The following is a 115,343-nucleotide window of genomic DNA, read 5'->3' as shown; positions in this document are numbered from 1 at the left end:
CCTCACAAGTTCCTGACCACAAGTCCCTGACCACCAGTTCCTGACCACAAGTTCCTGACTGCAAGTCCCTGACTGCAAGTCCCTGACTGCAAGTCCCTGACCACAAGTTCCTGACCGCTCATCCGTCCGCCGGTATCCGTCCGCCGACATACGTCCTCGCCACCTCGATGTCGCCGATGCGGGACGGGTCGACGCGGCGGGGGTCGTCGCCGAGCACGACGAGGTCGGCGAGCTTGCCCGGGGTGAGGGTGCCGAGGGTGTCCTCCCAGTGGCAGGCGTAGGCACCGGCGACGGTGTAGGCGTGCAGGGCCTCGTCGACGGTGACGCCCTCGTGCGGGCCGATCACCCGGCCTGACCCGGAGGCGCGCTCGACCATGAACTGGATGGCCCGCAGCGGGGATCCGTCCGCGACCGGGCGGTCGGAGCTGCCGACGAGGGGGATGCCGTGATCCAGGAACGCCCTGCCGCGGTAGAGCCACGGGGCCCGCTCCTCGCCCATGATCGCCGCGTAGTCGTCGCCGTAGAAGCGCAGAAAGCTGGGTTGGACGACCGCGCTGACGCCGAGCCGCGCGAGGCGCGGGAGCTGGTCGGGGCGGATCAGGCCCGCGTGCTCGATGCGGTGCCGGGCACCAGGGCGGAGCCGCAGGCGCTGGGCGCGTTCCAGGGCGTCAAGGGCGAGGTCGACCGCGCGGTCGCCGATCGCGTGGACGGCGAGCTGCCAGCCCGCGAGGTGGCCGTCGACGATCGTGGCCGCGAGCGCGTCCGGGTCGTCCTGCAGTTGGCCCGCGTGGCTCAGACCTTCGTACGGGCTGCTGAGCGCGGCGGTACGGGCCATCATCCCGCCGTCCGTGTAGATCTTCAGCGCGCCCACGGAGAGCCGGTCGTCGCCGAATCCGGTGCGCAGGCCGAGGTCGAGGGCGCGGGGAATGCCGTCGGCCTCGTGCGCGACGGCCGGGCGCAGCCGGTCGGCGGAGACCATGAGCTGCACGCGCAGCGGCAACAGGTCTTCCTCGCGGGCGCGTTGGTAGGCGCCCAGTTCCACCGGGCTGTGGCCGAACAGGATGCCGCCGATGCCCGCCTCCGCGCAGGCGGTGATGCCCTCGGCCAGGCAGGTGCGGGCGGCGCGCCCGATCGCTTCGGCCAGCTCGTGCTGGGAGTACGGCAGGCGCAGCGCGCGGGCGGCGCCCATGGCGCCCTCGGCGAGGAAGCCGTTCTCGTGGGGGACGCCGTCGGGAAGCAGGTCGAGGACGGCGGAGTTCACGACGCAGCCGTGGCCGGACTCGTGCAGCACGTACACCTTGCGGCCGTTGCTGACGGTGTCGAGTTCGGCGGCGGTCAGATGGCGGCCGAGGGCCCGCTGGTCGTATCCGGCGATGTCCACCCAGGAGCCGGGCGTCCCCTCGTCCGCGGCGGCCGCCGCCACGACGGCCAGCACGTCGTCGAGCCGCGTGCGGCCCGCGATGCTCACGGTGTTCTGCTTGAGCCCGGTCCAGGCCAGGTGCACATGGGCGTCGATGAACCCGGGCAGCACGGTGGCGCCCTGGAGGTCGACGACCTCCCGTGCGGGCAGGGAGGTCACGGCCTCGTCGAGGCCCACGATCCGGCCCCGCCAGATGCCCAGGTCGTGGGCGACGGGGTGGGCCGGATCCATGGTGAGGAAGCGGGCGTTCGTCAGTCTGGCGCAGAGCATCGGCGGTGTCCCTCCGCGGTGTGGAACACGTCCGGGGCGGGCGGTGCCCGCGGGGCCCGGTTTCGCGGGTGGGTCAGCCGTCCACGGATACGGCGAGGGACCGGGGGCGCAGGTCGGTCCAGTTGGTCTCGATGTACTCCAGGCAGGCGTCCCGGGTGTTCTCCGCGAAGGCGGTCGTCCAGCCGCCGGGCACCTCGGCGAAGGACGGCCAGAGCGAGTGCTGCCCTTCGTCGTTCACCAGGACCAGGAAACGGCCTTCGGGGTCGTCGAAGGGGTTGGTGCTCATGTGTCGGTGCCTCCTTGGCCGCGACGGGCGCGACGGACGCTGAACGCGGGCCGCGTCAGGGCCCGTTCAGACGGTGGAACGGGACGGTGGAACGGGATGGAAGAGAAGAGCCGAATTAGGTTAGGCTCCCCTAAATTAATGCGAGCTTAGCCTCTCCCCCTTCCCTCTCACAAGGAGACGTTCATGCGCACGGAGAACGCCTCCGACGCCTTTACCGCGTACGGACTGCCCGGCGAACCCGGCACCGACGCGTTCTGGGCGGCGGCCCGTACCCCCGCCTCCGTCCCCGTCGACGGCGGCTGGACGACCTTGTTCCTGTGGCGCGGTTCGCAGCCGAGCATCGGCTTCGAGAGCTGGTCGGAACCGGTGCCCCTGCGCCGGTGGGGCGACACGGACTGCTGGTACGCCGAGGTGCCCATGCCCGCGCGGCTGCGCGTGACCTACCAGTTCCTCGTGGACGGCGAGCCCTGCGCCGATCCGCTCAACCCGGCCGGCGCGGGCGGCGACCGGTCCATCGCCGCGACGCCGGACGCCCCGGCCCAGCCGCACTGGCCCCTCGTCGGCGCCGACGACATCCTGCCCGTCCCGCGCACCCGGATCCGCTGGGCCAGTGAACGGCTCGGCGGACGGCGCACCGTGCGGGTCCACCCGGTGGGCGGCGGCGGGCCGTTGGTCCTGCTGCTCGACGGCGACGACTGGCTGTATCTGCACCCTGCCGTGACCGCGTTCGACGCGGCCCACGCGAGTGGCGAGATGCCCGCCGTCACCCTCGTCTTCCTGCCGTCCAAGGACCGGTTGGCCGAGTTCGGGTGCGGGCCTGCGCTGTGGGAGGCCGTCCGGGACGAACTGCTGCCGCTGGTGGCGGAGTGCGGCGTGCCGGTCGACGCGGGCCGCCTCGTGGTCGCCGGGCAGAGCCTCGGCGGGCTGAGCGCGATGTACGCGGCGCTGCACTTCCCCGGCCTGGTGTCCCGCGTCGCCTGCCAGTCGCCGTCGTTCTGGTGGACGCCGGACGCCATGAGCGGTCCTGACCCGCTGGGCGGCCCGGTCGGGGGCGCGATCGCGGCGCTCCTGCGGGAGCGCCCCGACCTGTCGGGGCTGCGGATCGCGTTCGACGTCGGGGAGCACGAGACGCGGATGCTGCCGCACTGCGAGCTGACCGAGGAGCTGACACGGCAGGCCGGTGCGACCGTACGGGTCTCGCGGTCGGCGGCGGGCCACGACCGGGCGGGCTGGCGAGAGCCCCTGCTCAGGGACGTCGCCTGGGCGCTCGGCTCCGCGCAGGAGTAGCCCTACCGCCGCGCGGGAGTAGCGGGAGTAGCCCTACCGCCGCTCGGGAGTAGCGGGGGTAGCCCTACCGCCGCGCGGGAGTAGCGGGAGTGGCCCTACCGCCGCTCGGGAGTAGCCCTACCGACGCGCGGGACGAGGCCTGCCGCCGCCGCGCGGGACGAGGCTTACCGACGCCCCACGACGAGGCCTACCGCGCCACCGCCAGGCAGTAGTCCTCGTCGTGGGCGAGCAGATTGCGGTGGCTGTCCTCCGCGGTGATGACGCCTTCGTCCAGGACGAGGACGCGGTCGGCGGCGTCCAGGAGGGCGGGGCTGCTGGTGATCACGACGGTGGTCCGGCCCCGGCGCAGCTTCGCGATGTTGCGGGCGATGAGCTGTTCGGTGACCGCGTCGACAGCCGTCGTCGGGTTGTGCAGGACGAGGACGTCGGTGTCGGCGGCCAGGGCGCGGGCCAGTGAGAGCCGTTGGCGCTGCCCTCCGGAGAGGTTCGCGCCGCGGTCGCGGACGGCGTAGTCGAGGCCCTCGCGGTGCAGGGCGACGACGTCGGTCAGCATGGACGCCTCGACGGCCTCGGGGACCGTGCGGCTGGTGCCCGACGGGTCGATGTTGGTGCGCAGGGTGCCCGCGAAGATCTCTCCGTCGTACGGGTTCACCAGCATGTGCTCGCGGACCGCCTCGACCGAAAGGGCGGCGGTCTCCTGCCCGCTGAGCCGCACCACCCCCTCGTACGCCTCGGGCGGGACGTTCGCGGCCAGGATCGACGCGAGGTCGGCCACCGCGCGCGGCTGGTAGCCCGCGATCGCCACGAACTCGCCCGCGGCCACCGTGAACTTCAGCTTGCGCAGGGAGCCGTACCGGACGCCGTCGACCTCCAGGTCGCCGCCCGCCGCGGGGCGCCCGGGGCCCGGGTTCGTGACCGGCGGCGCCGAGAGGACCAGCGCCATCCGCTCGGCCGACGCCCGCGCGATCATCACGTACTTGGGCATCTCCGAGAACATCTTGAGCGGTTCCATGATGAACTGCGCGAGGCCGACGGCCATGACGAGCTCGCCGACCGTGATCCGGCCTTCGAAGGCCAGCCAGCCCGCCGTCAGCGTCACCGCGGCAGCGAGGACCGCGTTGAGGGCCTGGGCGGTGCCCGCGTAGACGCCGTTGACCTTGGCGACCGTGACCGACTGGTGCTTCGCCTCCGCGCTGACCGTCCGGTAGGACCGGAACGCCGCGTGGTTGCCGCCGAAGCCGTGCAGCGGGCGCAGGCCGCTGATCAGGTCGGCGACCTTCGCGCCTGCCCGGGCCACCCGGGCCTGCTGTTCGCGGGTGCTCGAACCGATGCGCTTCGACATCACGCTCAGGACCGACAGGATCGCGACCGTGCCCACGATCACGAGGAGGCCGAGCCTGAGGTCGGCGAGGCCGAGGGCGACCGCCGCGACCACCACCGCGACCAGCGAACTGATGAGGAGCGGCACCACCTCGATGATGTCGGCGGTCTGGTCGGCGTCCTCGGTGGCGATGGTCAGGACCTCGCCGGACTTCAGGTCGACGTCCCTGGCCACCGGCTGGAGCCCGCAGGCCGCGACCTTCACCCGCCAGCGGTGTGCCTCGGTCGTGTTGGCCTTCTGCAGCACGCGCATGCCGAACCGCCACGACAGCGAGACGGTCGTGATGATCACCGCGAGGGCGCCGATCGACAGGCCGAGCGCGCCGAGGGTCCGGTCGTCCTGCATCGTGTGCTCGACGATCAGGCCGAGCGCGATGGGGAAGGCCGTCTCACCCGCCTGGTAGAGGCCCATGAGGAGGGTGCCCCAGGCCATGGCGCCGACGTTGCGGCGCAGGGCGGCCTTGAGGATGTCGGACCCCTTGCGGGGCCGCTGCGGGTCGGGAGTCGTGTCAGGAGTTGTCATCGAGATGGCGGGCAATCGCTTCCGGGGTTCGCAGGGTGAACAGGTCACGGATGGTGACCACGGGGCCGTACTCGCGGCGGAGCAGCCCGATGAGGCGCACCGCCAGCATGGAGTGTCCGCCGAGGGACACGAAATCGCTCACCGCGCTCACCTCGTCGTCGTCGAGGTCCAGGGCTTCGGCGAAGAACTCGCAGACCACGGTCTCGGTCTCGGTCTCCGGGCCGCGCTCCCCCGCCGTGGTCAGCGCGCCGAGGGGCTTGGCCTCCGGCAGCGCCTTGGTGTCAGCCTTCCCGTTCACGGTCAGCGGGATGCTGTCGACCTGCGCGTAGTGCGTGGGGCGCAGGAAGTCCGGCAGGCCCGTGCCCACGTCGGCGGCGACCGCGGCCAGGTCGGCGCCGTCGAGCACGAGGTAGGCGGCGAGCCGGTACGCGCCGTCGACCTGCGGGTCGGGCTGGGCGACCGCGGCGACGAACCGCACCGCCGGGTGCGCGGCGAACGAGGCCTCGACCTCGCCCAGTTCGACCCGGTGGCCGCGGATCTTGACCTGCTGGTCGGTGCGGCCCAGGTACGTCAGGTTCCCGTCGGGCCTGCGGACGACCAGGTCCCCGGTGCGGTACATGCGCTCGCCCAGGGCGCCGAAGGGGCAGGCGACGAAGCGGTGCGCGGTCTGTCCTGGCTGCCCGAGGTAGCCGCGGGCGATGCCGATGCCCGCCACGTACAGCTCGCCGGGGACGCCGTCGGGCAGGGGCCGCAGCCAGGGGTCGAGGACGTACACGTCGGTGTTGTCGATCGCGACGCCCACCACCGGGTCCTGGCATTCGAAGGTGCCGACGCCGAGGGTGTTGATGGTGTATTCGGTGGGTCCGTAGAGGTTGTAGCCGACCGTGCCCTCGGTCTCGGCGAGCCGCTGCCAGAGGGTCGGCGTGACGGCCTCGCCGCCGAGCAGGACCAGCGCCGGGCGCTGCTCCGGGTCGGCGAGCAGCCCCTCGGCCACCAGCTGCTGGGCGTACGTCGGCGTCACGTTGATGACGTCGATCCCGTGCTCCAGGCAGTACGCGACGAGGCCGGGTGCGTCGCGGCGCAGCTCCTCGTCGCAGATGTGCACCTCATGGCCGTCGGCGAGCCACAGGAGCTCCTCCCACGACATGTCGAACGCGAACGACACGGTGTGCGCGATGCGGAAGGTCCGGTGCCCGTGCTCCGCGAGGACCGGCTCGAAGATCCGGCGCCGGTGGTTGACGAGCATGTTGGTGAGCCCGGCGTACTCGGTCACCACGCCCTTGGGCTGTCCGGTCGAGCCGGAGGTGTAGATCGTGTACGCGGGGTGGCGCAGGCGGTCCGGGTCGTCCGGCGCGAACGTCACGAACGGCTCGGCCGCGGGCAGCGGACGGTCCAATTCGATCAGATCGCCGGGGCCGACCGGGCCGCCGGTGAGCCGGGGCGACACGTCGCTCACGGTGAGGATCACGTCCGGGCGGGCGTCCGCGACGATCGCCGCGATCCGCTCGTCGGGGTGGTCCAGTTCCAGCGGCACGTAGGCGGCGCCGACGCGCAGCACGGCGAAGAGCGCCACGATCGAGTCGAGGGAGCGCGGGATCGCGAGGCCCACGGTGGTCTCGGGGCCGATGCCGCGTGCGGCGAGCACGCCCGCCACCACGCGGCTGCGGTCCCGGAGCCCGGCGAAGGTCATGGTCGAGCCGTGGGCGACGAGGGCGGTCCGCTCCGGGTCGCGGTCGGCCGCCCGGTCGAACCGGTCGACGACGGTGTCGGTGCCGACGTCGGTGCGTTCGGCGGGCTCGGGTGCCCGGCCGAGGCCGGGCAGCGCGCCGACCTGGCCTGCCGAGCGTGCCAGGTCCTCCAAGACCCGTACGTAGTCGGCGAGGAGGCGCCCGGCGCTCTCGGTGTCGCCGTGGCGGTGCTCCAGCTTGACGGTGAGCCGGTCGCCGGGCGTGACGACCCAGGTGTACGGATAGTGCGTGGAGTCGTCGGCCTTCACCGAGGTGATGCCGTGCCGGGAGTTCATCTCGGCGAAGGCGTCCATGTCCAGGAAGTTCTGGAGCACGAACAGGTTGTCGAAGAGGGTGTCGTGCCCGCTGGCCCGCTGGATCTCGCCGAGCCCGAGGTGCTCGTGCTCCATGGCCTCGACCCGGGAGGTCTGGACGGCCGCCAGGTAGGCGCCGACGGTGTCGTCCGGCCGGGCCCGCGTCCACATGGGCACGGTGTTGAGCAGCACGCCGACGACGTCGGACAGGCCCTCGCCGTCACGCCCTGAGACGGTCACGCCGAACACGGCGTCGCTGCGGCCCGTGTGCGCGCCGAGCAGCAGGCCGAACGCGCCGGTGAGAATCGAGTTCAGCGTGACGCCGTGCTCCTTGGCGGCGGCCCGAAGCAGCTCCGACTGGTCGGCGGAGAGCTCGTGCACGAGCGCGGGCGGCAGTTCCTGGGAGAGGGCCGGGGCCGGTCCGGCGAGCAGGGTCGGGCCGGGCAGCTGCGCCAGGTGCTCCGCCCAGAAGCGCTCCGACACGGCGGAGTCCTTGGCGTCGAGCGCCCGGGCGTGGTCCTCGAAGCTCGGGGTGGCGGGCGTCGCGTCGAACGGCTCTCCCGCGACGACGGCCTCGTAGGCGTCGAACAGGTCCCGCAGCACGATCTCGCGGGACCAGCCGTCCCACAGCAGCAGGTGGTAGCTGAGCAGCAGGCCGTCGTGGCCGCCGGGCAGGCGGACCACGGTCAGCCGGATCAGCGGCGCTTCGGCCGGGTCGAAGCCGGTGTCGCGGTCGTGGGTGCGGAACTCCTCGACCTCCGCCTCGCCCGGCAGTTCCACGGTGCGGACGTCGACGCGGCGGCCCGCCTTGAGGACCTGGACGGGGTTTCCGTCGTCGTCGGTGGTGAAGCCCGCGCCGACGGCCGGGTGCCGTGCGATGACGTGGGCCATCGCCTCGGCGAGGGCGTCGGCGTCCAGGCGCCGGTCGAAGGTGAACCAGCTCTGCGCGACGTAGTGCCCGGCGGTGCCCGCCAGTTGGGCCTGGAAGTACAGGCCGCGCTGCAGCGGGGTGACCGGCGCGGTGCGCTCGGCGGTCGCGGAGGCGTCCGCGACGCGTTCCAGTGCGCCGCGCCAGTGCTCGGTGATCTCGTCGGGGACGCCATTGGCGAGGGTGAAGGCGGCGTGCAGGCTGCCGGTGGCGTCGTCGGTCCAGGCGTTGACCTCGACGGCGTAGGGGCTGCCCTGGTCGCCGCCGGTGAGGTGCGGCGCCTGGGACTCGCTGCCCCGGCCGAGGTAGTTGAACAGGACCTGCGGGCGGCCGGTGAGGAGCGGTGCTGTCTGCGGGTTGAGGTATCTGAGCTGCCCGTACGCGACGTGGCCGCGCTCGTCCGGCTGGCGCTCGGCGACCTCGCGCGCCGCGGCGACGGGGTCGGTGTGGGCCGTCAGGCGCACCGGCGCGATGGAGGTGAACCAGCCGACGGTACGGGTGTAGTCGTGCTGTTCGAGGACGGGGACCCGGCCGTGCCGCTCCAGCTCGACCGCGAGGTCGGTGGGTTCGGGCTGGATGTGGGTCAGCGCGGTGCGCAGCGCGCCGCAGAGCAGCTCGGTGAGGCCGACGCCGAGCGCGGCGGGCGCGGTGCGCGTCACGCGGTCGCTGATGTCGGGCGGCAGCACGACGGTGGTCTCGCGCGGGCTTCCGGCGGCGGATTCCGCAAGGAGGGCGGGCGCCTGGAGCGTGCTGATCCAGTGCCCGAGGCCGTCGATCGCCTCGGTGGACCGGAGCGTCAGCGCCTCGGCGTACTCGGCGTAGGACGTGGTCGGCGGTGCCAGGTCCGCGCCGCTCAGGGCGGTGGCCAGGTCGTCGAGGAGGACCAGCCAGGACACGGCGTCGACGGCGATGTGGTGCACGGTGACGACGAGGGTGCGGCTCGCCTCCAGCCAGGAGAACGCGATGACGTTCCCGGCTTCGGGGTCGAGTCGTCCCGCGGCCTCGTTCGCCGCCGCCGTGGCGTCGGCGGCGTCGGTGCGTACGACGGTGATGTCGCGGGCGGGCTCGGTGCTCAGGGCCCACACGCCGTGCTCGGCGCGCAGCCGAAGCCGCAGGGCCGGGTGCGCGGCCACGACGGCCCGCGCGGCGCGCCCGAGGTCGGCGAACCCGGCGCTCTCGGGCACCTCCACCGTCCTGGCCTGCGCGAACCGGTCGAGGGAGCCGCCCAGTTCGCGCTGGCGCAGGATGATCGGCGTGGGCGGCAGCGGGCCGTCGGTGCGCCGGTCGGGTGCGGGCGCCGCGGTCTGCGGTGCGCCGGTCGCCAGGTGTGCGGCGAGCGCGCGCGGCGTCCTGCACAGGAAGACGTCCCGGGGTGCGATCGGCAGGCCGAGCGCCCTGGCGCGGTTGATCACGGTGATGGCGACGATGCTGTCGCCCCCGGCGGCGAAGAAGTCGGTGTCGGCGTCCGCCTCGGCGCCGGGCAGCGTCTTTGTGAAGATGCCGATCAGGGCGGCGAGCGCGGCGTCGGTGCCGGGCCCCGCCGTGGACGTGGGCGCGGTCGCGTCCGTGTCAGCACGCTCCGTGGACTGCTCGGCCCGCTCGGCCCGCTCGGCCCGCTCGGCAAGCGCCTTACGGTCCAGCTTGCCGTTGACCGTCAACGGCAGGGCGTCGACGGGGAGTACCCGGCCCGGCACCATGTGCACGGGCAGCGTGGCGGCAAGGAGGCCGGGGAGGTCGTCGGGCACCCGGCCCACGACGTGCGCGACCAGGTGGTCGGCGCTGTCCGCCACGGTGACGGCCACGTCGGCCACCCCGTCGAGCGCGCGGACCGCGGACTCGACCTCGCCGAGCTCGATGCGGAACCCCTTGAGCTGCACCTGGTCGTCGGCGCGGCCGGCGAACTCCAGCTCGCCGTCGAGCGTGCGGCGGGCCAGGTCGCCCGTGTGGTACATCCGGGAGCCGTCGTCCGCGAACGGGTTCGCCACGAACCGGCCCGCGGTCAGACCGGCCCTGCCCAGATAGCCGAGCGACACCTGGTCGCCCGCTACGTAGATGGCGCCCACCCGGCCCGGCGGCACCGGCCGGAGCCGGTCGTCGAGCAGGTGGGTGACCAGGCCGGGAAGGGGGCCGCCGATCGGGCTGACGTCGTCGCCCGAGCCGAAGTCCCCGTCGGTCAGGACCCGGTGCGTGACGTGGACCGTGGTCTCGGTGATGCCGTACATGTTGACCAGCTCGGGCGATCCTGTGCCGTGCCGGTCGACCCAGCCGCGCAGCCGCCCGAGGTCCAGCGCCTCGCCGCCGAAGATGATCTTCCGCAGGGCGGGGAGCGGTTCACCGACGTGCCGGTCGGCCTCGATGAACTGGTAGAAGGCCGAAGGGGTCTGGTTGAGCACGCTCACGCCGCGCTCGCGGACGAGGCGGTGGAAGTCGACCGGCGAGCGGGTCAGGCCGTACTCCGGCACAAGCAGCTCACCGCCGTGCGCCAGCGCGCCCCACAGCTCCCAGACCGCGAAGTCGAAGGAGAAGGAGTGGAACTGCACCCACACGTCGTGCGGCCCGAAGCCCATGTCGGGCCGGGTGTTGGCGAGCAGGGTCACCACGCTGGAGTGCGGGACGACGACGCCCTTGGGGCGCCCTGTCGAGCCGGACGTGTAGATCACGTACGCGGGGTCGTGCCGGTCGGCCTCGGAGGTGGGGGCGGGGGCGGGGGCCTCGGCGGCGTCCTGCGGGAGGCTCTCACCTTCGCCCTCGCCTCCGCCCCCGCCCCCGCCCCCGCCCTCGCCTTGGACGAGGACGCGGGCGGGCGTGCCGGTCCGCTTCAGGAGTGCGGTGAAGCGGTCGCGCTGCTCGGGGTCGACGAGGACGACCTGCGGGGCGGCGTCGGCGAGGATGTACTCCAGGCGCTCGTCCGGGTAGGCCAGGTCCAGCGGTACGTATGCGCCGCCCGCCGTGACGATCGCGACCAGGGCGACGACTTGCTCGACGGAGCGGGGCACGGCGACGGCGACCCGCTTGCCGGGGCCGACCCCGGCCGCGCGCAATGTGCGGGCCAACTCGTCCTTGGCCTCGGCCAGTTCGCCGTACGTCAGGGAACGGCTGCTGCCGTCGAGCGCGCACTGGGTGACGGCGACGGCCGTCGGGTCGCGGCGCACGGCGGCGTCGAAGAGGCCGCCAAGGGTCGTCGGTCCGGTCGGTGCGGGGAGCCGGTCGCTCTCGGGGGCGAGGTCGCCGACCAGGGCGTCCGGGCGCGTGAGCAGGCCGTCGAGTGCGCGGGAGAAGGAGCGCAGGATCTCCCGGGCGCTCTCCTCGCGCAGCAGCCGCCCGTCGTAGATGAGGTTGAAGCGGGGGCGGCCGTCGAGCGCGCGCTCCACCACCAGCGTCAACGGGTAGTGCGGGGCGCCCTCGTTCACGATGTCGGTGACGGCGAACTCGGCGCCGGGGGCACGCAGCCCTTCCACGTCGGCCGCGACGTCGAACACCACCAGGGTGTCGAACAGCGGGCCCGCGCCCGCCTGGCGCCCGATCCTCGCCAGCGAGACGTGCTGGTGCGGCAGTACGGCGCTCTGGTGCTCCCGCACCGAGGCGAGCAGGTCGCGCGCCGTGGTCGTGCCGGTCCAGCGGGCGCGCACGGGGATCGTATTGATGAACAGGCCCACCATGTCCCCGATGCCGGGGACGTCGGCGTCACGCCCGGAGACCGTGGAGCCGAAGACGACGTCGCTGCCGTGCAGGATGCCGCCAAGGGTCACCGCCCAGGCGCTGTGCACGGCCACGCTCAGCGGCACACCGGCCGCCCGGACGGCCGCGTCGACGTCCTGCGCGGGCTCCACGGCGGTGTCGGCGAACCGGTCGGAGGGGGTGTGCCCCTCGGCGACCAGTGAGGCGCCGGGCAGGTCGGCGAGCTCCTCGCGCCACACCCGGTCGCTCTCGTCGTCGTCGCGTCCGGCGAGCCAGCTCACATAGTCGGCGAAGCCGCCGACCGGATACACGGTGCCCGGCGCGTGGTACTCGGCGAGCAGCGCGCGCAGCATCGGCGGCACCGACCAGCCGTCCGCGATGATGTGGTGCACGGTCTGCACGAGGACGGCGCGGTCCGCCCCGGTGCGGATCAGCGTGTACCGCATCAGCGGTCCGGTGGCGAGGTCGAACCCGGCGCGGCGGTCCCGCTCGGCGATCTCGCGTATCTCGGCGTCGGTGATGCCGGGGCGGTCAAGGGTGGTGAAGGGCGCCTCGACGCCGCTCTCCAGGACGGAGACGACGCGGCCGTCGGCGAGGGCCGTGAAGCGGGCCGCCAGGTTCGGGTAGAGGGTGAGGAGCCGGGTGGCGGCGGTGGCGAGCCGGTCGGCGTCCACCTCGCCGTCCAGGGTGAGGAGTTGCTGCTCGACGTACGCGCCCGCCGAGTCGTCGTCGAAGACCGAGTGGAAGTACAGGCCCTCCTGCAGCGGGGTCAGCGGCAGGATGTCGCGCAGCTCCGGGCCGTCGAAGGCGTCGACGTCGGCCTGGTCGAGCGCGACCAGCGGGAAGTCGCTGGGCGAGTGGCCGCCCTGGTCGAGCGCGGCGAGTCCGGCGAGGGCCACCCGGAAGTACCCGGCGAGTGTGGCGATGTCCTCGTCGGTGAACACGCCGTCGGGCCAGGAGACGGTGGTGACCAGCTCGTACTCGCCGCCGGCCGCCGCCGGTTCGGCGATCGCGTTGAACTCCAGGGCTCGCGGAAGACGCATGCCCGGGTCGCGCTTCTCGCCCAACTGCCCGGTGGCGCCGGACAGTTGCCAGTCGCCGGAAGCTCCCGCGTCGAAGCGTCCCAGGTAGTTGAAGAGCACCTGCGGGGCGGGCGCGTCGAACTCGGTGCCGGTCAGGTAACGCAACGCGCCGTAGGAGAGGCCGTTGCTCGGCACCCGTGCGAGGTCTTCCTTGACCGCCTTGAGCGCGGCGGCGAGGTACTCGGGGGACGTGAGGTCGGCGGCGGTGCCGGGGTCCACGGTCACCGGGAACAGCGTGGTGAACCAGCCCACTGTGCGCGACAGTTCCGGCTCGAAGCCCGCGCTGTGCGCCACGTACCGCCCCTCGCGGCCGTGGCCCTCCAGCTCGATGTGCGCGAACGTCTGGTCCTGGCCGAGGTCGCGGCGCCACCGGGCGAGGGCGACGGCGAGGCCGGTCAGGAGCACGTCGTTGACGCCCGCGTGGAACTTGGCGGGGATGTCGCCGAGCAGCGCGGCCGTGACCTCGGGGCCGATCGAGACGGTCTGTAGCCGCTCCCGGGCGACGGTGTCGGCGGCGCTCGGCGCGCGCCTGCCCACCGGCTGGTCCGTTCCCGGCAGGGCCCGCCGGAAGTACGCGCGGTCCGCTTCGAAGCCCGCGCGGCCAAGGAGCTGGGTCCAGCGCCGGAACGAGGTGCCCACCGGGGGCAGTTCGACGGGCGCGCCCGAGGCGGTCTGCCGCCAGGCCGTGGCGAGGTCCTCCATCAGGACCCGCCAGGAGACGCCGTCGATCACCACGTGGTGGACGACGACGACCAGCTGGCGCGCTTGGCGGCGCCAGACGGCCCGCAGCATCACGCCGCCGTCCGGGGCGAGCCCGTCGGTGGCGAGCGCGACGCACGCGTCCAGTGGCAGGTCGCTCTCCTGCCAGAGGGGCGCGGCCGGGGCCGCCTCCGGGATGTCGAAGCTCCAGCGGTCGCCGCGCACCAGGCGGGCGCGGAGCATGTCGTGGTGCGCGAGGAGCGCGCGGAGGATGTCGTCGAGCGCGTCGGCGGTCAGGTCATCGGGGGTGTTGAGGACCACGGACTGCACGAAGCCGTCGATCGCGTCGGTGGTCTCGCCGAGCCACTGCACGATGGGCGATCCCTCGACGGCGCCGGTCGCGACGTCGCTGTGGTCCACGGCGGAGATGTCCTCGCGGCTCGCCACCGCGGCCAGCGCTCCGACGACGCTGTGGGTGAAGATCTGGCGCACCGTGACGTAGAGGCCCGCGTCGCGCAGCGCGCTGAGCAGCGAGATCGTCAGGATGCTGTCGCCGCCGAGCTGGAAGAAGTCCTGGTCGACGCCGACTTCGTCGAGCTGCAGGAGCTCGGCGACCGCCGCGCACACCACGCGCTCGTTCTCGGTGGCGGGCGCGACGACAGCGCCCGTGCCCGTGCCGGGTTCGGGCAGCGCGTTGCGGTCGAGCTTGCCGTTGGCGGTGAGCGGGAAGGCGTCGAGGACGACGAGGTGGGCGGGCACCATGTACTCGACCATGTGCCGGGTCGCCCACGCCTTGACGTCGTCCGCCCGCAGGTCCTCGGACCCGGCGGCCGGGATCACGTATCCGACGAGGTAGGTGCCGCCCGCCGTGTTCTTCTTCGCGACGACGCAGGTGTGCCGGACCCCGGGGTGTTCCGCGAGGCCGACCTCGACGTCCTCGATCTCCAGGCGCATGCCGCGGATCTTGATCTGGTTGTCGGCCCGGCCGAGGAAGTCGAGGGAGCCGTCCGGGGCGAACCGCGCGAGGTCGCCGGTCCGGTAGAGCCGGGAGCCGTCGGAGGCGAAGGGGTTGGCCACGAAGCGGGAGGCGGTCAGGCCGGGGGCGTTGACGTAGCCGCGGCCCAGGAGGAAGCCGCCCGCGTACAGTTCGCCGCCGACGCCGACCGGGACGGGGCGCAGCTCGTCGTCGAGGACGTACAGCTGGGTGTTGGGGTTGGCCTTGCCGATCGACGTCGACAGGCGTTCGGCGGCGCCCCGGTAGATGACGTGCGAGACGCCGATCGTCGTCTCGGCCGGGCCGTAGCCGTGGTACAGGGGGATGTCGAGCCGGGTGCGGAACCGCTCGTAGAGCTCGGGGGTCAGCACCTCGCCGCCGCACCAGACGTGCCGCAGGCTGTCGAGGCGGCCGGAGTCGCCCGCTATCTCCAGGAGCACGTCCATCATGGACGACACCAAGTACGTGAAGGTGACCCGCTGTTCGGCGATCACGCTCAGCAGGTGGTGCGGGTCGCGCTCGCCGCCGGTCCGCAGGACCACGAGCCTGCCGCCGGTCACCAGTGGCAGGAAGATCTCGTTGATGGAGATGTCGAACGCCAGCGGCGCCTTGAACAGCGAGGCGTCGTCGTGGCCGAAGCCCAGGATCTCGTGGGCCTGCCAGAGCAGTCGCTCGCTGATCGCCGCGTGCCGGATCATCGCGCCCTTGGGCCGACCGGTCGAGCCGGACGTGAAGATCACGTATGCGAGGGCCTCGGCGGCGAGGGCGACGTCGGGCGACTCGGCGGGCAGGGCGGCGAACTTCCAGTCGCCGAGGTCGACGGCGACGGCTTCCGGTTCGGCCGGGTCGTGCACGCCTGAGTCGTTGAGCTGCAGCACGACGCGGGCGTCCTCGATGACGACGGCGCGGCGCGCGGCAGGCCATTGGGGGTCGAGGGGGACGAACGCGCAGCCCGCCTGGAGGACGCCGAGCAGGCCGATGACCATGTCGGCGGAGCGGCCGAGCGAGATGCCGACGACCTGCTCGGCGGTGAGCCCGCGCTCGATGAGACGGTGTGCCAACTGTGCCGACCGCTCGGCCGCCTGACGGTAGGTCAGCGAGCGGTGCTCGTCGACGATCGCGACGGCGTCGGGCCGGGTCCGCGCCTGTTCGCGGAACATCTCGACGATGGTGGGACGGATCCGGTCGGCGTCGGTGTCGTTCCACTCGGCCAGGGCCCGGAGCCGCTCCGCCGCAGTGGACGGGGCGATGGTGCCGAGCGGCCGGTCCGGGAAGTCGGCGAGGTCGTCGAGGGCGAGCTGGGCCGCGGCCTGCTCGACGCCGTCGGGGACGGTGATGCTCCAGCCGTCCGCTCCGGCGTCCCGACTGCCGGGCCCCGCCCCGCCGTTGTCGACCCAGCCGAGGACGTCGGCGAACAGCGTGCCGGGGGCGAGTTCGATGCCTTCGGGGCTTCTGCCGGTCGCCCAGTACACCAGGGCGATGGCGCACGCCTCGGCGATCGTCCGGTCGGAGTAGTCACCGGCCCGCCGACGTACGTCGGCCAGGCGCGCGGGAGAAAGCAGTACGAGGCGAGCGCTCGGTTCCATCATCGAAGACAGCGTCCCTTCCAGGTCATCGTAGTTAGGCTAGCCTAAATAAGGGTTGCCTAACTACCCTCTCGCCAGGCCCGCCACAGACGCGCGTACCGACCACCCAGGGCCACCAACTCGGCGTGGGTGCCCTGCTCCACCACCCGCCCCGCGTCAAGCACCGCGATCCGGTCCGCCGCCATCGCCTGCGTAAGGCGGTGGGCCACGAAGAGCGTGGTGCGCCCCGCGCAGGCGGCGAGGACGGCGCGCTCCAGCTCGGCCGCGCCCTCACTGCCCGCCTCCGCGGTCGACTCGTCGAGCACCACCACCGGCGCCCGGCCGAGCACGAGGCGGGCCAGCGCGATCTGCGCGACCTTGGTGCCGTCCAGGCGCTCACCGCCCTCACCGACCCGGGTGTCCAGGCCGTCGGGCAGCGCGTCGACCCAGCCGTGGGCGCCGACCGTGCGCAACGCGTCCATCAGTTCGGCGTCGGTCGCGAGCGGCGCGGCGAGCCGCAGGTCCTCGGCGAGCGGGCCGGAGAACACGTGCGTCTCCTGCGTCAGGATGCTCACCAGGGCGCGCGCCCCCGCCTCGTCGAGATCGCCCAGATCCTGCGATCCGACGCGCACCGACCCGGCCTGCGGGGTGCCGATGCCCGCGATCAGCGCGGCCAGCGTGGATTTGCCCGCGCCCGTCGCGCCGACCAGGGCGAGCGAACCGCCGGCCGGGATCGCCAGGTCGACGTCCCTGAGGACCGGATCGTCGGTGCCGGGATAGGCGAACGTCAGCCCCTCCACCGCCACCGGGTGCGGTCCGGCGCCCGCCGCCTCGACCGAGGCGTCACCCACCAGGCGTTCCTGCGCGGACTCCCCGAGGACCCCGACGAGACGGGTCAGGCTCGCACCCGACTTCTGCGCCTCGTCGAAGGTGAACATGATGGCGCCGAGCGGCGTGAAGAGCCGGTGGAACATGAGCGGGGCCGCCGAGACCTCGCCCAGGGTGGCGGCATCGGCCTCCAGCAGGGCGTATCCCACCACGAGGATCAGGACGAGCCCGATGAACTCGGCGCGGTTCTCCCGGCCGACGAAGCGCCCGAAGAACCGGAAAACATCGACACCGAGGTCGCGCACCCGCCAGGACTCGCGGGTGACTTCCTCGCGGACGCTGTCCTCCAGGCGGTACGCCCGGACCGTGTCGATCCCGTCCAGGCCGCTGATCAACGCCTGCGCGCGGTCGGCCTGGGCCACCCGCTGCTGCCGGTAGAGCGGGGCGGACCTGGGGAGGTACCAGCGCAGGGCCAGCGCGTACGCGGGCAGCGCGCCGGCGCCCGCGAGACCGAGCCGCCAGTCGAGGCCGAACATCCCGACCGTGGCGATGAAGACCAGCACACCCGCCGAGAACACCGTGGGGATGGCCGTCCGGATGCCCTTGGACAGCACGGCCACGTCGTCACCGACCCGGGAGAGCACGTCTCCCCTGCCGACCTGTTCGATCCGTGCGCTCGGCATCCCGAGCACCGCGCGGACGGCGCCTTCCCGCAGCCGCGCGAGCAGATCCGCGCCCAGCTTGCCGATCAGATAGGTCGACAGCGCCGTGGCCACCGCGCCGAGCAGCGCGGCGGCCCCCATCAGCACCCCGATCGTGACGAGGACCGAGCGGGAATCGCCCGCCACCACCCCGTCGACCACCCGGCCGAGCAACAGCACGGGGAGGACTTGGAGCGCGGCCCCCGCCACCGTGCTGAGCACGGTGGCGGTCGTCAGCCAGGGCACTTCGCGGCAGTGCGTCGAGACCCACCGGGTGGCCTCACGTCCGGACGCCGTGCGCAGGGTCGCCGGGGCGGCGGGGGTTTCGGTGGTGCGGGTCTCGGTAGTGCTCACACGTTGGCCAAGTCGAAGCGGGGACGGGACGGGTGGAACGGCATCTCTATTCGACCGGTCTGTTCGACCGGTCTATTCGACCGACTTGACGAGCTCGTCGATCGCGTACGGGAGGGAGAGCGCGGTGCCCTGGGACATCGCAGCGCCGACCGCGGGGCCCTCGCTGTCGAGCAGGTAGGACACGTTGCCCTTCTTCACGGCCTTCAGGTTCTTGAACAGCTCGAACTTCTTCAACGACTCCGTGTCGGCCTTGTCGTTGATGACGACGATGCGGTCGACGTCGACCAGGTCGGTGCGCTCGGGGGAGAGCTCGGTGGAGAACTTGCCGCCCGCGATCTTGTCGATCTTGGTCTGGTACTTGTAGCCGATGCCCGTCAGGAGCCGCCCGCGCACGTCGGTGGAGGTGAACGGGTTGATGGAGTCCTTGTACCAGGACAGCGCGACAGAGGTCTGGTTCGCGAACTTCGGGTGCGCCTTCTTGGCCGCGGCGAGCTTGTCCTCGACGCCGGAGACGAGCTTCTTGCCCTCGTCCTCCTTGCCGAGCGCCTTGGCGATGTGCACCGTGTTGTCCTGCCAGGAAGCGCTGAACAGCTCCTTCTCGCCCTTGGTGCGGCCCACCGTCGGGGCGATCTCGGAGAGCTTGTCGTAGCCCGCCTTGTCGATCTCGGAGTAGACCGCGATGATCAGATCCGGCCGCAGGGCGGCGATCTTCTCGTAGTTGGGGCCGGAGTCGCCGTTCTTCATGACGACGTCGGGCTTGGCGTCGCCCCACTTGCCCTTCACCCAGGGCCACTGGGTGTTGATGTCGGGGGACTTGCCCGACGGGTTCGGGTACTGGTCGACCATGCCGACCGGCTTGGTGCCGAGCGCAAGGGCGGCCTGGTCGTCGGTGTAGCCGACGGTGACGACCCGCTTGGGGGCCTTCTCGACCTTGGTGGATCCGAACGCGTGCTCCACGGTGACCGGGAACGAACCGCCGGCGGCCGCCTGCGTGTCGTCGCTCGCCTTGTCCTCCGAGTCGGAGCCGCAGCCGGCGAGGAGGCCGACGCCCAGGGTCGCGGCGGTCAGGACCGTCGCGAGCCGCCGCCAGGGCTTGGTGAGCGTCGTTCGGTGGAGGAGCATCCGGATTCCCTTGCTTTAGCGCTGTCCGCTGCGCCCCTGATTCAGGGCAGCCAAACTTTAACCTGTGAAGGTGAGGTTAGCCTAGCCTTACCAGTACATTCGCCCGCAGGGTCAGCTGGGTTGAACGTGCGTACGGCCGATCGGCACGATCAGCGGACGGTCCCCCACCGGATCGTCGACCACCTTGGCGCGCAGCCCGAACGCCTCGTACAGCAGATCCGCGGTGATCACGTCGCGCGGGTGCCCCTGCGCGAGGATCGAACCCGCCTTCATCACAACGAGGTTGTCGCTGTAGCGCGTGGCCAGGTTGAGGTCGTGCAACACCATGACCACGGTGTTCCCCGACTCGTGCAGGTCGTCCACCAGGTCGAGCACGTCGATCGCGTGCGCCAGGTCGAGGTACGTGGTGGGCTCGTCGAGGAGCAGCAGGTCGGTGCCCTGAGCCAGCGTCATCGAGATCCAGACGCGCTGACGCTGCCCGCCGGAGAGCGAGTCGACGGGGCGGTCGGCCAGGTCGGAGACGCCGGTCATGGCCAGCGCGCGCTCCACGACACCGGCGTCGTCCGACGACCACTGGCGCAGCCAGCTCTGGTGCGGGTGGCGCCCCCTGGCGACGAGGTCGGCCACCGTGAGCCCCTCGGGCGCGACCGGCGCCTGCGGCAGCAGGCCCAGCTTCTTCGCCACGTCCCGGGTCTTGAGTTTGTCGATGTCCTCGCCGTCGAGCACGACCGAGCCCTTGACCGGCTTGAGCAGCCGCGTCAGGGTGCGCAACAGGGTCGATTTCCCGCAGCCGTTGGGCCCGATGATCGTGGTGATCACCCCGGACGGGATGGCCACGTCGAGGCCGTCGATGACCGTACGGCTGCCGTAGCCGACGGAGACGCCACGGGCGGCGAGCCGTACGGTGTCCCCGGCCTCGGACCCGGCCCTGGACCCGGCCTGGGACCCGGCCTTGGACGCGGTTTTCGACTCGACCTCGGACGCGATCTCGGTGATGGACTGAGCGACCACAAGCCCCCCTAATATTAGGTTTGCCTCACCTTTGTACCAGCTATCGGTGCCGGACCGGTCATTTGAGGTTCGCCCGCACCAACAGGTAGACGAGGAAGGGCCCGCCGATCGCGGCGGTGACCACACCGACCGGCAGACTGCCGGGCAGCGCCGTACGCGCGATCAGGTCGGAGCCGATGAGCAGCAGCGCGCCGGTCAGACCGGAGGCCGCCATCGGCGGCGTCGCATGCCGCGTCAGACGCATCGCCACCTGCGGCGCCACCAGCGCGACGAACGGAACCGGGCCCGCGGCGCTCACCGCCACGGCGGCGAGCAGCACCGCGCACAGCAGCAGGACCGCCCGCACGCGCGAGTACCGGACCCCGAGCCCCGCGGCGATGTCGTCGCCGAGATGCAGCGGCTTGAACTGGAAGGAAGCGGCGGCCACGACGACCAGCAGGCCGAGCGAGCACCAGAGCGCGACCCAGACCTCGTCCCACGACCGGTTGTCCAGCGAACCGACCAGCCACGCCTGGGCCCTTGCCACGTCCCTGATGTCGGCCGAGACGAGGAGCCAGGTGGTGATCGCCTGCATCACGGCGCTCACCGAGATCCCGATGAGGATGAGGCGGAAGCCGTCGACGCCGCGCCGCCACGCCAGGAAGTAGACGAGGAGACCCGTCGCCAGGCCGCCGCCGAGCGCCGCCGCGGACAGGCCCACGGCGTCGAGGATCGCTGCGGCGGTACCGCCCGACACCGTCACCAGGAACACCGAGACGGCGCTCGCGCCCCCGGTGATGCCCAGAATGTCCGGACTGGCCAGCGGGTTGCGCGCGATCGACTGCGTGATCGCCCCTGACACCCCGAGGGCCACGCCCACGACGAGCCCGGCCAGCGCCCGCGGCATCCGCAGATCCATGATCACGAACTCGTCGACCTTTTCGCCCCGGCCGACGAGCGTGGCGACCACCCGGGACATGCCGATGGGGAAGTCGCCGATGCTGATGGAGAGGCAGAACACCAGGAAGGTAGCCGCCATCAGCAGCAGCGTGACCAGGACCAGCCAGGGCCGCCATACGAACGACATCCCGCCGAGCCGCACGCCCGGCGTCACCGAGGGCTTCATGTCTGTCCCGCTCATGCGCTCGCCCGTCCCGCTCACGCGCTCGCCCGCCCCGCTCGTGCGCTCGCCCGTCCCGCTCATGCGCTCGTTCGTCCCGCTCATGCGCTCGTTCGTCCCGCTCATGCGTTCTTGAACTTTCCTCGCCACACCAGGACCGCGAAGAACGGGGCCCCGAGCAGCGCCACGACCACGCCCGCCTCCAACTCGCCGGGGCGCACGACCAGTCGCCCCACGATGTCGCAGACCAGCAGGATGACGGCGCCGAGCAATCCCGCGTACGGCACCAGCCAGCGGTAGTCGGGGCCGGTCAGATATCTGGCCACGTGGGCCACCATGAGCCCGAGGAACGCGATGGGGCCGCACGCCGCCGTCGCCGCGCCCGCGAGGAGGGTGATCGCGAGGATGCCGACGGTCCGGCTCAGCGCGATGTTCACGCCGAGCCCCCGCGCCACGTCCTCGCCCAGGTTGAGCAGGTTGAGGGCGGGCAGCGTGGTCAGGGCGAGGACGAGGCCGACGCCGATGAACGCGGTCACCGGCCAGATGACGTCGAAGCCGACGCCCGCCACGGAGCCCGCGTTCCAGAACCGCAGGGCGTTCAGCGACTTCTGGTCCGAGAGCGAGACGGCCGTGGTCATCGCCGCGAGGAACACGGTGATCCCCTGCCCGGCCAGCGCGAGCGTCAGGGGATTCCCGGCCCCGCGGCCGATGCTCGCGAGGCCGAACACGACGACACCGGCGACCGCCGCCCCGACGAAGGCGAACCAGACGTACTGGAACGGGTTGGAGAGCCCGAACACGGCGATTGCCGACACCACGGCGAACGACGCACCGGCGTTCACCCCCAGCAGGCCCGTGTCCGCGACCGGGTTGCGCGTATACCCCTGGATCAGCGCACCGCCGACCCCCAGGGCGATGCCCGCCACCACGGCGAGCACCGTCCTCGGCAGACGCACGGTCCGCACGATGAGCCGGATCTCGGTGAGCCGCTGGTCGGAGTCGGGCGCCGCGAAGAGGCCGTGCCACACCTCGGAGGGACTCAGCGAGCGCGCACCGACGGCCAGCGAGAGCGCCCCCGCGATCACCAGGATCGCGGCAAGCACAGCCAGACCCACAAGCCGCCGCCTGCGGGCCCCTGTTGTGCCCCTCGATATGGGGCGCTCCACTGCAGTCGTGCTCATTCGACGTACGTTATCCCTTTGATCGGTCCGGGACGCACGGCCGGTGGGCGAGCCGATCCGCCCGGACAGGCCTAGCGCGCGGCGCTGCCGGTCTCGTCGGCGACCGGCTGTGCCTCGCCCGAGGCGGACCCGGTGTTCCGGGCGCGCAGCGAGTCGAGGATCTCGCCGACCCGGATCGCGATGTTGGAAAGCAGCGACGACGTGATGCCGTGCGTGTGCTCCGTGCCGCCCTGGAGGTAGATGCCGCAGCGCAGGTCGGCGTCGGTCGCTATGCGGTAGTCGCGCTCGACCCGCACCCGGCCCTCGTCGTCGCGCAGGCAGCGGTCCGCGACGTCGCCGAGGAGGCCGACGGGGTCGGCGGGGCTGTAGCCGGTGGCGAACACCACGATGTCGGCGTCCAGCTCGGCGTCCTCGCCCGTGACGAGGGACTTCACGGTGGCGCGCACGCCGTCGTCCGTCTCCTTGACGCCGGTGAGCCGGGAGATGTTGAGGAAGCGCAGCCGCTCGGTGCCGAGGACCTTCTCCCGGTACATCTCGCGGTAGAGGTCGTCGATCAGGTCGATGTCCACCACGGAGTAGTTGGTGTTGCCGTGGTAGCCCATCAGCCGCTGCTTGACGTCCTCGGGCGCGTCGAAGTACTCGTCGACAGCCTCGGGGTCGAAGATCCGGTTGGCGAAGCTGGAGTCGTCGGCGGGGCTGTAGCCGTAGCGGGAGAAGACGGCGCAGACCTCGGCCTCGGGGAAGCGGCGGTGCAGGTACGCGACGTTCTCCGCGGCGCTCTGCCCGGCGCCCACGACGACGAACCGGGAGGGCGAGGTGCCCTCCAACTCCTCCACCTTCGTCAGCAGTTCGGAGTTGTGCCAGACGCGGTCGCCGCGCTCCACGCCCTCCGGCATGAGGGGGCGCAGGCCGGTGCCGACGACGAGGTTGCGGGCGCGGTGGACCGCGAGCCCCTCCGCCGAGCGGACCGTCACGTCCAGGTACTCCACGACCCCGTCGCGCACGAACGGCGTGACCCCCACGACCTCGTGGCCGTAGGAGACCTGGTCGTCGACCTTGGCCGCGGCCCACTCGAGGTACTCGTGGAACTCGACCCGCAGCGGGAAGAGGTTCTTGTGGTTGATGAAGTCGGTCAAACGCCCCTTGCTCTTCAGGTAGCAGAGGAAGCTGAACTCACTGGTGGGGTTCCGCTGTGTCACCAGGTCCTTGAGGAAGGACACCTGCATGGTCGCGTCGTCGATCAGCATGCCGCGGTGCCAGCCGAAGCGCGGCTGCTGCTCGAAGAAGTGAGCGGTGACCGTCTCCTCCCTGCCGACGCTTGCGTTGTGCTCGCTGAGCGCGATCGCCATGGCCACATTGGACGGGCCGAAGCCGATGCCAATGAGGTCGTGGACCAGTGGTGCGTCGCCAGGAAGAACCTGTGACATGTCACTCCCATCGTGCGGGGAAGCCGCCTGTCAGGCGTGGGGGAAGGTACAGATAGTGGGCACGTCGACACAGCAGCCCACCCGAACTTAGGTGAGCCTAAGCTAATCCGGCGAAGCTGTCGACCCGGCCGGGCAGTGCCGTCGATCCCCCGGGGGCGATCACGCCTTTCAACTGGGGCATAAAGTCGATGCGTTGCCTAATAAGGTAAGGCTTGCTTTACTTGTCGTCGGCTATTCCCTGCTCTGAGGAGGAACCCCATGCGGGTCGTCATGTTCGGTTACCAGACCTGGGGGCACCGGACCCTGCAAGCCCTCCTGGACTCCGAGCACGACGTGGTGATGGTCGTGACACACCCCAAGAGCGAGCACGCGTACGAGAAGATCTGGAGCGACTCCGTCGCCGACCTCGCCGAGGAGCACGGCGTCCCCGTCCTCATCCGCAACCGCCCTGACGACGAGGAGCTGTTCGAGCGCCTCAAGGCCGCCGACGCGGACATCATCGTGGCCAACAACTGGCGTACGTGGATCCCGCCGCGCATCTTCGACCTGCCGCGCCGCGGCACGCTGAACGTCCACGACTCGCTGCTGCCGAAGTACGCCGGCTTCTCCCCGATCATCTGGGCGATGATCAACGGCGAGTCCGAAGTGGGCGTCACCGCGCACATGATGGACGGCGAGCTCGACGCCGGCGACATCGTCCGGCAGGAGGCGGTCGCGGTCGGTCCGACGGACACCGCCACCGACCTCTTCCACAAGACCGTCGACCTCATCGCCCCGGTCACCATCGGCGCGCTCGACCTCATCGCGGGCGGCCAGACGGAGTTCACCAAGCAGGACCGCTCCCAGGCGAGCTTCTTCCACAAGCGGTCCGCCGAGGACATCCGCATCGACTGGACCTGGCCCTCGGAGGACCTCGACCGCCTGGTGCGCGCCCAGTCCGCGCCGTACCCCAGCGCCTACTGCTTCCACAAGGGCAAGCGTCTGGAGGTCGTCACCGCGGTCGTGTCCGAGGGCCGCTACGGCGGTACGCCCGGTCGCATCTTCTACCGCGAGGGCGAGGGCGTGGTGATCGTCGCCGGCGCCGACGCCCGCAACGGCCGCAACCACGGCCTGGCCATCACGCGCGTACGGACCGAGGACGGCCGGGAGTTGCCCGCCACGGAGTACTTCACCTCCATGGGTGGCTACCTGACCAGCCGCCCCTGACCAGCCGCCCTGATCAGCCGCTGCTGATCGCCCTCTTCCCCCTTCTCCCCCGCTCTCCCCCGCGGACTCAGCCCGCCGCCGCGAGAACCAGCGGCAGGACCTGATCGCTGCCCGCCCTGCGCAGCAGCCGGGCAGCGACCGCGAGGGTCCACCCCGAGTCGGTGAGGTCGTCCACGAGCAGGACGGGACCCGGCGAAGCCGCAAGCGCCGCGGCCAGGTCGTCGGGGACGGCGAAGGCACCGGACAACGCCCGCAGGCGCTGGGCGGAGTTGCTGCGGCGCGCCGCGTGCGCGCCGTCCGGCCCGGTGTACGCCAGGGTGCCCAGGAACGGGAGGCGGCCGACGGTCGCGATGCCCTCGGCGAGGGAGCCCACCAACTGCGGGCGGGTGTGCGACGGCAGGGCGACGACTCCCACCGGGCGGGCCGAGGCGTCCGGCACGTTCGGCGCCCAGCCGCCCGGCGAGCGCGCCCAGTCGGCGATGACCGCCACCGCGGCCCGCAGGACGTCGTCGGGCACCGGCCCGTCGGGCGCGTTCTCCGCAAGGAGCGGACGGAGCCGGTTGCCCCAGCCGATGTCCGAGAGGCGCCCGAGGGCGCGCCCGGTGGAGCACTGCTCCTTGGCCGGGATACGGCCCTTGAGGTCCACGCCGAGCGCGGCCATGCCGGTGGGCCACATGCGGCGCGGCTCGATCTCCGCCCCGGGCCTGTCCAGTTCCTTCGTCGCGCCCGTCAGCGCCTCCGACGAGACGGCGGAATCGGTCCAGGCACCCGCGCAGTTGTCGCAGCGGCCGCACGGGACCGCCCCCTCGTCGTCCAGTTGCCGGCGCAGGAACTCCATCCGGCACTGGGTGGTGCTCACGTAGTCCCGCATGGCCTGCTGCTCCGCCTGCCGCTGCTTCGCCACCCAGGCATACCGCTCGGCGTCGTACTCCCACGGCCGGCCGGTCGAGATCCAGCCGCCCTTGACCCGCTTGACCGCGCCGTCCACGTCGAGCACCTTGAGCATGGTCTCAAGGCGGGTGCGGCGGAGCTCGACCAGAGCCTCCAGGGCCGGTACGGAGAGCGGCCGCCCCGCGTCGGCGAGGGCAGTGAGCGTCTGGCGGACCATTGCCTCGGGCGGGAAGGCGGTGTCGGCGAAGTACCGCCAGATCGCCTCGTCCTCCTTGCCCGGCAGCAGCAGCACGTCGGCGTGCTCCACTCCGCGGCCCGCGCGACCCACCTGCTGGTAGTACGCGATCGGCGAGGACGGCGAGCCGAGGTGGACCACGAAGCCCAGGTCAGGCTTGTCGAAGCCCATGCCGAGCGCCGACGTGGCGACCAGCGCCTTGACCTTGTTCTCCTGCAGGTCGGTCTCGGCCTGCAACCGGTCGGCGTTCTCCGTGCGGCCCGTATAGGAGGCCACCGTGAAACCGCGCTGGCGCAGGAAGGCGGTGGCCTCCTCGGCCGCGGCGACGGTCAGGGCATAGATGATGCCGGAGCCCTGGAGCTCGTCCAGGTGTTCGGCGAGCCAGGCCAGCCGGTGCGCGGCGTCCGGCAGCCGGACGGCGCCGAGCCGCAGGCTCTCCCGGTCCAGGGGGCCGCGCAGCACGAGCGCCTCGCCCGCGCCGGTGCCCAGCTGCTCGGCGACGTCCGCGGTGACGCGCGCGTTCGCCGTCGCGGTGGTGGCGAGGACCGGCACACCGGCCGGAAGCTCGGTCAGCATCGCCCGCAACCGGCGGTAGTCCGGCCGGAAGTCGTGTCCCCAGTCGGAGATGCAGTGCGCCTCGTCCACCACGAGAAGGCCGGTCGTGGCCGCGAGCTTGGGCAGCACCTGATCGCGGAAGTCCACCGAATTGAGCCGCTCGGGACTGACGAGGAGGACGTCGGTCTCGCCGCGCTCGACCTCGCCGTAGATGGCGTCCCACTCCTCCGGGTTGGCCGAGTTGATGGTGCGGGCCTGGATGCCGGCGCGGGCCGCCGACTCGACCTGGTTGCGCATCAGCGCCAGCAGCGGGGAGATGATCACCGTGGGCCCCGCGCCGCGCCGCCGCAGCAGGGCGGTGGCCACGAAGTACACCGCTGACTTGCCCCAGCCGGTGCGCTGCACCACCAGGGCGCGCCGCCGCTCCTCGACCAGGGCCGCCACCGCCTGCCACTGGTCCTCGCGCAGCCGCGCCGAACCCCCCGGGTCACCGACGAGCTCGGCGAGGATGGCGTCGGCTTCGGTGCGGAGCTCCAGGTTGTCCATGCCCCCATGCAACCCGATGCCACTGACAATCGCCCAATCCGCCATGGCCGCACGCAAGCGTCGAAGGTCAACGGTCTGGGCAGGAATATGGACAGTGCATCGTTTGCCCCAGGACCGCGGTGCGCATCGCCCCGGCGCATTGCCGCGAGCGACCACGACGGGAAGAATTGGATCCGCTCCCGTGCGCGCCGTGTGAACCGGCAGATCCCTGCCGCGGTGCGCTCCCCCAGTCCGACCCCGCCCTCCAGGGGCGTACAGCCGAAGGGAGGACCGTGACCTTCGGATCCGCCACGTCCGCCGCGGCGCCGGTGCCGGAGCCCCCGGCATCGGTCGAGCTGTCCGCCGACTCCGCCCACCGACTGGCCCGGACGCTGGAGCCCGCCGAGTGGTCGGCCGCGGGAATTCCGCTGCTGCGCAACCCTCGTGAGGTCGTCAGCGGTCTGCACGCGCGCCATCTGCCGGCGCTCGCGACGGCGGTCGTGGCCGTGCTTGATCCGGACGAACGGCTGCGGGCGAGCGCCTCGTTCAGCGGACAGACGACCCCGACGGACGGCTGGATCTTCCGCAACGCGCTGCTCGCGCAGTTGCGCCGGATCATCCCGCACGACCTGCGCCGCCGCACTCCGGTGCGCACCGCCGTACTGCTCTACTGCCGGGCGGGGGACGCCCGTTGGACTCAGGAGGACGGGGCCTGGATGTGGGGTCTACGGGACGCCTGCACCCTGCACGGGCTGCGCTGCGGCGCGTACATCACGCTGACGCACGACGGCTGGCACGTGCTCGGCGAGGGACGCGGCGGCCGTCGGCCGAGCGCCGGATCGTCGCCGGAGGCCCTCGCCGGGACCGATCCACCGCCGCCGCGCACCGGAGGCGCCGCCTCCGACGTGCTGCGGCGGGCGGCGGCGCGCTGATCGCCGGTACGGCGGCCGGTACGGAGCCCGTACGCGTGCACACGGCACGCGCACGGCGCACATCGGCCCCCGCACCGTGCTACCGCGCGGTCGCTGTCAGACGCCCGCGCCCAGCATCGAGTTGATGCGCTGCGGGTCACCGCAGACGATCAGCAGGGTGCTCGCGCGGGTGAGCGCCGTCGGCAGTGCCGCGACCGCGGTCTCTTCGTCGCCGCCGTTGACGGCGACGACGACCACGGGCCGGGCCGAGGCACGGGTCAGCGCGGCGGCGTCGGCATAGAAGACGTCGTCGCCCGCGTCGTGCTGGGCCCAGTAGGCGGTCTCTCCGAAGGACAGCTCGTGCGTGGCCCACGGGTGGGGGTCGCCGGTGGTGATCACCAGGACTTCACCCGGGGCACGCCCGGTGTCGAGAAGAAGGTCGACGGCCTCCTCGGCCGCGTCCAGCGCGCCCTCGGCCGAAGCCGGGATCAGCTGGATCTGCGGAACCGAATCCACCGTGGCGGTGGCACCACCGACGGCAGCTCCGGAAGGAGCGGGGCCCGTGGTGGAGGGGCCGGGGGCAGCCGGGGCGGAAGGCCCGGGCTTGACTGCCGCATCGAGCGGCGTTCGCTGCGCGGGCGGCATCGGCCGGGCAGGACCCGGACGGCCGGGGCGCGGCGGAGCCGCGGGACGCGGGCCGGGTACGGGGCGGGGGGTCGGCGCGGTGCGGCCACTGGCCTGCGTGGCGCGGGGACCCTGGGCACTCTCGTGAATCTGAGGCTCCTCGGGAATGAGAGGCATGACGTGTTGTCTATCAAACGCCGACGCGACTCGCGTCGGCGGGTGGCACATGAGTGCGATCGGAAGTGCGGGAAAAGCGTCAGAACTCAAAGCCGAGCTGACCCTCGATTTCCGGAACATTTCCGTCCGCCCAGCTGCGGGCCTTCTTGAGGTGCCGCCACTGGGGCAGCGCATCAAGATACGCCCACGTGAGCCGGTGGTACGGGGTGGGCCCCCGCTCCGCCAGCGCGGCCTTGTGCACCGGCGACGGATAACCGGCGTTGGCCGCAAAACCGAAGTCTGCATGTTCGATGCCCAGTTCGGCCATCATTTTGTCGCGCCGGACTTTCGCGATCACGGAAGCCGCGGCGACGGCCACACAGGACTGATCCCCCTTGATCACCGTACGGACCTGCCAGGGAGCGCCGAGGTAGTTGTGCTTTCCGTCGAGGATGACCGCGTCCGGGCGGACCGGCAGCCCCTCCAGAGCACGTACCGCGGCGAGCCGCAGCGCGGCCGTCATCCCCAGCTCGTCGATCTCCTCGTGCGAGGCGTGGCCGAGGGCGTGCGCCGTGACCCAGCTCTCCAGCTCCAGCGCGAGCGTGGTGCGCCGCTTGGGGCTGATCAGCTTGGAGTCGGTGAGCCCTTCGGGCGGCCGGCGCAGTCCCGTGATCGCCGCGCAAACGGTGACCGGGCCCGCCCACGCGCCGCGCCCGACCTCGTCGACACCGGCGACGAGCTTCGCTCCGGTGGTGGCGCGCAGGGAGCGCTCGACGGTGTGGGTGGGTGGTTCGTACGGCATGGCGTCCATCAGCCTACGCCGCCCGTGAGGGCCCGCGACACCCAGGCACCCCATGACGGCTCACCGGCCCCGAGGCGACCTCGGAGCCGAGCCCGAAGCGGGCCTCGGGACCGACCTTTCACGGACGCAGCAACGGCACCATCACCTGGTCGATGAGGGCCTCGAACTCCTCGTCCCGCCATTCGCTCCCGCACACCTTGGTGCGGTACATGAACATCGCCGGAATCACATCGCACACGTAGGCCTCCGTCCCGCCGGAACGGACCTCTCCGCGCTCGACCCCGCGGCTCAGGACCTCCTTGATCAATTTCACGCTCGGCTCGATGACGCCTTCGAAGATCACGTCACGGAAGCGCTCGGCCGTCGTCGCGTCGCACTCGTGAAGCACCGCACGCAAGGCGAACCCGGGCCGCGAGAACATCGTCACCCGCATCTGCCTGCACAGCTGCAACAGGTCTTCCCGGACGCTGCCGAGATCCGGGGCACTGTCGAGGCGCGGCAGCCCGGCACGCAGCGCCTGCACGACGAGGTCCTCCTTGGACGGCCAGCGCCGGTACACGGCGGCCTTGCCGGTCTGCGCGCCCGCGGCGACCCCCTCCATCGTCAGTCCGCTCCAGCCGACCGTACTGAGCTGATCGAGGGCGGCATCGAGGATCGCCCGCTCCAGGACCGACCCCCGGCGGCGCGGGGAAACCGTCCGGGCGGGAACGGCCGTCCAGCGCGAAGTAGCCATCTTCTTCTCTCCGTTGGGCGGGCAGGCGGGACCGGGAACAAAGGTGAGTGAACGCTTGCGTTCACTCAAGTGGAGTCACTACCGTCGTAGTGAACAGTGAACGGGACCGTTCACTAAGGAACTTGCAGGGGATCATGACAACGACCTCTCAGCTGACAAAAGACCACAAGCCCGGGGCCGCCCGCCGAGAGGGGCACCCCGGCCTGGCACTCAGCGTCATCGCGGCCTGCCAACTCATGGTGGTCCTCGACGCGACGATTGTGAATATCGCCCTTCCGCACATCCAGGGCGCCCTCAACTTCTCGACTACCGACCTCACTTGGGTCGTCAGCGCGTACACCCTCACCTTCGGCGGGCTGCTGCTGCTCGGCGGCCGCGCCGGGGACATCCTGGGACGCCGTCGCGTCTTCATGGCGGGCATCCTCCTCTTCACCCTCGCCTCGCTCCTGGGCGGATTCGCCCAGGAGCCCTGGCAGTTGCTGGCCGCGCGGGCCCTGCAGGGCGTCGGCGGCGCGATAGCCTCGCCCACCTCGCTGGCGCTCATCACGACGACCTTCCCCGAAGGACCCGAACGGAACCGCGCCTTCGGCGTCTTCGCCGCCGTCTCCGCAGGTGGCGGTGCCATCGGCCTGCTGGCGGGCGGCATGCTCACCGAGTGGCTCGACTGGCGCTGGGTCCTCTTCGTGAACGTGCCGATCGGCGTCCTGATCGCCGTCCTCACCCCGCTCTACATCAACGAATCCGAACGCCACCCCGGCCGCTTCGACCTCATGGGCGCCCTGACATCGACCCTCGGCATGGCGTCCCTGGTCTACGGATTCATCCGCTCCGCCGAGGAGGGCTGGCGCGACAGCATCACGCTGGGGTCCTTCGGCGCGGCGGTCGTCCTGCTCGCGGCCTTCGTATTCGTCGAGATGCGGGCGAAGGAACCGATCACTCCGCTGCGGATGTTCGCCGACCGCAACCGCTCGGGCACGTACGTGATCATGCTGAGCCTGTCGGCGGCGATGTTCGGCATGTTCTTCTTCATCGTTCTCTTCGTGCAGAACATCCTGGACTACACACCGATCGAGGCCGGCCTGGCCTTCCTGCCGGTCACCGTCGTCATCGCGCTCGGCGCGGCACTGTCGCAGAAGTTCCTTCCCGTGCTCGGCCCCAAGCCGTTCATGGTGACGGGCTCGATCATCGTCGCGCTGGGGCTCGGCTGGCAGACACTGCTCGGCCCGGACAGCTCCTACCTCGGCGGAGTGCTCGGCCCGATGCTCCTCTTCGGCTTCGGCATGGGGCTGAACTTCGTGACGCTGACGCTGACGGCGGTCTCCGGGGTGGCCCTCCACGAAGCGGGCGCGGCCTCCGGCCTGCTCAACACCACACAGCAGGTGGGCGGTTCGCTCGGCCTCTCCATCCTCACCACGGTCTTCGGCACGGCCAGCCGTGAGGAGGGCAAGGAACAGCTGACGGACTTCATGGCCCACGCCACACCGGAACAGAAGGCCGAGTTCGCCAAGACCCACCAGCTTCCCGCACCCTGGGGCCACGAGGTGCTGTCCCAGGGCATCTCAACCGCCTTCATTCCGGCCGTCGCCATGGCCGTCCTCGCCCTGGCCACCGCCGCGCTGGTGATCCGCGTACGCAAGAGCGACCTGGACGCACTGGCCGGCACGGCGAGCGCGGCGGGCCCGTCGGCCGGCTGACCTCCCGGGGTGCCGTGTCATCGGTACGACGAGTACGCGTCGTCGCCGCTCTCGCCACAGGCCGTGGCGTCCACGGTCTGTGACGAGAGCGGGCGCTTCTCGATGATCCGCCGCGCCCGGGACTCCCCCAGGCTGGTCGCGTACCACGGGCCGTGCTCGCTGCCGAGTTCGTCGGCGATGTCCTTGAGCGCGCACGAGCGCTGCGGCTCCGGCAGCTTGTCCAGGGCCGGCACCGCGTCGGCCGACAACTGCCGCGTGTAGTCGAAAGCGCGCACGAGCGCTGCGGCTCCGGCAGCTTGTCCAGGGCCGGCACCGCGTCGGCCGACAACTGCCGCGTGTAGTCGAAGTCGAACTTTCCGGTCTCCTCGTAACGCTGCACATTGCGCTCGGCGATCAGTGCGTCGGGCGACAGCAGCCCGAACGCCAGCACACCGGCCGCCGTACTCGCGGCGACAGCACGCGGCAGCCACCGGGCACCCCAGACACCGGCGGCCATGATCAAAAGTACGATCACGCCCAGCCAGAGCTCCACGGCGACGACCGAGATCCGCAGCCTGGTCAGCCCGTACGCCTCCACGTACATGTCCATCCGCCGCACCGCCGACGCCACCACGACAAGCGTCATCACGCAGAGGGTGCCGAGCACCCCGCGCACCAACGTCCGGTCCCCGGTCCCGTCGCGGGGAGCCCAGCGCAGGGCGAACACGATGACCAGCAATGTGAGCAGAGTGGCGAGAAGCAACTGCCAGAACCCCTGCCGCGCATAGTCGGAGTACGAGAGCCCCGTCTTGTCGAGGACAGCGTCGTAACCGCCGAAGAGCACGGCCAGTTGGACCGCGTTGAACGCCGCGAACAGCACATTCAGCACGATCAGCGGCAGCGCCCACTCGACCCGCCCCCGGGCCCGGCCCGGCTTCACCACCAGCCTGTCCCAGCGCACGGGCGAAGCGGCCGCCCGCGCCACGGCGAGGGCTCCTGCCACCCCCAAGATCAGGAGCAACACGCGCCACGGACTCCCGGCGAGCGAGGCATCGGGCATCAACTCCCCCAGCAGGTCCGCGAAGGCCGCATCCGCCCCGGCGAACAACGCCCCGAAAACGAGCACCAGCACAACCGCCACCGCGACCGCACGCAGCACGGGTGCCGCCCCGCGCGCCCCGCCCGCCCGCTCACGCACCCCGCGCCAGCCCCAGCGGAGACCGGCGAAGAGCGCCTCGAACACACCGAGCGGGCTCAGGAGTACGCCGACCCAGGTCCGACAACCGTGCAACGCCAGCGAACCGAGCCCGAACGCCGAGACCACCGCCAGAAACGACGGCCACCCCGCATCACGCAAAGCCGGCACGACCAACAGCACCAGCCCTCCCACCGCCCACACCAACGACCACGAGCGAGAGCGTCGGCCACCCCTCTCAGCGGCGAAACAGGCAGCGAGCGCCGCCGGGACGGCCACGATCAGCAGATTCAGCGCCAGACCGTCACCGAGAAGCAGCATGCTCAACAGCCCGGTGGCCAGCACCGCACAGAGCGTCGCCGTACGCACCGCGCCAGGCGGATCCCCCCGCAGATCAGCAAGGAGCGGCACCGGCCCCGGCTCCGGCCCAGAGGCAGGTCCAGAGGCAGGTCGCTCCGGAGGCTCATCTGATGTGTCACCTCTGGCTGATGAATCGGACACGGGACCCCTCCCCGGCCGACCCTGTGCAGCACGCAGCACCCCCAGGTACCCCCCCAGGTAGCCGCAGGACCGCGAGGACCGGCGTCTCGTCAACGCACTCGAGCCAAGATCAACTTACGGCCCGCCCCAGCGTAGCCGCACCCCCACTCTCAGCCTCCGGCCGATATACGCCTGTGTCATGAACATGACGGTGAGCCTTTTCGCCTCGGGTTCTGGGCACGTCCGGGTGGGGCGGGGTGGTGGTGTTGGTGGGGGTGGGAGGAGGGGGCAGAGTCCCGCCAGCCAGCTGTGCCCCCTCCGAAACAGCTCAGGCGTCAGACCACGCCGCAAGGCACCCAGCCGGGCAACGCCTCCGCGCGCTCGAGCCACTCCGTGGGAGGCGCACCTCCCTCACCCGACGCCACCACGCCGCCCACGATGGCGCAGGTCGTGTCCATGTCCCCGCCCACCTGCGCGGTGTCCCATATGGCCCGCTCGTACGCCCCGAGCCCACGAGCCGCGGACCACAACGCGAACGGCACCGTGTCATGGGCAGTGGTCCGACGGCCGCACCCCAGGACCGCCGCGACCGTCCCGGCGTCGCCGTAGTCGAGCATGTCCCGCGCCCGGCGCAGCCCCGCCCCTACCGCGCTGCGCGGCACCAGCTCGATCACGCCGTCAAGCAACTTCTGCGGCGTCGGCGCCCCCGCGGGGTCGGCCACGAGCGCCGCGGCCGCTGCCACCGCCATGGCCCCCACGACTGCTTCACGATGCTGATGCGTGGGGTACGCCGAGATCTCCGCCTGGTGCGTCGCCTGCTCCGGGTCGTCCGCATACCAAGCCCCCAGGGGAGCGATCCGCATGGCGGCTCCGTTCCCCCAGGACCCTTGCCCCTTGAAGAGCGCGGAGGCCAGCTCTCGCCAGTCGTCGCCCTCCCGAACCTGCCTGAGCAGCCGGTTCACAGCGGGGCCGTAGCCACGGTCGACGTCATGGTGCTCGGCGAACGACCGGGCGAGTGCGTCCTGGTCGATCCTGCGGTGCTTGATGAGGACGGCCAGTACGGAGCAGGCCATTTCCGTGTCGTCGGTCCACTGCCAGGGGGCGTCGGGCAGTTGTCGGCGCTTGAGCAGTGGGTAGTGCGCGGGCACGAAGAACTGTGAGCCCAGCGCATCCCCCACCGCCAGTCCGCGCAGGCTGGCCAGAGCGCGCTCAAGGCGCCGGTCGGGAGAGGAGTCAGCGGTCATCGCCCTGCCACTCTATCCGGTGACGCCGTACGGCTCGGGTTCCCGCCAGCGTTCGAACGGCCGGTCCAGCGTGTATTTGCCGTCCTCACCGAGCACCAGCATCCTCATCTCTCCGTTGCCCGGATTGGACAGCGACTCGAACTCGGCCACCGACCAGTGGAACCAGCGCATACAGAACAGTCGCATGGTCAGTCCGTGGGTGACCAACAGGACGTTCGGCGGATGATCCGGCGCCTCGAAGCTCCGGTAGAGGCTCTCCAGGAAGGACCCCACTCGGTCGTAGACGTCGGCCCCCGACTCTCCCTGCGCGAAGCGGTAGAAGAAGTGCCCGTATGCGTCGCGGTATGCCTTCTGCAGGCGTACGTCGTCCCTGTCCTGCCAGTTGCCCCAGTCCTGTTCCCGCAGTCTCGGTTCCTCGCGTACGCGCACCAGCTCAGGGTCGAGCCGGAAGGCCTGGAGGGTCTCGTGGGTACGACGGTAGGGCGAGACATACACGCTCACCCGTTCACGGCCCAGCAGGTCTCTCAGGTGTTTTCCCCTGTCTGCCGCTTGTGACCACCCCGTCTCGGTGAGCGCGAGCGCGTGATCGGGTTCGCGCTCGTACACGGTGTCGTCGGCGTTTCCGGCCGACTCGCCGTGCCGGACCAAGAAGATGCGCCGCGGGCGTGCCATACGGAAACCCTAGATCGGGACCCTGGCGGGCTGCTCAGTCGGGTAGCCGTCCGGACTCCATCCGGCGTATTCGGCCCGTGAAACGCCGCCGCAGCAACCGGTCGTGCGAGACGACCACCAGGGCGCCTGTCCACTGGTCGAGGGCCGCTTCCAGTTCCTCGACCAGGCCGAGTGCCAAGTGGTTGGCGGGCTCATCGAGCAGGAGCAGGTCGGCGGGTCTGGCGAGCAGCCGCGCGAGAGCCAGCCTCCGGTGCTGCCCCGCCGACAGGGACCGCGCCGGTATCTGTAGGCCACGAGGTCGGAACAGCCCGTAAGAAAGGAGCAGTTCCCGCTGCTCGTCCTCGGGGAGTCCCAGACCTCTGCCGAACACTTCGAGGACGCGTTCAGTGGGACGTCGTACCGGTATTTCCTGAGCGAGATAGCCGATTCGGCCTCTGCGGACGACGGTGCCCGAATCGGGTTCGAGCACGCCCGCCATGGTCCGCAGCAGAGTGGACTTCCCCGCGCCGTTGCCTCCATGGATCAGCAGTCGTTCGCCGGCCGAGACGGTGAGCGAGTCCACGGCGAGTCGCTCACCCACCCGCACGTCCCGCAAGGTCACCAGAGCCCCTGCGGTCGCGCCCGTCACCGGGCGCGCCGCGAAACCCAGTGGTTCAGGAGGCTTCGGCACGGGCTGTTCCCGCAGCCTTCGGAGTCGCTCCTGTGTGTTCCGCACGCGCCCTGAAACCGAGGCCTGGACGCGTCCGCCGGCCCGGTCGTAGGCCATCTTGTTGTTGTCCTTCATTCCGCGGCCACCGGCGACGGAATGAGCTGTGGTCGCCATGAACTCCTGGAGACGACTCGTCTCCTCGCACCACTGCGCGTACTCCTGTTCCCAGCGCTGCCGGGCGGCTGCCCGTTCCGCTACAAACCCCTGGTACCCACCGCCGTGCCGCACCACAGACCGGCGATCGGCGTCCACTTCCAGGATGGCCGTGGTGACCCGCTCCAGGAACGTACGGTCGTGAGAGACCGCGACCACGGTCCCGCGATGCGCAGGGAGGACGCTCTCCAGCCAGTCCAGCGCGCTCTCGTCCAGGTGATTGGTCGGCTCGTCCAGGAGCATCACTTCGGGTGCCGCCGCGATGAGACAGGCAAGACCGAGCCGGGCCTGTTCGCCGCCGGAGAGGCTGCCCAGGGCCCTGCCCCGGTCGATGTGACCGAGCCCCAGTCCGTGCATCGCCTTGTCCACGCGTGCGTCCGCCTCATAGCCGCCCCGCAATTCGAACGCCGTCAGCAGGTCACCGTATGCACACAGCTCCCGCTCGGTCGCGGAACCGAGACCCTCTTCCAGGCTGCGCAACTGCCCCTCCATCGCGCGCAGCTCGGCCAGTGCGGCGTCGATCGCGTCCGCGACGCAATGGTCCGCCGGAAGGAGGGGAGTCTGCGCGAGAAGCCCGGCCCCCTGCTCGGCGACGGTCACCACCTCACCCTCATCGGGCTGCTCGTCGCCGGACATCAAGTGCAGCAGTGTGGACTTGCCCGCGCCGTTCTCCCCCACGACCCCTATGCGTTCGCCCGGACGGATCGCGAGAGACACCCCGTCGAGCAGCATCCGGCCCCCACGAGCCTTGGTCACGCCATGCAGAGAAATCTGAGTAGGCACGGTCACCCCCGGTTTCACGCCCTGCTGTATCAAATGCAACTGGTGTCGCGTTACGACGAGTGTGGCACGCCGCCGGGGCTAACGCAACACGAGTTGCGGTAAATTAGCCGAGGGTGGATCGCCGAGAAGGATCGAGAGGGGACGAGACGATGGTGGGCAAGCGCGTTGTGGCTGGTCGGAGTGGTGACACACCGGGCCCCGGGCAGCACGGACTCGACGGACCGGAGGGGCCAGAGGGGCCAGAGGGGCCAGAGGGACTGGAGAGGCCAGAGGGGCTGAAGGGGCAGGAAGCGCTCGGCACGGGCGGTCCAAGCGGTGACGCCGATCATCCGCAGCACCGAGCGAGGTCGCAGCAGCACACGCCCCCGCAGCCCGCAGCGGATGAGCCGGCTCCCCCCGCCCCCGGCACCCGCCGCCCCGGCGGCCGCACAGCCCGCACCCGCGCCGCCGTCCGGGACGCCGTGCTGAGCGGCCTCGCCGACCACGGCTACCCCGGGCTCACCGTCGAGTACGTGGCCGACCACTCGGGCGTGCACAAGACCACGTTGTACCGCCGCTGGGGTGGCCTCGAAGGGATGGTCGCCGACGCGCTGGACATGGCGGGCGAGGACACCTGGACGCCGCCGGACACCGGCAGCCTGGAGGGGGACCTGCGTGAGCTCGCTCGCGAGGTGGTCACTTCCTTCTCCGACGACGCGGCTTCCGCGGCGCCGACCGCCTTCGTCGCGGCCGCCTTTCAGTCACAGCGGGCCGCCGACGCCCTGCACTCCTTCTACGCGGAGCGGTTCGCGCGCTGTGAGGCGGTCGTGACCCGTGCGGTGGCACGCGGTGAGGCGTCGCCGGACACTGACGCGCCCGCGCTCGTCCGCGCCGTTTCCGCTCCGCTGCTGCTTCGCGTGTTCATCACACGCGAGCCGATCGACGGGGCGCTCGCCGACCAGTCCGCGGCGGCCGCCATCGCCGCCACCCGCGAGGGCGCGTTCACCCGGCCATGACGGTGCCCGCCGTGCCCATACGGAGCGAGCGCCATGAACAGAGGCTCAGTGCCATCCGCGTCGACCGTGTCGACCGCGTCGAAAGACTGACCGGGGCGATCAGCGGGTTACGGCCACGGCAGCGCAGCCCCAGCCCCAGTCCCAGCCCCGAAACTCAAGCCAGCCCGAACCAGAGATGGCTCGCACCGGGTCACACCGTCCACGAAGGCTCCAACTGCACGATATCTCCTGCGAGCGCGGAGACATCGGCCTCTGTCTGGGCCCGAAGGGATAGACGCTCCACCCGCTCGGCGCGGTACTTGCCGTGTTCGGCTGCCGACTGCCACATGGACAGCACCATGAACTCGTGCCCGGGTGCTTCTCCGAAGAGTCCACGCACCATTCCCGGCGAGCCGGCCATCGCCGGGTTCCAGACCTTCTCCTGCATGAGCGCGAAGTGCTCGACCCGCGCCTCCCTGACCCGGCAGTGCGCGACGCGCAGCACGTCCGCATCCGAGAAGCGCGGCTCGAACCCCGTCTTCACATCGAACCGATGGTCGAAGAGCTTGGCCTGAAGGCGCTTGAAGGTGCCGGACTGCGCCGCCGCGAGGCGGTCGTGCGAGCGGGCCATGAAGGAGTCGTAGAAGGCACGGCTCTCCCAGAAGGTGAAGACATGGGCGACGCCCTGCCGACCCCGGCTCCACCCCCCGCCCTGTCCCCGGAACCCCGGCTCCCCCAAAAGCCCCGCCCACTTTCGCTGTCCCCGTTCGAACCCCCGACGGTCCACCACGGTGCAGCGAGTCCACTTGACCAGCACCGCGCCATCGTACGGCGCGGAGCGCGGGCCGGGTCACGCTCCGGCGTAGTGCACCCGGATCAGCTCTGCCGAGTCATCGGCATCGAGTTCAATACCGAACTCCCGGTCGAGAACGTCCATCAATTCGCCCACAGGAACGCTTCGTTCGTCCGCGGTCCGTCCCGGATACGCCACCGTCAACTGATCGGCCACCAACCTGCGGCGCATCTCGGGAGCCGCCTTCTGCACCACCGGGCGCCGGATGAACGACGACCTGGGATGGGTCGAGGTGTAGTGGTTCATCACTACGTAGTCGACGGGAAGGCGCCGCTCCAGGGTGTACGCGTAGAGGTCGAACCAGCCGTCCGACCCCTCTGTCCGCAGGACCAGAACCCCATCGTCCTCCTGCTCGATCCGGAAACGCCACTCTCCTTGTTGCATTTCCGCCCCGGCGCGCAGCGGGATGGGCTCGAGCAGCCCGTCGGCGCCGAAGCCGGCGTCGCAGTGGAAAGCCTCGCCGTCCACCTCGACCTTCAGAAGCATGTGCGTCACCGCGCGCGTGACGGATGCCCCGGCCCTGACGCGAGCCCCGAGTCCGGTGACGGCGAAGCCGAGGCGTTCGAGGGCGGCGGCGAAAAGCAGGTTCTGTTCATAGCAGTAACCGCCCCTGCGCTTGTGCAGCATCTTCTCCTGCAGTGCGGGCAGGTCCAGCGGGACGGGACGGCCGAGCATCATCTCGAGGTTCTCGAAGGGGATCGCCGCCACATGCTCCTTGTGGAGCGTGCGCAGAGTGTCCAGATCCGGCTTCGTCCCGCCGGTGTGCCCGAGTCTCGCCAAATAGGCGTCGAGATCGAGTTCTTCCCCGTTCCATGTCATGGGTCCATGATCCCCTCGGCCGCGGCACGCGCCAACCCGCGACGCCCGGAGCCGCGTTGTCTCCGCCCCTGAGCAGGGGTGCCATGGCGTTGTCAGGGGTACGCCGTAGCGTGGGTGTCGGACATGCCTGGTGAATCAGCACCGGCCAGGTCACGAGGAGGGGGAAGTCCAGTGGGCAGTGCCAGCAAGGGAATCGAGAAGGTCGAAGTAGGGCTCAAGTGGGATCCGAGCCCGGCCGGGGAGCCGCCCAACGACCTCGACATCATCGCAGCGACGTATGCGGCGGACGCCCCGTACGGCAGCCCCGTGTACCTCGTGCACTTCGACAGCCGCTCCCCCGACGGCACGATCAACCTCAACCGGGACAGCAGGACTGGCCAGGGGTTCGGCTTCGACGAGGTGATGACCCTGGAGCTGGACCGGCTCGCGTCCACGTTGGTACGGGTCGTGGTGGGAGTGGCCATACAGCAGCAGGCGGAGCCGAAGGTGCTCGGCGACATCGCGAACACCGCGGTCCGGATCCGCGAGGGCCACACGGACCTGGCACAGAACGATCTGGCCGGCGTCTCCGGGTACATGGCTTCAACCGTCGCCGAGTTCACCCGGGACGCGTCCGGCGCGTGGTCGTTCCGTGAGGTTCTCCGCGGCTTCGACGCCGATCCGACATCGTTCGCGTCCCTCATGGGCAGTACGGAGTGAATCATCCGTGAGGAAGGTGAGGGTTCCGCCGAAGGGCTGCGCGGAGGCCGTCCCCGGGTAGTCCCGGAGTCTGACTCCCGACCGGTGTGCGGTGGACCGGTCGATGAACGCGGCGAAGGGGACCGGCCCTGAGGCCGGTCCCCTTCGTGACCCGTTGGTCAGCTATCCGTGCGAGCTACCTCGGACGGTAAGTCCGAGGCGGCGCCACCCGGTGTCAGCTGCATCCGCTGGTCGAGCCGCAGCCCTCGCAGATGTAGCAGGAGCCGGCGCGCTGCATCTTCGTACCGCAGGAGAAGCACAGCGGTGCGTCGGCCTGGATACCCAGCTGCATCTCCACCAGCTCGGCGCTGGTGTGCGCCTGCTGCGGGACCTCCTTGACGACCTCGGTCTCCGCCTTCGGCGTGGAGACCGCCTTCAGGGACTCGGTCTGCCGCGGGGCGGACTGTGCCAGGCCCTCGACATCGACCTCGTCCTCCGCCGGCTCGTACGAACCGGTCTCCAGGTGACGCTGACGCTCCTCGGCGGAGTGGATGCCGAGCGCGGAGCGCGTCTCGAAGGGCAGGAAGTCCAGCGCCAGGCGGCGGAAGATGTAGTCGACGATCGACTGCGCCATCCGCACGTCCGGGTCGTCCGTCATGCCGGCCGGCTCGAAGCGCATGTTCGTGAACTTGGAAACGTACGTCTCCAAGGGCACGCCGTACTGCAGACCGACCGAGACGGCGATGGAGAAGGCGTCCATCATGCCCGCGAGGGTCGAACCCTGCTTGGACATCTTCAGGAAGACCTCACCGAGACCGTCGTCCGGGTAGGAATTGGCGGTCATGTAACCCTCGGCGCCACCCACCGTGAAGGAGGTGGTGATGCCGGGACGGCCCTTCGGCAGACGCTTGCGGACCGGGCGGTACTCGACCACCTTCTCGACCGCGGCACGGATCGTGTCCTCGGTCTTCTCGGTGATCTCGGCCTTTGCCTCCTCCTTCTTCTTGGCGGAGAGAGGCTGGCCGACCTTGCAGTTGTCGCGGTAGATGGCGAGCGCCTTGACGCCCATCTTCCACGCCTCGTAGTAGACCTCTTCGACGTCCTCGACGGTGGCCGTCTCGGGGAGGTTGACCGTCTTGGAGAGTGCTCCGGAGATCCACGGCTGGATGGCCGCCATCATCCGGACGTGGCCCATCGCGGAGATGGAACGCTCGCCCATCGCGCAGTCGAAGACCTCGTAGTGCTCGGGCTTCAGGCCGGGGGCATCGATCACATTGCCGTTCTCGGCGATGTGGGCGACGACCGCCTCGATCTGCTCCTCCTGGTAACCCAGGCGACGCAGGGCCTGCGGCACGGTGCCGTTGACGATCTGCATCGAGCCGCCGCCGACGAGCTTCTTGAACTTGACCAGGGCGAGGTCGGGCTCCAGGCCCGTGGTGTCGCAGGACATCGCGAGACCGATGGTGCCGGTCGGGGCGATGACCGACGCCTGGGAGTTACGGAAACCGTTCTTCTCACCGAGGCGGACCACGTCCTGCCAGGCCTCCGTGGCGGCGGCCCAGATCGGCGAGTCCAGGTCGTCCATGCGGACGGCCGAGGCGTTGGCGTCGGCGTGCTGCTTCATGACGCGCTTGTGCGGCGTGGCGTTGCGGGCGTAGCCGTCGTAGGGACCGACGACCGCGGCGAGCTCGGCGGAACGCTTGTACGAGGTGCCCGTCATCAGCGACGTGATGGCGCCGGCGAGGGCGCGGCCGCCGTCGGAGTCGTACGCGTGACCGGTCGCCATCAGGAGGGCGCCGAGGTTGGCGTAGCCGATGCCCAGCTGACGGTAGGCGCGGGTGTTCTCGCCGATCTTCTGGGTCGGGAAGTCCGCGAAGCAGATGGAGATGTCCATCGCGGTGATGACCAGCTCGACGACCTTCGAGAAGCGGTCGGCGTCGAAGGACTGGTTGCCCTTGCCGTCGTCCTTCAGGAACTTCATCAGGTTCAGCGAGGCGAGGTTGCAGGACGTGTTGTCCAGGTGCATGTACTCACTGCACGGGTTCGAGCCGTTGATCCGGCCGGACTCCGGGCAGGTGTGCCAGGCGTTGATGGTGTCGTCGTACTGGATGCCGGGGTCGGCGCAGGCCCAGGCGGCCTCGGCCATCTTGCGGAAGAGCGACTTGGCGTCGACCTCCTCGATGACATCGCCCGTCATGCGGGACGTCAGACCGAACTTGCCGTCCGCCTCGACCGCCTTCATGAACGTGTCGTTCACACGGACCGAGTTGTTGGCGTTCTGGTACTGGACGGACGTGATGTCGTCGCCGCCCAGGTCCATGTCGAAGCCCGCGTCACGCAGGGCGCGGATCTTCTCCTCTTCCTTCACCTTGGTCTCGATGAAGCCTTCGATGTCGGGGTGGTCGACGTCGAGGATGACCATCTTGGCCGCGCGGCGCGTGGCGCCACCGGACTTGATCGTTCCCGCGGAGGCGTCGGCACCACGCATGAAGGAGACGGGACCCGAGGCGTTGCCTCCGGAGGACAGCAGTTCCTTGGAGGAACGGATGCGGGAGAGGTTCAGGCCGGCGCCGGAGCCGCCCTTGAAGATCATGCCCTCTTCCTTGTACCACTCGAGGATCGACTCCATGGAGTCGTCGACGGCCAGGATGAAGCAGGCGGACACCTGCTGGGGCTGGGGCGTTCCGACGTTGAACCAGACCGGCGAGTTGAAGCTGAAGACCTGGTGCAGGAGGGCGTAGGCCAGCTCGTGCTCGAAGATCTCGGCGTCAGCCGGCGAGGCGAAGTAGTTGTAGTCCTCACCGGCCTTGCGGTAGGTCTTCACGATGCGGTCGATCAGCTGCTTGAGGCCGGTCTCACGCTGCGGGGTGCCGACGGCCCCGCGGAAATACTTGCTGGTGACGATGTTGACCGCGTTCACCGACCAGAAGTCGGGGAACTCGACGCCACGCTGCTCGAAATTGACCGAGCCGTCGCGCCAGTTGGTCATGACGACGTCACGGCGCTCCCAGACCACCTCGTCGTACGGATGCACGCCGGGGGTCGTATGGATGCGCTCGATACGCAGACCCTTGTTGGCCTTGGACCCCTTGGCGCGGGAACCTCGTGCCGGGCCGCTCGTCGTCTCGGTCATGCCGCCTCCCTGTATCAGGCTAAAACGCCCTGAAGTGCCACGTTCTTCCCAGTGGCACGGATGTGTGTCTGATGTTGCGGGCATCGCAGAGGACGCCCTCAACAGGTCTGGTTCGCCGCCGGCCGGTCGGTCAGCCGGTCAGTCGGCGGCAGTGGCGGGCACCGGGACTTCGACAGTCCCTCCGGGCCCGCAGTCATTCACGACGCGCTCTCCGTCCGCGTCGCGCGGCTCCGCATCCAGCCGCTGTTCCCTCAGTTCCTCGATGGCCGCCTCGAAGTCCTCGAGCGAGTCGAAGGCCCGGTACACGGACGCGAAGCGCAGGTAGGCGACGAGGTCGAGCTCCTGCAGCGGACCCAGCATGGCAAGGCCCACGTCGTGCGTCGTCAGCTCGGCACTTCCGGTGGCGCGCACCGCTTCTTCGACCCGCTGGCCGAGCAGAGCGAGCGCGTCCTCGGTCACCGGCCGCCCTTGGCACGCCTTGCGGACACCATTGATGACCTTGGTGCGACTGAAGGGCTCGGTCACGCCGCTGCGCTTGACCACCATCAGTGAACACGTCTCCACCGTCGTGAAACGACGGGAGCAGTCGGGGCACTGACGGCGCCTGCGGATCGACGTACCGTCGTCCGTGGTGCGGCTGTCGACGACACGGCTGTCGGGGTGCCTGCAGAAGGGGCAGTGCATGGAACTCCCAACCCTCCTTCACGGCACGACTCGTAAGCCTCAACGGGCCCTGGAGGCCCTCGAAGCAGCCCCAAGCATAGGCGATCCTCGAGGCCCTGAGAGACCAGGGACCACAACTTCTGGGCTGCTATGGCAATCCAACCACTAGATCTGGGGTCCGGCCGGATTTTCGGCACTGCGCGTGTCGCGCCGCATCAAGCGCCACCGAGCAGACACGGCCGTCACTCGCGCCGCTCGGGCGGGGGGCCGGTGCCGGGCCGAAGAGGCCCCGGGTGGCAATATGGGGGCTCGCCGAGGAGCTCTCGGTCCCAGCGGTGAAGCGTACCGTAATGAACCGAATTGCCGTTCGGCCCGAGCGATAGCCATACACCCAAACACATGATCACGGTAGGTAATCTCCGGTTTTTCACTCGAACGTGTGTTTGGCGCAACCTTTCGAAAGGAACTACCGTTGGCTAGCTAGGGAGAGAACATCTCGAGAGGGGCCGACCGACGTGACCACCACCGCAGACAGCGCCAGCATCACCGCCCACGACCGTTCCCAGAGCCGACTCGAGCCGGTGCATGCCATGAATGACGCAGCCACGAACCAGGAGGGGCCCACGCCCACCCGCTCCCTGCCGGGCCGACCTCCAGGCATCCGCGCCGACAGTTCGGGACTCACCGACCGGCAACGCCGCGTGATCGAGGTCATCAGGGACTCCGTGCAGCGACGCGGCTACCCGCCGTCGATGCGGGAGATCGGTCAGGCCGTCGGCCTGTCCAGCACCTCCTCCGTCGCCCATCAACTGATGGCCCTGGAGCGCAAGGGTTTCCTTCGCCGGGACCCGCACCGTCCGCGCGCTTACGAGGTGCGGGGCTCCGACCAGCCGAGCAGCCAGCCGACGGACACCACAGGCAAGCCCGCCGCCTCCTACGTCCCGCTCGTGGGTCGTATCGCGGCCGGTGGCCCGATCCTCGCCGAAGAGTCGGTGGAGGACGTCTTCCCTCTCCCCCGGCAGCTCGTGGGCGACGGCGAGCTCTTCGTCCTGAAGGTCGTCGGCGACTCGATGATCGAGGCCGCGATCTGTGACGGCGACTGGGTGACGGTCCGCCGCCAGCCCGTCGCGGAGAACGGCGACATCGTGGCCGCCATGCTGGACGGCGAAGCGACGGTCAAGCGCTTCAAGCGCGAGGACGGCCACGTCTGGCTGCTCCCGCACAACTCCGCGTACCAGCCGATCCCCGGCGACGAAGCGACGATCCTCGGCAAGGTCGTGGCGGTGCTGCGGCGAGTGTGAGGCTCAGCCCCTGACCGGGCCCCGGAACCAACTGCGCCGGTTCCGGGGCCCTGCTGTGTCCGGCCCCTCCCACCCGCGCGACACCCGGGCCGGGCCCGCGCGGAGGCCCAGCCGAGGCCACCTCTTGCCGAGGCCCAGCCGAGGCCACCTCTTGCCAGGGCTTACGACAGGGCCTACGCGAGTCCCTGGCCCTCGTCGGCAGCCTTCGCCGCGGCATCGATCGCGGCCAGTGAGCGGCGTGCCTGATTGCGGTCCGTCGTGTACCAGAAGTCGGGCAGCGAAGCCCGCAGATAGCTGCCATAGCGCGCGGTGGCCAGGCGAGGATCCAGGACGGCAACCACACCGCGGTCCCCGGACGCCCGTACGAGACGCCCCGCTCCTTGCGCCATCAGCAGGGCCGCATGGGTGGCCGCGACGGCCATGAAGCCATTACCACCGGCCTCGTCCACCGCCTTCTGCCGGGCACTCATCAGCGGATCGTCGGGACGCGGGAACGGGATCTTGTCCATGATCACCAACTGGCAGCTGGTGCCCGGCACATCGACGCCCTGCCACAACGAGAGGGTCCCGAAAAGGCACGTCCGCGAGTCGGCGGCGAAGCCCTTGATCAGCTCACCTAGGGTCTCCTCGCCCTGCAGCAGGATCGGCACGTCCAGCCGCTCCCGCAGCTCCTCCGCCGCACTCTGAGCGGCGCGCATGGAGGAGAACAGGCCGAGCGTGCGGCCGCCGGCCGCTTCAATCAGCTCGGCCAGCTCATCGAGCATGTCGCTGCGGGTGCCCTCGCGTCCCGGACGGGCCAGGTGTTTGGCGACGTACAGAATGCCCTGCTTGCCGTAGTCGAACGGGGAGCCGACATCGAGGCCCTTCCAGACGGGGGCGTCCTCTGACTCAGTGCCCTCCGGAGCCAGGCCGAGCGAGGCACCGACCCCGTTGAAGTCACCGCCGAGCTTGAGCGTCGCGGAGGTGAGGACCACGGAGCGGTCGGAGAAGAGCTTCTCCCGGAGGAGTCCCGACACGGACATGGGGGCCACCCGCAGGGAGGCTCCGAAGCGTTCGTGCCGCTCGTACCAGACGACGTCCCACTCGGAGCCGTTCGTGATGCGCTCCGCCACGTCGTGGATCGACTCCACAGAGGCAAGCGCCTGCTTACGGACCGCGTCCTCCTCCTGGACCGACTTGTCCCGGGTCGAGCCGAGCGCCGAGATGACCGTGCGGGCGGCGTCGCGCAGGGCCATCAGCGCATACCCGAGGTCCTCGGGGATCTCTTCCAGACGGCCCGGCAGGGCCAGCTCCATGAGCCGCTCGAAGCCCTCCGAGGCAGTCTGGAGCTGGTCCGCCGCCTTCTCGTTGACGAGCTTGGCCACCCGGCGCACGGCGCGGCTCACCTGCCCCGGGGTGAGCTCGCCGGTGGCCACGCCAGTGACGCGGGAGACCAGCTCGTGCGCCTCGTCCACGATCAGCACCTCATGCTGGGGCAGGACGGGTGCCCCCTCGATGGCGTCGATGGCGAGCAGCGCGTGGTTCGTCACGACGACGTCGGAGAGCTTGGCGCGCTCGCGGGCCGCCTCGGCGAAGCACTCCGCCCCGTAGGCGCACTTCGAAGCACCCAGACATTCCCTGGAGGAGACGGATACCTGGGACCAGGCACGGTCCGACACACCCGGGGTGAGGTCGTCACGGTCGCCGGTCTCGGTCTCGTCCGCCCAGTCCCGCATCCGCAGAAGGTCCTGGCCCAGCTTGCTGGTGGGAGCGGCCGCCTCGAACTGGTCGAAGAGCCCCTCCTCCTCGTCCTGCGGCATGCCTTCATGGAGTCGGTGCAGGCACAGGTAGTTCGAGCGGCCCTTGAGCATCGCGAACTGAGGGCGGCGGCGCAGCAAAGGATGCAGCGCGTCCACCGTGCGCGGCAGGTCCCGCTCCACGAGCTGGCGCTGCAGGGCGAGGGTGGCCGTCGCGATCACCACGCGCTCTCCGTGTGCCAGGGCCGGCACCAGATAGCCGAGGGATTTACCCGTGCCGGTGCCGGCCTGGACCAGCAGGTGGGAGCCGCCGTCGATCGCCTCGGCGACGGTCTCGGCCATGGACACCTGGCCAGGGCGTTCCGTGCCGCCGACAGCGGTGACGGCGGCGTGCAGGAGCTCGGGGAGGGAGGGCTTTGTCATAGCGCGACCACCCTACGATGCCCCACTGACAATCCCGCGATCAAGGCTGATGGAGGGGGTTGGGGACCGTCCCGTGCACGGCTGCGTGCGGGCGCTGGGGGCGGTCGCGGTAGCCATCGAGATGGAGGCGGTTCCGGTTGAGGCACAGCCGCTCGATCCGCGGTGTGAGCAGGTCGAACATCTCGTACCGCTCCTTCAGCTCCGGGTTGTGTGCCTGGTAGCGAAGAATCTCGGCACGCAACGACGCCCAGAAGTCGGCCTCGGTGACGTCCAGTTGTTCCTCGCACAGCGGCGCAAGGTAGCGGAAGACGCCTACGAAGAGGCCCGAGTGGATGAACTGCGTGAGGAAGCCGGGGGGCTCCGTGAGGAGTACCTCGCGCACGGCCTCGGGCATCGAGTTCTGCTCGGGCAGTGGCACGGCGCTCACATTGACGTCGTCCACGAAGTCCTTCACCGCGAGCCGGACGGGTACGTCCTTGTCGTCGAACACCACGATCGTATTCTCCCCGTGGGGGGAGAACACCGTGCCATAGCGGTACAGGAAGTGCAGTAGCGGCGGCATCAGGGCGGCGAAGAGCCGGCGCAGCCATACCTCGGGAGCCAGCCCCGAGCGTTCCACGAGCTCTGCGACGAAGGCACGGCCGTCGGAGTCGGTGTGCGTGAGCGAGGCGAGGGTGCGGGCGCGTTCACCGGGCGCGAGGTACCGGCCGAGCGGCTCGCGCCAGATCGCGCCGAGCAATTCCCTGTATTGGTACGGAACTTCGGGGAGCCCGTCGTACACCGGATGCTCGACAGCCACTGAAGCCACTTCGCCGAGCAGGATCACCTCGCACTCGTCGCGCAGGAAGGGGTCGGCATTGCGCAACGCGTGCATCCATGCCGTGACCGCGGGCGCGGCGACTGTGCGGCCCGTCGGGAGGCCGCGCCACACCAGGGTGTTGAGGACCGACAGGGGAAGCTTGACGGTGTGCCGGTCGGGCCGGGAGACGTTGAGGAACGTGCGGATGGACTGCTGGGGGAGGCGCAGGTCGCCGTCGCTGCCGAGCGGAACGATGGCATCGGCGGCGACGGACGGTGCGAAGAGCGGCAGCACGATCTCGTCCCACTGCCAGGGGTGCACGGGGAGATAGAGGTACTCACGCGGGTCCAGGCCGCGTGCTCGGAGTAAGTCCGCGAACGATTCCTGGGTCTCGGCGGCGAGCTCGCGGGCGTAGAGCTGTTGGGCGGTGCCCAGCCCCTCGACACCTCGGTACACGGCGAGGCTCGTGTGAACGGCGATCCACGGGAGCGAGGCGGAACGGCGGGCTTCGGGCGCCCATCGGTCGGTGTCGCCCGCGGAGAAGCCGATGCGTCCCTTGTTGAGGACGATCCAAGGGTGGCCGGTCTGGTGCCCTTCGAGTTCCGCGTAACCGAGGTCGGCGAGTCGGGCGGCGCTCAGCGCTGTGTGATCGATCCGCGTGTCGGCGCTCAGAGTGACGGTGAGCTCGCGGATGAGGTGGCCGAGCGTGGCACCGTCGAGGCCCAGGGTCTTTCGGGCCAGGACGAGAAATCGCACGGGGTCGCTGAAGGGGGCAGCAGGCTCTCCGCCCTCGGCGAGGGTCAGCCCGGCCGGGTCCACGTACCAGCTGCCGTACGAGCCTCGGTCGGCACGGAAGGTGAGACAGGTGTCCTGTTCCCCGGACGGATCGGTGGCTCCTTCCGGCTCAGCCTGTTCGAGGCGGAGCCGATAGGTGCCCGGCGCCTCGTCTGCTGCCGGTACCGGCTGGATGACCTCCTCGTACGCGAACTCTCCGATCATCTTGGCCAGCAGGCGACAACCGGCCTCTCGCCATCGGTGCTGGTTCAGCTCGGGCGGGTCGTACAGCTCGGTGGTGGGGAGGGGAATCTGGCCTGCGGACGGATTCGGCACGGGGACTCCTCCGTGTGGGAACCGGATCGGGTCGAGCGGAGTTACTAAGAGTGATGGGGTCAGAGCAGGGCGCGCAGGGCCCGGTCACGGACCATGAGAGCGGCCCGCTTGTCGGGTAGATCCACTTCGGCGGAGAAACGGAAGCCGGCGCTCAGGAATGCGGATACGGAGGGGGTGTTGCGCAGGTCAGGTTCTGCTACGACGCGTGCGCATGCGGGCCGGTGGTCGAGCACCAGGTCGGCGACGGCTCGCAACAACGAAGTGCCGAGGCCACGGCCGCGGTTGGTGACACCACCGATCAGGAGGTGGATTCCGGTGTCATGCGGGCGAGAGGGGTAATGGCGAGCCAGGGGGTCGAGGTCCGCGCGGTAGATCTCCCAGTAGCTCATCGGCTTGCCTTCCAGCACGCCCAAGCAAGGGACGCTGCGTCCATCGCCGTCGATCTGGGAGCGTAGATGGCTCTCCGTGACGCCTTCGGGGCCCGCCAGCTCCCAGAAGGCCGCCACAGCCGGGTCGTTCATCCAGCGGCTGATGAGCGAGAGGTCGCGTTCCAGCCGCACGGGTACGAGTCGGAAGACACCGGCGTCGGTGGTGGCGGGCTCCCATCCTCCGACACCGTCCAATAGATCGTCGGTCGCCACGGCTGCTCGCCCGTCGCCGTCGGCAAGCAGGGCGACGAGCTCGTCGGTCAGGCGCAGGTCGAGGGTGTCCGCACAGTCGGCGCCGCCGGCAGCGGGGTCGGTCCCGGCTTCGGTGCTCGCATCGGTGGGAGTCACGGCGTCGCTCCTGTCAGAAGAGGTGGGTCATGTTCCTCAGGAATGAAGGGGGTTGGAGATGGTGACGTAGACGGACTGGGTATCGACCGGTCCGACAAGCTCGTCGAGACCGCGCAGCCGCGTCAACAGGTTGGCCTTGCACCGCAGTTCGGGAGAGTCGAGCAGTAGCGCGGGCAGTGGGGTGCGCAGCCGGTCCGGCCCCGTCGCGACATCGCTGAGGAAGCGACGGAAAGCAGCCAGCAGCAGCCGTTCGTCCGCGAGCCGTTCGGCGCCGAGCGCTCCGATCAGGCCGAAGACGTTGTTGATGCCGAGGTAGTAGGCGAAGCGCTCGTCCGTCACTTCGTCGGAGACGAATGTGTCGCTGTCGCGGCCGATGCCGGGAAGGCGTCGTTCGAGTTCGGCGCGCCGGGATTCACGGAAGTAGTAGCCCTGGTTGTCGCGGTAACGGCCACCGACGGGCCAGCCTTCCGGGTCGAGCACGAGGAGCGTGTTCTGCTGGTGCGCTTCGAGGGCGACGCCTGCCTCGCTGTCGAGCCAGAGCACGGGTCGTACGACGGTTTCGAGATAGCGCAGGAACCACTCGGTCGCAACAGCGCCTCGCGGGCGCCCTGTGCGTCCGGCGAGCCGGGTGATGGTCTCACCGAGCCGGGAGCGCATCGCGTGACGCTCCTGGCAGGCGGGCAGAGCTGACGGCCGGGGCGAGACGAGTCCGGCGATGCATGTGGCGTCGTCGCCGGGCCCGAAGGGGTTGTGCCGGATCATGACGTCGAGCCCGGGGACGGGCGCGCCGTCGGGACCGGTGACCGCGAGCCAGGCGGGGTCGCGGACCACGTCGAAGCAGGGGTGGGCCGACTGCCACTCTTCGGCGAGGCCGCTGCGCAGCAGGCGGTGGACCTCGACGCCGCGGTGGAGTTCCTTGCGGAGGTTCTCACGACGGGAGTTGGTGATGCGCAGGCCGAGCGAGAGCTTCAGCATGGCGGCCGCGCCGGAGCGGTAGAGGGTGCGTACGGAGGAGGTGGGGTGCCAAGGAGTGCCGTGGGGGCCGAGGTCCTGGAGGAGCCCGGCGTCCAGCAGGTCGGCGGCGGCGGGACGGTGCCGGAGTTCGCGGATCTGCCAGGGGTGCACGGGCAGGGCTGCACGGCCTTCCGGCAGCGGCAGGTCCGGGCCCGCGAGGCGCGCGGTGAGGTGCTCGGCGGGGACGGTGCGTCCGCGTTCGGTCCAGGCCGAGTCGGAGGCGAGTACGGAGCGGTCGACGGCCAGCCAGTGCAGCGCGAAAGCGCCACGCAGCTCCGGTGAGTAGAGGCGGGACTCAGTGTCGGACAGGCCCTCGCGGCTCTTGGGGGTCGGGTGCAGGGGGTGACCGAGGAGCAGGGACTGTTCGGCGGCGAGGAAGAGATCCGGTTCGTCGTCGGGCCGGTCGCGGCGGTCGGCGATGAACTCGGCCGTGCGCCGGACCGAGTCGGCAACCCGGCCGACCAGGTCTGCGCCGTCTACGGGGTCTGCCTCTACGGCCCTGTCGCCGGTACCAGTTGAGCCGGTTGGGAGAGCTGAGGCAGTTGCGTCGCTTGCATCGGTTGTGTCGCCCGGGTCGACCGGGGCGGTCTCCCGGCTGAGCAGCGCGGCGACGGTGACGGCGTCCACGGGCGGGGCACTCGCCGGGCCGTCCTCCAGGTAGGGGAGGCTGAAGCGGTGCCAGCCGGTGGCCGACCAGTAGTGGACAGGGACGAGCAGGGCCGTTCCACTGGCCTGGAGGGGAATGCGCAGGACCCCCCGGTCCGGTGCGGGGAGGTTGTTCTCCCTGACCCAGCAGCGCAGGAGGTTCTCGACGGCGGCGGCCTGCGCGGCGGTATGCGGGTCGGGGTGTTCCAGCAGGTCGGTGGAGGTGCTGCGCAGGCGATCGGCCTCCTGGCCGCCAACCTTCTGCCGGGGGACCGTACCGGACTCCGCCACCAGTGAGGTGTGCGCGCCGCATGCGTCTGGGGCGTGGGGGTGGGGGCGGCCTTCGGATGCGGGGGTGGCGTTCAAGAGGACTTCCTTGTGAGGTTGTTCGGGGCTCCGTATGGCGACAGGTCCGGTGCACGCTCGGGGTTCATGTCCGCCGGGAGCGGCCGGGGTCCGTCTTGGCTATCCGTGGTGGGTACGCACTGCGGTGGCCAGCGCGTCGGCCAGGCGGTCGAGGACCGCGGCGGCCTGTTCGTCGGTGATGGTGAGCGGAGGGAGGAGTCGTACGACGCTGGAGTGGCGGCCGCCGAGTTCGATGATGAGGCCCCGGCGAAGGCACTCGCTCTGGACTGCCGCGGCGAGTCCGGGTGCTGGTGGGTGGGGCTGCGCGGCGACAGAGAGGTCGTCCGACGATGAGCCGAGCGGGCCGGGCACCCTTCCGGTGAGTGTGGTGGCCGCCGGGCGCACTGGCGTCGGTGAACCCGCCGGCCCCTGCTCCGTCCCCGAAGCCGGATCCACCAGTTCCACTCCGATCATCAATCCCCTGCCGCGGACCTCGCCGATGCAGGGGTGGTCGGCGGCCAGCGAGCGGAGTTGGGCGAGCATGCGGGCGCCGAGGGTGGCGGCGCGTTCGGCGAGGCTGTTCTTACGGACGTACGCGAGGGTCGCCGCCCCCGCGGCCATGGCGAGTTGATTGCCGCGGAAGGTGCCCGCGTGCGCGCCGGGGGGCCAGACGTCGAGGTCGTCGCGGTAGACCACGACGGCCAGAGGGAGGCTGCCGCCGATCGCCTTCGAGAGCACCATCACGTCCGGGACGACACCGCTGTGCTCGACGGCCCAGAAGGCGCCGGTGCGGCCGACGCCCGTCTGGACCTCGTCCGCGATGAGCGGGATGCCGCGTGCGGCGGTGATCTCACGCATCCGGCGCAGCCAGGCATCGGGGGCCGGGAGGACCCCGCCCTCGCCCTGCACCGGTTCGAGGATCATGCCGGCCGGTGCCGGTACGCCCGACTTGGTGTCCTCCAGGAGGCTCTCGGTCCACCGGGCGGACAGTTCCGCGCCGTGCGCACCGCCGAGGCCGAAGGGGCAGCGGTAGTCCTGCGGGTAGGGCAGGCGCGCGACCCGTACGTCGCGTGCGCCGCCGGACACTTCGAGCGCCCCGGCCGTCATCCCGTGGTAGGCGCCGGTGAACGCGAGCACGCCGTCGCGGCCGGTGGCCGAGCGGACCAGTTTCAGTGCGGCCTCGACCGCGTCCGTCCCGGCGGGGCCGCAGAACTGGATCCGTGCGCGGTCCGCCAGGCCGCGTGGCAGCGTGTCGAACAGCTCGGTGGTGAAGGCGTCCTTGACGGGCGTGGCCAGGTCGAGCACGTGCAGCGGAGCCCCGGAGTCGAGGACCTTTCTGATCGCTTCGAGCACCACGGGGTGGTTGTGGCCGAGGGCGAGGGTCCCCGCGCCCGAGAGGCAGTCGAGATAGCGGCTCCCGTCGGCGCCCTCGATCGTCAGGCCGCGTGCCCGGACCGGCACGATCGGAAGGGCTCGCGCGTAAGTGCGCGCCGCCGATTCACGCGCCGCCTGGCGTCGCAGGATTCCTTCGTGAGCTACGGGGTGAAATGTGGAATGTGCTGCGGAATCCGGGGTGAGGTCCCGTACGGAATCCGGTGCGGACGGCGGTGCGGTATCCGGTGCCGGGTGCGACGGGGTCTTCGGCACGGAACGTTGTGCGGACACTGCCGCGGGCGCAGGCTCGGTCACGGCCACGACTGCTGGGTCCTCCCGCTGTGGACGAGCGCTTCCGTCCGGTGCGGCTCCGGAGAGCTCCATGTGGCCGGTCGCGCGGGCGAGTTGGGCAGGGGGATGAACGCAGGACGCGACTCCCCCGTATGTACCAACGACGAGGGCGCCGGAGGATCACGGGTCAACAGAAGATCCTTGCCGTGACGGAACCGTTGCCCTTCCGTCGGCCGTCCCCAACGGCACCGGCATAGTGTGGGGGCCGTTCATCAGCGACAGGTGCGCCGCTCCCCCGAGCAAATCGGAGCAAATCCAGCGAAGGGGTGCCGCATCGGTGGCAACGGGTGTCCCGTACCCGGATGTCCAGCACTTTGGAACGATTTCGAGGCCCAGGGGGATTCTCACCATGCGACCCATACGTCCGCTCTTCACCGTTCGCAATAGGAGGAGCGCGCGCACCAGAACGTCCCCCGTGGCGGCCGCTGTCGCGCTCGGCGCGACTCTCGCACTGACCGCCACGGCCTGCGGCCCCAGCGAGGACAACGCCGGCGGAGACTCGTCCTCGTCGCAGCCCGGCGACAGCAACGGCGACGACAAGTTCAAGATCCCGGACGACCTCAAGGACAAGCTCAAGGACCACGGGTTCGACCTGGACGACTGGAAGAACGGCGCCTGGAAGAACTGGGACAAGGACGACTGGCTGCGCGAGGCGGGCGACTTCGTCAACCCGATCATCAAGGACCTCTGGGACCCGGAGCGGATGCGGGACACGGACAAGAACCCCGACCGGAGCGTCGACGACTCCGACATCTCCGGTGATCAGGGCGTCACCGACCCGACCCCCAAGTCCGTCGAGGCGGCGGCCGTGAAGGCGCCGTACCACGGCCAGGCTCCCGCCTCGGGCAAGCTGTTCTTCGACAGCCCCGAGGGTTCCATGGTCTGCTCCGCCACCGTCGTGCAGGACCCGGCTCACCCCGGCAAGTCCAACATGGTGTGGACCGCGGGCCACTGTGCGCACGCCGGCGCCAAGGGCGGCTGGTACCGCAACATGATCTTCGTCCCGTCGTACAACGACAGCGGCAAGTCGACCGAGCAGCTGCAGAACGCCCCCAAGGAAGAGGTCGCTCCGTACGGTGTCTGGTGGGGTGACTGGGCGCAGACCTCCGACCAGTGGATCGAGCAGGGCGGCCCGACGGGCGGCAAGGGTGCACCGTACGACTTCGCGGTCATGCACGTGAAGCCCGAGAAGGGCAGCGAGGGCAAGTCGCTGGAGGAGACCGTCGGTTCGGCGCTCCCGGTGGACTTCAACGCCCCGGCCGTGCCGCAGATCAAGGACATGACGGCGACCGGCTACCCGGCTGCTCCGCCCTTCGACGGCCAGAAGCTGTTCCAGTGCGCCGACAAGCCGGGCCGGCTCTCGCTCAGCAAGCCGGACCCGACGATGTACCGCATCGGCTGCACCATGACCGGCGGTTCGTCCGGCGGCGGGTGGGTCGCCCAGGGTAAGGACGGCAAGCCCGCCCTGGTCTCGAACACCTCCATCGGCCCGGTGCCGGCGGGCTGGCTGGCCGGCCCGCGCTTCGGCAAGGAGGCCAAGGGGATCTACAGCGCGGTCAGCAAGAAGTTCGCCGGTCAGTAGAGCGTTTCAGGCGGCGGGCGCCGTAAACCTTCACGGCCCCGCCGCCGTTCGTCCCCAACCTCACGGGCATAGTGAGGTGTTGTGTCCACGCAGGATTTCCACTGTTCTTTCCGCGTCGACATATGACACGTACATGGCAAATACACGTTCCAACGGGGGTACCAGCACCATGCGTTCCACTCGCGCGCCTTTCGCGCGCAGCCGCGGACGACGGGTCGCGCTCGCCGCCACCGGTCTCGCAGCCACCCTGGCGCTCACCGCCACGGCCTGCGGCCCGAGCGACGACAAGGCGAGCGACAAGACGGACAACAGCGCGTCCCAGGGTTCCGACGGCTCCAGCTCCGGTTCCGACTCCAAGCTGCCCGGCGGCCTCGCCGACAAGCTCAAGGAGAAGGGCATCGACCTGGACGACTGGAAGGGCGGCGCCTGGAAGAACTGGGACAAGGACGACTGGGTGCGCGAAGCCAAGGACTTCGCCAACCCGGTCATCGCGGGGCTGTGGAAGCCCGAGCGGATGAAGAAGGCCAAGGACCCGGACAAGACGATCGCCGCGAAGGACGCGAGCGCAGGTCAGGGCGCGACCGACCCCGAGCCGACGCCCGTCCGGGCCAAGCCGGAGAGGACGCCGTACCACGAGCACGCCGCCCCGGTCGGTAAGATCTTCTTCGACTCTCCCGAGGGTTCGATGGTCTGCTCCGGCACCGTCGTGAAGGACCCGCGCAACCCCGGCAAGTCCAACCTCGTGTGGACCGCGGGCCACTGCGTGCACGCCGGTAAGAACGGCGGCTGGTACCGCAACATCGCGTTCGTCCCGTCCTACAACGACCTGGGCAAGTCCGAGGCCCAGCTGCGCAACGCGGCTCCGCAGGAGATCGCCCCCTACGGCCAGTACTGGGCGGACTGGATCTCGACCTCCAACGAGTGGATCAACGGAGGCGGTCCGACGGGCGGCTCGGGTGCGACGTACGACTACGCCGTCATGCACGTGAAGCCGGAGCAGGGGGGCAAGTCCCTGGAGGAGACCGTCGGCAACGCGCTCGACGTCGACTTCTCGACCCCGTCCGCGCAGACCGTGAGCTCGATGGGCGCCTGGGGCTATCCGGCAGCGCCGCCGTACAACGGCCTGATGATGCACCGGTGCGTCGACAAGCCGGGTCGCCTCTCGCTGTCGCCGTCCCTGCCGACGATGTACCGCATCGGCTGCACCATGACCGGCGGTTCCTCCGGCGGTGGCTGGTTCCGCGTGGCGGGCGGCAAGACGAAGCTCGTGTCGAACACCTCGATCGGCCCGGCCGAGAACACCTGGCTGGCCGGACCGCAGCTGGGCCGGGGCGCCCAGCAGGTCTACGACATGATGAGCAAGAAGTACGGCTCGAAGTAACACCCACGAGCACCTACGACACGGCGAAGGCCCGCCCCCTGGGAAAGGGGGCGGGCCTTCGCCGTGTGCTTGATCAACTGCCGGGTGAGGCGCTGCGGCTCAGCGCGTGGCCGACAGGCTCAACGCGTGGCCGGCACGTACGGAGCGAGCTCCGCCGCGAGTTCCTCGTGCACCTGCGCCTTGAGCAGGGTGCCTTCGGCCGTGTGCTCTTCGGAGAGCACCTCGCCCTCGGCGTGGGCCCGCGAGATGAGCTGGCCGTGCGTGTACGGAACGAGGGCCTCGATCTCGACCTCGGGCCTCGGCAGTTCGGTGTCGATGATCGCGAGCAGCTCGTCGATACCGGCACCGCTGCGCGCGGAGACCGCGATCGCGTGCTTCTCGTTGCGCAGGAGGCGCTGGAGGACCAGCGGGTCCGCCGCGTCCGCCTTGTTGATCACCACGATCTCGGGCACGTCGGTGGCGCCCACATCGCGGATCACCTCGCGCACGGCAGCCAACTGCTCCTCCGGCACCGGGTGCGAACCGTCGACCACATGCAGGATCAGGTCGGAGTCGCCGACCTCCTCCATGGTGGAGCGGAACGCCTCGACGAGGTGGTGCGGCAGGTGCCGCACGAACCCGACGGTGTCGGCCAGGGTGTAGACCCGGCCGCTCGGCGTCTCTGCCCGGCGCACGGTGGGGTCAAGGGTGGCGAACAGGGAGTTCTCCACCAGGACGCCCGCGCCCGTGAGGCGGTTGAGCAGGGAGGACTTGCCCGCGTTCGTGTATCCGGCGATGGCGACCGAGGGCACCTTGTTGCGGCGGCGCTCCTGCCGCTTGATGTCACGGCCCGTCTTCATCTCCGCGATCTCCCGGCGCATCTTCGCCATCTTCTCGCGGATCCGTCGCCGGTCCGTCTCGATCTTGGTCTCACCGGGACCACGGGTGGCCATGCCGCCACCGCCGCCGCCACCCATCTGACGGGAGAGCGACTGACCCCAGCCGCGGAGCCTCGGCAGCATGTACTGCATCTGCGCGAGGGCTACCTGCGCCTTGCCCTCTCGGGACTTGGCGTGCTGGGCGAAGATGTCGAGGATCAGGGCGGTCCTGTCGACCACCTTGACCTTGACGACGTCTTCGAGGTGGATCAGCTGGCCGGGGCTCAGCTCACCGTCGCAGACGACAGTGTCGGCGCCGGTCTCAAGCACGATGTCGCGCAGCTCCAGGGCCTTGCCGGAGCCGATGTACGTCGCCGGGTCGGGCTTGTCGCGGCGCTGGACGAGGCCGTCGAGCACGAGCGCGCCCGCCGTCTCGGCGAGGGCGGCCAGCTCGGCGAGAGAGTTCTCCGCATCCTGGACCGTTCCCGAAGTCCACACGCCGACGAGCACCACACGCTCCAGACGGAGCTGTCGGTACTCGACTTCGGTGACGTCCTCGAGCTCGGTGGAGAGTCCCGCGACGCGGCGCAGGGCCGCTCGCTCGGAGCGGTCGAACTGGTCGCCGTCCCGGTCTCCGTCGCTCTCGTGGCTCCAGGCGACGTCCTCTTCCATCAGGGCATCGGCCCGAAGACCTTCGGGGTAGTTCTGCGCGAAGCTCTGTGCGTCCTGGGAAGGGGAAGAAGAGGAGGTCATTGGGTCCTTACGTCGATACGTCGATGGAATGGGCGACGGATGCGGGATCCATCACAGTCGACAACGCCCGGGGTCCTCCGGAGATTCCCGGCGCCCGCCGGATCCGGCCCTGAGATATCCCCGAGGGGATGTCCCGGACAGGCCGCGCCGTCGACCTGAAGATGGTTGCACGGCACGGCCCGTCTCGTCATCCGGGTTATTTCGCGGGCTTCCAGTCCGGGTGCCCCGGCATCGGCGGCGTCTTCTTCCCGTACAGCCAGCCGTCGAAAAATCCGCCCAGGTCACGCCCGGCGGCCAGGGAGGCGAGCCGCACGAAGTCGGCGGTCGAGACGTTGCCGTCGCGGTGCAGGCGCACCCACTCCCGCTCCACGCGGTCGAAGGCCTCCTGCCCGATCTCCTGACGCAGGGCGTAGAGCACCAGCGCGCTGCCGTCGTAGACGATGGGGCGGAAGATGCTGATCTTCTTCCCGGGCGCGGGTGCCTTCGGCTTGGCGGGTGGCCCGCCCGTCGCGCGCCAGCCGTCCGACTGCTGGTAGGCGGCCCGCATCCGGGAGGTCAGCGGCCTGTCCGCCTTCTCCGCGGTGAAGAGGGCCTCGTACCAGGTGGCGTGGCCCTCGTTGAGCCACAGGTCCGACCAGTTCCGCGGGCTGACGCTGTCGCCGAACCACTGGTGCGCGAGCTCGTGCACCATGATCGATTCGACATACCACTCCGGGATCTCGGAACGGGTGAAGAGCTCTCTCTCGAAGAGAGAGAGCGTCTGCGTCTCCAGTTCGAAGCCGGTCTGCGCGTGGGCGATCAGGACGCCGTAGACCTCGAAGGGATAGCGGCCGACCTTCTTCTCCATCCAGTCGATCTGGCCGGGGGTCTTCTTCAGCCAGCGCTCCAGGACCTTGCGGTCCTTGGTGGGCACCACGTCCCGCACCGGGAGGCCGTGCGGCCCCTTCCGGTGCAGCACGGTGGAACGGCCGATCGACACCTGGGCCAGCTCGGTCGCCATCGGGTGGTGGGTGCGGTACACCCTGGTGGTGGTACCGCCCTGTCGGCTCGCGGCCACCGGAAGGCCGTTGGCGACGGCCGTGACCCCTTCGGGGGCGGTGATCCGGAACGTGAACTCCGCCTTGTCCGCGGGGTGGTCGTTGCACGGAAAGACCAGGTGGGCGGCGTCGGCCTGGTTGGCCATGGCGAGTCCGTCGCCGGTGCGCAGCCAGCCGCCTTCGCCACTCTTCGTAGGCATGGGGTCGCTGGTGTGCCGGACGGTGATCCGCAGCCGGTCGCCGGGGCCGACCGGCACGGACGGCGTGACGACCAGGTCCTCGCCGCTGCTCTCGAAGCGTGCGCGCTCGCCGTTCACCTCGACGGAGCGCACCTTGCCGTGCGCGAAGTCGAGATTGATGTGTTCCAGGAGTGCGGTCGTCCGGGCGTCGATCTTGGTGAGGGCCTCCAGCGGCTTGCGGTTGTCGCCGCGGTAGGTGAAGTCGATGTCGTACGAGGCCACGTCGTACCCGGGGTTGCCCAGGTGCGGGAAGAGCGGGTCGCCGATGCCGAGCGGAGCGACCGGTGACGGCGCGCTCGCCGCGACCAGGGCGACAGAGGCGGTCGCCGCGAGCAGTGCGGCGGCGACGCGGGGGGTGCGGAGGGCCTTCGGCCGGGAGGCCGCGGTCCGGGGGGTGAGCAGCATGAACTACCGCTATCAGCGTGCGTCTTCCCGCACATGACGACGCGCGAGGAGGCACCCGAACGAGTCGCCGCAGAGCTCGTTCAGTGGGCGGCGGCAGCCGGATGCTGGGCGCGATTGACGTCGTACACCCCGGGGACCGCGCGCATCGCCCGCATCAGCCCCGGCAGGTGTGCCGCGTCCGGGAGTTGGAGCGTGTACGTATGGCGCACGCGCTGTTGGGTCGGCGGCTCCACGGTGGCCGAGATGATCGCCACGCCTTCGAGGGCGATCGCCTCGGTGAGGTCGGCGAGCAGATGGGCCCGGCCGAACGATTCGGCGATCAGGGTGACCCGGCATTCGGCGGTGTCCCCCCAGCGCACGCCGACCTCCGGTCGCCCCACTTCCTTCATCCGCTCGACGGCCGGACAGCCCACCCGGTGGACGGTCACGACTCCCCCTCGTACGGCGAAGGCGGTGACGTCGTCGGGCGGCACCGGCGTGCAGCATCCCGCGAGGCGCACGCTCGCCCCCTCGCGGTCCACGACGGCGTTGGCCGCGGCGGGCCGCGGGGCTTCGGAGGTGTCCGGCTTCGGCACGGCCGCGGGCGACTGCTGGGGCGGCCGCTGCACGGACGGCGTCGGCGCGGGGGCCGCGGGAGCCGGGTGCGTGGTGAGCCAGCGACGGATCGCGATGCGCGCGGCAGGGGTGCGGGCGTGGTCCAGCCACTCGCGTGAGGGGCCGGAAACGAGGTCCTGGCCCATGAGCAGCTGGACCGTGTCGCCGTCCCGCAGGACCGTGCTGAGCGTCGCGAGGCGGCCGTTGACGCGGGCGCCGATGCAGGCGTGCGCGTCCTCGCCGTACTGGGTGTAGGCGGCGTCCACGCAGCTGGCGCCGGCGGGCAGGCCGAGCGTGCCGCCGTCGGGCCGGAAGACGGCGATCTCACGGTCCTGGGCGAGGTCCTCCCGCAGCGTCGACCAGAACGTGTCCGGGTCGGGGGCGGCCTCCTGCCAGTCGAGGAGCCGGGAGAGCCAGCCGGGCCTGGTCGGGTCCACCCGCTCGTCCTCGACGCTCTCGGAAAGCTCCTCCGAAGGAGGAGCGTAGGGATTGCGCAGCGCGACCACACCCGCCTCGGCCACCTGGTGCATCTGATGCGTGCGGATCAGGACTTCGGCGACCTCGCCGTCGGAGCGGGTCACGGCCGTGTGCAGCGATTGGTAGAGGTTGAACTTCGGTACGGCGATGAAGTCCTTGAACTCCGAGACGACCGGCGTGAAGCAGGTGTGCAGCTCCCCCAGGACCCCGTAGCAGTCCGCGTCCTCGTTGACGAGCACGAGGAGGCGGCCGAAGTCGGAGGCGCGCAGCTCACCGCGCTTGCGGTGCACACGGTGGACGGAGACGGAATGCCGCGGCCTGATGAGGACCTCGGCGGCGATGTCCGCGTCGCGCAGCACGCCGCGCACCTCGTCCGCGATGTTCCCCAGAGGGTCGCCCGCGCTCTCCGCATCGGCGGCGATCATGGCCTTGACCTGGGCGCACTCCTCCGGGTGGAGGATCGCGAATACGAGGTCCTCCAGCTCGGTCTTGAGCGCCTGCACGCCGAGGCGCTCGGCGAGCGGGATGAGGACGTCCCGGGTCACCTTGGCGATGCGGGCCTGTTTCTCGGGGCGCATGACACCGAGGGTGCGCATGTTGTGCAGCCGGTCGGCGAGCTTGATCGACATCACGCGTACGTCGTTGCCGGTGGCGACGAGCATCTTGCGGAACGTCTCGGGCTCCGCGGCCGCTCCGTAGTCGACCTTCTCCAGCTTTGTGACGCCGTCGACCAGATAGCAGACGTCGTCGCCGAACTCGGTCCGCACCTGGTCGAGGGTGACGTCCGTGTCCTCGACGGTGTCGTGGAGCAGGGACGCGGTCAAGGTGGTGATCTCCGCGCCGAGTTGGGCGAGGATCAGGGTCACCGCGAGCGGATGTGTGATGTACGGCTCGCCGCTCTTGCGCATCTGACCGCGGTGCGAGGACTCGGCGAGGACGTACGCGCGGCGCAGCGGTTCCAGGTCCGCGTCCGGGTAGTGGGCCCGGTGGGCCTCCGCCACATGGCCGATCGCGTCGGGGAGACGGTCCCGGGTGCTGGACCCGAGCAGGGCCGCGCGGCCGAGCCTGCGCAGGTCGAGTCGGGCGCGGCCGCGCCTGCGCTGGACCCCGGGCGTCACGGGGCCGGGCGTGGCTGGATTCGTGGCCTCCGCACTCATGAGCACCTCCGGCTGCTTCGACCGGCGGTGAGCGGACGACGGCATACTCCGTCCGGGCCGGTGCTTGATGCTACCGAGCCCATCACGCGGTGCTGACCGCCTCTCGCCGAGCGTGAAACGGATCACCCATTCGAGCGACAGTTCATGGGAGTACCGTTTCGAGCCATTCGGACGCGATCTCGCCTTCCGCGACGATCACCGCGCCCCCTGTCATCTCGATCTCGCCGTCGGGCCGCTCGGTGATCACCAGGCGTCCGCCGGGCAGGTCGACGGTGTAGGTGGCCGGGGTCCCGGTCACGGCCGGGTCCACGCCGTCCTTGCGGGCCGCCGCCACGGCGACGGCGCACGCGCCCGTGCCGCAGGAGCGGGTCTCGCCCGCGCCGCGCTCGTGCACCCGCATGGCGACGTGGCGCTCGCCGCGGGGGGCGACGAATTCCACGTTCACCCCGTCCGGGTAGGCGGAGGCGGGGCTGAAGGGCGGCGGGTCGTAGAGGCTGCCCGCTTCGGAGAGGTCGTCCACGAAGGCGACCGCGTGCGGGTTGCCCATGTTCACGTTGCGTGCGGGCCAGCGGTGGTCGCCGACCGAGACGGTGACGTCCCCTTCGGGGAGCTGCGCCTTGCCCATGCCGACGGTGATGTCGCCGCCGGACTCCGCCTTGGCGATGTGCACGGTCTTCACGCCGCCACGGGTGGCCACGGCCAGGTCGCCCTCGCCTGCGTGCCCCGCACGCTGCAGGTACCGCGCGAAGACGCGCACTCCATTGCCGCACATCTCGGCGATCGACCCGTCGCCGTTGCGGTAGTCCATGAACCACTCGGCACGGTCCGCGAGGTGACGGGCCTCGGGGTGGGCGGCCGAGCGCACGACGTGCAGGAGGCCGTCGCCGCCGATGCCCGCGCGGCGGTCGCACAGGGCGGCCACAGCGGCCGGGGGCAGCTCGATGGCGTTGTCGGGGTCAGGGATGATCACGAAGTCGTTCTCGGTCCCGTGCCCCTTGAGGAAGGCGATCCGCGTGCTCATTCCTCGATCGTACGGGGTGGGTCCGACACTCGGTCCGGGCGCCGTCCCTACGAGCCTCAGCGGAGTCTGGCCACGCGCCACACGGCCAGGACGACGGCACCCAGGAAGAGCAGGGCGTAGGCGGAGACGACCCGCCAGTCCGGGCGTCGTCCGGAGCCGCGCTCGGGCAGTCCGGGCCAGGTGTGCCCCACGCGGCGGGCGGCCATCATGCCCCAGCCTGCGGCGCAGCAGCTGATCAGCAGCCCCAGCATGGCGACCACCGCACCGCCGTCGCCGAACTCGAAGGCGAGCGGGAAGGCGAACATCAGGGATCCGATCGCGGCCAGGATCACGATGGGCGCGAGCTGCCAGATCCGCAGGCGGCGCTGCGGGCGCAGCTCGACCTCGACCTCGGCCTCCGGCACCATCTCGTCCGCGCCGGGACCGTCGTCCGTCACGCCGCCCGGAAGCTCGTCGGGCCCGTCGGGACTCAGTTGCTCTTCGCCGTCATGTGCGGTGTCACGAGGGCCGGCCTCCATCGCCACGCGCCCTCCTACCTCGGACTCCACCGGTCGATCGATGGTCGATGATGGCACGGTGTCAGGCGCCGGGATGACCGCCTGAGCGTCCCGATGCCATCACGTGATCAGGCTGTGACCGGTCGTTCGACCAACGCCAGTGCGCGTGCCGGGAGTTCCTCGCGGTCGGCCGCGGCCCCACTGAGCCAGTTCACCCGTGGGTCGCGGCGGAACCACGAGTCCTGACGGCGCGCGAAGCGTTTGGTGGCGCGTACGGTCTCGGCGCGCGCATCGTCCTCGGTGCACTCCCCCGCGAAGGCCGCGAGCACCTGCTGGTAGCCGAGCGCACGTGACGCCGTACGCCCCTCTCGCAGTCCCCGCGCCTCCAGCGCGCGCACCTCGTCGACCAGGCCCTGCTCCCACATGCGGTCCACGCGCGTGGCGATGCGTTCGTCGAGTTCGGGGCGTGCCACGTCGACGCCGATCTGGATCGTGTCGTACACGGAGTCATGGCCGGGGAGGTTGGCGGTGAAAGGCTTGCCCGTGATCTCGATGACCTCCAGGGCGCGGACGATCCGGCGGCCGTTGCTGGGCAGGATCGCCTGCGCCGCCCCGGGGTCGGCGGCGGCGAGGCGGGCGTGCAGCACGCCGGAGCCGTGGACGGCCAGCTCTTCCTCCAGGCGGGCCCGCACCGCGGGGTCGGTGCCGGGGAACTCCAGGTGGTCCACGGCCCCCCGCACGTACAGGCCGGAGCCGCCGACCAGGATCGGCCAGCGCCCCTCGGCGAGGAGGCGGTCGATCTCGGCGCGGGCCAGCTTCTGGTACTCGGCGACGGAGGCCGCCTCCGTGACGTCCCAGATGTCGAGGAGGTGGTGGGGCACGCCGCCGCGCTCCTCGGGCGTCAGCTTGGCTGTCCCGATGTCCATCCCCCGGTAGAGCTGCATGGAGTCGGCGTTGACGATCTCGCCGCCGAGGCGCTGGGCGAGGAAAACGCCCAGATCGGACTTTCCTGCCGCGGTCGGACCGACGACGGCGATGACCCGCGGTGCGGGGGCTGCACTACTCACCGCCCCAGTCTCGCAAACCCGCGCCCTCTTCCCGAACGAGCTACGTGACGGCACGGCTCCGAGGTCGTTGCCTGTTGCGAGGTCCCGGCCGCCGGTTTCGAGGACCGATCCCCTGTGCGCCGCAATGAGACGCACCGGGCGGGGCGGGATTTCGCCCACACGAGTAACGTATGGAGTAGATATGGGCGTTTTTTCACGGTTCCGTCGTAAGTCCAAGGCCACCGACGAGGCGTCGACGACCGAAGCGGCTGCCGCCACGCTGACGGCCGAGCCGGAGGCTGAGGCCGCCGAGGCCGACACCGATGGGAAGCCCGCTGCCGAGGCCGACAAGGACGCCGAGGGCACTGCCGAGGAGAAGACCGCGGAGTCCACCGACGCGGCCGCCGCCGAAGGCGCGGAGGGCGTGGAGATTCCGAAGCAGCAGTCCGCCGAGGCGGCCGCCGACAACGAGGCCGGTGAGGGCGCCCGCAAATAGCTCCCCCTCAGGGAAGGTGAATCCATGGGCTTCCTGGACCAACTGAAAGCCAAGCTCGCCCCGGCCAAGGACAAGGTCTCGGACCTCGCGCAGCAGCACGGGGGAAAGATCGACCAGGGCCTGGACAAGGCCGCGAAGGTCGTCGACGAGAAGACCAAGGGCAAGTACAGCGACAAGATCCAGGCGGGCACGGGCAAGGCGAAGGACGCCGTCGACCGTCTCGCCAAGACGGACGAGGGCAAGGACAAGGGCGGCGATGCCACCCCTCCGTCGCCCTCGCCGCCCCCTCCGGCGTCCTGAACCACAGCGGCGGACGGCCGCGGAGCACATCGCTCCGCGGCCGCCACCGTGTATCGGCCCTAGGGTCGGACTACGACCAGGCAGCCACTACGTAGCCCACGCCGTACGGCGCGTCCTCGTAGAGGAGCTCGCCGCTCAGCGCCGCGCCGTCCGCCGCACCGGCCAGCACCTGCCACGGCGCACGGCCCGCCGCCTTCAGTTCGTACGCGAGGCCCTCGTCCAGCGCCTTCAGCGCCGACACGTCGGCCGCGCCGAGCGCATGCCCGACCGCCGCGTCGAAGTCGGCCGCCCGCTCATCGAGATATCCCGGAGCCTTCAGCGTGCGGCACGCGCTGGCATCGCCCATCACAAGGAGTGCCACCCGGTCGGCCCGCGCCCCGATCTCCCCTCCGACCTGGATACACCGCTCGGCGGCAAGTGGTTCCCCCACACCGAGCCCTTCCACCGGAGCGGTCGACCACCGCGTGCGCCCGAGCAGCCACCCAGCCACGGCGAGGGACGGCGGCAGCGCGCGCTCTCCAGCGGCGTCAAGAGCCTCCTGGGGCGGCGCGGGGCCGAGGCGTACGTCGAGGTCCACCCCGAACCCGCGGAAGGACCCACGCGCGCCCTGTGGGTGCGGCCCGCGGCCGCTCTGCTCGGCGGGGCCGACCACCACGAGCCGGTCGGGCCGGGCGGCGGCAAGCACCGCGATGGCGTCCGAGCAGGCGGCGCGCGCGGCGTCCATTTCGGGAGCGGCGCCCGCGGCGACCTCGGGGACGAGCAGCGGCGGACAAGGGCAGACGGCTGCGGCGACAAGCATGATCCGCAGCGTAACGCGCTCCGGCGGCCGGTCGCTTCGGAGTCCCGCAACGGTGCGGAGCCGGCGGTGGCACACCCGCGCGAGTACTCCGGTGCGGGGATCGGAGCGGTCGCCCCGACCCCCGTCACCGAAGGCCGAGCGCGGTCAGTCGCAGCCGCAGCCACTGCCCGTGGCAGCAGGGAGCGGCTCCGGAGCGCCGATCTTCGGCAGCCCCAGCAGCACGCCCGCAGGCTTCGCGGCCGCCTCGGTGTTGCGCTTCTCCCAGGCGTCGCCCGCGCGCGTGGGACGTACGCCGAGAACGGCGCCCTCGGCCAGCAGGTGGTGCGGGGCGGCGTAGGTGATCTCGACGGTCACCACGTCACCGGGGCGCACCCCGGTGTCCGGCTTGGTGAAGTGGACCAGGCGGTTGTCGGGGGCGCGGCCGGAGAGGCGGTGCGTGGCGCCGTCCTTGCGGCCCTCGCCCTCGGCGACCATCAGGTCCAGGGTGCGGCCGACCTGCTTCTTGTTCTCCTCCCAGGAGATCTCCTCCTGGAGGGCCACCAGGCGCTCGTAGCGCGACTGGACGACCTCCTTGGGGATCTGCCCCTCCATGGTCGCCGCGGGGGTTCCGGGGCGCTTGGAGTACTGGAAGGTGAAGGCGCTCCCGAAGCGGGCCTCGCGGACCACGTGCATCGTCTGCTCGAAGTCCTCCTCGGTCTCGCCGGGGAAGCCCACGATGATGTCGGTGGAGATCGCCGCGTCCGGCATGGCGGCACGGACCTTCTCGATGATCCCCAGGAAGCGGTCCTGGCGGTACGAGCGGCGCATCGCCTTGAGGACCGGGTCCGAACCGGACTGCAGCGGCATGTGGAGCTGCGGCATCACGTTCGGCGTCTCGGCCATGGCCGCGATCACGTCGTCGGTGAAGTCGCGGGGGTGCGGGGAGGTGAAGCGCACGCGCTCCAGGCCCTCGATCCTGCCGCAGGCGCGCAGGAGCTTGCTGAAGGCTTCGCGGTCGCCGATGTCCGAGCCGTACGCGTTCACGTTCTGCCCGAGGAGGGTGATCTCGCTGACGCCCTCGCCGACGAGCGCCTCGATCTCCGCGAGGATGTCACCGGTCCTGCGGTCCTTCTCCTTGCCGCGCAGCGCGGGCACGATGCAGAAGGTGCACGTGTTGTTGCAGCCGACGGAAATTGAGACCCATGCCGCGTACGCGCTCTCGCGGCGGGTCGGCAGGGTCGACGGAAAGGCTTCGAGCGATTCGGCGATCTCGACCTGCGCCTCTTCCTGGACGCGGGCGCGCTCCAGGAGGACCGGCAGCTTGCCGATGTTGTGCGTGCCGAAGACGACGTCCACCCAGGGCGCCCTCTTGACGATCGTGTCGCGGTCCTTCTGAGCCAGACAGCCGCCGACGGCGATCTGCATCCCCGGACGCTTGGTCTTCATCGGCGCCAGGCGCCCGAGATTGCCGTACAGACGGTTGTCGGCGTTCTCGCGCACGGCGCACGTATTGAAGACGACGACGTCGGCATCGCCGTCCGCCCCTTCGGGCGCACGCTCGTATCCGGCGTCCTCCAGCAGGCCGGAGAGCCGCTCGGAGTCATGGACGTTCATCTGGCACCCGTAGGTGCGCACCTCGTAAGTCTTCGCGCTCATCTCGCCCCCAGGGTACGGGGTCGCCACGCGCGCGTGCCCGCGGATTGCGACCACGGCGGTCAAGGGCGGACTCCGGAGCGGCACGGTGTGACCTCACCCCTGGTCAGCACGGTGAGTGGGCTGGCAGGATCGCGCGCATGCTCACGGCACTCCCCCACATCAGCAGGCGCCGCGCCCTGCAGGGTTCAGCGGCGGCGCTCGCTGTGTTCGGGTTGCTGCTGTGGTGGCTGCTGCCCGTCGGCGAGGACTCTCCGAGCGGGCGCATGACCTTCAGTACAGGCGTCGAAAAGGGTGTCTACGAGAAGTACGGCAAGCTCCTGCGCACGGCGATCTCCCAGGACATGCCGAAGGTCGACGTCGAGCTCCTCAACAGTGAGGGGTCGCAGCAGAACGTCGCGCGGGTGGCCACAGGGGAGTCCGACTTCACCATCGCGGCCGCCGACGCCGTGGAGACGTACCGCCTCGACGGTGCCCCTGGCTGGCACCGCCTGCGGGGCTGCACGCGGCTGTACGACGACTACGTTCAGCTCGTGGTGCCCCGGTCCTCCCACATCGACTCCGTCGAGGAGCTGCGCAACAAGCGCGTGGCCGTGGGGCAGGACCGGTCGGGGGTGCGGCTGATAGCCGACAGGGTGCTCGATGCCGCGGGCCTCGACCCGGTCACGGACATCAAGCCGGTGGCCGCCGGGATCGACACCATGCCCGACCTCCTGAAGAGCGGCTCGATCGACGCCTTCTTCTGGTCGGGCGGGCTTCCGACCACTTCCGTGCGCGAGCTCTCGAAGGAGATGGACATCGAGCTCGTGAAGCTCGGATACCTGGTCGACTCGTTGCACAAGCAGGGCGGCGGCTCGCGCTACTACCGGGCCGCGACGATGCCGGCCGACGCCTACCCCGAGGCCCAGCAGGGCTCCGCCGTACCGACGCTGGCCGTGGCGAACCTCCTGGTCACCACGGACCGGACCGACCCCGAGCTGACCGAGAGGCTGACCCGCACCGTCATCGACAGCCGCGACCACATAGGCGATCAGGTGCACGCGGCCCAACTGGTGGATCTGCGTACCGCCCTGTTTACGGACCCGCTCCCGCTGCACGACGGCGCGCGCCGCTACTACCGCTCGGTCAAGCCCTGACCCCCCTCACACCGCCGCTGAGGGCCCGCTGCGCGGGATGCTGACCGTCACCTTCAGTCCGTGCGGTTCGTGACTCCCGTACGCGATGGAGGCGCCGCCCGCCGCGAGCAGGGCCCGTGAGATGGACAGGCCGAGTCCGGAGCCCTTCACGTTCTGATGGCGGTTGCTGCGCCAGAAGCGGTCGCCGACCCGGGCGAGCTCGTCCTCATTGAGTCCCGGGCCGCCGTCGGTGACCACTACTGTCGTCGTGCCGTTGCCGGAGGAGACAGTCACCTGGACGAGGCCGCCCTCGGGTGTGAATTTCAGGGCGTTGTCGATCACCGCGTCGAGTGCGCTGGAGAGGGCGATGGGGTCGGCCCAGCCGGTGGTGGCCGGGCACCGGCCCGTCAGGCGTACGCCTCGCTCGTCGGCGAGCGGCCGCCAGGAAGCGACGCGCTCGGCGGCCAGCTCGCCGATGTCGGTGAGGCTCAGGTCGGCCGCGGTGTGCTCGGCCTGGGCCAGGTCGAGCAGGTCGTCGAGGACCTGCGCGAGACGCTTGCCCTCGGTGCGGACCGAGGCGATCTCTTCGTTGCCCTCGGGCAGTTCGAGGGCGAGGAGCTCGATGCGAAGGAGCAGCGCCGAGAGGGGGTTGCGCAGCTGGTGGGAGGCGTCCGCGACGAAGGCGCGCTGCTGCTCGAGGACGTCCTGGACGTTGTCGGCCATCTCGTTGAACGACCGGGCCAGGCGTCTGAGTTCCGGCGGCCCGCCCGCCGCCGCGACCCGGGACTTGAGGCGTCCGGTCGCGATGTCGTGCGTGGTCGCGTCCAGCACCCGTACCGGGCGCAGCACCCAGCCGGTGAGCCGCAGGGCCGCGCCGACCGCCAGGAGCATGGCCGCCGCCTCACCGGCGACGATGAGCAGCCAGCCGTGCAGTGTCTCCGAGCGCATGCGTCCGGTCGGTGAGTCCGTGACGACGACGGCGATGACGTCGCCGTCCTTGATCACCGGGGATGCGACGGCCAGCCGCCCGCGCTGCCACGGCCACACCTGCTCGGGGTCGTGGCTGCCGCGCGAGCGGAGCGCCTCTTCGAAGGCGCCCCGTATGTCTCCGCGCTGGGGCAGGTACCAGTCGCTCGGCGCGTTGGCCATGGGGCTGTCGTCGCGGTAGAAGACGCCCGCGCGGATGCCGTAGACGTCGAAGTAGTCGTCGAGTTCCTTCTGCAGCGTCTCGCGGCGCTCGTCCTTGCTCCCCGCCACCCGTGACCCGGTGGGGCGTTTGGTGACGAACTGCGCGAGCGAGGCGAAGCGTGCCGTGTCGTCGATCCGGTCGACAACCACCTTCTGTTGCTGGGCCGCCGCGACGCTGACGGCGAGCGGGAAGCCGAGCGCGAGCAGGACGCCCGCCATCAGGATGATCAGCAGCGGGAGGAGGCGAGAGCGCACCTGTCCTCGCTCCGGCTAGGCGGCCGGAGCGACGAGGCGGTAGCCGACGCCGCGCACGGTCTCGATCAGGGCCGGCATGTGCAGCTTGGAACGCAGGGAGGCCACGTGCACCTCCAGAGTGCGTCCCGTCCCTTCCCAACTGGTCCGCCACACTTCGCTGATGATCTGCTCCCGGCGGAACACCACTCCGGGCCGCTGGGCCAGCAGGGCGAGCAGATCGAACTCCTTGCGGGTCAGCTGGACGACCGAACCCGCCACGCTGACCTGTCGCGTGGGCAGTTCGATGTGCACGGAGCCGAGCCGCAGTTCGCTGTCGCCGGGCGCTGTCGTGCCACCCGGGGTGGGGCGCCGGATGACCGCGTGGATACGGGCGATGAGTTCCCCGGTGTCGTACGGCTTCACTACGTAGTCGTCGGCTCCGAGGTTGAGGCCGTGGATCCGGGAGCGTACGTCCGCGCGGGCCGTCACCATGATCACCGGTGTCGAACCGCGTTTGCGGATCTTGCCGCACACCTCGTAGCCGTCCTGGTCGGGCAGACCCAGATCGAGGAGTACCACTCCGAAGGGGGGCGTTTCCGCGGGCAGCAGGGCCTGCAGCGCCTCCTCACCACTACGGGCGTGCACGACGTCGAAGCCGTGCCGGGCCAGGACCGCGGACAGGGCGGCGGCCACATGATCGTCGTCCTCGACGAGAAGCAGTCGCATAGGGGCCCCCTCCAGTTCATCGGTCGTTCCGTCGTGGCCGGTAAAGAGTGGCCGGGTACGCGCGCGGCCACAACAAGGCATCCACGCCGATGGATAAGGACCGCGTCAAGAGGGTTCAGGTCACCGGTACGTTCCGTTACCCACCCGGTACGCACTCCGCGATCCCTCTTCACACGGTGTGTCCGGTTGCGGCCGGATCGTTATGCTCAATTTCCCCTCAGATGTAATGACGCTGGTCGCACTGGGTTATTACTGTCCTCCCAACCGAGGAGGATGGAGCAACAAGCCGTGACCGAAGTATCGGTGACCAAGGACGCCATACCGTCTGGGGCCGACGACCTGGTCGTGCTGAAGAACGTCAACAAGCACTTCGGCGCTCTGCACGTCCTCCAGGACATCGACCTGACCATCGCCCGCGGCGAGGTCGTCGTCGTGATCGGCCCCTCCGGGTCCGGCAAGTCGACCCTGTGCCGTGCCGTCAACCGCCTGGAGACGATCGATTCGGGAGACATCTCGATCGACGGCAAGCCGCTGCCTCAGGAGGGCAAGGAGCTGGCCCGTCTCCGCGCCGACGTGGGCATGGTCTTCCAGTCCTTCAACCTTTTCGCGCACAAGACCGTGCTCGAGAACGTGACGCTGGGCCAGATCAAGGTGCGCAAGACCGGCAAGGCGGAGGCGGAGACGAAGGCGCGCGCCCTGCTCGACCGGGTGGGCGTCGCCTCCCAGGCCGACAAGTACCCCGCACAGCTCTCCGGCGGCCAGCAGCAACGCGTCGCCATTGCGCGCGCGTTGGCGATGGACCCCAAGGTGATGCTCTTCGACGAGCCCACATCGGCGCTCGACCCGGAGATGATCAACGAGGTCCTCGAAGTGATGCAGCAGCTCGCCCGGGACGGGATGACGATGGTCGTCGTCACCCACGAGATGGGCTTCGCCCGCTCCGCGGCCAACCGCGTCGTCTTCATGGCGGACGGTCGGATCGTCGAAGAGGCCGTGCCGGACCAGTTCTTCAGCAACCCGCGCAGCGACCGGGCCAAGGACTTCCTGTCGAAGATCCTTAAGCACTGAGGCTTCCACGCCGTCTCAACACCAGTCGAAACAGAGGATGTTCACCATGAAGCTCCGCAAGTCCGCCGCCGCGGCCGCCGTTGTCGCCGCTCTCGCCCTGACCGCCACCGCGTGCGGCGGCGAGGAGGGTACGGCCGGCGACAAGCCGAAGGACCCGGCCGGCGGGAAGAACGCGCCCAAGCTGCCCACGTACGCCGTGAAGTCGGACGTGAAGGTCGACTCGACGGTCCTGAAGGAGGCCCAGAAGGCCGGCAAGATCGTCATCGGCGCCAAGGACGACCAGCCGTACCTGGGCTTCAAGGACAGCGCCGGCAAGCGCTCCGGCTTCGACATCGAGATCGCCAAGATGGTCGCCGCCGACCTGGGCTTCAAGCCCGACCAGATCGAGTTCAAGACGATCGACTCCGGCGTCCGTGAGACCACCATCTCCAAGGGCGACGTCGACCTCTACGTAGGCACGTACACGATCAACGACGAGCGCAAGAAGCAGGTCGGCTTCGCCGGTCCGTACTTCATGGCCGGCGCCGACCTTCTCGTCCGTCATGACGAGAAGAGCATCACCGGGCCGGACTCCGTGAAGGGCAAGAAGGTCTGCTCGATCGTCGGCTCCACTCCGCTCCAGGAGATCAAGAAGCCGAAGTACGGCGCCAAGACCGTCGAGCTGGCCAAGTACTCCGAGTGCGTGCAGCAGCTCATCAACAAGGAGGTGGACGCCGTCACCACCGACGACGCCATCCTCAAGGGCTACGCGGCGCAGCAGCCGAAGGCGCTGCGGGTGGTCGGCAAGCCGTTCACCAAGGAGCCGTACGGCATCGGCATGAGCAAGGGCGACAAGGCGCTGCGCGACGCGGTCGCGGACGCCGTCGAGGCGCACCAGAAGAACGGTGACTACAAGAAGGCGTACGACGCGACGCTCGGCCTGTCGGGCTCCCAGTTCACCGAGCCGCCGGCGCTCGAGCGCTACTGACCCGGCCGAACGCCCGTACCACTCCCCGGCAGTGAGCTGACCGGCTCTCCGTAGGCACCAGGCGGTGTCTACGGAAAACCGGCTCCCCTGCCCGACCACTGCCGCCCACGAGGACATCCCCGTGAATGTACTGCTCGACCATCTGGCGGAATTCCGCGAGGGATTCATAGGCACCGTCTGGCTGACCGTGGCCAGTGGCGTGCTCGCGCTGTTCCTTGGCGTCGTGCTCGCCGGCTTCCGGGTGTCGCCCGTGCCGCCGCTGCGGTTCTTCGGCACCGCCTGGGTCACCCTGTTCCGGAACACCCCGCTGACGCTGCTCTTCCTCACCATCTGGTTCGCGGTGCCGCAGGTCTTCGACTTCGGCTTCGATCCGTGGACCAAGGCGCTGATCGTGCTCAGCGTCTACACCTCGTCGTTCGTCTGCGAGGCCGTCAGGTCAGGAATCAACACCGTTCCCCTCGGCCAGGCGGAAGCCGCCCGTTCGCTCGGCATGACCTTCTTCCAGACGCTGGGGACGATCGTCCTGCCCCAGGCGGTGCGCACCGTACTGCCGCCGCTGAGCAGCATCTTCATCGCGCTGACGAAGAACTCCGCCATCGCGGGCGCGTTCAGCGTCACGGAGCTGTTCGGCTGGCAGAAGACCCTCAGTGACCAGGGCTTCGCCATCGCCTGGCTGTTCCTCTGGGTGGCGCTCGGCTACCTCGTGATCACATTCACCATCAGTGGCCTGTTCCGGCTGCTCGAGCGGAGCCTGGAGGTCGCACGATGAGCTCCAGCGTCCTGTACGACGCACCGGGCCCCAAGGCCCGGGTGCGCAACCGCATCTACTCCGTCGTCGGCACGGCGGCCATCATCGGCCTCATCGTCTTCGTGATCATGCGTCTCGCCGACCGCGGTCACTTCGAGTCCGAGGTCTGGAAAACCTTCAACTACTCCAACGTGCGCACGACCATCCGCGACGGCATCGTCACCACGCTGAAGGTCTTCGCGCTCGCCGCCGTGCTGTCCCTGGTGCTCGGTGCGATCCTCGCGGTCGCCCGCGCCTCGGACCGCCGCGCGGTCCGCTGGCTGGCCACCGGGTTCATCGAACTGTTCCGGGCCATCCCGCTGCTGATCACGATCTACGCCCTGTGGGTGCTCTTCCTCACCTACAAGGGCGACCTCGGCGCCATCGGGACGAACAACGGTTTCTGGGCCCTGGTCATCGGCCTGGCGATCTACAACGGCGCCGTGCAGGCAGAGGTGCTCCGGGCCGGCTTCAACGCCGTACCGCGCGGCCAGGTCGAGGCGGCTTACGCACTGGGGCTGCGCAAGTCCCAGGTCATGACGATGCTGCTGCTGCCGCAGGCGATCAGGTCCATGCTGCCCACGATCATCAGCCAGCTGGTGGTCACGCTGAAGGACACCTCGCTCGGCTACATCATCACGTACGCGGAGCTGCTGTACGCGGGCCGGCAGCTGGCCAACACCACCCTCGTCAACGGGCAGTACATCTACGTTCCGGTGATCATGGTCGTCGGCACGATCTACGTGGCGATGTGCATGGCGCTCTCCGCGCTCGCCACCTGGGTCGAGAAGCGTGGGCGTCGCGCCAAGACGGGCATCGCGGTGGCGGCGGCCGCCGAACCGGCCGAGGCCCCCGGGGTGCTCGACCCGTCCGAACCGCTCGGCGGTCCTGCAACGGCCGACGACGGGCCTGACGAGCCGCCTGCCAAGGTGAACCAGTAGCGCGTCGGCCCGGAAATCGGGTCTACGGAGTCAAGAGGAGGCAGTGGCCGCAGGGCCGCTGCCTCCTCTTGGCGATTGGTGGGACGATCGGACATGGCGGTGACGGGGGTGGTCGCGTCGGCGCCACCGTCGCTTGACGCAAGCACAAGCAATGGGTTGCATACATTCTGTGATCGTGCACCGGGCTCCAACTGCCAGTTCCTGTACGTACGTCCAGCGCTTCCGGGCAGCCCGGACCCTCGGAGCCCGCCGGGCCGGAGGATGTGCGCCGTGGACCCGGTGATCGTCGTCGGCGCGGGGCCCGTCGGGCTCGCCCTCGCCCTCGCCCTGGCCCGCCACTCTGTACCCACCGTCGTCCTCGACGAGGGCCCCGGCAAGGACGAGCAGCGGCCCGCGCGGAGCGTCGTCCTCCGGGAGGACACCGCGGCGTTCGTGGAGCGGCTCGCGGGTCACTCTTTCGGTGACTCGGAGTCAGGTGCCCGGTGGGCCGGCTGGCGCTCCGTACGGCGTAAACAGCTGATGCAGGAGCTCGACTTCGGCGGCGGGATCCCCGCTCCGCTGCATCTGCCGCAGCACGTGCTCACCGGTGCCCTGCGCGAGGCCATCGCCGACGAACGACTCGTCAAGGTCGCGGTGGAGAGCAAGCTCGACTCCCTGGAGGAGGACCCCACCGGGCTCACCGCCCACACGCGGGGGCCCAAGGCCACATGGTGGCGGGGAAGTTATCTGGTGGGCTGCGACGGAGCCCGTTCCACGGTGCGCAAACTCCTCGACGTCCGCTTCCCGGGACGTACCGCCGTCGAGCGGCACGCCGTGGCCTCGCTGCGCACGGAACTTCCGTGGCCGGGTCGGGCGTTGTTGCATCGGATGCCTCCGTGGCCCGGCGGAGGCGCCGAAGTGACGGGCCGCCCGCTCGCCGACGGGGTGTGGCGGCTCGACTGGCTGCTCCCGCCGCGCGGCGAGCTGGTGACGCCCGACGCCCTCGTCGTGCGCATCCGGGAGACCCTCGCGGGCTGGTGCGGCGGTTCCACCCCGCCGTACGAGCTGCTCGACACGGGGGTGCACACCGTCCACCACCGGCTCGCCCGACGGTGGCGGGTCGGTCGCGCCTTCCTCGCCGGGGACGCCGCGCATCTCCTCGGCGCACTCGGCACCCAGGGGCTCGACGAGGGGCTGCGGGACGCCGACAACCTCGCGTGGAAGCTGGCGCTCGCCTGGCACCACGGCCCGTGCGAAGCGCTGCTCGACAGCTATCAGGTCGAGCGGCGGGCCGGGGTGGCCGCACGGCTGCGCGCCGCCGACCAGTCGCTGCCCGTGCTGCGCGGCGGCAAGGGGCTGCGCTCGTACGTGCCCGGTACGGCGCGCGGCCACGACACGCTCCTCACGGACGGCCATGTGGGGCGCGGCACGCTCGGCGCGCCCTCCTCGTACGCCGAGTCGCCGCTGGCGCCCGCTCCCTCCGAGTCCGTCACGGTGGTGGGTACGGAGCCCGGTGCTCCGGTCGCCGATGTGGTGGTCACAGCGCCCGACGGGTCGTTCGTCCAGCTGCGGGACCGGCTGGGGCTCGGGCGGCTGATCGTCGTCCTCGTCGCGCCGGGCACCGTGGTGTGGGAGCGGCGGCACTGGGTGACGGCCGGGATCATGCCGCGGCTCGCCGCGGCCGTCACGGCCCTGCCGCACCCCGCCGAGCTGCTCGTCGCGGAGAGCTACCCCGGGGCCGCCGCGCACTCGCTGCTGCTCGTACGGCCCGACGGCCACCTGGTCACCGCACTCTCCGGGGTGCGCCCGGCCGAGCTGTACGCGGCGGCCGAGACCGCGCTGGGCGGCGCCGTGCCGACGGGTCGCGGGGCCGGAGCGGGGCGGCCGGACCGGGCGGGCGAGGAGGAGAGCGCCGCGGGGGCCGCGCGGCCCCGGGCGTGAAAGGGACGTACGTCGCCCCACGCCCGGAGCCCGGCTCGCGCGCGCTCCGGGTGCTGTTCGCGCGCGCCCCGGGGGTCGCTCACCCGCGCCCCGGGCCTCGATCTCCCATGCTTCGGACCTGGTTGACCGCATGCTGAGCCAGGGTTGACCGGCCCCCACCCCCGTGGTCTACTCCGGATCGTGACCGACACCGATGTACGCCTGTGGCGGAGGGTCCACATGGACCTCGTCCGCTACGCAGGCTGCGTGTGTCACCTGTCCTGCTGAATTCGCCTTTCCCTCGCGCGCTGAGCCCCCGCTTCGGGCCGTCTCGCGCGCGCTTCCGCGAACCTCCAGGACGGTACCTGTGTCTGTTGCCCCTTCCTCCACCGCGCCCGCATCCGCGCGTTCCTCGGCGCCCACCGCAGCCGAACTTCTCGCCTTCGTCCGCCGCACCGCGGCCGACACCGAACTCATCGCCTCCCTGCCGCTCGACCCCGAGGGCCGCACCTGGGTGCGCCTGCAGGGCCCGGGCGGCAGCGAGGCCTGGCTGATCGGCTGGCCGCCCGGCACCGGCACCGGCTGGCACGACCACGCCGAGTCGGTCGGCGCCTTCCTCACCGCGGCGGGCACCCTCAAGGAGAACTCGCTCGCCGCGCGCCTGCCCACCGACGGGTGGAAGACCCTGGAACTCTCCGAAGACGTCGACCGCGAACGGGAGCTGGCGACCGGCGAGGGCCGCGCCTTCGGCACGAACCACGTGCACGAGGTGCTGAACCAGTCGCCGACCGAGCACGCCGTCTCCGTGCACGCCTACTACCCTCCCCTGCCGCGGATCCGCCGGTACAGCCGGACCGGCGACGTGCTCCGTCTGGAGTCCGTGGAGCGCCCGGAGGACTGGCAGTGAGCGATCGAGGTGTCGTGGAACTGACCGGCGAACGCCCCGTCGGCATCGACGAGCTGCTGGAGCGCGTGCGTCTCCACCTCGACCGGCTCACTCCGAAGGAGGCGTATGACGTTGCCGGGGCGGGTGGTCTCCTGGTCGACATCCGCTATGCCGCGCTGCGCGAGCGCGACGGGCTGATCCCCGGAGCGCTCGTCGTGGAACGCAACGAGCTGGAGTGGCGCCTGGACCCCCAGGGCAGTCATCGCGCCCCGGAGGCCACCGGACACGATCTGCGTGTCGTCGTGGTCTGCAACGAGGGGTACGCGTCCAGCCTCGCGGCCGTCTCCTTGCGGCAGTTGGGGCTGCGCCACGCCACTGATCTCGTCGGCGGCTTCCAGGCGTGGCGGTCGGCGGGGTTGCCGGTGGTTGCCGTCGAGAGGTGAGCACGCACGCGTGAGGCATGAGTGCGGAGCGCGCCCCCCCTCCACGCCCCGCACTCCGTGCCTTGGTCCCTACTCCTTGGCCGTCGCCACCGCGACAGGGCGCGGCCTCAGGGCGGCGCGGCCCGGCAGCGCGGTCGCGGTCAGGGCGAGCAGCCCGGCCACGGCGACCACGGAGACGTACACCAGCGGAACGACCGTCGGTGCCGCGCTGCCGGTCATGCCGAAGCTGAAGGCCGTCAGGACGGCGAGTGCCACTCCGCTGCCGAGCGTGACGCCGATGAGCAGGACGGAGAGCGCCTCGGTACGCAGCATCCGCAGGACCTGTCGGCGGGTGGCGCCGACGAGGCGCAGCATCGCGAACTCTCGTATGCGTTCGGAGACCGACATCGCGAGGGTGTTGACGACGGCGATGGCGGTGAAGGCCAGCACGAGTCCCATCGCCAGGTGGTTGACCTCGGCATTGGTCTGCCGCAGCTCGGCCTGGAGGCCGTCGGCCCCGGCCGGGGTGAGCACCCGTACGGCCGGGAACTTATGGACGCCTGCCGCGAGTTGTTCTCTCGTACGGTCGCTCTTGACGAGGACCGTGGCAGCGAGCGGGTTGTCGACGTGGCGGGCGACCAGACCGTGTGCCATGGTCAGATCGCCGAACCCGAGCCCGCGTGCGTACACGGCGCGGACGGTGAGTTCGGTCTTCGTCCCGTCTCCCAGGGTGAACTTCAGCGTGCTGCCCGGCTGCAGGCCGAGCCGGTCCGCGGCGAGTTCGCTGACGACGACGCTGTCCTCGTCGAATTCCCTGAGTGATCCGGCGGTGACGTCCGGGTCCCAGGTCCGGGTGAGGCCCTGCGGCGTGACGCCTTGCGCCGGGTACTTGTCGAGTCCGACGCGCACCGTCGTACGGACGACCTCGGTGACCGCCTCGACACCGTCGGTCGTACGCAGCTTCTGTGCCGCCTCCGCGGGGACGCCCGGCCCTTGCGCGGCAAGCACCCAGTCCGCGCTGGTGCCCTGGCGGGTCTGCGTGCGGGCGGCATCGTCGAGGGTGGGCTGGACGAAAAGAACGGTGCAGGTCATGCCGGTGAGGAGGGCGAGCGGAGTGACGACGGCGGCCATCCGGGCCGCGTTGCCGCGCAGGTTGGCGTGGGCGAGCCTGCCGCCGGGTCCGGTCAGCCGGAGCGGGCCCCGCAGGAGCACCGCCGCCGCCCGGACCACGATCGGCCCCAGGAGCGCGATGGCGCAGGCGAAGACCACAACGGACAGGAAGGTCACGGGAGTCGACGCCGCCTCGGTGCGCAGCACGCTCAGTACGGCGACCAGAACAGCGCCACCGGCGAGCAGCACCAGGCCCGCGACGATGCGGCCCCAGGCAGGTCGACGCTGCTCGACCCGTGCCTCGGCGAGTGCCTGCGCCGGGCGGATCCTGACGATTCTGCGTCCGGCGACGCGGGCTGCGGCCCAGGCGCCGAGCAGGGTGGCGCCCACGGCGACGAGGGGCGGGAAGACGCTGACGACGCGTTCCAGCGTAGAGGGAACGGCTCCGACGTCCACGAACCGGCCGTGCAGCCAGCCGCCGAGCGGGATTCCGGCGAGCGCCCCGACCATCCCCGCGGCGGCGCCGACGATGAGTGCTTCGCGGCCGAGGAGCCTGCGGATCTGCTTCGGGGTCGCGGCGACGGCGCGCAGCAGGGCGAGTTCCCGGTGGCGCTGCTGGACGGAGAGGGCGAAGGTGCCGACCACCACGAGGACGGAGACGAGGAGGGACGTGCCGCCCATGGCGGCTCCCATGCTGACGAGTTTGACGCGCGCTCCCGCCGCGTCGAGGAACTCCACTGGGCCGCGGTCGTCCCCCGAGCTGACCTGCGCCGACGTACCGTCGAGGGCCCGCGTGACGGTTTCCTTGAGGTCCGCGACCGCGGTGCGCTCGTCCGGTACGACTCCGATGGCGGTGACTTCGCCGGGGTGTGCGGCGAGCCGTTCGGCCTCGGCGGAGGAGAAGAACAGCGAGGTCTGGTGGGCCAGCGCGCCGCCCTCGGGGGCGGCGACGCCAGTGATGCGGTAGGCGCGCGGGCTCCGCGTCGACTGGACGGTGAGGCGGTCGCCGGGCCTCAGTCCCGCACGGTCGGCGAGGTCACGGTCGATGACGAGGTCGTGAGCCGTGCGTGGCGCCCGGCCTTCGACGAGCCGGAAGGGGGTGAGGGCAGCCGAGTCCCAGGCATGTCCGTACGAGGGTCTGTCCACGTCACGAACGGCGGCAGGAGCAGGCATCAACGGCTCAGCGAGAAAGGTGAGTTCGGGAACGATGGCGGCGATACCCGGGGCGCCCGGGTCCTTCTTCAACCTCGCCTCGATGTCGGCGGCCCGCAGCCAGGCCCTCTCGGCGATCGGTTTCGCCTTGTGTTTGACCTTGGTCTTGCCCTTCTTGTGTTTGACCGTGGTCCGGTGCACGTTCTGGTCCGCGGAGATGATCACGGGAGCCGCCGCGTAGCGCTCGGTCTTGATCGTGCCGCGCAGTCCGGTCTCCAGGAGGGTTCCGCAGGCCGTGATGAGGGCCGCGGCACACATCAGCGCGAGGAAGGCGCCCAGGAACCCGCCTTTGCGGTCCCTGACCGTTTGCAGTGCGTAGCGCAGCATCATGAGGGATCGGTCTCTTCTCGGTTGGCGGCGGGCGCGGGGAAGGCCAGGAAGCGCGTGAGGACGGTGCGGGCGTCGGCCGGGGTGTCGGCGTCGGGGCGCTTGTAGCGGTTCAGGAGCGCGATGTACTCCTCGAAGAACTCGGTGAGTTCGGTGAGCGTCAGCCGGATCGTGCCGCGCGAGGAGGGGAACGCGTCGTACCAGCCGCCGAGTTCACTGTCGCTCTGCCGCTGCATCTGCAGCTGCGCGAACAACTCCAGGTCGGTTGCGTACGAGAGGTGATTGAGCTCGTCCATGACGAGCCGCGTCTCGGGGCTCTGCCGACTGCGCGGGAGAAAGCGCCGGTCACCCGGGACGACCCGCCACCAGCGCTCACGCCCGTGACCCGGACCACCGCTCTCCGAACGACCGCGCCCCGCGCCTACGCGTCCTGAGCCGTGCGTCTCCTCGACGAAGCCGTAGCGGGCGAGTTCGCGCAGGTGGTAGCTGGTCACCCCCGTGTTGAGGCCGAGGGCCCTGGCGAGTGTCGCGGAGGTGGCCGGACCGTGCACGGCGAGGTGCTGCAGCATCTGCTGCCGACGGGGCTGCGTGAGCGCCTTGAGCACACGGAGATCGCTCAGCTCTTGCGGCGCCTCGCTCGGAGCGTGGGGCGCGGCAGCGGCTGAGGGCGCACCGGCGGGCTCAGCCGGGGTGCCGCCCGGAACCGGAGAAGAGGCTGCCGACGTCGGGGCAGCGGGAGGGGCGGTCCGGCCGTCGGCCTGGACCGGGCCGGTCGTGCCGGGTTCCTGTGCCATGCGTACACAGTCGTCTGTGCACAGGCCTCTGTGCACTGCGGTGGTCCGGCGTCTCCGCAGGGGGGTCAACCCCACCCTGCGGAGCGTCAGTTGGGATGCGTGGGTCGCTCCGGCTGCCGCCCCACCCCCGTGGGAGCGGCCCGCTCAGAACGTTCCGTACCCCAAGTCCTCGGTGTCCTCGCCCTCTTCCTCCAAGGCCTGCCGGACCACTCGGAGCGCCATGCCCTCCGCGTATCCCTTACGGGCGAGCATTCCCGCGAGGCGGCGCAGGCGCTTGTCACGGTCGAGGCCGCGCGTGGAGCGGAGTTTGCGGGCCACCAGCTCACGCGCGGTCTCCTCCTCCTTCTCCGGATCGAGCTGCCCCACGGCTTCGTCGATCAGCGTGGAGTCCACGCCCTTGGTGCGCAGCTCCCGCGCGAGCGCGCGACGGGCCAGGCCCCGGCCGTGGTGCCGGGACTCCACCCAGGCGTCCGCGAAGGCGCTGTCGTTGATCAGACCGACCTCTTCGAAGCGGGAGAGCACTTCCTCCGCCACGTCGTCGGGGATCTCCCGCTTGCGCAACGCGTCCGCGAGCTGCTTGCGCGTACGCGCGGTGCCGGTGAGCAGACGCAGACAGATCGCTCGCGCCCGCTCCGCCGGATCCCCCGTCGGCGGCTCCCCCTTCTCGGCCCTCGACGAGGAAGGGGAACCACTGTCCTGTTGGTCGCCGAAGCCGCCACGCCGTCGTCGACGCCCTCGACCGCGGCCGTCACCGTCCTGACGACCGCCCTCCCCGAACCCGCTGCCGTCACCGCCCTCGTCGAAACTGTCGCCGCGGCTGCCGTCCCGGCCTGTGCCGTCCTGATCCGCACCGTCCCCGTGGCCCCGCCCGGCGGGGCCGGTGCGGCTTTCGGGGGCGGTGTGGTCCGCCCAGTCGGTTCGTCGTGTCACGGACTAGCTCTTGGCCGCCGCGGTCTTGGACTTGGTGACCTTCGCCGCCGGGGCGGGCACCGTCTTGGTGTCGTCGGCGGCCGGAGCCGCGACCGTCTCGTCGGCGACCGGCTCGGCGGCCGGGGCCTCGGGCTTCACACCGACGCCCAGCTTCTCCTTGATCTTCCTCTCGATCTCGTTGGCGAGGTCGGGGTTGTCCTTCAGGAAGTTGCGGGCGTTCTCCTTGCCCTGGCCGAGCTGGTCGCCCTCGTACGTGTACCAGGCGCCGGCCTTGCGGACGAAGCCGTTCTCCACGCCCATGTCGATCAGACCGCCCTCGCGGCTGATGCCGTGCCCGTAGAGGATGTCGAACTCGGCCTGCTTGAAGGGCGGCGCGACCTTGTTCTTGACGACCTTGACGCGGGTGCGGTTGCCGACCGCGTCCGTGCCGTCCTTCAGGGTCTCGATGCGGCGGATGTCGAGTCGCACCGAGGCGTAGAACTTCAGCGCGCGGCCACCGGTCGTGGTCTCCGGCGAGCCGAACATCACGCCGATCTTCTCGCGGAGCTGGTTGATGAAGATCGCGGTGGTCTTGGACTGGTTGAGCGCGCTGGTGATCTTCCGGAGCGCCTGGCTCATTAGGCGGGCCTGGAGACCCACGTGCGAGTCACCCATCTCGCCCTCGATCTCCGCACGCGGCACCAGGGCGGCGACGGAGTCGATGACGATGAGGTCGAGGGCGCCGGAGCGGACCAGCATGTCGACGATCTCGAGAGCCTGCTCGCCGTTGTCCGGCTGGGACAGGATGAGGTTGTCGATGTCGACGCCGAGCTTCTTCGCATACTCGGGGTCGAGGGCGTGCTCCGCGTCCACGAACGCGACCGCGCCGCCCGCCCGCTGGGCGTTGGCCACGGCGTGCAGCGTGAGGGTCGTCTTACCGGAGGACTCCGGTCCGTACACCTCCACCACACGGCCGCGCGGGATGCCGCCGACGCCGAGCGCGACGTCGAGCGCGGTCGACCCGGTGGGGATGACCTCGATGGGGTCGTTCGGCCGCTCGCCCATGCGCATCACTGCGCCCTTGCCGAATTGCCGTTCAATCTGTGCGAGCGCGGCGTCCAGCGCCTTCTCGCGGTCGGTTCCTGCCATGGGTTCCACCCGATTTGCTTGAGTCGATCGCTTCACGTCAAAGACGCTAACGCCTGCCACTGACAATCCGCCCCGACGCCCGTCCAGCCTGTGGATAACTCGAGGCCGACCCTCGCCGAAATCCTCTGAAGCGTCCCGGGAATCCTCTGCCACATCCCCGGGAAATCGCCGCCGGACACCCCATGAGAATGGATGTTCGATTTAGCTGTCAAGCATGGCTCTCCGCGGGCTACTCTCCCGGATGTACGGACGGTGCCTTCGGCCGGAGGACGACCTCAGAGCCGGCTCCGACCAGGCTTGTCCGCATGGAAACCCACAGTGGGACACCGCGACAGGTCCGGCCCTCCCGGAGTGGGCTCTCCGTGCGCCCCGCCGAACGCCTCTGCTACGGAGTCGGGGCCGTACTGGTCCTTTCGGGCCTGGTGCACCTCGGGGTCTTCGCGGTCGACGGCGGTCCCTGGGAAGGCCCGGTGTCCTGGCGCAAGCCCGTGACGTTCGGCCTCTCCTTCGGAGTGACACTGATCGCGATCGCCTGGGTGACGTCGCAGCTGCGGATGAGCCACCGTGTCCGGGCGGCCCTGCTCGTCGTGTTCGCCGCCGACTGCGTGCTGGAGGTGGGCGGGATCACGCTGCAGGCGTGGCGCCGCGTGCCCTCGCATCTCAACATGGAGACCGGGTTCGACTCCTCGGTGTCCATGGCCCTCGCCGTGGGCGGCGGGGTCCTCGTCGTCCTGCTCTCGGCGTTCGCGGTCGTCTCGTTCAGGCGGCGGCCGGGCGGCCCCGCGGGGATGCCGCTCGCGGTGCGGTCCGGCTTCGCCGTCCTGCTCGTGGCGTTGGTGTCGGGCGCCGCGATGATCGCTCGCGGCGTGTACCTCACCCGGACCGGCCACCAGGAAGACGCCTACGCCTCCACGGCACCGCTCAAGACGCTGCACGGGGTGAGCCTGCACGCCGTTCTCGTCCTGCCGGCCCTCGCCTGGCTGCTGTCCCGCACCTCCTGGAGCGAACGCTCACAGCGGCGCATGGTGAGCGCGGCGGTCGGTGCCTACGTGGTGGCCGTGCTCGGCTCCGGAGTGTGGGGCGCCCTCTCCTACTGACGCCCGTCCTGCTTCTACTGACGCCCGTCCTGCTTCGGGCTGGCATCGCCGGAGGTCGGCGGTGCTTCCGGCCTGTTCGGCCCCCGCAACGCGCGCCGCATGCGCGCGAGGAGGGGCGCACCGGACGAGCGTCTGCGCCCGTGCACCCGGGGATCGTCCGTGACGTCGTACCTCTTCACGTACGCCCCGAGGAAGGCCTGCAGCGTCGCGACGGCGGGGATGGCGATGAGCGCCCCGACCGCGCCGAGAAGCGCCGTGCCCGCGATGACCGAACCGAAGGCGACCGCGGGGTGGATGTCCACGCTCTTGGCGGTGAGCTTGGGCTGCAGCACGTAGTTCTCGAACTGCTGGTAGACGACTACGAAGACCAGCACCCAGAGCGCGTACCAGGGGTCGACCGTGAAGGCGATCAGCATCGGCAGGGCGCCCGCCAGGTACGTGCCGATGGTGGGGATGAACTGGGACACGAGACCCACCCACACGGCGAGCACGGGCGCGTAGGGGACGCCAAGCACCTGCAACAGGATGTAGTGCGCGATTCCGGAGATCAGCGCCATCAGGCCGCGCGAGTAGAGGTAGCCGCCGGTCTTGTCGACCGCGATCTCCCAGGCCCGCAGCACCTCGGCCTGCTTGGCGGGCGGCAGCACCGAGCACAGCGCGCGCCGCAGCCGCGGCCCGTCGGCCGCGAAGTAGAACGAGAACAGCAGGATCGTCAGGAGCTGGAACAGACCGCCGAGGACCTGTGCGGAGACGTCCAGGACGCCACTGGCGCTGTTCTGCACGTACTTCTGCAGCCAGTCGGAGTGGACCAGGCTGTCCTGGACCTCGACGCGGGAGAGGTCCGTGTGGAAGGTCTGGTTGATCCAGCTGATGACCTTGTCGAGGTAGTCCGGGAAGTCCTCGACCATGTCCACGATCTGGCCCGCGAGCATGGACCCCATCAGCGTGATGAACCCCGCGCTGGCGATCACGACGCTCAGGAATACCAGGAAGGTCGCGAAGCCCCTGCGGAGCCCCCGCGCGGCCATCCAGCTCACCGCCGGTTCGACCGCGAGCGCCAGGAAGAACGCGATCAGGATGTTGATCAGCAGCCCGGTCAGCTGGTGGAACGCCCAACTGCCCAGCTGGAAACAGGCGACGAGCGCGAGGGCGAGCACCATGGCGCGCGGCAGCCAGCGCGGCATGCGGGCGCCGAGCCCTGCCTCGGCCCCCTCGGGGGGCTGTGCGGGCGGCGTCGTGCCGAGTGGAGCGGTGTTCTGGGTGACCTGCGCGGTCTCGTCTGTCGGTGCCACGGGGCCAGTCTCGCCCACGCCACCGACAATCGGTCGCCACCCTCACATCTTGGGACGGACGTACACGCGCGTGGCGCCTCCCCGGAGGGGCTCCGGCGACGACAAGCCGTCCGTAGTCAGCGCTTTTCGGCCGGTACGTCCATCGCCGTGCACACCGCGCGCCAGACTTCCTTGGCCTCCCAGCCCGCGTCCAGCGCCCCGTGGACCGTGCGGCCGCCCAGCTCCGCCATCACGTGATCGCGCGCGAAGGAGTCGGCGTACCCCGCACCGAAGTGAGCCGCCATCCGCTGCCAGAAGACCGTCAACCGCATGCCTCCAGTATCACGCCCCTGAGAGTGCAGCCGGGCAGAGGGGGCTCACCGACAACGCTTTCCGCCCTACGGTCGGAGCATGGCCGAAACCGGAGCATCCCCCGACCCAGTGCCCTCCCCCGACGCGCCCCCCTCCCCGGTGTCCCGCGCCGAGCACTTCGTCTGGCTCACCGCACGCGTCCTCGAGCAGCGACGGTTCGCGTACCACTTCCTCGACGGCGCGGGCGGCGACCCGGCCGCGGGCGCCGTCGAGGCCGCCCTGACCTCGTACGCCACCGGGGACGGCGGCTACGGCTACGCGCTCGAACCCGATCTGCGCGGCCCCGTCAGCCAGCCGCTGCACGCCGGGCACGCGCTGCGCGTGCTGGACTCGATCCACCGCTGCGGCGGACAGCGCGTGGAGCACGTATGCCGGTATCTGACCTCCGTGTCGACCCCCGAGGGGGCCCTTCCGGCGATCCATCCCAGCCAGCGCGGCTACCCCTCGGCGCCGTTCGTGCCGATCGTGGACAACCCGCCCAGCGAGTTGCTCGCCACCGGCCCCGTAGTGGGCCTGCTGCACCGCAACGAGGTGTGGCACGCCTGGCTCTTCCGGGCGACGGACTTCTGCTGGGCGGCCGTCGAGTCGCTGGAGAAGTCCCATCCGTACGAGGTCCAGGCGGCCGTCGCCTTTCTGGACGGCGCTCCCGACCGCCGCCGCGCGCAGGCCGCCGCCGACCGCCTCGGGCGCCTCGTGCGCGAGCAGCGCATCGCGGCGCTGGACCCGGAGAACCTGGACGCCTATCCGGTGTCACCCGGCTACGCGCCGGGGGAGCACCACTTCCCGCACGACTTCGCGAAAGCCCCGGAGTCCCTCGCGCGCTCGTGGTTCACCGACGCGGAGATGGAACGGTCCCTCGACTTCCTTGCCGGGGAACAGCAGGAGGACGGCGGCTGGCCCGTGCGCTGGCGGCAGTGGGCGCCGGGCACGGCCCTGGAGTCGCGCCCGATCGTCACCATCGAGGCGCTGCGCACGCTACGGGCGTACGGGCGGCCCATCGGTTGACGGCCCGTCCCCGGCGCCCCGCAGGAGCGGAGCAGCGATGGCAAGGGCCGTGCCTGGCCGTGCCTCGGGGCGTTGCCAGGTCGATGCCGGGGGTGCAGCCTCAGGGCCGCGGCGGTCGCCCTGCGCTTCTGCTGCCGGGCCAGGTGGGTGGCGGAGCGACTCGATGAGTTCGGGGCGGTCGGCCACCGGGGCGAGGAGTGCGGCGATGCGGTGGCTGCTCTCATTTCGGCGCGAAAAGGTGGTGCTCTAGCAGGACGTCGTCCATGCGGTGCAGTCCCGGCGGGGCCAGGGCCTCTCATCCACTGAGTGCGTCACACTCTCGGCCGAGGCCAGTACGCGCCCACCCGCCCCGACCTCGCTTCACGACTGGCGCGAAACCCCGAACGCGCAGGTCGGCGCCGTTGTCAGTGGCGGGGTGCACGATGGGGGCATGGTCAGCTCCGCGTCCAGTGCCCACGGCGCCCGCAGCGCTCTAGACGGTTTCTCCCCCGCGACCCGCAGCTGGTTCTCGGGGGCCTTCTCCGCGCCCACCTCCGCCCAGGCCGGCGCGTGGCAGGCCATTTCCGAGGGCTCCGACGTGCTGGTCGTCGCCCCCACCGGCTCCGGAAAGACCCTGGCCGCCTTCCTCGCGGCGCTCGACCAGCTGGCCTCGGCACCGCCGCCCGCCGACCCGAAGAAGCGCTGCAGGGTGCTGTACGTGTCGCCCCTGAAGGCCCTCGCGGTCGACGTGGAGCGCAATTTGCGCAGCCCTCTGACCGGCATCCGCCAGGAGTCGGTGCGCCTTGGCCGGCCCGAGCCGGAGGTGCGGGTCGGCATCCGCTCGGGCGACACCCCGCCCGCCGAGCGCCGGGCCCTGTCGACCCGGCCGCCGGACATCCTGATCACCACACCCGAATCGCTGTTCCTGATGCTCACCTCCGCGACGCGCGAGGCGCTCACCGGCATCGAGACGGTGATCCTCGACGAGGTGCACGCGGTGGCGGGCACCAAGCGCGGCGCTCATCTCGCCCTCTCCCTGGAGCGGCTCGACGAGCTGCTGCCGAAGCCCGCCCGCCGCATCGGCCTGTCGGCGACGGTGCGCCCGGTGGACGAGGTGGCCCGCTATCTCTCCCCCAAGCGCAAGGTCGAGATCGTCCAGCCGCCCTCCGGCAAGGAGTTCGACCTCTCCGTGGTCGTTCCGGTGGAGGACCTCGGGGAGCTTGGCGGCTCCCCGGTCAGTGAATCCGCCGACGGGCCGGGGGCCGAGGCGGAGCGCCCGTCGATCTGGCCGCACGTCGAGGAGCGCATCACCGACCTCGTCCAGGCGCACCGCTCGACGATCGTGTTCGCCAACTCCCGCCGGCTGGCCGAGCGCCTGTGCAATCGCCTCAACGAGATCGCGTACGAGAGAGCGACCGGCGAGGCGCTCCCCGAGGACCACTCCCCCGCGGAGCTGATGGCCGAGTCGGGCGCCGCCAAGGGTGCTCCGCCGGTCCTGGCCCGCGCCCACCACGGCTCGGTCTCCAAGGAGCAGCGCGCCCAGGTCGAGGAGGACCTCAAGGCGGGCAGGCTGCCGGCCGTCGTCGCCACGTCCAGCCTGGAGCTCGGCATCGACATGGGCGCGGTCGACCTGGTCATCCAGGTCGAGTCGCCGCCGTCCGTGGCCTCCGGACTGCAGCGCGTGGGCCGTGCGGGCCACCAAGTGGGCGCTGTCTCCACGGGGGTCGTGTTCCCCAAGTACCGGGGAGACCTGGTCCAGGCCGCGGTCGTCACGGAGCGGATGCGGACCGGCGAAATCGAGTCCCTGCGCGTCCCGGCCAACCCTCTGGACGTACTGGCCCAGCAGCTGGTGGCGATGGTCGCACTCGACACCTGGCAGGTCGACGACCTCCTGACGGTGGTCCGGCGGGCGGCCTCCTTCGCCTCCCTCCCGGAGTCGGCGTTCACGGCCGTCCTGGACATGCTCGCGGGCCGATATCCCTCCGACTCCTTCGCGGAGTTGCGCCCCCGCGTGGTGTGGGACCGCGTCGCGGGCACGGTCACCGGGCGCCCGGGCGCGCAGCGCCTCGCGGTCACTTCGGGAGGCACGATTCCCGACCGCGGCCTCTTCGGAGTCTTCCTCGCGGGAGCCGACCCCAAGAAGGGCGGCGGCCGCGTCGGTGAGCTCGACGAGGAGATGGTGTACGAGTCCCGGGTGGGCGACGTCTTCACGCTGGGCACGAGCTCCTGGCGCATCGAGGACATCACGCGCGACCGCGTCCTCGTCTCCCCCGCCCCCGGCGTCCCTGGGCGCCTGCCCTTCTGGAAAGGCGACCAGCTGGGCCGCCCGCTCGAACTGGGCCGCGCTCTGGGTGCGTTCCTCCGGGAGGTCGGAGCGCTCTCGCCGGAGGATGCGCGCGGACGCCTGCTCGCCACGGGGCTCGACTCCTGGGCGGCCGACAACGTCCTGGCGTACCTCACCGAACAGCGCGAGGCCTGCGGGCACATCCCGGACGACCGGACGATCGTCGTCGAGCGGTTCCGCGACGAGCTGGGCGACTGGCGGGTCGTGGTGCACTCCCCCTTCGGAGCCCAGGTGCACGCTCCGTGGGCCCTCGCTCTCGGCGCCCGCCTCACCGAGCGGTACGGCATGGACGCGCAGGTCATGCACGCGGACGACGGCCTCGTGCTGCGACTGCCCGACGCCGACCTGATGGGCCTGGACCTGCTCGACCAGGAGCCCACCGCTCCCCCCGTGGAGTACGACGCCGAGAAGGCGCCGGTGGGCGCCGGTGACGTCACCTTCGAGAAGGCCGAGGTCAACCAGATCGTCACCGACGAGGTCGGCGGCTCCGCGCTGTTCGCCTCACGGTTCCGCGAGTGCGCCGCCCGCGCGCTGCTGCTGCCTCGCCGCAGCCCCGGCAAGCGCACGCCCCTGTGGCAACAGCGGCAGCGCGCCTCCCAACTGCTCCAGGTAGCCAGCGAGTTCGGCTCCTTCCCGATCGTCCTGGAAGCGGTCAGGGAGTGCCTCCAGGACGTCTTCGACGTGCCGGGGCTCACCGAGCTGATGGGCGACATCGAGTCCCGCCGCGTCCGCCTCGTCGAGGTCACCACCCAAGAGCCCTCCCCCTTCGCCCGCTCACTCCTGTTCGGGTACGTGGCCCAGTTCCTGTACGAGGGCGACTCCCCCCTCGCCGAGCGGCGCGCGGCAGCCCTCTCCCTGGACTCCCGGCTCCTTGCCGAGCTCCTCGGCCAGGCGGAGCTGCGTGAACTGCTCGACGCGGACGTCCTGGCGGAACTGGAGCAGGAGCTCCAGTGGCGTACGGAGGACCGCCGCGTCAAGGACGCCGAAGGCATCGCCGACCTGCTGCGGCTCCTCGGCCCGCTCACCCCTGCCGAGTTGGCGGAGCGCGGGGCCGAGCCGGAGTGGGCCGAGGAGCTCGCGGCCGCCCGCCGGGTGATCCGGGTCCGCATCGCGGGCGCGGAGCACTGGGTGGCCATCGAGGACGCGGGCCGCCTGCGCGACGCCCTCGGCACCGCCCTGCCGGTAGGCGTCCCCGAGGCGTTCATGGAGCCGGTCAAGGACCCGCTCGGTGACCTGCTGGCCCGTTTCGCGCGCACCCACGGCCCGTTCACGTCGGCCACGGCCGCCGCACGCTTCGGCCTCGGAGCGGCGGTCACCGAGGGCGCGCTGCAGCGCCTCGCGGCGAACGGCCGCGTGGTGCAGGGAGAGTTCCATCCGGCGGGCATCGGCCAGGAGTGGTGCGACGCCGCGGTTCTGCGCCGCCTGCGACGCCGCTCGCTCGCGGCCCTGCGGCACGAACTGGAACCAGTGCCCCCGGCCGCTCTCGCCCAGTTCCTGCCCCAGTGGCAGCACTTGAGCGGACACGGCCTGCGCGGCGTCGACGGCCTGGTGCGCGCCGTCGAGCAGTTGCAGGGCGCCACCGTCCCCGCCTCCGCGCTCGAGAAGCTCGTCCTGCCGTCGCGCGTCGCGGGCTACAACCCGGCCATGCTCGACGAACTGACCGCGGCCGGCGAGGTGCTCTGGGCCGGCGCCGGATCCCTGCCGGGCAAGGACGGCTGGGTCTCCCTCTACCTGGCCGATGCCGCGCCCCTGCTCCTGCCCCCCGCGCACCCGCTGGAGCTGACCGCCCTGCACGAGTCCGTCCTGGACACTCTCTCCGGAGGGTACGGACTCTTCTTCCGCCAGATCGCCGACCAGGTTCGCGCCACCACCCACCCCGAGGCCCTGGACCCACAACTGGCCGACGCCATCTGGGAACTGGCCTGGTCCGGACGGCTGACCAACGACACGCTCTCCCCGATGCGCTCACTGCTCGGCTCGGGCCGCACCGCCGGAGCCACGGCCCACCGCGCCAAACGCAACATGCCGCGCGGGCGGTACGGCACCCTGACCGCGGCCGCCCGCACCGCGTCCCGCACCGGGCCCCCGACCGTCGCGGGCCGCTGGTCGCTGCTCCCCGACCGCGAGCCCGACCCGACCCTGCGCGCCCACGCCCTGGCCCGCACCCTCCTGGACCGGCACGGCGTGGTGACCCGCGGCGCCGTGGCGGCCGAGGGAGTCGAGGGGGGCTTCTCGGCGACGTACCGCGTCCTGTCGGCCTTCGAGGACAGCGGCCAGGCACGCCGTGGCTATGTGGTCGAGGGTCTTGGCGCCGCCCAGTTCGCGATGGACGGCGCGGTGGACCGGCTGCGCGCCACCGCGAACGCCCGCGAGCGTACGGAGGGTGCGCGCCCCTCCGACGCCCAGGCCGCCGTCGTCCTCGCCGCCGCCGACCCCGCCAACGCGTACGGGGCGGCTCTGCCCTGGCCCGAGCCGCCGAACGACACGACGCACAAGCCGGGCCGCAAGGCGGGCTCCCTCGTCGTCTTGGTCGACGGCGAACTGACGCTCTACATGGAACGCGGCGGCAAGACCCTCCTGGCCTGGCCCGCCTCTCCGGAGGACCCCATCGCCGACGACCCGAGACTGCACGCCGCCGCCGAGGCCCTGGCCGGGGCAGCCCGAGCAGGCTCCCTCGGCACGGTCACGGTGGAGCGGGTCAACGGCACCGCAGCCCTGACCTCCCCCTTCTCCTCCCTCCTGGAAGGAGCCGGTTTCCTCGCCACCCCGCGCGGCCTGCGCCTGCGCGCGTGACGCCCCCCGGCGACGTACCTCCAGCGCGGGCGGTCACCCCGCCCACGCACACTCCACCCGCCACCGGCACCCGCACCCGCACCCGCACCCGCACCCGCACCCGGCCCACCCTCGCCGACCTGCGACATCGCCCCACACGCACACAAACGGCAAGCCACCCCACCGCACCCCATCCACCGCACCCACACACCCACACACCCACACCGCCCACGACACCACCCCCACCACACACCCCTCTGTCCCGCCCCGCCCCACCCCCTCCATGCCACCCTGGACCCATGCCCGAAGGTGACACCGTCTTCCAAGCAGCCCAGCGCCTGCACACCGCCCTCGCCGGGCACACCATCACGCGCTCCGACCTCCGCGTGCCCAAGCTCGCGACGGTCGACCTCACCGGGCGCACCGTCCTGGACGTCACCCCGCGCGGCAAGCACCTCCTCACCCGCATCGAAGGCGGCCTCACCCTCCACTCCCACCTGCGCATGGACGGCTCCTGGCGTATCTACGCCCCCGGCGAGCGCTGGCGCGGCGGACCCGGGCACCAGATCCGGGCCATCCTCGGGAACGCCGAACGCACCGCCGTCGGCTACCGCCTGCCCGTCCTGGAACTGCTCCGCACCACCGACGAGGACAAGGCCGTGGGCCACCTGGGCCCCGATCTCCTCGGCCCCGACTGGGACCCGCGGCGCGCGCTGGACAACCTCCTGAAGGCACCCGAACGCCCCCTAGGTGAAGCCCTCCTGGACCAGCGCAATCTCGCGGGCATCGGCAACGTCTTCAAGAGCGAGATCTGCTTCATCCTGGGCGTCACCCCATGGCTCCCCGTCGGCGAGCTCCCCGAGGAAGCAGCGCCCCGCCTCCCCGCCCTCTCGAAGAAGCTCCTGGAGGCCAACCGCCATCGGTCCGACCGCACCACCACCGGCCGCGACCGCAACGGCCAGCGCCTCTTCGTGTACGGCCGCGCGCCCCGGCCCTGCCTGCGCTGCGGCACCCCTGTACGCCGCGGCGAGCAGGGCGACGGCTCCCGCAGCCGCCCCACCTACTGGTGCCCCACCTGCCAACAGGGCCCGACTTCCTGATCCCCACATCAACTGCATCCCCGTAACGACCAGTTGACGCACCGTCAGTTTCAGTCGTACCGTCCCGTCATGCCCGTCAAGGCGTACGACCTCACCGGACGCACCGCATTCGTCACCGGCGCCGCCAGCGGAATCGGGCGGGCTTCGGCCCTGCTCCTCGCCGAGGCAGGCGCCACCGTCCACTGCGCCGACCGCGACGAGCAGGGACTCCATGAGACCGCCACCCTCATCAAGACGGCCGGCGGCACCGCGCATACGCACACCCTGGACGTGGCCGACAGAGCGCAAGTGGACCGGGCCGTAACAGCAGCGGCGACTCCAGCGGCAGCTTCAGCTGCGAACACCCGCCCCCGCCTCGACATCATGGCCGCCATCGCCGGTGTCATGCACAGCAGCCCGGTCCTGGAGACCCGCGACGAGGACCTCGACCGCGTTCTGAACATCAACTTCAAGGGCGTTCTGTACGCCTGCCAGGCCGCGGCCCGCATCATGATCGACGCGGGTTCCGGCGGCAGCATCGTCACGATGGCCTCGGGCGCCGTCGACACGGGCGGCCCCGGGCTCCTCTGCTACGGCGCGGCCAAGGCGGCCGTCGTGCAGCTCACCAAGACACTCGCGACGGAGGTCGGCCCGCACGGCATCCGCGTCAACACTGTCGCGCCCGGGTGGATCCGCACACCCATGACGGCCCGGCACGACACGGAGGCCCAGGCCCACACAGAGAAGGTCATGGTGCGCAGGTCACCGCTCGGCCGCGTCGGCGAAGCGGACGACATCGCTCACGCAGTGCTGCACCTGGCGTCCGACGCCGCGGCCTTCACGACGGGCCAGATCCTCCGCCCGAACGGCGGCGTCGCCATGCCGTGGTAGCCCGCGCCCTGACAGCTCGCCCCCGCGCCCGCTGCGACCCCCCGGCCCCAGCCCCAGCCCCCGCTCCCGCTCCCGCTCCCGCTCCCGCCACACCCTGCGCCCGCGCCTTCGAGACGCAGTGCACGGGCAGAACACTCAGCCCCCACCCTCCGGCGGCGACCGCCCCCTCGAAGGCCCCCGCGTCGGGGGCGAGGGCGAGCCGCAGCACGCCCCACCACCACAGCGCCCCGAAGGCCAGGACAGGCACCCAACGTATGAACCGCCACGGCACGACCAACCCGCTCACGGCTGCCACAGATGCCACCTCCCGCCCAACGGCGCCCAACGCGAGGCCGACGCTAAGCGCCGGGGTTCACCCCACGGGAGGGCGCACCGTCGTCACCGGAAGCGACCGGAGTCAGCACGGCGCACAGACAGTGACACCGACCCGTGGGTAGCGCCCCCTGCCGCACCTCGGCCTCAGTCGGCCGGGGCGTCCGGGCGCCCGGACGTATCGGCCGGTCAGCCGTTCTCCGCCTGGAACATCCAGTGGTGCTTCTCGAGGTCGGCCGTGATCCCGATGAAGATGTCCTGGCTGACCGGGTCCGCCTCACCGGTCGACTCGACACGTTCACGCATCCGGGTGATGACCGCGCCGAGCGCGTCCACCAGCGTCCCCACGGCGTCCACGTCCTTGACCCAGCCATCGGAGATCGCACCGATCCCGGTCTGCTGCGCCACGGTCGCCGCGCGCCCGTCCGGTGAGACGCCGAGCGTGGAGGCGCGCTCCGCCACGGTGTCGGAGTGCTGCCTGGCCGTGTCCACGACCTCGTCCAGCTGCAGGTGCACGGAGCGGAAGCGCGGGCCGACCACATTCCAGTGAATCTGCTTGGCCACCAGCGACAGGTCGACCAGGTCCACGAGCGCGCCCTGCAGGGCCTCCGAGACCGTCTTCAGATCCGCATCGGACAGCGGGCTCTTCACGACGTACATCTGTCTCCTCCAACTCACGATCGAATGAGGTAAATCCCCACCAACCATGTCATACAAGCGCCAAATAGGTCGATTCACGAATCCATGGTCATGTGGGGCACTTGTGGGGCACCTCTCGGACAACGCAGAAGCCCCGACCGAGTACCCGGCCGGGGCTTCCACACACTTCTGGGGGCTGCTGCTTGAACAGCGCAGCGTCACGCCGCTACGACGTCGACCGCCTCCGCAGGCGCCTTGATCGTGACCCGTTCCGGTGGCACACCGGCCACGGAGACGGAATTGAGCATCGAGCGAACCGGTGCACGCACCGGTTCCGGGACTGCTGCAGACTGAGCCAGCTCGGCGAGCGACAGCTCGTCGCTCACTTCACGCATGAGCTCGGACATCCGTACGTCAAGCGCGTCGCAGATCGCGGAAAGCAGCTCGGAGGAAGCCTCCTTCTGCCCCCGCTCCACCTCGGAGAGATAGCCGAGCGAGACTCGGGCGGACGAGGAGACTTCGCGCAGAGTACGGCCCTGGCGCTGGCGCTGCCGACGCAGCACGTCACCCAGCAGGCGACGGAGCAGAATCATCGGTGGCTCCCTCCTCGGACCGCGTAGCCGCATCCTTCACGCCCCACCGTACCGCCTCGCGCGGCGGCCGTGCGGGGAGCGATGTCGTGTTCACTCAGGGCTGCAAACATCAATTCCCCCCGTTCTGTTCCGTATCCTGTGCCCGCCCATTCTCGGCACGTTCTCCGGAGAGCTGCTCGAGGAGCAGCGTGAGCACGCTCCGTACACTCTCCCTACGGATTTCCGAACGGCTACCGTTCAACCGCAGGGCGGCCACTTTCCCACGGGCTCCGCCATCGGCGTAACCGCGCATGCTTTCGAGATCCGGCCCGGAGACCGCCACATAAACGGTCCCTACGGCCTGTCCGTCCTGGGCGTCGGGCCCGGCGACCCCGGTGGTCGCGATCCCCCAGTCCGCGCCGAGCGCCTCGCGCACTCCGGCCGCCATCTGCCGCGCGACCTCGGGATCCACGGCCCCGCGCTCAGCCAGCAGAGTGCCGTCGACCCCGAGCACGTCCCGCTTCAGCTCGGTGGCATACGCGGTCACGGAACCCCGGAAGACCTTCGAGGCCCCGGGCGTCGCCGTGATCTCGGCGGCCACCAGGCCCCCGGTCAGCGACTCGGCAACGGCGAGCGTCTCACCGCGCGCCGCGAGGAGCCGCAGCAGCCCGTGGGCCGACGTCTCGTCGGCCGAGAGCCCGGGGGACGTCACTTCGCCGCCTCCCGAGCGGACTCCGCGGCCGCCGCACGCGCCTCCGCCATGCCCTGCCTGCGCAGCACGATGGCCTGCTTCACATAGTCGAGCCCGGTCACCACGGTCAGCACCACGGCGACCGCCATCACCCAGAACCGCAGCGTCGCGAGCGGCCCGGTCAGCGCGAGAACATACATCCCGACGGCCGTGCCCTGCGCGAGCGTCTTCATCTTGCCGCCGCGGCTGGCCGGAATGACCCCGTAGCGGATCACCCAGAACCGCAGCAGCGTGATCCCGAGCTCACGCCCGAGAATCACCCCGGTCACCCACCAGGGCAGGTCATCGAGCCAGGACAGACAGATCAGCGCGGCCCCCATGATCGCCTTGTCGGCGATCGGGTCGGCGATCTTGCCGAAGTCCGTGACCAGGTTGTACGTGCGGGCGAGGTGCCCGTCGAAGAGGTCGGTGATCATCGCGACGGCGAAGGCGGCCCAGGCGAACGAGCGCCAGGCCGGGTCGTACCCGCCGTTGCCGAGGAGCAGCATCACGAAGCCCGGCACGAGCAGCAGCCGGATCATGGTCAGCAGGTTCGCGACGTTCCACAGGCTGGCCTGATTGACCGCCGCGGCGCCCAGCTTCCCGCCGCGCACCGGCTTGGCGCTCGAAGCGCCCTGCGCGCCGGAGCCGCCCGCGGGTGCCGGGACTCCTGTCATCTGCCGGCCTCCCCGAGACACTCAGCCACCAAGTCCACGCCCTCCGTGCCGACCACCTTTGCCACGACCATACGGCCGACCCGCAGGCCGTCCCCACCGATGTCGCCCGTCAGACGGATCTGGCCGTCGGTCTCGGGGGCCTGGTGCGCGGCCCTGCCGAGCGGGCCCTCCTCGTCGTCCAGGGACTCGACCAGGACCTCCACGGTCTCGCCGAGCCGCTCGTCGGCGCGCTGCGAGGTGAGCTCCTCGGCCAGTCGGGAGATGCGCGCGAGGCGCTCGTCGACGACGTCCTGGTCCAGCTTCGCGTCGTAGGTCGCCGCTTCGGTGCCCTCCTCGTCGGAGTAGCCGAAGACGCCGATGGCGTCGAGGCGCGCGCCGGTCAGGAACCGCTCGAGCTCGTCGACGTCCGACTCGCTCTCGCCGGGGAAGCCCACGATGAAGTTGGACCGCACGCCTGCCTGCGGGGCCTTGGACCGGATGGTGTCCAGGAGCTCCAGGAAGCGGTCGGTGTCGCCGAAGCGCCGCATGGCACGCAGGACGCCGGGCGCGGAGTGCTGGAAGGACAGGTCGAAGTACGGGGCGATCTTCTCCGTCGACGTGAGTACGTCGATGAGGCCGGGGCGCATCTCGGCGGGCTGCAGATAGCTGACGCGCACCCGCTCGATGCCGTCGACGGCGGCCAGCTCGGGAAGCAGCGTCTCCAGGAGACGGATGTCGCCGAGGTCCTTGCCGTACGAGGTGTTGTTCTCGGAGACGAGCATGACCTCCTTGACGCCCTGCTCGGCGAGCCAGCGGGTCTCGCCGAGGACGTCGGAGGGCCGGCGCGAGATGAAAGAGCCGCGGAAGGACGGGATGGCGCAGAACGAGCAGCGCCGGTCACAGCCGGAGGCCAGCTTCACCGAGGCGACGGGGTTGGAGCCGAGGCGGCGGCGCAGCGGCGCACGCGGTCCGGAGGCGGGCGCGACGCCGTCGGGCAGGTCCTGCGGGATCACGGCGGGCTCTACGGGAGCGTGGCCCGGGAGCGCGACGGCCGCCTGGGCGTCCTGCCGCTCGGCCGGGCTGATCGGCAGCAGCTTGCGCCGGTCGCGCGGGGTGTGGGCTTCGACGCTGCCACCGCTGAGGATGGTCTGCAGTCGGCCGGAGATGTCGGAGTAGTCGTCGAATCCGAGCACGCCGTCGGCCTCCGGCAGCGCCTCGGCGAGTTCCTTGCCGTAGCGCTCGGCCATGCAGCCGACCGCGACGACGGCCTGGGTCTTGCCGTGGCCCTTCAGGTCATTGGCTTCGAGGAGGGCGTCGACGGAGTCCTTCTTGGCGGCTTCGACGAAGCCGCAGGTGTTGACGACGGCGACGTCCGCGTCCTCGGCGTCCTCGACGAGCTCCCAGCCGTCCGCCTCCAAGCGGCCTGCGAGCTCCTCCGAGTCCACCTCGTTACGGGCGCAGCCAAGAGTGACAAGGGCGACGGTGCGGCGTTCGGGCATGGTCTCAAGACTACTTCGTCCCCGTCCCGGCACCGGCCGCCAGGGTTACCACCCGGTCGGCCCACGGTCGGCGGCCCGTTACCCGGCCGCCACCGCGCCCCGCGGAGCGTCCCAGGTCAGACGCCCCGTAGGGGGCCGGTCAGCCTGCCTGCGGGTCGCCCTTCGTGTACGTGAGGCGTTCCACCTGGCCGGGCTCGAATTCGTTGTCGACCTGCTTGCCGTTCACGTACAGCTCGATCGCGCCCGCGTCTCCGAGGACCAGATCGATCTTCTGCTTGTCCTGGAAGGTCTTGTCCTGGCCCTGCTCGAGGACACCGTCGAAGAGGGTGCGGCCGCTGTGGTCCTTGGCGGAGATCCAGCTGCGGCCGTCCGGGGCGACGACCTTGACCGTCACCTTGTCGCGCGGGACGCCCGCGATGGCGCTGTCCGACGGGTCGGGCTTGGGGTCGGCGGGCTTGGTGGGCTTCGGCTTCTCCGCGGGCTTGGTGTTGGCCGGCGTGGAGCCTTCGGCGAGGGACTTCGAGCTGTCGCTGTCGTCGCCGCCGCTGAACGCGGTGAATCCGACGAAGCCGATCACCGCGACGATCGCGGCGACCATGGCGGCGGTCCAGTTCGGCCTGCGCGGCTCGGAGCGGATGCGCTCGGCCTCGAAGAGGGGCGCCGCCGGAGTGGGCGCGGGCGGGCGCCCGCCGTGCCCCTCGTCGTACTGCGCGAGCAGCGGGGCCGGGTCGACACCGACGGCGCGCGCCAGCGTCCTGATGTGGCCGCGGGCGTACACGTCGCCGCCGCAGCGGGAGAAGTCGTCTTGTTCGATCGCGTGCACGATGGGGATGCGCACCCGCGTTGACGTGCTGATTTCGTCGACGGTCAGGCCGGCGTCGATACGGGCCTGCCGCAGGACACGGCCGATCGGGAGCCGGTCGTCGGCCTGGCGGTCGGCGGCCTGCGTCTCGTCTGCCGGGCCCTCGTCTGCCGGGCTCTCGTCCGAGACGCGGTCGGGGCGGTCGAGGCGGTCGTCTGAAGGTCGGTCGTCTTCAGGGGAGTTGCCGATGGACACGGGGGCGCCTTTCGAGCGTGTAGCCACCTGCCGGAGGTTCAGTTTAGGGGGGCCTTGAAAGGGTGGGGCAACCGGACGGACGGACTTTGTACGCCATCAGAATGGCCGGACATCCTGATGGTGGGACATCGTGCTCTTCTCTCCCTCAACTTGACGTGTGTCGAAGGGAAACGGTTGCTCACCGATCCCTTACGGGTGAGCCTTGTCCGGCCTTATGGGTGAGCCTCCCCGCGGATCACGGCGAGCACGCCGTCGAGCTCATCAGGTTTCACGAGAACGTCACGAGCCTTCGACCCCTCGCTGGGCCCGACGATGGAGCGCGACTCCATCAGGTCCATCAGCCTGCCGGCCTTCGCGAAGCCGACGCGCAGCTTGCGCTGCAGCATGGACGTGGACCCGAACTGGGTGGAAACCACCAGTTCAGCGGCCTGACACAGCAGGTCGAGGTCATCGCCGATGTCCTCGTCGATCTCCTTCTTCTGCTTGGTGCCGACGGTGACGTCGTCCCGGAATACGGGCGCCATCTGGTCCTTGCAGTGCTGGACCACCGCGTGGATCTCGTCCTCGGTGACGAAGGCGCCCTGCATACGGGTGGGTTTGTTCGCGCCCATCGGCAGAAACAGACCGTCACCCTTTCCGATGAGCTTTTCCGCGCCGGGCTGGTCGAGGATGACGCGGCTGTCGGCGAGCGAGGAGGTCGCGAAGGCGAGCCGCGAGGGCACGTTCGCCTTGATCAGGCCGGTCACGACGTCCACGGAGGGACGCTGGGTGGCGAGCACCAGGTGGATGCCGGCCGCGCGGGCGAGCTGGGTGATGCGCACGATCGAGTCCTCGACGTCGCGCGGCGCGACCATCATCAGGTCCGCGAGCTCGTCGACGATCACCAGCAGATACGGATACGCCTGCAGCTCCCGCTCACTGCCCTCGGGCGTCTTGAGCTTGCCCTCGCGGACGGCCCGGTTGAAGTCGTCGATGTGCCGGTAGCCGAAGGCGGCGAGGTCGTCGTAGCGCAGGTCCATCTCGCGGACGACCCACTGGAGCGCCTCGGCCGCCTTCTTGGGGTTGGTGATGATCGGCGTGATCAGGTGCGGGATGCCCTCGTACGCGGTGAGCTCGACGCGCTTGGGGTCGACGAGGACCATCCGGACGTCCTCGGGCGTCGCTCTTATCATGATCGAAGTGATCAGGCAGTTGATGCACGACGACTTTCCGGAGCCGGTGGCTCCGGCGACCAGGATGTGCGGCATCTTCGCCATGTTGGCCATGACGTAACCGCCCTCGACGTCCTTGCCGAGCGCGACCAGCATGGGGTGATCGTCCTCGGCCGCGTCCGCGAGGCGCAGCACGTCGCCGACGTTGACCATCTCGCGGTCGGTGTTCGGGATCTCGATGCCGACCGCCGACTTGCCGGGGATGGGCGAGATGATCCGGACGTCCGGGGAGGCCACCGCGTACGCGATGTTCTTGGCCAGCGCCGTGATCTTCTCGACCTTCACGGCGGGGCCGAGCTCGATCTCGTACCGCGTGACCGTCGGGCCGCGTGTGAAGCCGGTGACGGCGGCGTCGACCTTGAACTCGGTGAACACGTTCGTCAGCGAGTGCACGACCGCGTCATTGGCCGCGCTGCGGGTCTTGCCGGGGCCGCCACGCTCAAGGAGGTCGAGCGAGGGCAGCGAGTAGGTGATGTCTCCGGAGAGCTGCAGTTGCTCGGCGCGGGGCGGCAGCTCGCGGGCGGGCTCCGGGGCGGGCTTGGTGAGGTCCTGCACGCCGCTCTGAGCGGGCTCCTGCGGCTTCTTCTTGAGCTTGCCGGGCACCGGGGCGTCCGTGGCGCGCGCGGGCGGTACAGGCGCCGCCCGCTCCCGCTCCTCGCGCTGTCCGCGCTCCTCCCGCTCCCCCGAGACGCCCTGCGTGAGATCGGCGACCAGGGGCGAGGGCGGCATGCCGTGCAGCACGGCGCCGTCCAGGGCCGCGGCCGCGGCGGCGGCCACGTCCACGGCGTCCATCGGCCGGTCCATGTCCGGCTGCACCGGGGTCCTGCGGGGCCTGCGGCGCTTGGAGAGCGCGTCCTCCTCGGCCTGGTCGGAGCCGTACGCGTCGGGACCGTAGGCATCGGGGGCGGAGGTGCGCCGGCGCACCGGGCGCGCGGGCAGCGCCTCGCGCCACTGCTCGTCGTAGCGCTCGTCGTCGTACGTGTACGCGTCGGCCTCGGGCTCCGGCTGGAGCAGGCCGAGCCGGGTGCCGAGCAGCCGCAGCCGTTGCGGAATGGCGTTGACGGGCGTCGCCGTGACGACGAGCAGCCCGAAGACGGTGAGGAGCACCAGGAGCGGAACGGCGAGGATCTCGCCCATGGTGAAGATCAGCGGGGTGGAGGAGCCCCAGCCGATCAGGCCGCCCGCATCCCTTATCGCCTGCATGCCGGAGCTGCGGGCGGGCGAGCCGCACGCGATGTGGACCTGGCCGAGAACGCCGATGACCAGTGCGGACAGGCCGATGACGATGCGGCCGTTCGCCTCGGGCTTCTCCGGGTGGCGGATGAGGCGTACGGCGATGGCGCCGAGCAGCAGGGGAACCAGCAGGTCGAGGCGGCCGAAGGCGCCGGTGACCAGGACCTCGACCAGGTCGCCGACCGGTCCGCGCAGATTCGACCAGGTGCCCGCGGCGACGATCAGCGCCAGACCGAGCAGCAGCAGCGCCAGACCGTCCTTGCGGTGCGCCGGGTCAAGGCCCTTGGCGCCCCGCCCTATGCCGCGGAACATCGCGCCGACGCCGTGCGCGACGCCCAGCCAGACCGCGCGCACGAGCCGGTACAGGCCCCCCGTGGGGCTCGGCGACGGCTTGGGCGCGGGCTTCTTCGCCGCGACCTTCTTGACCGGCGCCTTCTTCGCGGGCGCCTTTTTTGCCACGGCTTTCTTCGCGGGCGGCTTGGCTACGGCCTTCTTCGCCGGAGCCTTCGCCGGCGCGACCGCCTTCTTCGCGGGCGTCTTCTTGGCTGCGGACTGACGTGAGGCCATGGGTGTGAGGTTACCGTTGTCGACCTCTGCGGACACGTGTGCCCACTGCTTCACCCGTTTGTGTCGCCCTTGCGATGGCGGGTAACTGACGGGCCTTCACCGCGCTCACGCGACACGAAACCTCGTCAGTGAGGCTCCGTGCCGCGTCAGTTCTGCGAGGGGACCGAGGGAGCGCCGGTGCCGGTACCCGGCTCCAGGGCGTCAAGGGCCCGGCGCAGGCCGGTCAGTTTGCGTTCGAGATGGGCGGCGGTGGCGACCGCCGCCGCGTCCGCCGACTCGTCGTCCAGCTGTTTGGACAGCGCCTCTGCCTGCTCCTCGACCGCCGCGAGCCGCGCCGAGAGCTCGGCGAGGAGTCCCGCGGGCTCCTTCGTGTCACCGGCCGCGGCCTTGCCGCCGCCTTCGAGCTGAAGGCGCAGCAGGGCCGCCTGCTCACGCAGTTGGCAGTTCTTCATGTAGAGCTCGACGAACACCGAGACCTTCGCGCGCAGCACCCACGGGTCGAACGGCTTGGAGATGTAGTCCACCGCGCCCGCGGCATAGCCGCGGAAGGTGTGATGCGGCCCGTGGTTGATGGCGGTGAGGAAGATGATCGGGATGTCCCGTGTCCGCTCCCGCCGCTTGATGTGCGCGGCGGTTTCGAAACCGTCCATTCCCGGCATCTGGACGTCCAGCAGAATGACCGCGAAGTCGTCCGTGAGTAGTGCTTTGAGCGCTTCCTCCCCGGACGATGCCCGCACCAGTGTCTGATCGAGCGCAGAGAGGATGGCCTCCAGCGCCAGCAGATTCTCCGGCCGGTCATCGACCAGGAGGATCTTGGCCTTCTGCACCATGGCCCGCCCTCCTCGCCCCGGCGAAACACCGGGCGCCGCCCCAGAGGACGACTCCCTAGCGTCGCCCGTCCTTGTGCCGGTCATGGTAGCCGCACCCCGCCTGTCGCCACACCCTGTCACCGCGATGTCACTGTGCACGTAGCAGAAACGCGGTGGGAGACCAGAAGGTTCCCCGAATACCGCCGTTCTACACGACCTCGGCCACACTCTGTCAGCAACTGCGTGTGACGAAGCCGGTTCTCGGTCACTGAGCGCGCATCCACTGCTCCATCACCGACAACAGGTGATCCGGGTCGACCGGCTTCGTGACGTAATCGGAAGCTCCGGAGTCGATCGCCTTCTCCCGGTCGCCCTTCATCGCCTTCGCGGTGAGCGCGATGATGGGGAGCCCGGCGAACTGCGGCATCCTGCGGATCGCCGTCGTCGTCGCGTACCCGTCCATCTCGGGCATCATGATGTCCATCAGAACGACCGTCACGTCGTCGTGCTGCTCCAGCACTTCGATGCCCTCACGGCCGTTCTCCGCGTACAGCACCGCCAGACCGTGCTGCTCCAGGACGCTGGTGAGCGCGAAGACGTTGCGGATGTCGTCGTCGACGATCAGGACCTTCTCGCCGCCGAAGTGGATACCGGGCCGCGCCGCGGCCGGCGTCTCCTGCCCCAGGGACGGCCACTGCTCCTGCGGCCGCTGCTCATGGGACCCGGCGGGAGACTGCCCCGGCAGGGCTGTGGGCTCCTGCGTGGGCGCGGGACGGCGCCGCCTGCGGAAGAGCGCCGCGGGCCCCGAGGGAGCCTCCTGGCGCACCGGTGCGCCCTCCTGCTGCGCCTCGCCCTCCGACCCGCGCCCCTCCTCCAGGGCGGGCAGTTCGCGCGGCTGGGGCGCGGGCGACAGCTGCGTGTAGCCCTGCGGCGGCAGTTCGCTCGGGTGCAGCGGCAAATACAGGGTGAAGGTGGAGCCGCGGCCCGGCTCACTCTGGGCGTGGATCTCGCCGCCGAGCAGCCGCGCGATCTCCCGGCTGATCGAGAGGCCGAGACCCGTGCCGCCGTACTTCCTGCTCGTCGTGCCGTCGGCCTGCTTGAACGCCTCGAAGATGACCCGCATCTTGCTGGCCGCGATGCCGATGCCGGTGTCCGTCACCGAGAAGGCGATCAGGTCGGCGTCCGCGTCCCGCAGCGAGCCCGCCTCCAGGAGCTGTTCGCGGATGGCGTTCGGCACGTCGTTGTTGGCGTGCCGGATGACCAGCTCGACCGCTCCGGAGTCGGTGAATTTCACCGCGTTCGACAGGAGGTTGCGCAGCACCTGCAGCAGCCGCTGTTCGTCCGTGTGCAGCGTCGCGGGCAGCTCCGGGGACACCCGTACGGAGAAATCGAGCCCCTTCTCCGCGGTCAGCGGACGGAAAGTGGCCTCTACGTAGTCGACGAGTTGGACCAGGGCGATGCGCGTCGGGGAGACGTCCATCTTGCCCGCCTCGACCTTCGACAGGTCGAGGATGTCATTGATCAGCTGCAACAGGTCCGATCCCGCGCCGTGGATCGTCTCGGCGAACTCGACCTGCTTCGGGGTGAGGTTCGCGTCGGCGTTGTCGGCGAGCAACTTGGCCAGGATCAACAGGGAGTTGAGCGGCGTGCGCAGCTCGTGCGACATGTTCGCGAGGAACTCTGACTTGTAGCGCATCGAGACCGCGAGCTGCTCGGCGCGCTCCTCGAGGACCTGCCTGGCCTCTTCGATCTCGGTGTTCTTGACCTCGATGTCACGGTTCTGCTGGGCGAGCAGCTCCGCCTTCTCCTCCAGCTCCGCGTTGGAGTCCTGCAGCGCCTTCTGCCGGTTCTCCAACTCGGCCGAACGCTCCCGCAGTTGCTCGGTCAGTTCCTGCGACTGCTTCAGCAGGACCTCGGTCTTCGTATTGACGCTGATCGTGTTGACGCTCGTGGCGATCATCTCGGCGATCTGGCTCAGGAAGTCCTTCTGGATCTGTGTGAAGGGCTGGAAGGCGGCCAGCTCGATCACACCGAGGACGGTCCCTTCGAAGAGCACCGGGAGCACGATGACCTGCGCCGGCGGCGCCTCACCGAGCCCGGACGCGATCCGCAGGTAGCCGGAGGGCGCGTTCTCCACGAGGATCGTGCGCCGCTCCTTGGCCGCCGTCCCGATGAGGGTCTCACCGGGCCGGAAGGACGTCGGCATGGACCCCATGGAATAGCCGTAACTGCCGAGCATGCGCAGTTCGTACGCGTCCTCGTGATCGCCCCCGAGATCCTGGCCGTCGTCCGTGGGCAGCGCCAGGAAGAACGCTCCGTGCTGCGCGGAGACGACCGGTGTCAGCTCGCTCATGATCAGCGAGGCGACGTCCTCCAGGTCGCGGCGGCCCTGCATCAGACCGGAGATCCGCGCCAGGTTGCCCTTGAGCCAGTCCTGTTCCTTGTTGGCGAGGGTCGTGTCGCGCAGGTTCGCGATCATCGTGTTGATGTTGTCCTGCAGCACCTGGATCTCGCCCGCCGCGTCGACCTCGATCTTGAGGTTGAGGTCGCCGCGGGTCACCGCGGTGGCGACCTTGGCGATGGCGCGTACCTGACGGGTGAGGTTTCCGGCCATCTCGTTCACGGACTCCGTGAGGTCCCGCCACGTGCCGTCGACGTCACGCACGCGCGCCTGGCCGCCCAACTGGCCCTCCGTGCCCACCTCGCGGGCGACCCGGGTGACCTGCTCGGCGAACGACGACAGCTGGTCGACCATCGTATTGATGGTGGTCTTGAGCTCCAGGATCTCGCCCCGGGCGTCGATGTCGATCTTCTTGGTCAGGTCACCCTTGGCGATCGCGGTCGTCACCATCGCGATGTTGCGGACCTGACCGGTCAGGTTGGACGCCATCGAGTTCACGGACTCGGTGAGGTCCTTCCACGTACCGGAGACACCCGGCACGCGCGCCTGGCCGCCGAGAATGCCGTCCGTCCCCACCTCACGGGCCACTCGCGTGACCTCGTCGGCGAACGAACTCAGCGTCGTCACCATGGTGTTGACCGTGTCGGCGAGCTGCGCGACCTCGCCGCGCGCCTCGACCGTGACCTTCTTGGTGAGGTCGCCGTTGGCGACCGCCGCCGAGACCTGGGAGATGTTCCGCACCTGGCTGGTCAGGTTGTTGGCCATCAGGTTGACGTTGTCGCTCAGGTCCTTCCAGATGCCGGTGACACCCGGCACGCGCGCCTGACCGCCCAACTGCCCCTCGGTACCCACCTCACGGGCCACGCGCGTGACCTGCTCGGCGAACGACGACAGCTGATCGACCATCGTGTTGACGGTCGTGACGAGTTCGAGGATCTCGCCCTTCGCGTCGACGGTGATCTTCTTGGACAGGTCACCCATGGCGACGGCCGTCGTGACCTCGGCGATGTTCCGCACCTGCAGGGTGAGGTTGTTCGCCATGCCGTTCACGGACTGCGTGAGGTCCTTCCAGGTGCCCGAGACGCCCTGGACCTCGGCCTGGCCACCCAGGATGCCGTCCGTACCCACCTCGCGGGAGACCCGCGTGACCTGCTCCGCGAAGGCCGAGAGCTGGTCGACCATCGTGTTCAGGGTGTTCTTCAGTTCGAGGATCTCGCCCCGCGCGTCCACGTCGATCTTCTGCGACAGATCACCGCGGGCCACCGCCGTCGCCACCTGCGCGATGTTGCGGACCTGCGCGGTGAGGTTCCCGGCCATGCCGTTCACCGAGTCCGTCAGATCGCGCCACACACCGGCCACCCCCGGCACCTGCGCCTGACCGCCGAGCCGCCCCTCCGTGCCCACCTCGCGAGCCACCCGGGTCACCTGGTCCGCGAAGGCCGAGAGCTGGTCGACCATCGTATTGATGGTGTTCTTCAGTTCGAGGATCTCGCCCCGCGCGTCGACCTCGATCTTCTGCGACAGGTCACCGCGGGCCACCGCCGTGGTGACCTGCGCGATCTGCCGCACCTGCGACGTCAGGTTGCCCGCCATGAAGTTGACGGAGTCCGTGAGGTCCTTCCACGTGCCGCTCACGCCGTCCACACGCGCCTGACCGCCGAGCCGCCCCTCGGTGCCCACGTCGCGCGCCATCCGCGTGACCTGGTCGGCGAAGGACGACAGCTGGTCGACCATGGTGTTCACGGTGTTCTTCAGCTGGAGCATCTCGCCGGAGACGTCCACGGTGACCTTCTGCGACAGGTCACCGTTGGCGACCGCCGTCGTCACCTGCGCGATGTTGCGGACCTGCCCCGTGAGGTTGCGGAACGCGGTGTTCACCGAGTCGGTGAGGTCCTTCCACGTACCGGCAGCGCCCTGCACCTGCGCCTGGCCACCGAGCTCACCCTCGACACCGATCTCCCGCGCCACCCGCGTCACTTCGGAACCGAAGGCGGAGAGCTGGTCGACCATCGTGTTCGTGGTGTTCTTCAGCTCGAGCATCTCGCCCGCGACGTCGACGGTGACCTTCTGCGACAGGTCACCGTTGGCGACCGCCGTCGTCACCTGCGCGATGTCCCGCACCTGCGTGGTCAGGTTCCGGAAGACCGTGTTGACCGAGTCCGTCAGGTCCTTCCACGTACCCGCCGCCCCCGGCACGTTCGCCTGGCCGCCGAGCTGCCCCTCGGCACCGACCTCGTTCGCCACCCGGGTGACCTCGTCCGCGAACGTACGCAGCGTCTCGGTCATCTGGTTGATCGTCTCGGCGAGCTGGGCGACCTCGCCGCGCGCGCTCACCGTCACCTTCTGGGACAGGTCACCGTTCGCGACCGCCGTCGTGACCTGGGCGATCCCACGCACCTGGGCGGTGAGGTTGCCGGCCATCAGGTTCACCGAATCGGTGAGGTCCTTCCACACGCCGGCCACGCCCGGCACCTGCGCCTGGCCGCCGAGCTCACCCTCCGTACCGACCTCGCGGGCCACGCGTGTCACTTCGGAGGAGAACGACGAGAGCTGGTCCACCATCGTGTTGACGGTGTTCTTCAACTCCAGCATCTCGCCCGCGACATGGACGGTGACCTTCCGCGACAGATCGCCCTTGGCGACCGCCGTCGTCACCAGCGCGATGTCCCGCACCTGAGCGGTCAGGCGGTACGCCATGGTGTTCACGGAGTCCGTGAGGTCCTTCCACGACCCGGACATCCCGCGCACCCTGGCCTGCCCCCCGAGCTTGCCCTCGGTGCCGACCTCGCTGGCCACCCGCGTGACCTCGTCCGTGAAGGTGGAGAGCTGGTCGACGAGGTTGTTGACCGTCCGCCCGACCTTCAGGAACTCCCCGCGCAGCGGATGACCGTTCCCGTCCATCCCCTGCGCGCGCAGCTCCATGCGCTGCTCCAGGTCGCCCTCCGCCACCGCGGAGAGGACCCGGCCGACCTCGGAGACGGGGCGCACGAGATCGTCGACGAGCGCGTTCGACGCGTCGATCGCCGAGGCCCACGAGCCCTCGCTCGCTCCCGCCTCAAGGCGCTCCGTGAGTTTTCCCTCACGTCCGACCATGCGCCGCACCCGCGAAAGCTCTCCGGTCAGGTGCAGATTCCGGTCAGCCACCTCATTGAAAACAGCCGCGATCTCCGACATCACGTCGTCACCGGAGACCGTGAGCCGCTTGCGGAAGTTGCCGTCCCGCATCGCCACCAGGGCTGCGAGCAGCCTGTTCAGAGCCGCCGCATCCACTGAAGCCGTCGTCCCGTTGCGCGGTTTGCGCTGTTTGTTCAGGGACTGTCCGTCTTTCGCGCGCGTTTTAGTGCCCCGCGTCGCTGCGCCAGACTCCACTGTGTCCCTCCCGCAAGGGTCGACCGGTACTGCTCGGGTTTTTCTGGGCTGTCTCCATGAAGCTTGCCCAGTGTTTCACCATGGCCGAACCAGGCCATAACAGTTCGGCAGCTTCGCACACCGTCCGCACACCCTCCGGGCGGAAACACTGACGACCGGCATCAGCATGGACGGCGAAGGTAAGTAACCTTGCATCCGGCTGTCCAACCACCCCGGTCCTGCCCGGCCAGGGCGGTGGTACACGAACAAGCGGGCATCGGAGGGGCGGCCGTCACCATGGGTTCGGGAGAGCTGGGCGTCGATACAGTCGACACACTCGATACTGTCGATACTCGTACGAGGAGTGCTGTGATCACCGCGCGTGCGGCTGCGACCTTCGAACCCGTCGGGCGTTCCGTCGCGACGGCCCGCTCCTTCGTGCGCGACACCCTGCAGGGCTGGGGCTTCTCGGACATCGTCGACGACGCCGTCGTCCTCACCAGCGAGCTGGTCACCAACGCCGTGGTGCACGCCGGCACGGCCGCCGACGTCGAGTGTCTGCGCAGCGAGGACGCCGTACGCATCGAGGTGTCCGACCACTATCCGGAGCGCGAGATCCCGCTCCAGCAGTCCTCGGTCAACATGGGCAGCCCCGACCGTGAGGGCGGCCGCGGACTCCAGCTCTGCGCGGCACTCGCCACCCGCTGGGGCGTCGACTACACCCCCACCCACAAGCAGGTCTGGTTCCAGCTCGACCTGCCCCACCGCCCCGTCGGCACCCGCACCGCGGGCCCCTCGCTGCCCGCCGCCCTCCTGCCCATCGCCGACGGCAGAGTCCGCGTCGCCGTCATCCAGATCGACCGCCTGGGCGCCATCTCCGCCTGGAACGAGGACGCCGGGGAACTCTTCGGGTACGCGTCCGAGCAGGTCTTGGGCAAACCGCTCAACGACCTCGCGGCCTGGCCGCACACCCCGGGCACCAGCACCGGCATCGCCGAGGCCCTGCGGCTCTCCCGCTGGGAGGGCAGTTACGGCGTCCGCGACGCCAACGGCCGCGTGATCCCCGTCTACGCATCGCACCTGCGCGTCCGCGACACCGACGGCGAACCCTCCACGGTCTGCCTGCTCGTACGCGACGACGAGCGCGCCGTGCTGCAGACCCCGCTGCGCGGCGCACCCCCCGAGCCGGGCACCCGCAGCGAGCCGCACGCCACGGACCCCTTCGAGGTGTTCATCGGCTCCCCCGCCCCGGACGACCTCGACGGCCTGCTCCAGCGCACCGTCGAGCGCGCCCGCGACATGCTCGACGGCGACGCGGCCTTCCTGCTCCTGGCCACCGACGACGAGACCGAGCTCGAAGTGCGCGCCTCCACGGGCCTGCCGTCGGCCCGCCAGCGCTTCGCCCGCGTCCAGGTCGAGTCGGCCCCCGGACGCTACGGCTCCGCACGCATGCCGGCCGTCCACGAGGACCTCACGGTCGTCCCCGGCGCGGTCCCCCTGCTCGCCGGCACCGGCATGCGCTCCGTCGTCACGGTGCCGCTGAAGGTGGAGGGCCGCCTCACCGGCTCCCTGGGCGTCGCCGCCGAAGCCGCCGGACGGTACTCGAACGAAGAGGCCCTGCGCCTGCAGTTCGCCGCCGACCGCATCGCCCTCGCCGTGGAGTCCGCACGCCTCGGCGAGCTGGAACGCCTCCGCCGCGGCTCGCTCTCCTTCCTCGTCGAGGCCTCCGACCTCCTCGCCGGAACCCTCGACCGCGACCAGACCCTGGCCCTCATGGCCCAGATGACGGTCCCGACGCTCGCCACCTGGTGCGCCGTGTACACGATCGCGGACCAGTCGGCCGAGCCCTACCTCTCGTACGTCCTGCACGAGGACGAGGAGCGCATCGACGGCCTCAAGGCCCTGCTCTCCAAGATTGCCCCGCCGGACCCGGTCCCCACGCCGGGCGCCCGCGTCTGGGCGGCCCCCTCCGAAGCCGCGCACCAGGCGGCCCTGCGCACCTCCATGCGCAGCCTGGGCCTCGGCGAACCCATGAACCTCGGCTCGGGCATCGGCACGACGCTCTCCACCGCCTCAGCGGTGGGCGGCGAGACCGTGGTACTTCCGCTGGTCGCCCGCAACCGCGTCATCGGCATGCTCACGCTCGGTAAGCCCGCCGACGAGCACTTCCGCCAAGAGATCCTGGAATTGGCCGAAGATCTATCCCGCCGAGCGGCCCTGGCCCTGGACAATGCCCGCCTCTACTCCGAGCGCATGGCCATCAGCCAGTCCCTGCAGCGCAGCCTGCTGCCGCCCGGGCTCCCGCAGATCCCCGGCGTCGAAGTCGACGTCATCTACCGCGCGGCCGGCGAGGGCAACGAAGTCGGCGGTGACTTCTACGACCTCTTCCCGATCCGCGACGGCGCCTACGGCTTCGCCATCGGCGACGTCTGCGGCACCGGCCCGGAGGCCGCCGCCGTCACAGGCCTCGCCCGCCACGCCCTGCGTCTCCTTGCCCGCGAGGGCTTCGGCGGCCCCGCGGTCCTGGAGCGCCTCAACGCCGCGATCCTCGACGAGGGCGCCCGCAGCCGCTTCCTGACGCTCCTGTACGGCGAGTTGTGGCCGCAGGAGGACGGCTCGGCCGTCCTGAAGGTCGTCTGCGCCGGCCACCCGCTGCCGCTCCGCCTGCGCCAGGACGGCACGGTCGAGCCGTACGCGGAACCACAGCCGCTGCTCGGCGTCATGGACGACCTCGAACTGTACGAGCAGACGATGACGCTCGACCCGGGCGACGTCCTGCTCTGCGTGACCGACGGCGTCACCGAACGCCGCGAGGGCACCCGCATGCTCGGCGACGACGGCCTCGCGGACGTCCTCACCACCTGCACGGGCCTCACCGCGGGCGCGGTCGCCGCCCGCATCATGCGCGCGGTGGAGCGCTTCGCGACGGACGCGCCCTCCGACGACATGGCGATCCTGGCAATGCGCGTGCCCGGCCTGCAGAAGGACTGAGCTTTCCGGGGCACCACTCGGTGCCCCGGGCCCCGGACTTCGCACCGAGAAACGACAAAGGCCCCCGCCCAACCGGGCGGAGGCCTTTCGTACTTGAGCCCCCAAGCGGAATCGAACCGCTGACCTTCTCCTTACCATGGAGACGCTCTACCGACTGAGCTATAGGGGCCTGTTGCCTTCGGGGTTTTCCCCGCTGCAACGAAATAGATCATACCCGAAATCGAAGGTGGCTCGAACCGCCCCGCCCTCTGGACCACCCTCGTGCGCACTGCCACGCTGCGCCCATGCCGACCCGCCCCGGTACGCCCCCGCGGTACGCCATACCCGTAACTGCCGTCGCCCTCCTTCTCCCCCTGGCGGCCTGCGTTTCCGATGGCGACACCAAGCACCGGACACCCACCGCGAAGTCCACCGTCGCAGAAACCCCGCGCCCCGGCGATCAGCGGATCACGATCCCCTGGAAGGGCGAGAAACGCGTCTACACCGTCCACGCCCCACCCGGATTCACCTCCGCCGACACACTCCCCCTCGTCATCGCCCTGCACCCCTACCCGGGCGACGGCGGAGCCGCGGCCGCCATCAGCGGCCTCAGCGCGAAGGCCGACGAGGAGAACTTCCTCGTCACCTATCCCGACGGACTCGACAAAGGCTTCAACGCCCTGCTGTGCTGCGGCACCGAGGACGACGTGGGCTTTATCCGTACGATCACGAAACGGCTGACCAGCACGTGGAACGCCGACCGGAGCCGCGTCTACGCCACCGGCATCTCCAACGGCGCCGACATGTCGTACAAGCTCGCCGTAGAACTCCCGGACACCTTCGCGGCCATCGCTCCGGTCAGCGGCGGCTATCTCGGCACGGCTGCGGAAGACCCCTCCTACCTACCGAAGAGCCCGGTCTCGGTGATCACATTCCTGGGCGCCCTCGACGAACACCACACGGCCATGGACCAGGGCATCAAGACCTGGCAACAGCGATTGTCCTGCAAGCCGGGAAAGCCCGCCAAACTCAGAAATCACATCAAGAAGACCATCGCGACCTGCCGCGACGGATCGGACGTGGTCGTCTACCGCCTTGCCCGCATGGGCCATTCCTGGCCGGAGGGCGCGGGCGGCGGAATGTCCGACCCGACGGCAGGCATCAACGCGACAGACCTCATCTGGGAATTCTTCAAGTCCCGCACCAGGACGGCCCGGTAGCGGGTCAGAACGCCGGCTGGAGGAGCCCGCCCAGCGCGTTGCACGCGGAGACGACGCGCTGCAGATCGCGCCGCGACATTTCCGCACCCGCCGGAAGCGCCAGCGTCTCGTCCGCGGCCCGCTCGGTCTCGGGCAGCCGCACGTCCCGCCAGAAGCGCGGCATGCGATGCACAGGGGTTTTGACCGGCACCCGGCAGTCAACTCCCTTGGTCCGTACGGCGCGCGCGAAGGCGTCCCGGTCGGGCCGCCCGTTCCCGGGCACCCGTACGACGTACTGCTGGTAGCTGTGCGCCTCGTCGCCATCGGGCGTCACGACACCGCTGAGACGACCGCTGAGATACGCGGCATGCGCCCGCCGGAGCGGCAGGTCGTCGAGCGGACCATCGAGCGGAGTGATCTCCGATTCGCCCTGCTCCAGGACGAGCAGCCCATGCCGCTGCCCCAGCTCCCGCAACCGGCGCACATCGGCCTGGATCCCGAATCGGTGGACGACGACTACGGCGGCCGTACGCGGGCTCACCACGGCAGCAACGGCGTCCGGGTCGAGGCAGTACGAGGCCGGATCTATGTCCGCGAAGACCGGTACCGCTCCGGCGAGGACCACGTCCTCGGCCACCTCGGCGTTCCCGTAGGCCGGCACGACGACCTCGTCGCCGGCACCGACACCCGCGGCGCGCAACATTCCAACTGTCCCCATGCCTTCGGATGTTGGCTGCACAACGTGAACGGCAAGTGACACAAAACAAAAAAGAGCTGGTCCCTGAACCGAAGTTCAGGGACCAGCTCTCTTATCAAAATTAGTTCGGCGGCGTCCTACTCTCCCACAGGGTCCCCCCTGCAGTACCATCGGCGCTGTGAGGCTTAGCTTCCGGGTTCGGAATGTAA

At 70.4% G+C, this 115,343-nt stretch carries 81 protein-coding genes, 1 tRNA gene, 1 rRNA gene and 1 pseudogene (1 of these 84 running past the window's edge); 28 read left to right on the top strand and 56 right to left on the bottom strand.

What is annotated here, in order from left to right; translation table 11 throughout:
* Nucleotides 1–16: the final stretch of an RNA polymerase recycling motor ATPase HelR gene (helR, locus tag ABZ953_RS31120; RefSeq protein ID WP_361730771.1), read on the top strand. Its footprint begins 2,192 nt before the window's first position; the window shows 16 of its 2,208 coding nt (coding positions 2,193–2,208); its start codon lies beyond the left edge, outside the window; its stop codon occupies nt 14–16.
* A gap of 102 nt (nt 17–118) precedes the next feature.
* On the opposite strand, the gene ABZ953_RS31115 is transcribed toward helR, so the two are convergent.
* Nucleotides 119–1,690: an amidohydrolase gene (locus ABZ953_RS31115; RefSeq protein ID WP_361730769.1), complete on the bottom strand. Its 1,572-nt coding sequence runs from the start codon at nt 1,688–1,690 to the stop codon at nt 119–121.
* A 73-nt stretch (nt 1,691–1,763) separates the two neighbouring features.
* Nucleotides 1,764–1,976: an MbtH family protein gene (locus ABZ953_RS31110; RefSeq protein WP_361730766.1), complete on the bottom strand. Its 213-nt coding sequence runs from the start codon at nt 1,974–1,976 to the stop codon at nt 1,764–1,766.
* Between the two features lie 183 nt (nt 1,977–2,159).
* On the opposite strand from ABZ953_RS31110, the gene ABZ953_RS31105 reads away from it, so the two are divergent.
* On the top strand, nt 2,160–3,263 hold the full coding sequence (locus ABZ953_RS31105; protein ID WP_361730763.1) for an alpha/beta hydrolase-fold protein: 1,104 nt from the start codon (nt 2,160–2,162) through the stop codon (nt 3,261–3,263).
* A 187-nt stretch (nt 3,264–3,450) separates the two neighbouring features.
* Here the strand turns inward: ABZ953_RS31105 and ABZ953_RS31100 are convergent, their stop codons facing one another.
* The 8 genes from ABZ953_RS31100 to ABZ953_RS31065 all read right to left on the bottom strand — a co-directional run bounded on the left by ABZ953_RS31100 (nt 3,451) and on the right by ABZ953_RS31065 (nt 23,876).
* Nucleotides 3,451–5,166, bottom strand: a complete 1,716-nt coding sequence (locus tag ABZ953_RS31100; protein ID WP_361730760.1) for an ABC transporter ATP-binding protein — start codon at nt 5,164–5,166, stop codon at nt 3,451–3,453.
* Nucleotides 5,153–16,177, bottom strand: a complete 11,025-nt coding sequence (locus tag ABZ953_RS31095) for an amino acid adenylation domain-containing protein (protein WP_361730758.1) — start codon at nt 16,175–16,177, stop codon at nt 5,153–5,155. The genes ABZ953_RS31100 and ABZ953_RS31095 overlap by 14 nt, the downstream gene beginning before the upstream one ends.
* A 56-nt stretch (nt 16,178–16,233) precedes the next feature.
* Nucleotides 16,234–18,036, bottom strand: a complete 1,803-nt coding sequence (locus tag ABZ953_RS31090) for an ABC transporter ATP-binding protein (RefSeq protein WP_361730756.1) — start codon at nt 18,034–18,036, stop codon at nt 16,234–16,236.
* 72 nt (nt 18,037–18,108) lie between these two features.
* Nucleotides 18,109–19,158, bottom strand: a complete 1,050-nt coding sequence (locus tag ABZ953_RS31085; RefSeq protein WP_361730753.1) for an iron-siderophore ABC transporter substrate-binding protein — start codon at nt 19,156–19,158, stop codon at nt 18,109–18,111.
* Between the two features lie 111 nt (nt 19,159–19,269).
* A complete protein-coding gene (locus tag ABZ953_RS31080; RefSeq protein WP_361730751.1) occupies nt 19,270–20,169 on the bottom strand; it encodes an ABC transporter ATP-binding protein in 900 nt (299 codons plus the stop codon).
* A 58-nt stretch (nt 20,170–20,227) separates the two neighbouring features.
* Nucleotides 20,228–21,289, bottom strand: coding sequence for an iron chelate uptake ABC transporter family permease subunit (locus ABZ953_RS31075; RefSeq protein WP_361730828.1), 1,062 nt, complete (start codon nt 21,287–21,289; stop codon nt 20,228–20,230).
* 101 nt (nt 21,290–21,390) lie between these two features.
* Complete coding sequence (locus ABZ953_RS31070) at nt 21,391–22,449, bottom strand: iron ABC transporter permease (RefSeq protein ID WP_361730748.1); 1,059 nt, start codon at nt 22,447–22,449, stop codon at nt 21,391–21,393.
* 71 nt (nt 22,450–22,520) lie between these two features.
* Nucleotides 22,521–23,876 carry a lysine N(6)-hydroxylase/L-ornithine N(5)-oxygenase family protein gene (locus ABZ953_RS31065; protein WP_361730745.1) on the bottom strand — a complete coding sequence of 452 codons (1,356 nt, stop codon included), beginning with the start codon at nt 23,874–23,876 and terminating at the stop codon, nt 22,521–22,523.
* A 258-nt stretch (nt 23,877–24,134) separates the two neighbouring features.
* On the opposite strand from ABZ953_RS31065, the gene ABZ953_RS31060 reads away from it, so the two are divergent.
* Nucleotides 24,135–25,082: a methionyl-tRNA formyltransferase gene (locus ABZ953_RS31060; RefSeq protein ID WP_361730742.1), complete on the top strand. Its 948-nt coding sequence runs from the start codon at nt 24,135–24,137 to the stop codon at nt 25,080–25,082.
* Between the two features lie 67 nt (nt 25,083–25,149).
* Here ABZ953_RS31060 and ABZ953_RS31055 read toward each other — a convergent pair whose 3' ends face one another.
* Nucleotides 25,150–27,309 (bottom strand): RecQ family ATP-dependent DNA helicase, encoded by a 2,160-nt coding sequence (locus ABZ953_RS31055; protein WP_361730739.1) that lies wholly within the window; start codon nt 27,307–27,309, stop codon nt 25,150–25,152.
* Between the two features lie 272 nt (nt 27,310–27,581).
* Here ABZ953_RS31055 and ABZ953_RS31050 point away from each other — a divergent pair, with 272 nt between their 5' ends.
* Nucleotides 27,582–28,220: a hypothetical protein gene (locus tag ABZ953_RS31050; protein ID WP_361730736.1), complete on the top strand. Its 639-nt coding sequence runs from the start codon at nt 27,582–27,584 to the stop codon at nt 28,218–28,220.
* A gap of 96 nt (nt 28,221–28,316) precedes the next feature.
* On the opposite strand, the gene ABZ953_RS31045 is transcribed toward ABZ953_RS31050, so the two are convergent.
* The 3 genes from ABZ953_RS31045 to ABZ953_RS31035 form a co-directional block, all read right to left on the bottom strand.
* Nucleotides 28,317–29,000 (bottom strand): hypothetical protein, encoded by a 684-nt coding sequence (locus tag ABZ953_RS31045; protein ID WP_361730733.1) that lies wholly within the window; start codon nt 28,998–29,000, stop codon nt 28,317–28,319.
* 79 nt (nt 29,001–29,079) lie between these two features.
* A complete protein-coding gene (locus ABZ953_RS31040) occupies nt 29,080–29,781 on the bottom strand; it encodes a ribonuclease HII (protein WP_361730730.1) in 702 nt (233 codons plus the stop codon).
* Nucleotides 29,782–29,899: 118 nt separating this feature from the next.
* The gene (locus tag ABZ953_RS31035; protein WP_361730727.1) at nt 29,900–30,514 is read right to left on the bottom strand and encodes a TetR/AcrR family transcriptional regulator; all 615 of its coding nucleotides are present in this window, start codon (nt 30,512–30,514) and stop codon (nt 29,900–29,902) included.
* Nucleotides 30,515–30,648: 134 nt separating this feature from the next.
* Here ABZ953_RS31035 and ABZ953_RS31030 point away from each other — a divergent pair, with 134 nt between their 5' ends.
* Nucleotides 30,649–32,208 (top strand): MFS transporter, encoded by a 1,560-nt coding sequence (locus ABZ953_RS31030; RefSeq protein WP_361730724.1) that lies wholly within the window; start codon nt 30,649–30,651, stop codon nt 32,206–32,208.
* 17 nt (nt 32,209–32,225) lie between these two features.
* Here the strand turns inward: ABZ953_RS31030 and ABZ953_RS31025 are convergent.
* The 4 genes and pseudogenes from ABZ953_RS31025 to ABZ953_RS31010 form a co-directional block, all read right to left on the bottom strand.
* Nucleotides 32,226–33,775, bottom strand: a pseudogene (locus tag ABZ953_RS31025) (DUF4173 domain-containing protein).
* Nucleotides 33,776–34,197: 422 nt separating this feature from the next.
* Entirely contained in the window at nt 34,198–35,106 is a 909-nt protein-coding gene (locus ABZ953_RS31020) for an ADP-ribosylglycohydrolase family protein (RefSeq protein ID WP_361730721.1), read from the bottom strand.
* Nucleotides 35,107–35,118: 12 nt separating this feature from the next.
* Complete coding sequence (locus tag ABZ953_RS31015; protein WP_361730718.1) at nt 35,119–35,778, bottom strand: phosphoglycerate mutase family protein; 660 nt, start codon at nt 35,776–35,778, stop codon at nt 35,119–35,121.
* Nucleotides 35,779–35,812: 34 nt separating this feature from the next.
* Nucleotides 35,813–37,423, bottom strand: a complete 1,611-nt coding sequence (locus ABZ953_RS31010) for an ABC-F family ATP-binding cassette domain-containing protein (RefSeq protein ID WP_361730715.1) — start codon at nt 37,421–37,423, stop codon at nt 35,813–35,815.
* Between the two features lie 461 nt (nt 37,424–37,884).
* Here ABZ953_RS31010 and ABZ953_RS31005 point away from each other — a divergent pair, with 461 nt between their 5' ends.
* On the top strand, nt 37,885–38,418 hold the full coding sequence (locus ABZ953_RS31005) for a TetR/AcrR family transcriptional regulator C-terminal ligand-binding domain-containing protein (protein ID WP_361730712.1): 534 nt from the start codon (nt 37,885–37,887) through the stop codon (nt 38,416–38,418).
* Nucleotides 38,419–38,608: 190 nt separating this feature from the next.
* Here ABZ953_RS31005 and ABZ953_RS31000 read toward each other — a convergent pair whose 3' ends face one another.
* Together ABZ953_RS31000 and ABZ953_RS30995 are read right to left on the bottom strand one after the other, a co-directional pair.
* Nucleotides 38,609–39,214 carry a YdbC family protein gene (locus ABZ953_RS31000; protein ID WP_361730709.1) on the bottom strand — a complete coding sequence of 202 codons (606 nt, stop codon included), beginning with the start codon at nt 39,212–39,214 and terminating at the stop codon, nt 38,609–38,611.
* A gap of 33 nt (nt 39,215–39,247) precedes the next feature.
* Nucleotides 39,248–40,069, bottom strand: coding sequence for an arylamine N-acetyltransferase (locus ABZ953_RS30995; RefSeq protein WP_361730706.1), 822 nt, complete (start codon nt 40,067–40,069; stop codon nt 39,248–39,250).
* Between the two features lie 123 nt (nt 40,070–40,192).
* Here ABZ953_RS30995 and ABZ953_RS30990 point away from each other — a divergent pair, with 123 nt between their 5' ends.
* Nucleotides 40,193–40,768, top strand: a complete 576-nt coding sequence (locus tag ABZ953_RS30990; protein WP_361730703.1) for a TerD family protein — start codon at nt 40,193–40,195, stop codon at nt 40,766–40,768.
* A gap of 214 nt (nt 40,769–40,982) precedes the next feature.
* Here ABZ953_RS30990 and ABZ953_RS30985 read toward each other — a convergent pair whose 3' ends face one another.
* Both ABZ953_RS30985 and nrdR read right to left on the bottom strand, forming a co-directional pair.
* Nucleotides 40,983–43,880, bottom strand: a complete 2,898-nt coding sequence (locus tag ABZ953_RS30985; RefSeq protein ID WP_361730700.1) for a vitamin B12-dependent ribonucleotide reductase — start codon at nt 43,878–43,880, stop codon at nt 40,983–40,985.
* 138 nt (nt 43,881–44,018) lie between these two features.
* Nucleotides 44,019–44,564: a transcriptional regulator NrdR gene (nrdR, locus tag ABZ953_RS30980; RefSeq protein WP_361730698.1), complete on the bottom strand. Its 546-nt coding sequence runs from the start codon at nt 44,562–44,564 to the stop codon at nt 44,019–44,021.
* A 494-nt stretch (nt 44,565–45,058) separates the two neighbouring features.
* Between nrdR and lexA the strand changes: the two genes are divergently transcribed.
* A complete protein-coding gene (lexA, locus tag ABZ953_RS30975) occupies nt 45,059–45,844 on the top strand; it encodes a transcriptional repressor LexA (protein ID WP_361730695.1) in 786 nt (261 codons plus the stop codon).
* 173 nt (nt 45,845–46,017) lie between these two features.
* Here the strand turns inward: lexA and ABZ953_RS30970 are convergent, their stop codons facing one another.
* The 5 genes from ABZ953_RS30970 to ABZ953_RS30950 form a co-directional block, all read right to left on the bottom strand.
* Complete coding sequence (locus ABZ953_RS30970; RefSeq protein ID WP_361730692.1) at nt 46,018–48,003, bottom strand: ATP-dependent DNA helicase; 1,986 nt, start codon at nt 48,001–48,003, stop codon at nt 46,018–46,020.
* 40 nt (nt 48,004–48,043) lie between these two features.
* On the bottom strand, nt 48,044–49,867 hold the full coding sequence (locus tag ABZ953_RS30965; RefSeq protein WP_361730825.1) for an IucA/IucC family siderophore biosynthesis protein: 1,824 nt from the start codon (nt 49,865–49,867) through the stop codon (nt 48,044–48,046).
* Nucleotides 49,868–49,971: 104 nt separating this feature from the next.
* Nucleotides 49,972–50,688, bottom strand: coding sequence for a GNAT family N-acetyltransferase (locus ABZ953_RS30960; protein WP_361730690.1), 717 nt, complete (start codon nt 50,686–50,688; stop codon nt 49,972–49,974).
* A gap of 36 nt (nt 50,689–50,724) precedes the next feature.
* The gene (locus tag ABZ953_RS30955; RefSeq protein WP_361730822.1) at nt 50,725–52,581 is read right to left on the bottom strand and encodes an IucA/IucC family protein; all 1,857 of its coding nucleotides are present in this window, start codon (nt 52,579–52,581) and stop codon (nt 50,725–50,727) included.
* A 231-nt stretch (nt 52,582–52,812) separates the two neighbouring features.
* Nucleotides 52,813–54,216 (bottom strand): diaminobutyrate--2-oxoglutarate transaminase family protein, encoded by a 1,404-nt coding sequence (locus tag ABZ953_RS30950; protein WP_361730819.1) that lies wholly within the window; start codon nt 54,214–54,216, stop codon nt 52,813–52,815.
* Nucleotides 54,217–54,766: 550 nt separating this feature from the next.
* Here ABZ953_RS30950 and ABZ953_RS30945 point away from each other — a divergent pair.
* Complete coding sequence (locus ABZ953_RS30945) at nt 54,767–55,999, top strand: hypothetical protein (protein WP_361730687.1); 1,233 nt, start codon at nt 54,767–54,769, stop codon at nt 55,997–55,999.
* A gap of 169 nt (nt 56,000–56,168) precedes the next feature.
* The gene (locus ABZ953_RS30940; RefSeq protein ID WP_361730684.1) at nt 56,169–57,380 is read left to right on the top strand and encodes a hypothetical protein; all 1,212 of its coding nucleotides are present in this window, start codon (nt 56,169–56,171) and stop codon (nt 57,378–57,380) included.
* Between the two features lie 119 nt (nt 57,381–57,499).
* Here the strand turns inward: ABZ953_RS30940 and hflX are convergent, their stop codons facing one another.
* From hflX to miaA, 6 genes are all read right to left on the bottom strand, one after another.
* On the bottom strand, nt 57,500–58,990 hold the full coding sequence (gene hflX / locus ABZ953_RS30935; RefSeq protein ID WP_361730681.1) for a GTPase HflX: 1,491 nt from the start codon (nt 58,988–58,990) through the stop codon (nt 57,500–57,502).
* A gap of 196 nt (nt 58,991–59,186) precedes the next feature.
* Nucleotides 59,187–60,671 (bottom strand): M1 family metallopeptidase, encoded by a 1,485-nt coding sequence (locus tag ABZ953_RS30930; protein ID WP_361730679.1) that lies wholly within the window; start codon nt 60,669–60,671, stop codon nt 59,187–59,189.
* Between the two features lie 80 nt (nt 60,672–60,751).
* Nucleotides 60,752–62,899 (bottom strand): HD domain-containing protein, encoded by a 2,148-nt coding sequence (locus ABZ953_RS30925; RefSeq protein WP_361730676.1) that lies wholly within the window; start codon nt 62,897–62,899, stop codon nt 60,752–60,754.
* 142 nt (nt 62,900–63,041) lie between these two features.
* Nucleotides 63,042–63,920, bottom strand: coding sequence for a diaminopimelate epimerase (gene dapF / locus ABZ953_RS30920; protein ID WP_361730673.1), 879 nt, complete (start codon nt 63,918–63,920; stop codon nt 63,042–63,044).
* 56 nt (nt 63,921–63,976) lie between these two features.
* Complete coding sequence (locus ABZ953_RS30915) at nt 63,977–64,438, bottom strand: hypothetical protein (protein ID WP_361730816.1); 462 nt, start codon at nt 64,436–64,438, stop codon at nt 63,977–63,979.
* Between the two features lie 107 nt (nt 64,439–64,545).
* Nucleotides 64,546–65,484 (bottom strand): tRNA (adenosine(37)-N6)-dimethylallyltransferase MiaA, encoded by a 939-nt coding sequence (gene miaA / locus ABZ953_RS30910; protein WP_361730670.1) that lies wholly within the window; start codon nt 65,482–65,484, stop codon nt 64,546–64,548.
* A gap of 181 nt (nt 65,485–65,665) precedes the next feature.
* Here miaA and ABZ953_RS30905 point away from each other — a divergent pair, with 181 nt between their 5' ends.
* Both ABZ953_RS30905 and ABZ953_RS30900 read left to right on the top strand, forming a co-directional pair.
* Nucleotides 65,666–65,959, top strand: coding sequence for a hypothetical protein (locus tag ABZ953_RS30905; RefSeq protein ID WP_361730667.1), 294 nt, complete (start codon nt 65,666–65,668; stop codon nt 65,957–65,959).
* A 24-nt stretch (nt 65,960–65,983) separates the two neighbouring features.
* Nucleotides 65,984–66,259, top strand: coding sequence for an antitoxin (locus ABZ953_RS30900; protein WP_361730664.1), 276 nt, complete (start codon nt 65,984–65,986; stop codon nt 66,257–66,259).
* A gap of 70 nt (nt 66,260–66,329) precedes the next feature.
* Here ABZ953_RS30900 and ABZ953_RS30895 read toward each other — a convergent pair whose 3' ends face one another.
* On the bottom strand, nt 66,330–67,058 hold the full coding sequence (locus ABZ953_RS30895; RefSeq protein WP_361730662.1) for a class III extradiol dioxygenase subunit B-like domain-containing protein: 729 nt from the start codon (nt 67,056–67,058) through the stop codon (nt 66,330–66,332).
* A gap of 144 nt (nt 67,059–67,202) precedes the next feature.
* Nucleotides 67,203–68,693, bottom strand: coding sequence for a tRNA (N6-isopentenyl adenosine(37)-C2)-methylthiotransferase MiaB (gene miaB, locus ABZ953_RS30890; protein ID WP_361730659.1), 1,491 nt, complete (start codon nt 68,691–68,693; stop codon nt 67,203–67,205).
* A 137-nt stretch (nt 68,694–68,830) separates the two neighbouring features.
* On the opposite strand from miaB, the gene ABZ953_RS30885 reads away from it, so the two are divergent.
* Nucleotides 68,831–69,826: a TAXI family TRAP transporter solute-binding subunit gene (locus ABZ953_RS30885; RefSeq protein WP_361730656.1), complete on the top strand. Its 996-nt coding sequence runs from the start codon at nt 68,831–68,833 to the stop codon at nt 69,824–69,826.
* Nucleotides 69,827–69,832: 6 nt separating this feature from the next.
* Here the strand turns inward: ABZ953_RS30885 and ABZ953_RS30880 are convergent, their stop codons facing one another.
* Nucleotides 69,833–71,248 (bottom strand): HAMP domain-containing sensor histidine kinase, encoded by a 1,416-nt coding sequence (locus tag ABZ953_RS30880; protein WP_361730653.1) that lies wholly within the window; start codon nt 71,246–71,248, stop codon nt 69,833–69,835.
* Between the two features lie 15 nt (nt 71,249–71,263).
* Nucleotides 71,264–71,953: a response regulator transcription factor gene (locus ABZ953_RS30875; protein WP_361730650.1), complete on the bottom strand. Its 690-nt coding sequence runs from the start codon at nt 71,951–71,953 to the stop codon at nt 71,264–71,266.
* Nucleotides 71,954–72,241: 288 nt separating this feature from the next.
* Between ABZ953_RS30875 and ABZ953_RS30870 the strand changes: the two genes are divergently transcribed.
* From ABZ953_RS30870 to ABZ953_RS30835, 8 genes are all read left to right on the top strand, one after another.
* A complete protein-coding gene (locus ABZ953_RS30870; RefSeq protein WP_361730647.1) occupies nt 72,242–73,021 on the top strand; it encodes an amino acid ABC transporter ATP-binding protein in 780 nt (259 codons plus the stop codon).
* A gap of 46 nt (nt 73,022–73,067) precedes the next feature.
* A complete protein-coding gene (locus ABZ953_RS30865) occupies nt 73,068–73,988 on the top strand; it encodes a glutamate ABC transporter substrate-binding protein (protein ID WP_361730644.1) in 921 nt (306 codons plus the stop codon).
* A 121-nt stretch (nt 73,989–74,109) separates the two neighbouring features.
* Nucleotides 74,110–74,757, top strand: a complete 648-nt coding sequence (locus ABZ953_RS30860; protein ID WP_361730813.1) for an amino acid ABC transporter permease — start codon at nt 74,110–74,112, stop codon at nt 74,755–74,757.
* Entirely contained in the window at nt 74,754–75,716 is a 963-nt protein-coding gene (locus ABZ953_RS30855; protein WP_361730642.1) for an amino acid ABC transporter permease, read from the top strand. The genes ABZ953_RS30860 and ABZ953_RS30855 overlap by 4 nt, the downstream gene beginning before the upstream one ends.
* Before the next feature lie 270 nt (nt 75,717–75,986).
* Nucleotides 75,987–77,636, top strand: coding sequence for an FAD-dependent monooxygenase (locus ABZ953_RS30850; protein ID WP_361730639.1), 1,650 nt, complete (start codon nt 75,987–75,989; stop codon nt 77,634–77,636).
* 180 nt (nt 77,637–77,816) lie between these two features.
* Nucleotides 77,817–77,903, top strand: coding sequence for a putative leader peptide (locus tag ABZ953_RS30845; protein WP_361730811.1), 87 nt, complete (start codon nt 77,817–77,819; stop codon nt 77,901–77,903).
* 79 nt (nt 77,904–77,982) lie between these two features.
* On the top strand, nt 77,983–78,522 hold the full coding sequence (locus ABZ953_RS30840) for a cysteine dioxygenase (protein WP_361730636.1): 540 nt from the start codon (nt 77,983–77,985) through the stop codon (nt 78,520–78,522).
* Entirely contained in the window at nt 78,519–78,944 is a 426-nt protein-coding gene (locus tag ABZ953_RS30835; protein ID WP_361730633.1) for a rhodanese-like domain-containing protein, read from the top strand. The genes ABZ953_RS30840 and ABZ953_RS30835 overlap by 4 nt, the downstream gene beginning before the upstream one ends.
* 69 nt (nt 78,945–79,013) lie before the next feature.
* Here the strand turns inward: ABZ953_RS30835 and ABZ953_RS30830 are convergent, their stop codons facing one another.
* From ABZ953_RS30830 to recA, 4 genes are all read right to left on the bottom strand, one after another.
* Nucleotides 79,014–81,575 carry an FtsX-like permease family protein gene (locus ABZ953_RS30830; protein ID WP_361730632.1) on the bottom strand — a complete coding sequence of 854 codons (2,562 nt, stop codon included), beginning with the start codon at nt 81,573–81,575 and terminating at the stop codon, nt 79,014–79,016.
* Entirely contained in the window at nt 81,572–82,366 is a 795-nt protein-coding gene (locus ABZ953_RS30825; protein WP_361730629.1) for a helix-turn-helix domain-containing protein, read from the bottom strand. Before ABZ953_RS30825 ends, ABZ953_RS30830 begins: the two co-directional genes overlap by 4 nt.
* A gap of 144 nt (nt 82,367–82,510) precedes the next feature.
* Entirely contained in the window at nt 82,511–83,296 is a 786-nt protein-coding gene (recX, locus tag ABZ953_RS30820; protein WP_361730626.1) for a recombination regulator RecX, read from the bottom strand.
* Between the two features lie 3 nt (nt 83,297–83,299).
* Complete coding sequence (recA, locus tag ABZ953_RS30815) at nt 83,300–84,424, bottom strand: recombinase RecA (protein ID WP_361730623.1); 1,125 nt, start codon at nt 84,422–84,424, stop codon at nt 83,300–83,302.
* Between the two features lie 305 nt (nt 84,425–84,729).
* Between recA and ABZ953_RS30810 the strand changes: the two genes are divergently transcribed.
* Nucleotides 84,730–85,521: a hypothetical protein gene (locus ABZ953_RS30810; protein WP_361730620.1), complete on the top strand. Its 792-nt coding sequence runs from the start codon at nt 84,730–84,732 to the stop codon at nt 85,519–85,521.
* A gap of 14 nt (nt 85,522–85,535) precedes the next feature.
* On the opposite strand, the gene ABZ953_RS30805 is transcribed toward ABZ953_RS30810, so the two are convergent.
* Both ABZ953_RS30805 and ABZ953_RS30800 read right to left on the bottom strand, forming a co-directional pair.
* A complete protein-coding gene (locus tag ABZ953_RS30805) occupies nt 85,536–86,813 on the bottom strand; it encodes an AI-2E family transporter (RefSeq protein ID WP_361730617.1) in 1,278 nt (425 codons plus the stop codon).
* A gap of 116 nt (nt 86,814–86,929) precedes the next feature.
* Entirely contained in the window at nt 86,930–87,124 is a 195-nt protein-coding gene (locus ABZ953_RS30800; protein ID WP_361730614.1) for a DUF3046 domain-containing protein, read from the bottom strand.
* A 79-nt stretch (nt 87,125–87,203) separates the two neighbouring features.
* Here ABZ953_RS30800 and ABZ953_RS30795 point away from each other — a divergent pair, with 79 nt between their 5' ends.
* The 4 genes from ABZ953_RS30795 (at nt 87,204) to ABZ953_RS30780 (ending at nt 95,234) form a co-directional block, all read left to right on the top strand.
* Nucleotides 87,204–88,169 carry a hypothetical protein gene (locus ABZ953_RS30795; RefSeq protein ID WP_361730611.1) on the top strand — a complete coding sequence of 322 codons (966 nt, stop codon included), beginning with the start codon at nt 87,204–87,206 and terminating at the stop codon, nt 88,167–88,169.
* A 430-nt stretch (nt 88,170–88,599) separates the two neighbouring features.
* Nucleotides 88,600–93,285, top strand: coding sequence for an ATP-dependent helicase (locus ABZ953_RS30790; protein ID WP_361730608.1), 4,686 nt, complete (start codon nt 88,600–88,602; stop codon nt 93,283–93,285).
* A gap of 278 nt (nt 93,286–93,563) precedes the next feature.
* Nucleotides 93,564–94,364 (top strand): DNA-formamidopyrimidine glycosylase family protein, encoded by an 801-nt coding sequence (locus ABZ953_RS30785; RefSeq protein WP_361730605.1) that lies wholly within the window; start codon nt 93,564–93,566, stop codon nt 94,362–94,364.
* Between the two features lie 69 nt (nt 94,365–94,433).
* Nucleotides 94,434–95,234, top strand: a complete 801-nt coding sequence (locus ABZ953_RS30780; protein WP_361730602.1) for an SDR family NAD(P)-dependent oxidoreductase — start codon at nt 94,434–94,436, stop codon at nt 95,232–95,234.
* Here ABZ953_RS30780 and ABZ953_RS30775 read toward each other — a convergent pair.
* The 10 genes from ABZ953_RS30775 to ABZ953_RS30730 form a co-directional block, all read right to left on the bottom strand.
* Nucleotides 95,182–95,481, bottom strand: coding sequence for a hypothetical protein (locus tag ABZ953_RS30775; RefSeq protein WP_361730809.1), 300 nt, complete (start codon nt 95,479–95,481; stop codon nt 95,182–95,184). The genes ABZ953_RS30780 and ABZ953_RS30775 overlap by 53 nt on opposite strands.
* Nucleotides 95,482–95,735: 254 nt before the next feature.
* Nucleotides 95,736–96,206 carry a DNA starvation/stationary phase protection protein gene (locus ABZ953_RS30770; protein ID WP_361730600.1) on the bottom strand — a complete coding sequence of 157 codons (471 nt, stop codon included), beginning with the start codon at nt 96,204–96,206 and terminating at the stop codon, nt 95,736–95,738.
* Nucleotides 96,207–96,403: 197 nt separating this feature from the next.
* The gene (locus ABZ953_RS30765) at nt 96,404–96,778 is read right to left on the bottom strand and encodes a helix-turn-helix transcriptional regulator (protein ID WP_361730597.1); all 375 of its coding nucleotides are present in this window, start codon (nt 96,776–96,778) and stop codon (nt 96,404–96,406) included.
* Between the two features lie 109 nt (nt 96,779–96,887).
* Nucleotides 96,888–97,469 (bottom strand): CinA family protein, encoded by a 582-nt coding sequence (locus ABZ953_RS30760; protein ID WP_361730595.1) that lies wholly within the window; start codon nt 97,467–97,469, stop codon nt 96,888–96,890.
* On the bottom strand, nt 97,466–98,164 hold the full coding sequence (gene pgsA / locus ABZ953_RS30755) for a CDP-diacylglycerol--glycerol-3-phosphate 3-phosphatidyltransferase (protein ID WP_361730592.1): 699 nt from the start codon (nt 98,162–98,164) through the stop codon (nt 97,466–97,468). The genes ABZ953_RS30760 and pgsA overlap by 4 nt, the downstream gene beginning before the upstream one ends.
* Complete coding sequence (rimO, locus tag ABZ953_RS30750) at nt 98,161–99,642, bottom strand: 30S ribosomal protein S12 methylthiotransferase RimO (protein ID WP_361730589.1); 1,482 nt, start codon at nt 99,640–99,642, stop codon at nt 98,161–98,163. Before rimO ends, pgsA begins: the two co-directional genes overlap by 4 nt.
* A 139-nt stretch (nt 99,643–99,781) precedes the next feature.
* The gene (locus ABZ953_RS30745; protein WP_361730586.1) at nt 99,782–100,699 is read right to left on the bottom strand and encodes a helix-turn-helix domain-containing protein; all 918 of its coding nucleotides are present in this window, start codon (nt 100,697–100,699) and stop codon (nt 99,782–99,784) included.
* A gap of 212 nt (nt 100,700–100,911) precedes the next feature.
* Nucleotides 100,912–103,710 carry a DNA translocase FtsK gene (locus ABZ953_RS30740; RefSeq protein WP_361730584.1) on the bottom strand — a complete coding sequence of 933 codons (2,799 nt, stop codon included), beginning with the start codon at nt 103,708–103,710 and terminating at the stop codon, nt 100,912–100,914.
* A 146-nt stretch (nt 103,711–103,856) separates the two neighbouring features.
* The gene (locus tag ABZ953_RS30735; RefSeq protein WP_361730581.1) at nt 103,857–104,540 is read right to left on the bottom strand and encodes a response regulator; all 684 of its coding nucleotides are present in this window, start codon (nt 104,538–104,540) and stop codon (nt 103,857–103,859) included.
* Between the two features lie 244 nt (nt 104,541–104,784).
* Nucleotides 104,785–110,289, bottom strand: coding sequence for a HAMP domain-containing protein (locus ABZ953_RS30730; RefSeq protein ID WP_361730578.1), 5,505 nt, complete (start codon nt 110,287–110,289; stop codon nt 104,785–104,787).
* 348 nt (nt 110,290–110,637) lie between these two features.
* On the opposite strand from ABZ953_RS30730, the gene ABZ953_RS30725 reads away from it, so the two are divergent.
* Nucleotides 110,638–113,259 (top strand): SpoIIE family protein phosphatase, encoded by a 2,622-nt coding sequence (locus tag ABZ953_RS30725; RefSeq protein ID WP_361730575.1) that lies wholly within the window; start codon nt 110,638–110,640, stop codon nt 113,257–113,259.
* Between the two features lie 96 nt (nt 113,260–113,355).
* Here ABZ953_RS30725 and ABZ953_RS30720 read toward each other — a convergent pair.
* Nucleotides 113,356–113,428: transfer RNA gene (locus ABZ953_RS30720), tRNA-Thr, on the bottom strand.
* Nucleotides 113,429–113,543: 115 nt separating this feature from the next.
* Between ABZ953_RS30720 and ABZ953_RS30715 the strand changes: the two genes are divergently transcribed.
* Complete coding sequence (locus tag ABZ953_RS30715) at nt 113,544–114,458, top strand: PHB depolymerase family esterase (RefSeq protein ID WP_361730572.1); 915 nt, start codon at nt 113,544–113,546, stop codon at nt 114,456–114,458.
* A 4-nt stretch (nt 114,459–114,462) separates the two neighbouring features.
* Here ABZ953_RS30715 and ABZ953_RS30710 read toward each other — a convergent pair whose 3' ends face one another.
* Nucleotides 114,463–115,140, bottom strand: coding sequence for a DegT/DnrJ/EryC1/StrS family aminotransferase (locus ABZ953_RS30710; protein WP_361730806.1), 678 nt, complete (start codon nt 115,138–115,140; stop codon nt 114,463–114,465).
* Between the two features lie 118 nt (nt 115,141–115,258).
* A 5S ribosomal RNA gene (rrf, locus tag ABZ953_RS30705) occupies nt 115,259–115,343 on the bottom strand; the annotation flags it as partial.

This window comes from Streptomyces sp. NPDC046465, from assembly GCF_040646035.1.
Lineage (GTDB): Bacteria > Actinomycetota > Actinomycetes > Streptomycetales > Streptomycetaceae > Streptomyces.
This window is presented reverse-complemented; position numbering and strand designations above follow the sequence as displayed.

What these genes read in the sequence shown, in the direction of transcription:
- ABZ953_RS31055 (WP_361730739.1), bottom strand. Translation starts at nt 27,309, where the DNA reads ATGGACAACCTGGAGCTCCGCACCGAAGCCGACGCCATCCTCGCCGAG.
- ABZ953_RS31060 (WP_361730742.1), top strand. Translation starts at nt 24,135, where the DNA reads ATGCGGGTCGTCATGTTCGGTTACCAGACCTGGGGGCACCGGACCCTG.
- ABZ953_RS30925 (WP_361730676.1), bottom strand. Translation starts at nt 62,899, where the DNA reads ATGAGTGCGGAGGCCACGAATCCAGCCACGCCCGGCCCCGTGACGCCC.
- ABZ953_RS30825 (WP_361730629.1), bottom strand. Translation starts at nt 82,366, where the DNA reads ATGGCACAGGAACCCGGCACGACCGGCCCGGTCCAGGCCGACGGCCGG.
- pgsA (WP_361730592.1), bottom strand. Translation starts at nt 98,164, where the DNA reads ATGACAGGAGTCCCGGCACCCGCGGGCGGCTCCGGCGCGCAGGGCGCT.
- ABZ953_RS30900 (WP_361730664.1), top strand. Translation starts at nt 65,984, where the DNA reads ATGGGCTTCCTGGACCAACTGAAAGCCAAGCTCGCCCCGGCCAAGGAC.
- ABZ953_RS30770 (WP_361730600.1), bottom strand. Translation starts at nt 96,206, where the DNA reads ATGTACGTCGTGAAGAGCCCGCTGTCCGATGCGGATCTGAAGACGGTC.
- ABZ953_RS31075 (WP_361730828.1), bottom strand. Translation starts at nt 21,289, where the DNA reads ATGAGCGGGACAGACATGAAGCCCTCGGTGACGCCGGGCGTGCGGCTC.
- ABZ953_RS30735 (WP_361730581.1), bottom strand. Translation starts at nt 104,540, where the DNA reads ATGGTGCAGAAGGCCAAGATCCTCCTGGTCGATGACCGGCCGGAGAAT.
- ABZ953_RS30810 (WP_361730620.1), top strand. Translation starts at nt 84,730, where the DNA reads ATGGAAACCCACAGTGGGACACCGCGACAGGTCCGGCCCTCCCGGAGT.
- ABZ953_RS30715 (WP_361730572.1), top strand. Translation starts at nt 113,544, where the DNA reads ATGCCGACCCGCCCCGGTACGCCCCCGCGGTACGCCATACCCGTAACT.
- ABZ953_RS31100 (WP_361730760.1), bottom strand. Translation starts at nt 5,166, where the DNA reads ATGACAACTCCTGACACGACTCCCGACCCGCAGCGGCCCCGCAAGGGG.
- ABZ953_RS31040 (WP_361730730.1), bottom strand. Translation starts at nt 29,781, where the DNA reads ATGCCGTACGAACCACCCACCCACACCGTCGAGCGCTCCCTGCGCGCC.
- ABZ953_RS31110 (WP_361730766.1), bottom strand. Translation starts at nt 1,976, where the DNA reads ATGAGCACCAACCCCTTCGACGACCCCGAAGGCCGTTTCCTGGTCCTG.
- ABZ953_RS30915 (WP_361730816.1), bottom strand. Translation starts at nt 64,438, where the DNA reads ATGGAGGCCGGCCCTCGTGACACCGCACATGACGGCGAAGAGCAACTG.
- ABZ953_RS30990 (WP_361730703.1), top strand. Translation starts at nt 40,193, where the DNA reads ATGCCTGGTGAATCAGCACCGGCCAGGTCACGAGGAGGGGGAAGTCCA.
- miaB (WP_361730659.1), bottom strand. Translation starts at nt 68,693, where the DNA reads ATGAGCGCGAAGACTTACGAGGTGCGCACCTACGGGTGCCAGATGAAC.
- ABZ953_RS31095 (WP_361730758.1), bottom strand. Translation starts at nt 16,177, where the DNA reads ATGATGGAACCGAGCGCTCGCCTCGTACTGCTTTCTCCCGCGCGCCTG.
- ABZ953_RS30855 (WP_361730642.1), top strand. Translation starts at nt 74,754, where the DNA reads ATGAGCTCCAGCGTCCTGTACGACGCACCGGGCCCCAAGGCCCGGGTG.
- ABZ953_RS30995 (WP_361730706.1), bottom strand. Translation starts at nt 40,069, where the DNA reads ATGACATGGAACGGGGAAGAACTCGATCTCGACGCCTATTTGGCGAGA.
- ABZ953_RS31015 (WP_361730718.1), bottom strand. Translation starts at nt 35,778, where the DNA reads ATGGCACGCCCGCGGCGCATCTTCTTGGTCCGGCACGGCGAGTCGGCC.
- ABZ953_RS30785 (WP_361730605.1), top strand. Translation starts at nt 93,564, where the DNA reads ATGCCCGAAGGTGACACCGTCTTCCAAGCAGCCCAGCGCCTGCACACC.
- ABZ953_RS30740 (WP_361730584.1), bottom strand. Translation starts at nt 103,710, where the DNA reads ATGGCCTCACGTCAGTCCGCAGCCAAGAAGACGCCCGCGAAGAAGGCG.
- ABZ953_RS30930 (WP_361730679.1), bottom strand. Translation starts at nt 60,671, where the DNA reads ATGCTGCTCACCCCCCGGACCGCGGCCTCCCGGCCGAAGGCCCTCCGC.
- ABZ953_RS31035 (WP_361730727.1), bottom strand. Translation starts at nt 30,514, where the DNA reads ATGGCTACTTCGCGCTGGACGGCCGTTCCCGCCCGGACGGTTTCCCCG.
- ABZ953_RS31030 (WP_361730724.1), top strand. Translation starts at nt 30,649, where the DNA reads ATGACAACGACCTCTCAGCTGACAAAAGACCACAAGCCCGGGGCCGCC.
- dapF (WP_361730673.1), bottom strand. Translation starts at nt 63,920, where the DNA reads ATGAGCACGCGGATCGCCTTCCTCAAGGGGCACGGGACCGAGAACGAC.
- ABZ953_RS30830 (WP_361730632.1), bottom strand. Translation starts at nt 81,575, where the DNA reads ATGATGCTGCGCTACGCACTGCAAACGGTCAGGGACCGCAAAGGCGGG.
- ABZ953_RS31085 (WP_361730753.1), bottom strand. Translation starts at nt 19,158, where the DNA reads ATGCTCCTCCACCGAACGACGCTCACCAAGCCCTGGCGGCGGCTCGCG.
- recA (WP_361730623.1), bottom strand. Translation starts at nt 84,424, where the DNA reads ATGGCAGGAACCGACCGCGAGAAGGCGCTGGACGCCGCGCTCGCACAG.
- ABZ953_RS31070 (WP_361730748.1), bottom strand. Translation starts at nt 22,449, where the DNA reads ATGAGCACGACTGCAGTGGAGCGCCCCATATCGAGGGGCACAACAGGG.
- ABZ953_RS30710 (WP_361730806.1), bottom strand. Translation starts at nt 115,140, where the DNA reads ATGTTGCGCGCCGCGGGTGTCGGTGCCGGCGACGAGGTCGTCGTGCCG.
- ABZ953_RS30970 (WP_361730692.1), bottom strand. Translation starts at nt 48,003, where the DNA reads ATGACAAAGCCCTCCCTCCCCGAGCTCCTGCACGCCGCCGTCACCGCT.
- ABZ953_RS30875 (WP_361730650.1), bottom strand. Translation starts at nt 71,953, where the DNA reads ATGCGACTGCTTCTCGTCGAGGACGACGATCATGTGGCCGCCGCCCTG.
- ABZ953_RS30790 (WP_361730608.1), top strand. Translation starts at nt 88,600, where the DNA reads ATGGTCAGCTCCGCGTCCAGTGCCCACGGCGCCCGCAGCGCTCTAGAC.
- hflX (WP_361730681.1), bottom strand. Translation starts at nt 58,990, where the DNA reads ATGACCTCCTCTTCTTCCCCTTCCCAGGACGCACAGAGCTTCGCGCAG.
- rimO (WP_361730589.1), bottom strand. Translation starts at nt 99,642, where the DNA reads ATGCCCGAACGCCGCACCGTCGCCCTTGTCACTCTTGGCTGCGCCCGT.
- ABZ953_RS30940 (WP_361730684.1), top strand. Translation starts at nt 56,169, where the DNA reads ATGCGTTCCACTCGCGCGCCTTTCGCGCGCAGCCGCGGACGACGGGTC.
- ABZ953_RS31045 (WP_361730733.1), bottom strand. Translation starts at nt 29,000, where the DNA reads ATGCCTCTCATTCCCGAGGAGCCTCAGATTCACGAGAGTGCCCAGGGT.
- ABZ953_RS30885 (WP_361730656.1), top strand. Translation starts at nt 68,831, where the DNA reads ATGCTCACGGCACTCCCCCACATCAGCAGGCGCCGCGCCCTGCAGGGT.
- nrdR (WP_361730698.1), bottom strand. Translation starts at nt 44,564, where the DNA reads ATGCACTGCCCCTTCTGCAGGCACCCCGACAGCCGTGTCGTCGACAGC.
- ABZ953_RS30895 (WP_361730662.1), bottom strand. Translation starts at nt 67,058, where the DNA reads ATGCTTGTCGCCGCAGCCGTCTGCCCTTGTCCGCCGCTGCTCGTCCCC.
- ABZ953_RS30905 (WP_361730667.1), top strand. Translation starts at nt 65,666, where the DNA reads ATGGGCGTTTTTTCACGGTTCCGTCGTAAGTCCAAGGCCACCGACGAG.
- ABZ953_RS30865 (WP_361730644.1), top strand. Translation starts at nt 73,068, where the DNA reads ATGAAGCTCCGCAAGTCCGCCGCCGCGGCCGCCGTTGTCGCCGCTCTC.
- ABZ953_RS30765 (WP_361730597.1), bottom strand. Translation starts at nt 96,778, where the DNA reads ATGATTCTGCTCCGTCGCCTGCTGGGTGACGTGCTGCGTCGGCAGCGC.
- ABZ953_RS31115 (WP_361730769.1), bottom strand. Translation starts at nt 1,690, where the DNA reads ATGCTCTGCGCCAGACTGACGAACGCCCGCTTCCTCACCATGGATCCG.
- ABZ953_RS31105 (WP_361730763.1), top strand. Translation starts at nt 2,160, where the DNA reads ATGCGCACGGAGAACGCCTCCGACGCCTTTACCGCGTACGGACTGCCC.
- ABZ953_RS30780 (WP_361730602.1), top strand. Translation starts at nt 94,434, where the DNA reads ATGCCCGTCAAGGCGTACGACCTCACCGGACGCACCGCATTCGTCACC.
- ABZ953_RS30800 (WP_361730614.1), bottom strand. Translation starts at nt 87,124, where the DNA reads ATGCGGTTGACGGTCTTCTGGCAGCGGATGGCGGCTCACTTCGGTGCG.
- ABZ953_RS30945 (WP_361730687.1), top strand. Translation starts at nt 54,767, where the DNA reads ATGCGACCCATACGTCCGCTCTTCACCGTTCGCAATAGGAGGAGCGCG.
- ABZ953_RS31020 (WP_361730721.1), bottom strand. Translation starts at nt 35,106, where the DNA reads ATGACCGCTGACTCCTCTCCCGACCGGCGCCTTGAGCGCGCTCTGGCC.
- ABZ953_RS30985 (WP_361730700.1), bottom strand. Translation starts at nt 43,880, where the DNA reads ATGACCGAGACGACGAGCGGCCCGGCACGAGGTTCCCGCGCCAAGGGG.
- ABZ953_RS30795 (WP_361730611.1), top strand. Translation starts at nt 87,204, where the DNA reads ATGGCCGAAACCGGAGCATCCCCCGACCCAGTGCCCTCCCCCGACGCG.
- ABZ953_RS31065 (WP_361730745.1), bottom strand. Translation starts at nt 23,876, where the DNA reads ATGTCACAGGTTCTTCCTGGCGACGCACCACTGGTCCACGACCTCATT.